This is a genomic window from Pseudomonas sp. ANT_H12B (assembly GCF_008369325.1).
Taxonomy (GTDB): Bacteria; Pseudomonadota; Gammaproteobacteria; order Pseudomonadales; family Pseudomonadaceae; genus Aquipseudomonas.
The window spans coordinates 56,884-166,145 of record NZ_VOBI01000013.1 but is presented as its reverse complement, the minus strand read 5'-3'; the positions used below and the strand labels follow the sequence as shown (position 1 = coordinate 166,145).

At 53.0% G+C, this 109,262-nt stretch carries 85 protein-coding genes and 2 pseudogenes (1 of these 87 running past the window's edge); 29 read left to right on the top strand and 58 right to left on the bottom strand.

Going from position 1 to position 109,262, the window contains the following annotated elements; all coding sequences use genetic code 11:
• Positions 1–105 precede the first annotated feature (105 nt).
• The 16 genes and pseudogenes from FQ185_RS20420 to FQ185_RS20345 form a co-directional block, all read right to left on the bottom strand.
• Positions 106–588: pseudogene (locus FQ185_RS20420) on the bottom strand (OprD family outer membrane porin); the annotation flags it as partial.
• 220 nt (positions 589–808) lie between these two features.
• The gene (locus FQ185_RS20415; RefSeq protein WP_149418987.1) at positions 809–1,141 is read right to left on the bottom strand and encodes a DUF2790 domain-containing protein; all 333 of its coding nucleotides are present in this window, start codon (positions 1,139–1,141) and stop codon (positions 809–811) included.
• A 317-nt stretch (positions 1,142–1,458) separates the two neighbouring features.
• The gene (locus tag FQ185_RS20410) at positions 1,459–2,721 is read right to left on the bottom strand and encodes a hypothetical protein (protein WP_149418986.1); all 1,263 of its coding nucleotides are present in this window, start codon (positions 2,719–2,721) and stop codon (positions 1,459–1,461) included.
• A gap of 2 nt (positions 2,722–2,723) precedes the next feature.
• A complete protein-coding gene (locus tag FQ185_RS20405) occupies positions 2,724–3,857 on the bottom strand; it encodes a nucleoid-associated protein (RefSeq protein ID WP_149418985.1) in 1,134 nt (377 codons plus the stop codon).
• A gap of 284 nt (positions 3,858–4,141) precedes the next feature.
• Positions 4,142–4,393, bottom strand: coding sequence for a BPSL0761 family protein (locus FQ185_RS31125; RefSeq protein ID WP_371926652.1), 252 nt, complete (start codon positions 4,391–4,393; stop codon positions 4,142–4,144).
• 288 nt (positions 4,394–4,681) lie between these two features.
• The gene (locus tag FQ185_RS31120) at positions 4,682–5,074 is read right to left on the bottom strand and encodes a hypothetical protein (RefSeq protein ID WP_075946966.1); all 393 of its coding nucleotides are present in this window, start codon (positions 5,072–5,074) and stop codon (positions 4,682–4,684) included.
• A gap of 567 nt (positions 5,075–5,641) precedes the next feature.
• Entirely contained in the window at positions 5,642–7,303 is a 1,662-nt protein-coding gene (locus tag FQ185_RS20395) for a TniQ family protein (protein ID WP_149418983.1), read from the bottom strand.
• A gap of 303 nt (positions 7,304–7,606) precedes the next feature.
• Positions 7,607–9,307: a TnsD family Tn7-like transposition protein gene (locus FQ185_RS20390; RefSeq protein WP_149418982.1), complete on the bottom strand. Its 1,701-nt coding sequence runs from the start codon at positions 9,305–9,307 to the stop codon at positions 7,607–7,609.
• A 15-nt stretch (positions 9,308–9,322) separates the two neighbouring features.
• Positions 9,323–10,792 (bottom strand): ATP-binding protein, encoded by a 1,470-nt coding sequence (locus tag FQ185_RS20385; RefSeq protein ID WP_149418981.1) that lies wholly within the window; start codon positions 10,790–10,792, stop codon positions 9,323–9,325.
• Positions 10,792–12,957: a Mu transposase C-terminal domain-containing protein gene (locus FQ185_RS20380; protein WP_149418980.1), complete on the bottom strand. Its 2,166-nt coding sequence runs from the start codon at positions 12,955–12,957 to the stop codon at positions 10,792–10,794. The genes FQ185_RS20385 and FQ185_RS20380 overlap by 1 nt, the downstream gene beginning before the upstream one ends.
• Positions 12,954–13,811: a TnsA endonuclease N-terminal domain-containing protein gene (locus FQ185_RS20375; RefSeq protein ID WP_149418979.1), complete on the bottom strand. Its 858-nt coding sequence runs from the start codon at positions 13,809–13,811 to the stop codon at positions 12,954–12,956. The genes FQ185_RS20380 and FQ185_RS20375 overlap by 4 nt, the downstream gene beginning before the upstream one ends.
• Positions 13,812–15,877: 2,066 nt before the next feature.
• The gene (locus tag FQ185_RS20365; RefSeq protein ID WP_149418977.1) at positions 15,878–17,371 is read right to left on the bottom strand and encodes a TniQ family protein; all 1,494 of its coding nucleotides are present in this window, start codon (positions 17,369–17,371) and stop codon (positions 15,878–15,880) included.
• A gap of 25 nt (positions 17,372–17,396) precedes the next feature.
• Positions 17,397–18,833, bottom strand: coding sequence for an ATP-binding protein (locus FQ185_RS20360; RefSeq protein WP_149418976.1), 1,437 nt, complete (start codon positions 18,831–18,833; stop codon positions 17,397–17,399).
• Entirely contained in the window at positions 18,830–20,995 is a 2,166-nt protein-coding gene (locus FQ185_RS20355; protein WP_149418975.1) for a Mu transposase C-terminal domain-containing protein, read from the bottom strand. The genes FQ185_RS20360 and FQ185_RS20355 overlap by 4 nt, the downstream gene beginning before the upstream one ends.
• The gene (locus tag FQ185_RS20350) at positions 20,988–21,881 is read right to left on the bottom strand and encodes a TnsA endonuclease N-terminal domain-containing protein (RefSeq protein ID WP_149418974.1); all 894 of its coding nucleotides are present in this window, start codon (positions 21,879–21,881) and stop codon (positions 20,988–20,990) included. Before FQ185_RS20350 ends, FQ185_RS20355 begins: the two co-directional genes overlap by 8 nt.
• Before the next feature lie 571 nt (positions 21,882–22,452).
• Positions 22,453–23,091, bottom strand: a complete 639-nt coding sequence (locus tag FQ185_RS20345; RefSeq protein ID WP_149414869.1) for an antitoxin Xre/MbcA/ParS toxin-binding domain-containing protein — start codon at positions 23,089–23,091, stop codon at positions 22,453–22,455.
• 1,022 nt (positions 23,092–24,113) lie between these two features.
• Between FQ185_RS20345 and FQ185_RS20340 the strand changes: the two genes are divergently transcribed.
• The 4 genes from FQ185_RS20340 (at position 24,114) to FQ185_RS20325 (ending at position 28,037) form a co-directional block, all read left to right on the top strand.
• Positions 24,114–25,880: a heavy metal translocating P-type ATPase gene (locus FQ185_RS20340; RefSeq protein WP_149414875.1), complete on the top strand. Its 1,767-nt coding sequence runs from the start codon at positions 24,114–24,116 to the stop codon at positions 25,878–25,880.
• 48 nt (positions 25,881–25,928) lie between these two features.
• Positions 25,929–26,351, top strand: a complete 423-nt coding sequence (locus tag FQ185_RS30870; RefSeq protein ID WP_149414868.1) for a zf-TFIIB domain-containing protein — start codon at positions 25,929–25,931, stop codon at positions 26,349–26,351.
• A gap of 182 nt (positions 26,352–26,533) precedes the next feature.
• Positions 26,534–27,448 (top strand): cation diffusion facilitator family transporter, encoded by a 915-nt coding sequence (locus tag FQ185_RS20330; protein ID WP_149414867.1) that lies wholly within the window; start codon positions 26,534–26,536, stop codon positions 27,446–27,448.
• Between the two features lie 109 nt (positions 27,449–27,557).
• Entirely contained in the window at positions 27,558–28,037 is a 480-nt protein-coding gene (locus FQ185_RS20325) for an ATP-dependent zinc protease (RefSeq protein WP_149414874.1), read from the top strand.
• Positions 28,038–28,291: 254 nt separating this feature from the next.
• On the opposite strand, the gene FQ185_RS20320 is transcribed toward FQ185_RS20325, so the two are convergent.
• Positions 28,292–29,992, bottom strand: a complete 1,701-nt coding sequence (locus FQ185_RS20320; protein WP_149414866.1) for a phosphoethanolamine transferase — start codon at positions 29,990–29,992, stop codon at positions 28,292–28,294.
• 1,276 nt (positions 29,993–31,268) lie between these two features.
• Here FQ185_RS20320 and FQ185_RS20310 point away from each other — a divergent pair.
• Complete coding sequence (locus FQ185_RS20310) at positions 31,269–31,946, top strand: heavy metal response regulator transcription factor (RefSeq protein ID WP_149415353.1); 678 nt, start codon at positions 31,269–31,271, stop codon at positions 31,944–31,946.
• A gap of 284 nt (positions 31,947–32,230) precedes the next feature.
• Positions 32,231–32,560 (top strand): DUF2790 domain-containing protein, encoded by a 330-nt coding sequence (locus tag FQ185_RS20305; RefSeq protein WP_149415354.1) that lies wholly within the window; start codon positions 32,231–32,233, stop codon positions 32,558–32,560.
• Between the two features lie 41 nt (positions 32,561–32,601).
• Here the strand turns inward: FQ185_RS20305 and FQ185_RS20300 are convergent, their stop codons facing one another.
• From FQ185_RS20300 to FQ185_RS20285, 4 genes are all read right to left on the bottom strand, one after another.
• Entirely contained in the window at positions 32,602–34,014 is a 1,413-nt protein-coding gene (locus FQ185_RS20300; protein WP_149418972.1) for a heavy metal sensor histidine kinase, read from the bottom strand.
• Positions 34,011–34,685, bottom strand: a complete 675-nt coding sequence (locus FQ185_RS20295) for a heavy metal response regulator transcription factor (protein WP_149418971.1) — start codon at positions 34,683–34,685, stop codon at positions 34,011–34,013. Before FQ185_RS20295 ends, FQ185_RS20300 begins: the two co-directional genes overlap by 4 nt.
• Positions 34,686–35,165: 480 nt before the next feature.
• Positions 35,166–36,596 (bottom strand): heavy metal sensor histidine kinase, encoded by a 1,431-nt coding sequence (locus tag FQ185_RS20290; RefSeq protein WP_149415258.1) that lies wholly within the window; start codon positions 36,594–36,596, stop codon positions 35,166–35,168.
• On the bottom strand, positions 36,593–37,267 hold the full coding sequence (locus FQ185_RS20285) for a heavy metal response regulator transcription factor (RefSeq protein ID WP_045061360.1): 675 nt from the start codon (positions 37,265–37,267) through the stop codon (positions 36,593–36,595). The genes FQ185_RS20290 and FQ185_RS20285 overlap by 4 nt, the downstream gene beginning before the upstream one ends.
• 367 nt (positions 37,268–37,634) lie before the next feature.
• On the opposite strand from FQ185_RS20285, the gene FQ185_RS20280 reads away from it, so the two are divergent.
• The 5 genes from FQ185_RS20280 (at position 37,635) to FQ185_RS20260 (ending at position 44,249) form a co-directional block, all read left to right on the top strand.
• Positions 37,635–38,921 carry a TolC family protein gene (locus FQ185_RS20280; protein WP_149415259.1) on the top strand — a complete coding sequence of 429 codons (1,287 nt, stop codon included), beginning with the start codon at positions 37,635–37,637 and terminating at the stop codon, positions 38,919–38,921.
• Positions 38,922–39,009: 88 nt separating this feature from the next.
• Positions 39,010–40,239 (top strand): efflux RND transporter periplasmic adaptor subunit, encoded by a 1,230-nt coding sequence (locus FQ185_RS20275; protein ID WP_149415262.1) that lies wholly within the window; start codon positions 39,010–39,012, stop codon positions 40,237–40,239.
• Positions 40,240–40,265: 26 nt separating this feature from the next.
• A complete protein-coding gene (locus FQ185_RS20270; protein WP_149418970.1) occupies positions 40,266–43,433 on the top strand; it encodes a CusA/CzcA family heavy metal efflux RND transporter in 3,168 nt (1,055 codons plus the stop codon).
• Positions 43,434–43,576: 143 nt separating this feature from the next.
• Complete coding sequence (locus tag FQ185_RS20265) at positions 43,577–43,774, top strand: co-regulatory protein PtrA N-terminal domain-containing protein (protein ID WP_017341679.1); 198 nt, start codon at positions 43,577–43,579, stop codon at positions 43,772–43,774.
• 142 nt (positions 43,775–43,916) lie between these two features.
• A complete protein-coding gene (locus FQ185_RS20260) occupies positions 43,917–44,249 on the top strand; it encodes a DUF2790 domain-containing protein (protein ID WP_017341680.1) in 333 nt (110 codons plus the stop codon).
• Between the two features lie 377 nt (positions 44,250–44,626).
• Here FQ185_RS20260 and FQ185_RS20255 read toward each other — a convergent pair whose 3' ends face one another.
• The 24 genes from FQ185_RS20255 to rpmH all read right to left on the bottom strand — a co-directional run bounded on the left by FQ185_RS20255 (position 44,627) and on the right by rpmH (position 68,744).
• Entirely contained in the window at positions 44,627–45,952 is a 1,326-nt protein-coding gene (locus FQ185_RS20255) for an OprD family porin (protein ID WP_149418969.1), read from the bottom strand.
• Positions 45,953–46,664: 712 nt separating this feature from the next.
• Entirely contained in the window at positions 46,665–46,967 is a 303-nt protein-coding gene (locus FQ185_RS20250; protein WP_149418968.1) for a hypothetical protein, read from the bottom strand.
• A 375-nt stretch (positions 46,968–47,342) separates the two neighbouring features.
• Complete coding sequence (locus FQ185_RS30215) at positions 47,343–48,122, bottom strand: hypothetical protein (RefSeq protein ID WP_232392672.1); 780 nt, start codon at positions 48,120–48,122, stop codon at positions 47,343–47,345.
• Between the two features lie 336 nt (positions 48,123–48,458).
• A complete protein-coding gene (gene glmS, locus FQ185_RS20240) occupies positions 48,459–50,291 on the bottom strand; it encodes a glutamine--fructose-6-phosphate transaminase (isomerizing) (RefSeq protein WP_149418967.1) in 1,833 nt (610 codons plus the stop codon).
• Between the two features lies 1 nt (position 50,292).
• Entirely contained in the window at positions 50,293–51,069 is a 777-nt protein-coding gene (locus FQ185_RS20235; protein ID WP_149418966.1) for a DeoR/GlpR family DNA-binding transcription regulator, read from the bottom strand.
• 217 nt (positions 51,070–51,286) lie between these two features.
• Positions 51,287–52,654, bottom strand: a complete 1,368-nt coding sequence (gene glmU / locus FQ185_RS20230; RefSeq protein ID WP_149418965.1) for a bifunctional UDP-N-acetylglucosamine diphosphorylase/glucosamine-1-phosphate N-acetyltransferase GlmU — start codon at positions 52,652–52,654, stop codon at positions 51,287–51,289.
• 117 nt (positions 52,655–52,771) lie between these two features.
• The gene (locus tag FQ185_RS20225; RefSeq protein ID WP_007969909.1) at positions 52,772–53,197 is read right to left on the bottom strand and encodes a F0F1 ATP synthase subunit epsilon; all 426 of its coding nucleotides are present in this window, start codon (positions 53,195–53,197) and stop codon (positions 52,772–52,774) included.
• A gap of 45 nt (positions 53,198–53,242) precedes the next feature.
• Positions 53,243–54,622, bottom strand: a complete 1,380-nt coding sequence (atpD, locus tag FQ185_RS20220) for a F0F1 ATP synthase subunit beta (RefSeq protein ID WP_149418964.1) — start codon at positions 54,620–54,622, stop codon at positions 53,243–53,245.
• Positions 54,623–54,649: 27 nt separating this feature from the next.
• The gene (gene atpG / locus FQ185_RS20215) at positions 54,650–55,510 is read right to left on the bottom strand and encodes a F0F1 ATP synthase subunit gamma (RefSeq protein WP_149418963.1); all 861 of its coding nucleotides are present in this window, start codon (positions 55,508–55,510) and stop codon (positions 54,650–54,652) included.
• A 50-nt stretch (positions 55,511–55,560) separates the two neighbouring features.
• Positions 55,561–57,105, bottom strand: a complete 1,545-nt coding sequence (gene atpA / locus FQ185_RS20210; protein ID WP_008007884.1) for a F0F1 ATP synthase subunit alpha — start codon at positions 57,103–57,105, stop codon at positions 55,561–55,563.
• Between the two features lie 21 nt (positions 57,106–57,126).
• Positions 57,127–57,663: a F0F1 ATP synthase subunit delta gene (locus FQ185_RS20205; protein ID WP_149418962.1), complete on the bottom strand. Its 537-nt coding sequence runs from the start codon at positions 57,661–57,663 to the stop codon at positions 57,127–57,129.
• A gap of 12 nt (positions 57,664–57,675) precedes the next feature.
• Entirely contained in the window at positions 57,676–58,146 is a 471-nt protein-coding gene (locus FQ185_RS20200) for a F0F1 ATP synthase subunit B (protein ID WP_064680524.1), read from the bottom strand.
• 54 nt (positions 58,147–58,200) lie between these two features.
• Entirely contained in the window at positions 58,201–58,458 is a 258-nt protein-coding gene (gene atpE / locus FQ185_RS20195) for a F0F1 ATP synthase subunit C (protein WP_002555987.1), read from the bottom strand.
• A 133-nt stretch (positions 58,459–58,591) separates the two neighbouring features.
• Complete coding sequence (gene atpB / locus FQ185_RS20190) at positions 58,592–59,461, bottom strand: F0F1 ATP synthase subunit A (protein WP_149418961.1); 870 nt, start codon at positions 59,459–59,461, stop codon at positions 58,592–58,594.
• Between the two features lie 16 nt (positions 59,462–59,477).
• Positions 59,478–59,885 (bottom strand): F0F1 ATP synthase subunit I, encoded by a 408-nt coding sequence (locus FQ185_RS20185; protein ID WP_007948092.1) that lies wholly within the window; start codon positions 59,883–59,885, stop codon positions 59,478–59,480.
• Between the two features lie 147 nt (positions 59,886–60,032).
• Positions 60,033–60,905, bottom strand: a complete 873-nt coding sequence (locus tag FQ185_RS20180) for a ParB/RepB/Spo0J family partition protein (RefSeq protein WP_109626980.1) — start codon at positions 60,903–60,905, stop codon at positions 60,033–60,035.
• A 9-nt stretch (positions 60,906–60,914) separates the two neighbouring features.
• Entirely contained in the window at positions 60,915–61,712 is a 798-nt protein-coding gene (locus FQ185_RS20175) for a ParA family protein (RefSeq protein WP_149418960.1), read from the bottom strand.
• 18 nt (positions 61,713–61,730) lie between these two features.
• The gene (gene rsmG / locus FQ185_RS20170; RefSeq protein ID WP_149418959.1) at positions 61,731–62,375 is read right to left on the bottom strand and encodes a 16S rRNA (guanine(527)-N(7))-methyltransferase RsmG; all 645 of its coding nucleotides are present in this window, start codon (positions 62,373–62,375) and stop codon (positions 61,731–61,733) included.
• The gene (gene mnmG / locus FQ185_RS20165; RefSeq protein WP_149418958.1) at positions 62,372–64,264 is read right to left on the bottom strand and encodes a tRNA uridine-5-carboxymethylaminomethyl(34) synthesis enzyme MnmG; all 1,893 of its coding nucleotides are present in this window, start codon (positions 64,262–64,264) and stop codon (positions 62,372–62,374) included. Before mnmG ends, rsmG begins: the two co-directional genes overlap by 4 nt.
• A 551-nt stretch (positions 64,265–64,815) precedes the next feature.
• The gene (gene mnmE, locus FQ185_RS20155; protein ID WP_149418957.1) at positions 64,816–66,186 is read right to left on the bottom strand and encodes a tRNA uridine-5-carboxymethylaminomethyl(34) synthesis GTPase MnmE; all 1,371 of its coding nucleotides are present in this window, start codon (positions 66,184–66,186) and stop codon (positions 64,816–64,818) included.
• 79 nt (positions 66,187–66,265) lie between these two features.
• Positions 66,266–67,951 (bottom strand): membrane protein insertase YidC, encoded by a 1,686-nt coding sequence (yidC, locus tag FQ185_RS20150; RefSeq protein WP_149418956.1) that lies wholly within the window; start codon positions 67,949–67,951, stop codon positions 66,266–66,268.
• 2 nt (positions 67,952–67,953) lie between these two features.
• Positions 67,954–68,199 (bottom strand): membrane protein insertion efficiency factor YidD, encoded by a 246-nt coding sequence (gene yidD, locus FQ185_RS20145; protein WP_074872215.1) that lies wholly within the window; start codon positions 68,197–68,199, stop codon positions 67,954–67,956.
• Positions 68,192–68,593, bottom strand: a complete 402-nt coding sequence (gene rnpA / locus FQ185_RS20140) for a ribonuclease P protein component (RefSeq protein ID WP_027926203.1) — start codon at positions 68,591–68,593, stop codon at positions 68,192–68,194. The genes yidD and rnpA overlap by 8 nt, the downstream gene beginning before the upstream one ends.
• A gap of 16 nt (positions 68,594–68,609) precedes the next feature.
• Complete coding sequence (gene rpmH, locus FQ185_RS20135) at positions 68,610–68,744, bottom strand: 50S ribosomal protein L34 (protein ID WP_003213577.1); 135 nt, start codon at positions 68,742–68,744, stop codon at positions 68,610–68,612.
• Between the two features lie 567 nt (positions 68,745–69,311).
• Here rpmH and dnaA point away from each other — a divergent pair.
• The 7 genes from dnaA to FQ185_RS20100 all read left to right on the top strand — a co-directional run bounded on the left by dnaA (position 69,312) and on the right by FQ185_RS20100 (position 82,784).
• A complete protein-coding gene (gene dnaA, locus FQ185_RS20130; RefSeq protein WP_149418955.1) occupies positions 69,312–70,832 on the top strand; it encodes a chromosomal replication initiator protein DnaA in 1,521 nt (506 codons plus the stop codon).
• Between the two features lie 39 nt (positions 70,833–70,871).
• A complete protein-coding gene (gene dnaN, locus FQ185_RS20125; RefSeq protein ID WP_149418954.1) occupies positions 70,872–71,975 on the top strand; it encodes a DNA polymerase III subunit beta in 1,104 nt (367 codons plus the stop codon).
• A 20-nt stretch (positions 71,976–71,995) separates the two neighbouring features.
• Positions 71,996–73,099, top strand: coding sequence for a DNA replication/repair protein RecF (gene recF / locus FQ185_RS20120; RefSeq protein WP_149418953.1), 1,104 nt, complete (start codon positions 71,996–71,998; stop codon positions 73,097–73,099).
• A 5-nt stretch (positions 73,100–73,104) separates the two neighbouring features.
• On the top strand, positions 73,105–75,522 hold the full coding sequence (gene gyrB / locus FQ185_RS20115; protein WP_149418952.1) for a DNA topoisomerase (ATP-hydrolyzing) subunit B: 2,418 nt from the start codon (positions 73,105–73,107) through the stop codon (positions 75,520–75,522).
• A 586-nt stretch (positions 75,523–76,108) separates the two neighbouring features.
• A complete protein-coding gene (locus tag FQ185_RS20110; protein ID WP_149418951.1) occupies positions 76,109–81,013 on the top strand; it encodes a type ISP restriction/modification enzyme in 4,905 nt (1,634 codons plus the stop codon).
• A 409-nt stretch (positions 81,014–81,422) separates the two neighbouring features.
• Positions 81,423–81,662 carry a hypothetical protein gene (locus tag FQ185_RS20105; protein WP_065348735.1) on the top strand — a complete coding sequence of 80 codons (240 nt, stop codon included), beginning with the start codon at positions 81,423–81,425 and terminating at the stop codon, positions 81,660–81,662.
• 75 nt (positions 81,663–81,737) lie between these two features.
• Entirely contained in the window at positions 81,738–82,784 is a 1,047-nt protein-coding gene (locus tag FQ185_RS20100) for a reverse transcriptase family protein (RefSeq protein ID WP_149418950.1), read from the top strand.
• A gap of 11 nt (positions 82,785–82,795) precedes the next feature.
• On the opposite strand, the gene FQ185_RS20095 is transcribed toward FQ185_RS20100, so the two are convergent.
• Positions 82,796–83,026 carry a hypothetical protein gene (locus FQ185_RS20095; protein ID WP_149418949.1) on the bottom strand — a complete coding sequence of 77 codons (231 nt, stop codon included), beginning with the start codon at positions 83,024–83,026 and terminating at the stop codon, positions 82,796–82,798.
• 1,156 nt (positions 83,027–84,182) lie between these two features.
• On the opposite strand from FQ185_RS20095, the gene FQ185_RS20085 reads away from it, so the two are divergent.
• Positions 84,183–84,425, top strand: a complete 243-nt coding sequence (locus tag FQ185_RS20085) for a hypothetical protein (protein ID WP_044423196.1) — start codon at positions 84,183–84,185, stop codon at positions 84,423–84,425.
• A gap of 65 nt (positions 84,426–84,490) precedes the next feature.
• On the opposite strand, the gene FQ185_RS20080 is transcribed toward FQ185_RS20085, so the two are convergent.
• Both FQ185_RS20080 and FQ185_RS20075 read right to left on the bottom strand, forming a co-directional pair.
• Positions 84,491–86,860, bottom strand: a complete 2,370-nt coding sequence (locus tag FQ185_RS20080; RefSeq protein ID WP_256730449.1) for a S8 family peptidase — start codon at positions 86,858–86,860, stop codon at positions 84,491–84,493.
• Between the two features lie 142 nt (positions 86,861–87,002).
• Positions 87,003–87,998, bottom strand: a complete 996-nt coding sequence (locus tag FQ185_RS20075) for an AAA family ATPase (RefSeq protein WP_149418947.1) — start codon at positions 87,996–87,998, stop codon at positions 87,003–87,005.
• 139 nt (positions 87,999–88,137) lie between these two features.
• On the opposite strand from FQ185_RS20075, the gene FQ185_RS20070 reads away from it, so the two are divergent.
• Positions 88,138–88,767: an HAD family hydrolase gene (locus FQ185_RS20070; RefSeq protein WP_149418946.1), complete on the top strand. Its 630-nt coding sequence runs from the start codon at positions 88,138–88,140 to the stop codon at positions 88,765–88,767.
• 54 nt (positions 88,768–88,821) lie between these two features.
• Here FQ185_RS20070 and FQ185_RS20065 read toward each other — a convergent pair whose 3' ends face one another.
• Positions 88,822–89,868, bottom strand: coding sequence for a hypothetical protein (locus tag FQ185_RS20065; RefSeq protein ID WP_149418945.1), 1,047 nt, complete (start codon positions 89,866–89,868; stop codon positions 88,822–88,824).
• A gap of 184 nt (positions 89,869–90,052) precedes the next feature.
• Between FQ185_RS20065 and FQ185_RS20060 the strand changes: the two genes are divergently transcribed.
• The 7 genes and pseudogenes from FQ185_RS20060 (at position 90,053) to FQ185_RS20035 (ending at position 96,881) form a co-directional block, all read left to right on the top strand.
• Positions 90,053–90,775 (top strand): hypothetical protein, encoded by a 723-nt coding sequence (locus FQ185_RS20060; RefSeq protein WP_017684566.1) that lies wholly within the window; start codon positions 90,053–90,055, stop codon positions 90,773–90,775.
• Between the two features lies 1 nt (position 90,776).
• The gene (locus tag FQ185_RS20055; RefSeq protein WP_149418944.1) at positions 90,777–92,732 is read left to right on the top strand and encodes a DDE-type integrase/transposase/recombinase; all 1,956 of its coding nucleotides are present in this window, start codon (positions 90,777–90,779) and stop codon (positions 92,730–92,732) included.
• Positions 92,729–93,667, top strand: coding sequence for a TniB family NTP-binding protein (locus FQ185_RS20050; protein WP_178113566.1), 939 nt, complete (start codon positions 92,729–92,731; stop codon positions 93,665–93,667). Before FQ185_RS20055 ends, FQ185_RS20050 begins: the two co-directional genes overlap by 4 nt.
• 12 nt (positions 93,668–93,679) lie before the next feature.
• A pseudogene (locus FQ185_RS30695) lies at positions 93,680–94,024 on the top strand (TniQ family protein); the annotation flags it as partial.
• A gap of 129 nt (positions 94,025–94,153) precedes the next feature.
• Positions 94,154–95,566, top strand: coding sequence for a hypothetical protein (locus FQ185_RS20045; protein WP_256730457.1), 1,413 nt, complete (start codon positions 94,154–94,156; stop codon positions 95,564–95,566).
• Between the two features lie 51 nt (positions 95,567–95,617).
• The gene (locus FQ185_RS31115; RefSeq protein ID WP_149418942.1) at positions 95,618–96,016 is read left to right on the top strand and encodes a hypothetical protein; all 399 of its coding nucleotides are present in this window, start codon (positions 95,618–95,620) and stop codon (positions 96,014–96,016) included.
• Between the two features lie 127 nt (positions 96,017–96,143).
• Entirely contained in the window at positions 96,144–96,881 is a 738-nt protein-coding gene (locus FQ185_RS20035; RefSeq protein WP_057444991.1) for a metallophosphoesterase, read from the top strand.
• Between the two features lie 802 nt (positions 96,882–97,683).
• Here the strand turns inward: FQ185_RS20035 and FQ185_RS20025 are convergent.
• From FQ185_RS20025 to glyQ, 7 genes are all read right to left on the bottom strand, one after another.
• Entirely contained in the window at positions 97,684–98,652 is a 969-nt protein-coding gene (locus tag FQ185_RS20025) for a plasmid partitioning protein RepB C-terminal domain-containing protein (protein WP_149418941.1), read from the bottom strand.
• Entirely contained in the window at positions 98,652–99,557 is a 906-nt protein-coding gene (locus FQ185_RS20020; protein ID WP_149418940.1) for a plasmid partitioning protein RepB C-terminal domain-containing protein, read from the bottom strand. The genes FQ185_RS20025 and FQ185_RS20020 overlap by 1 nt, the downstream gene beginning before the upstream one ends.
• Entirely contained in the window at positions 99,554–101,110 is a 1,557-nt protein-coding gene (locus FQ185_RS20015) for a recombinase family protein (protein WP_149418989.1), read from the bottom strand. The genes FQ185_RS20020 and FQ185_RS20015 overlap by 4 nt, the downstream gene beginning before the upstream one ends.
• 785 nt (positions 101,111–101,895) lie before the next feature.
• Complete coding sequence (locus FQ185_RS20010; RefSeq protein WP_149418939.1) at positions 101,896–102,675, bottom strand: 1-acyl-sn-glycerol-3-phosphate acyltransferase; 780 nt, start codon at positions 102,673–102,675, stop codon at positions 101,896–101,898.
• An 83-nt stretch (positions 102,676–102,758) separates the two neighbouring features.
• Positions 102,759–103,298, bottom strand: a complete 540-nt coding sequence (gene gmhB, locus FQ185_RS20005) for a D-glycero-beta-D-manno-heptose 1,7-bisphosphate 7-phosphatase (RefSeq protein ID WP_178113567.1) — start codon at positions 103,296–103,298, stop codon at positions 102,759–102,761.
• 4 nt (positions 103,299–103,302) lie between these two features.
• Positions 103,303–105,357 (bottom strand): glycine--tRNA ligase subunit beta, encoded by a 2,055-nt coding sequence (gene glyS, locus FQ185_RS20000; RefSeq protein ID WP_149418937.1) that lies wholly within the window; start codon positions 105,355–105,357, stop codon positions 103,303–103,305.
• A complete protein-coding gene (glyQ, locus tag FQ185_RS19995) occupies positions 105,354–106,307 on the bottom strand; it encodes a glycine--tRNA ligase subunit alpha (RefSeq protein ID WP_008155694.1) in 954 nt (317 codons plus the stop codon). Before glyQ ends, glyS begins: the two co-directional genes overlap by 4 nt.
• Positions 106,308–106,388: 81 nt before the next feature.
• Between glyQ and FQ185_RS19990 the strand changes: the two genes are divergently transcribed.
• Both FQ185_RS19990 and FQ185_RS19985 read left to right on the top strand, forming a co-directional pair.
• Positions 106,389–106,946, top strand: a complete 558-nt coding sequence (locus FQ185_RS19990; protein WP_149418936.1) for a DNA-3-methyladenine glycosylase I — start codon at positions 106,389–106,391, stop codon at positions 106,944–106,946.
• A 40-nt stretch (positions 106,947–106,986) separates the two neighbouring features.
• Complete coding sequence (locus FQ185_RS19985) at positions 106,987–107,874, top strand: lysophospholipid acyltransferase (protein WP_149418935.1); 888 nt, start codon at positions 106,987–106,989, stop codon at positions 107,872–107,874.
• Between the two features lie 125 nt (positions 107,875–107,999).
• Here FQ185_RS19985 and FQ185_RS19980 read toward each other — a convergent pair whose 3' ends face one another.
• Together FQ185_RS19980 and trkA are read right to left on the bottom strand one after the other, a co-directional pair.
• Positions 108,000–108,314, bottom strand: a complete 315-nt coding sequence (locus FQ185_RS19980) for a tetratricopeptide repeat protein (protein WP_095943024.1) — start codon at positions 108,312–108,314, stop codon at positions 108,000–108,002.
• A gap of 180 nt (positions 108,315–108,494) precedes the next feature.
• Positions 108,495–109,262, bottom strand: the 3' portion of a protein-coding gene (gene trkA / locus FQ185_RS19975; protein ID WP_149418934.1) for a Trk system potassium transporter TrkA. 606 nt of this gene lie beyond the right edge of the window; 768 of the gene's 1,374 nt are visible here — the last part of the coding sequence; the start codon falls outside the window, past its right edge — the gene reads right to left on this strand; its stop codon occupies positions 108,495–108,497.

Sequence of the window (109,262 nt, the reverse complement as noted above, 5' to 3'; positions counted from 1 at the left end):
CAACATTTCCATGCTGATCACCCTGTGTTCTCCTGCTCGAAAAGTGAGCAGAAGCAGTTGAACACCTGGGTCAGTTTTCAGTCGGCAGAACAGCCTCTACTGGGTCAGTTTTCGGTCAGCGGCAACAACGACAGGCGTGGATGGAAATACGTCCCCTACTTTGACCACCGTATCCATAAAGCGAGCCTTCGCGGCTCCGCCTACTTTTGAGTAAGAGTCTTCAGGTTGGCCTTTGCTGTTGTAGGGCATGACATCCACCGAGCTTCGAGCCCCCGAGCGCCCATCACCCGAATCAAGCTTGAGTCCTACCATTGCAAATGCATCAATGCCGAACCCGACGGTGCCTTGGGTAAAGCCCGACTCAAAACGTCCAATAATCCCATGAGCCCATTCTTCAGCGTAGCCATTGCCTGTGGGACTTGACTGGCCCTTTCGATAGTCACGATTGAAGTAGAGATTACGATTGAGAAGACTAAGGGTGCTCCCTTCAATGAACCCCTCAGGTTTTTGCTCAACGGCCACTGCAACTTGCCCCATGCTCATGCCAAGGGCAATGAGAGAAAGACCATAAAAGCTTTTATTGTTCATTTAACGCTCCAGGCTTTAGCTTGGCAGAGTTTCTTTATGAAATATTTTTATCATTATAAAAAGCCATCGGCACGTAGGAATTCCCTCTACGTGCCGGCAGACATAATTTCATACAAAAGATAACTCCAGCGTGACCTGAAAATTACTTCTATGTCAGCGACCAGTAAGCATGCTTAAAAAGCCTAATTGAATGATCTGACGTAGACATGACCCTTAGGGGCTAGCTTCCATGTGGGCAGTTGGTACCCATAATCTTGTACTCCACGGTATTAAGCTTGCCCGCCGAGTCTTCATAGGTCATGCGCGAAGGCGCAACACTACAGGTTTTGTTGGCTTGTGTGACACTGACCACCTTCTGAATATCGAGGTTCATACCATATTCATAATGAACAACTTCAGGGATGGACTTACCATTTTTTAAGGCATATTGCTCCATCGCCTGTTGGTTTTCTTGCATCATCCGACCGTAAACGCGGTCACCACCTCCTTCAGCCATGGCCAAAGAAGACAAGGTCAAGATAGAAACGGCAAAAAGTGCTTTTAATGCTTTCATGATTTTCTCCTAGAGCTCACTTACTTCTGACTAGAGGATAACCAATGAAGCCTTTCAGAAAGCTGCCGCGAATATTACATATGTGTAAGGTGTCCCCTGTACTTGTGAGTTCGACTCTTAGAAATTTAATTTTCTGGCGGGTACGCTGAATGCGTCATACGAGCATCAGAAATTAGCTCGAGTTCTACATGGAATATCTACGAGCCTTTTATTGGAAAATACATATCCCCCATATCATGGAGAGCTGCTTGGCACACTCCAGTTGCATGACTCGTTTGTGCACAACTAGGAGAGGTAGCGAACGTGTTAAAAAGCCTTTACGGGCTGAGAAAGTTCGGGGCTACGTTGAGCGCGGAAAACACGATCGACAGGATGGTCATCAATAGCCATACGAAACCATCCCAGTATTTTATCGCGGCCAGCAGCAAGGCCCCGACGATTGGCAGCAAGGACAGCCCCTTCAGCAAGCGAAAGGTCCTGGTTAGCGTTCGGCCCTGCTTGTCGACCTGGTCGATGGTGATCCTGAGCAAGCCCTGAAGTTTTGGGGGATAGGTTTTTATCTTGTCCTTAAAATCATCGAAGATGACATTGAAACTGTGTAGCAGGCGCTCTGTTTGCAGCATTTGATTGTGCAGGATCGCAAGCAGAACCACAGAGACCACTGCCAGCCCAAGGACAAGAATAAAACCTTCGAATTTTGAGGTTGTTTTCTCCAGCACGACCAGACCCGCTAACGATATCGGCAGGGCAAGCATCTTGCCCGCGATGTCGCCCAGTACCCCGCTAAGCTTAGTGCCATAGTCGATTTCAGCCTGGGCCACCTCGCGCCGGGCCCGCTCAAACGAGAAGCTATAGACGTAGGTTTGCAGATTCGCACGGTACGTGGCGAGGACCTCCCGCCACTCCCGCACGATCACCAAGAACAGATTCGGCTCGCTCTCAAACTTCTCGATGACGCTCGCCACCGCCATCCGAATCATCAATTTTCGTTCGGAGAGGTGCGCCTTGTTTTCGTTTTTTCGATTCAGTATTTCTTCCAACAAGCTCAGGTGGTTGAGCTCATAGTCAAGAGCCTTGACGTCAACCTGGGTAGGCAATAGAAAAGTTCTCGGAGGCTTAGCCCCATCAGGAGGCAAGGCAAAAAACAGGTTATAACCATCTGGACTGCTGTCTTTGTCGACGCCGATCGCTAGCAGTGCAAGCAGCTCGATCAGCCGGCAGACGCGCCTGAGCGCCTTAATCGCCGAAGGTTCGGTGTCATCACTATCCGCCCAACTGAGCTCAACAATGTACACGTTGCTCGGAAATTGGCCCTTGCCCAATGAGCCATTGCGAGCGACAAACTCGCCTAAGTTCGCGTAGAACCGGCCCGACTCGTTCGATGGCAAGCGAAACTCAATATCGAGAGAGTCAGCTTCTTCAGAGCAATGCTCGAACTTGCCATAGGCTGCGGGCAGGTCATCACACATTCGCAACGCACCGATAATGTCGTGCGTTGGCCTCCCCTCATAGCGGATGACCCCATCCTCAATGGTGGGCGCTCCGAGGGCACGATAGAGAACTACCACATTGGAAAACATTCTTAGCCAGCCCTAGCCAGCAATTCTTTCTCGATCACACCAACCAGTTCGGCAGTCAGATTGGACAGGGTCAACTTCTTCCGTCCCTCATCATAGTAAACGTCTGAGGCCGGATCCTTACCTAACGCTCCACGCTCGAATTGCAACGACCAGTTAGCAGCGTCCCCCTTGATACGGGTTTTCTCTTTCAGCGATTTCGCATTGACCGTAAAGTCGTCCGGCACCTTATGTTTCTCACTATTCAAATAGTCTTTCAGCCCAACGATTTCATCCACTAAGTCAGCGGGTACGTATGCGACAGCGACGTGGCAGATGGCGTCCAGGCGCGCGGACTTGCCTGCGGCCAACTGCTCCTCCAGATATTTGATCACCGCCTCTTTGGCCTTATAACCAAAGCTTTTTAACGCTTTGTTGTCGCGAAAAAACCGGGCAACGTTATCTATGGCATTTTTGGTAGCGCGTCCTGAGGCCACTCCTTTCGCACAACCCAGTGCAGAAATGAAATAGTCAGATGCCTGACTATCACGGCCGCGGCTGATGAAGCACAGGTAGGTTGAATCCACGTCATCCTCCGCGTCATCCTCATCCTGCTCAGGCGCAGCAGCGGCCGCAGCAGCCATAGCCTTTATGGCCACGAAGCTAGCTAAGTTGATCCTGGCGGCCTGCTGAACCTTGTTGAGATCGACCTCTTGAATTTCCTTCGGCACATAGTTTTCGTCCAGCTGAATACCACCGCGCTCCTTCATGCTGGCGACCAGGAAAAAGTCGGTTGCGCCCGAGGTGTACTGGGCGCAAAGGATGTGTCCACCAGTCGACAAGACTTGATTACCGGCTTGCTCCACCAGTTGGTCCATTGCCAAGTGGGTCAAGTCGATAAATTGCGCTTTATCATCTTGTACTTCTACGAACGCGGTGAAGCGCTCTGGAAACGGCCCCTGACGGTCATCATTGGCAAACTGTCCATAGACCACGCTGTTGCCTTCTTTGCCGATGAGGCCGTGGATGCCATTGACCAGAAAATGCAACGCAGGATTTTCAGTATCGAGCGCCACATCCTTCTTGACCACCTCGGAGATAAAGCTGGTCTTGGCCAGCTTCTTGAAGCTGTGAATAATGGCAGTTTTCAGTGTGATCATAGGTCGAATTCCGTTCCGATAGTATCAATATGGAATCACTGAAAATAACACCTTACCCAACAAACTTCAGGGCTTATCTCGGCACGTGACACCGCCTAAGGGCTTCAACACTTAGGCAATGAGTAAGATCGCAAGAACCTATTAACTGTACATACATACAGCATAATAAACTATGCCGTTCATCAACACGAGGGTCGGGGCGTTGAAGCGCGGACAGCACCATCTCGGATTGCCACAGACCATGGTCTCTATCATAGACTCAGTCTGAGGAAGTTTTTCCAGCCTTATCCGTCAGTGCTGGAGCTCAACTGGGGAGTGTGGACCACTATCGCGAACTCTCGCGTTGGATCGCTCGGATCCTTTGTTTGAAGCAACTCTTCGAAGGAGCCGATCCCAAAGATCACCCATGGTTCTGGGTAATGCCGCAGGAGGCGTTTTGCCTGCTGACGAACAGATTCTGGGAGGGTCTGATCTCTGGACAGCTCATGCAAGAACTCGCCTGTTTGGACGATACTCCGGGTACGCTCGCAGGGCATGGTCATGTGTTGCCACTCCGCTAGAATTTGCGCTTAACCTTAGAAAACCAACCGCCATCGCCGAGGATTCTGGGGCTGTGAACCATTCGTTTGAATTATAGCAAGCACGCCGCTCGGCTCCTCTGAAGTAGACAGGCCACCCCCTCTAAAGCCAGGTTCTAGGGGCGATTGCTGATACGTGACCAACACTATGTCTTGGTAAGCACCGGAAAAATATAGGGATGGCTGAGGCGGACGAAACCTAAAACGCTGAACGTCGATGACTGCCACATTGCGCACCAGTGACTTTCAGTAAAGGCTCTGCGCGACGTCCAAGTCTGTTCGTACCCTTCGACCGGGTCCCATCAACACATAAACGGTGTTTTTTGTCTCGAACAGGCAATCATGGGTGAACGAAACCCCCAATGAAGTTCTTACCCAATGACCGCGAGGGAAACGTCCTTTGCTATCGTGGATAACACATAAAGCGTTGACCAAAGTGGGAGTGACTCCTCTTCTCACAACGGCCTTTAACTGACGGGGGGAGACCGCTATATCAACCACTGTCCAATCAGCGACTAGGCAATAGGCGCGTCCAGGGAAGTAAAATCCGACCAGAGCCACGGCGTCTGAATGAGCTAGCTCACATCCAGGTAATCTTTCGCCACCGGAAAGCAGTTCGACTAGGCCCGCCAGATTCATTCGTCCCTCCGACTCACTTCAAAAATCGAGTCGAATAATCAATCACCCCAATCAGCATAGCTGCGCGTAAAGCGCCTGGTCTTAACGCCGATGAACAGCACGCAAAATTTGACTCATCTCCTCGAAAGCTGATGCTTAGCCCGATCGCTATGGTCTGATTCACCCCGCGATACCTCTGATCGCGGGCTCACGTTCTCAAGACCGACAGCTCTACGTATCCCTCGCCTCACTGAACACCACAATTTCAATCGGTGGTGTCGCCGTCTGGAGTGGTTTGCGCCAGTTACCGACGTCATGCCATTGCCCATACTTGAATCCCAGTTCGGGATAGGTGCCAATGGGAGTGAAGCCGGGGCGTCAGGGAATACCGATGTCTGTGGCATTGAGTGGGGCGATATCGGCGTACGCGGCATAGAACCCTTGTCTGCTGAAGACGCTGATAGAGTGCACGTCCAATGCCCCGTAGAAGTGCCGCAAGTTCAATATAAATAGTGACATTCGCCGCCCAAAAAACACGCCTGAGGGATCATCGAATCCAGAGCATTACCCTGATATTCAATAAAATATCTACTTGGACGCGATCATCTCCATGTATGCATTCCCCCCCATGGGCATATCATAACCTGGCGGCCCTTCCCATTGTCGCGATACGCCGGTATTTCTAAGCATCATTTCACCGTCAATACTTTCCTTGACCATGCTGTCCAAATCCCACTCGAAGTGATTAATGAGAGCTTGGCGGGCCACATGAGGCACCGTAGTCAATAATTTGAGACTGGAGCTGTTTGGGGGTAACTTCAGCCTCGCGATCTCCGATATCGTCCATATGAATCTCCGTAACCGGAAATGCCAAAGAGATTCTAGATGAAGCTCAAGTTGTTCTGATACCAACGGAAACGAGTTTTGAGTTGCACGCTCCCTACTAACTTTTCGCGGCAAAAGTGCAAGCATATTACTGATATTTACTCGAACCTGCTTTTGGGTAATCCGATACAAATTCTCCACGCCGCCCTTAAGTATGTTTGCATATTTTTCGTCCTCATCGCTCACCACCGATTCGACACTACTTTTCTGCTTTACGTCCCTTGTAATAGCACTCAATAACCAGTCCTTATCGTTTTCGTTGAGCCAACGTGTCGCTTGATAAGCATTGGCCCAAAGATAGTCCAGACCAACACCAGGCTTGACTTCAAGTATTATTGAAATTTTTTCTTGATAAGCTTTTTTTTTACTTTCTGGCAAAGCTTTCTCTTTGAGACGGACCGTCGGGTTTTCCGAACTAACAAGTAGAGACTCTTCGGCCAAACATTTCTCAAATTTTTCTGCACTACCAAAAAGATGGAGAGATATTAGAAGGTGCCGCGCCAACGGCATATCGAGTTGACCTCTTGTTGTCGATAACCTAATCCATTGACGTCGAACCCCAGCAGCATACGCCAGGTCAATTTTCGAAATAATGTCATCGCCGAACTTATCACGAATACTGGTGAATAATTTAGCAGAGCCCATTAGATTTCCATTAAAAAACCCATGCTTCTTTGCTTGACGCCGATAACAAGCAGCCAAAACTTGATAATCCACCGATGGCAGATTGCGTTGCAGAATATCATTTACAAAAATTGCATACTCGCGCTCTTCATTTGAGGCTAGCAAACGGTTCGCAGGTTTAACGGCATTCCACCCACAACCACAATCATCGGTCAAACCAGGTAACAGTTTGTTTTTACGATAGAAAGGGTGAGAACAATTAGGACAAGATTGCAGAAGCTCTACACCGTGTCGCCAGCAGGCTGTAACGCCCGGCACATGATGAGCTCGGTGCCAATACGCATAACCAGACTCTATGAGGTCGGCCTGCACACAGGCCAAGCAAATTTTGGCTCTGCTATTCATAGTGCCCTCTCGCCTAGGCACTCGAGCAACATCTGCTAAGACTTGGTCCATTCCCTTAGAGGGTACTTTCGATAATCCTATAAAAGGTTTGTAGGCCGGAAACGTAGTGTTAATTTCAAGCAACTCAGCTAAATTGCTTTCTTTAATTCCTGGCAATCGAGCCGCAAGATTTTCTAATTGCTTAGGTATAATCGATAGTTGGAATGGTGCAACGCCAAAAAGATCACGAAAAGTTTCTGCCTCGGTTTTGTTCCCGGACAAAAAATGATACCGCGTGATGCGAGATAACAACGTCTCGTCTGTCATCGAAATTGGAAAAAATAGAATACTGGACATTAGTAGCTGACTTTCTATCGTGGGTTCTGTAGGACGCAAATCCTGTGGATGACGTTCTTTTATCACACATTGCCCTGTACCCAGGTAAGGATTTTTCAATTTTTTAATGCCATACAGTAGCGAACAGCCATCAACTTTTTTATAAAAAATCAGGCATTTTTACTCTATGGTCACAATACAATACACAACACATATAAATACTTTCTGTGCACGCTCCGCCAGAAATCCACACTGCGAATCTACGTATTGCTCATTGACGGAGGATTGTGGCGGCGGCGTTACAGAGCAATATCCACACGCGGATCAGGATGCAGTCACCCCTGTGTGGAATTTTCTGATACACGCTGTTCGATATAGCGATGATTGAGTAATTGGTTTGCCTTCAAGTTTTAGCTTTCGCCCGGCCCAGCTCAAGCGCCTCCTATGGAATGCATCCAGGGTTTCGCATTCGACTGCCAGTGCAGCCGCACAGTGCGGCAGCTTGTTGAGCTGCTTTTCAAACCTAGATAACACATGCAGCTCTCTGCCTATTTTTGTCCGTGAGATAAGGACAGGTTTACCTGGAAGCGTTCGTAACATTTCAGCGCATTGAACAACTTCGTTGGCAAGGTTAAGGTCGAGATCTTTGAATCTTTCTGTCTGTTGACCGCACGGTCTGTGGGCTTTACCTGGCTCTTGTGTACGCTCGGACAGCCATTGCCGATCGTTTCGATAAAGCCACACATAATCTCGACACTCATGAGCTAGGCGAGCCCTGTAATCACCTTCAAATCGATTCCTCCTATCACCCAGCTGTTTCGAAAGCCTGGCCTCTTTCCATCGGCCAGGTCCATCCGAAATCGCGCGTATCATTCGGTAAACGCACGTAACCGAGTTCCCCGTTTCTGACGCTATGGTCTTCGCGTCAGCCCCCGAGAGCGCCCGCGTCCAGATCGCTTCAGATGCCTCACTCATATACTCATTGGCGCTTGACCGATGGGTTTGAGGTCCGTTGACGGCGCGTTCACTCGGCGTTTCGGTGTTGCCTGTTCGATTAAGCGACCCGGTAATAGACCCGTTCTGCCGCAGTATCCTTTCCATGTCGACCTTCAGCGCGCAGGCCAGCAGGATAAACTTCAGCGGATGATGGGTGCCCCTCGGCTTACGCAAAAGCTTCACAACCCAGGCCGCCGGTATATCCGCAGACGATTTGCTCAGTATCGAGTACTCCCCTGAGGAGGGAAGAGCCTCAAAGAACGCAGACATGTGCCGCGCCAATCTGCCTAAATGCAGCCGACCAGAGCCGGAAGCCAGTTCCAAGGCGATAGCCTTATCCAGAAGCACTGAGCGAATCGCATCTGGACCTAGTGGAGGAACATCTGTCTCAAGCACCTGCATCGAACGCTGCGCTATTTCGCGCAGTGCACTTTGTAGATTTTGAGGGATGTCTAACGAAATGGAGTGAGACTGAACGTCTTCGTCGTCCGGCAAGTGCATTCGTCGAGAGTTTCGGCTCAACCAGCGGTAATCAAGGAACCTCAGCAGGGTCCCATGGTGGGGACAGATCAAAACGCCTGGAAGCTGATGCACACGGTGCCAGTACGCAGCTCCCACACAGGCCATGTCCTGGTCGATACAGTCGAAGCAAAATCGCACTCTCGAAGCGAACTCGAGTCGACTTGCAATTAACCCCAACCTTAGCATCAACCCCTCGCCGTTTCCCGCCATCAAGGTATTGGCGTCGTCCACCTGTTGCTGGGTCAAAAAAGGCTCGTAGTAGGGCAGCAGCGTATGGCGCTTTATAACTTCCGCTAGCGATAGGCCTGTGCCACACGGCAGCGCCTTGGCAAGCTCAGCTAGTCGACATGGAAAAGCCACGTTCTGCGAGAAGAAGTTTGCGGACTGCGCTCCATCGAAAACGGCTCCGCAGCTACGTACGCCACAGAGCCGGGCGTATCTTGAAAGGACGCTGTGAAGCGTCTCATCGTGAAACACGGCCGGAAAGAAATGGAATTTGAGCCCCATTTCGTCACCTTTTATTCACCCCTTCCGATACAACGGAGAGAACTCAAATAGATCGCTGTTTATCCAACCGGCGCTCTTCAACGCCTCAACGGAGTCTTCACTTTCACTTAACGCCTGTGCCTCTGACGTCTCAACCGCCACCGCCGAAGGAGGCTGCGATTTGAGTGGGTTAACGGGCGCCGCATTAGGCTTTGGGGCACTATTGTCGCTGCGACTGATGACACTGCGCAGCAACGCCAGTCGCTCCGGCCGAGCCAAACCATCGAACGCCATCATGTCGCTTAGTTGGTCTTCAATCGGAAGCAAATCGTCGAACTGCCGCATCCGTTTCGGATCTCGGCTTCGCAGGGCGGACAAAGCTGGCTTCAATATTTGCATCTTGGTGTTGCTCACCAACGCGATTGTCTCGGCGGTAACGCATTCCGAACCACTCTGGATCGCATACCTCTGACTGAGCACCAAAAGCTTCACCAAAAAGTCGGTGACGCCTTGTGTATGCTCATACAGCGCATCAAACACTTCTTCGGTCAGTTCGACCGGCTGCTGGTACCACTGATAGCTCCAGAGGTTTTCAACGAGCATTCGCCACTCGTCATCGTCCTTCTCAAAGCGTTTAAATTCGAGTACCCCGACGCCGCAGCAACGCCGTGCGTTGCGCATGACGTCCGAAAATAGGCTAATCATCGAATTTGTCCCGATGAACACCACGGGAATGCCGATGTTGTTCACTAGATGGAGGAAGAAATTCAGCATGTTGTCCTTGCCCCCAGTTTTCGCCAGGTGCAGGTTCTGTAGTTCGTCGATCAACAGAGCGCCGATGAAAAATGTACTCGCAACCTGCTCCATTTGTTGCAACGAGTCATTGATGTTCCGAGCCCGATGCCGCTTGTAGTAATCCTCATCACCTAACGCTCGCCCGACCGCATAGAAGAATTGCTGACAGAAGCCTGCCAGCGACCCATCTCGGGGGCAGTCAAGCTTGAGCCAGGTGATCTGGGTATGAACGAACTGCTTTCCTTCATAACGCTCGTGTCGGATCGTTTGAGGGTAGAGACTCAAAATGGCTTCGAGGGCGGTGGACTTCCCAATGCCACTAAGGCCAACCAGACTGAACGTTTCGGCAGTGGACTTGAATCCATCGTGGTAGCGCTGTGCACCCGAAAGCGAGTGTAGATGTCTGACAGTGTCTGGAGAAGTCGGGTTGCGTCCGACGTACCCTCGTCGGACCAGCAATGAAAATACGGACTCCAGATCCATGTGGACAATCAGAGGCTGAACCACCGTCCTCAACCGGTCGATACAGTGGATCCGAGTCGAACGGTCAAGGGCGAGCTCTTCTGGATCAACAGGACGGGGAAAATTCGAGATCAGTTGGATTGCTACCTCTTCTGAGAAGATAGGTGGCAGCGCTTCGATGAGCGGATTTCCCGCGTAGTCCGCTATCGCCTGCTTGGTGTAGCTTGCGAAAACTTGGGCGCCTTTCATTAGTTTTGTCCTGGGCGGAGTCGTTTGAGCATATCGATGACCTGAGCGCTGCGAGGGCCGGCAAAGTTCTCCGAGCGTTCTGGGGCGGTCTCTGCCTTCTGCCCAGGAGGGTCAATCCTCACACCCTCTGGCACATGGGCGGTCTCCCGCTCCTTGAGGCGTTCAACAGCGCGGTTCTCACGAATATTTCCAATCATCTCGGCCTTGGTCGCAGGGACTGGCTCTTCTTTTCGCTCAGCCATCGCACCACTGACGATTTGATTAACCTCCTCTAGAAGCGAAATCCGACTCTCCAACTCAGCGCGTTTATGAGCCGGTGGAGCCTGGCGGTAAGCTTCGAGCAGGTCGAAAATTTCATCGGATCGATAATCAGCATACTTGTGATCGGACTTACGCAAATCGCAACGGATGAACTGTTTGTTGTCGCCCCGGATCCAAATATGTGCCGCGGAATTTGGATCATACCAACACTCTATAGACCAAACCCCGCGGCTACGGGCTTTCGCAAACCAGTTGTTCTCGATCGCTACATCACAGACATAGTGCATCCCTCGGAATAGCACACCACCCTTTTGCACCGTTGCTTGCTCGCGCGGAAGCAAATGGAGATAGACCAGCTCGTCGGGATGATTGTTTGGTTCGACGTGGCCATTTTCCAACGCCCAAGTCCAAATACCTACCGGCGTCGGGTCGACACCGTCGTTCATCATCTCTTGAGTGAGCCTGTCGGGCTGCCGGTTGAAGCGGTTATAGTGAAGGACGCACTGGATGATGATCTTAGTGAACTCTTTCATGCTCAGCGTCGCGTCGAGTCGGTAATCTCGCTCGCCACGCTCCTTCTCCCTAGCCGCTACGCCACCTGGTAGCCACCTGATGCCCGTCAAATCGTTCAGGATACCGAACCGACTCTCCACCATCGACTTCCAGTCTGGCCGGTAAGGTGGAGCGATTCCCAGCTCGATATTCAGGCCAGTAGCAAGACCTTCAGCTGCTTTCCCCAACATCTCGCCTCGATCAGCGTAGATGTGATGTGGGAGGTGGTGACAAGCCCATTCCTCGGGACCGATTGTGACCCCGTTGGTAGCGCAAAACTGAACCTTCGAAGTGAAAGCGTTGAACAGCGCTTGCCTAGCTCCGTTCCAGCTCGGCCCCTCCAACCCGATGTAGAGACCGACGATCATGCCGGAGAAGCTATCGATGACGACGTACACCACCGGCCGTCCAATGAGCATCCGCCTGGAGTAGCCGTTCACGAGATAAATGTCAGCAATGGTGGCATCGATCTCAAACTGATGGCAGGGACCACGAAGCCAGTCACGCACGGTTCCAGAAAGGGGGCGGCAATCTTTTAGCCACTTGCGCATTCCCTTACGCCCGCGTTCAGTTTCAACTTCGTCGAAATATTGCTTTCCCCAATAATCGAACTGCCTGAAGGAAGGAATTTCCGAATCGGGTAGGAGGCGACCACCCGATTCTGGATTTTTCGAAAGGTCTTTCGCTGTGTAGAACCTTCTAAGCATCTCGACATAGGCGCTGGTTATCGTAGAAGTCTTATCCCCCACGAATAACGAGTAACCGACACGGATACAGCGCTTATCCACGGCATCAATAAGCTTGGTCGGCGAAACGGCAATACCTTGGTATCGTGGTTTCCTGCCGGGCGGTTTTGCGGGATCATACTTGCGCTCAGGAACTCCGACGCCCGCGTAGTTTTTCAAGAGCGCATTTCGAACCTGGCCATTGATCCAGTAACGGTACAGAAGTCGATAGATACTCTTGCGCTGCATGCCAAGCTCAACAGCTCTAGCGCCCACCATTCGCCCCATCTCACCGGGAGCAAATATCTGACCTGGGTAATCTGAGTCGATCAGGGGCGCGATGATGTTCCACTTTTCATCCCTTTCCCGCTTCTTTTTCTCATCCAGGTCATCCTCTAGCACTAAGAGAAACTCAGGCGTAACAATCTTGGCTGACTTCGTATCGCCTGCTATGACGGAGCCGCGAAGCTCTTCCAAGCCCAAACCAATCGGTTGGCGTGGCGGGTCCGTTAATTGGATCAAAACTACCGCATCGTATCGTTCATTGAGATACAAGACCCTAACGATGCCAGGCACGACGGAAAACTCAGTGACCGGTTCAAAAATATCATTGACTTGGACTTTCATGATAAGCCCTCCGCCGCCAGTGAAATTTTTATTGGGCTTTCGATAATTTCAAAGGTTGGTAGTGGTGCAGTCATTTGAATGGGAGTACCAACCAAATCTACCTTGATCGACTTGGCCCATATCAGGTGATGATATAAAGCCCGAGAATCTTGATAGGAGATAAATAAACGTGCGGCAATCTTTCGCAGACTTTCAGCCGTACTCCACGGGTACGGACGGCAGCTAGTTAAGTGCTCCAGAAAATCTGAATGTAATGAGGGCTCAGCCAAGGCGCGCGGCAGCTGAGCAAACTTCCTGAGCAAGCCTAAATTCTTGATCAAATCGGGACTGAACATTTCTTCAGTGACAATGGCCCAATCGACGTGTTGACCAGCCCAGAAACGTTTTTCGATCTCAAGTTTTTCCAACGTTCTCCTGGCTTGTTTGCCTTCGAGGTCGCTGCGGTATTTGATTGTTCGGGCTACGGATTTAAAGCTGCCATCGGACTTTTTTATTGTTAATAAAAAATCCGTGGTCATAACGTAAGGAAGCACTGTCTTCGGATACTTGGGGTATCGCACTCCGATAGAGCTAGCGATTGCTTGAGCACTTTCTCGCGGCAGCAATGGATACTGCTCGCGTATATCCACAACATTTTCCGAAAACTCACATACCAAAAAATAGGCGCGTTCTAGGTCAGAAAAGAGGTGATGGAGACGATCGATCTTCACACCTTGGATCTTGTGGGAGCGTCCTCTGGAAGGCACATCTTGGACGCGCAGCCACGGCAAATAACTGGCACCAGCTCCGCTACCGAATCCATTCGTAATGTGCCTTTGAATGTCTATCTCTGACGAAAACCTACGACCGCGCAATGCTTCCTCCTTCGTCCGCCGTGACCGCCTCTCCTCGTCCTGAAAAAATAGTTACAGGAAAAAATCGCTCACCATCTGCCGATGGTATAGCGCTTTCTAGCCTACTCCCGGAGCGAAACGAAGCGGAGAATCTAGACCGATGGCTCAGCCCAGAAATGGAAACCCCCGTAAATACGGGGGTTTAGGCTTTGTGTCAATCTATGTTGTGTCGTGTCAACCTTTATTGTTTTGTGTCAGTCTTTATTGTTAGAAGCCAATAGCTGTGACGAAATAATAAAGATTGTCACAGCGCCCCGCGTATTCCGCGGCCTACAGGGCACTACAAAGCTAGCTCTTTGAAAATAAAGTTTGTCACAAAACTTCAAATTTCCAGAAAAACGGCTCCGCTGCAAACAATAAAGATTGTCACAAGGTCTTTACCCTTGCCCCAGAAAGCAACTGCAGTTGATAAATCCCCGCTGCTTTCGATTAGGCTGTGAAATTGTTCTAAGGAAACTCTGAAAAAGACTTCCATCTCCGGTGAAACACTCGCCTCACACAAATCGAACGGTTGATCCTCGACGAAACAGATGTCCTTCGCCGATGCCGAGTATGCCGGCAAACGTAAGCAGACCCGCTGTGAGCGCTTCCTGATCGAGATGGATCAGCTCTATGGTGGACACTAGGTGAACTAGGGTTTGTCTGTAGCCAACTCAAACGGGGAGGGTGAATGCTATGTCTAGTCGGAATCGTGCGACCGTTGAGCGGATAATCCTACAAGCCCGGATATGGGGATGGGATATGTCATGGCCTTTCAGCATGGCCACGCCTACCGATACCAGGCCAATCGGTCACCATTATTCAGAGCATACTGCGATCAAGCTTTACGGCTCCGTCAGATACCCTGAAGCATTCAAATACCCAACCCTAGAATGCTACCTACACGTTGACCCACTACTACTAAGCGACAAGTCGACTCCTCGTTGCATCGGCTCTATGCTGGCGACTGGCAAAAGGCTCATCGCATATATCTCAGTTAGCAATGACCGCTTCAACAGCTTGATCATCGCTGCAAGTCGACTTGTTGCCCTAGAGATGAATGCGGAGCCGCTGAGATACCGCAAGACCAAGGTGATGGGTATCCACCTAAGTACCGAGCTGGAATCTGATTGGTAATGGTGCTTTTGATCATAGAGACGCTGGTGTGTTGGCGCTGACGCCGCATTGACCCAGTGGCCGAGATGTCACTGACCCAGTCTGACTCCTCGAAAAACATTGCCTGCGCGGTGTTTGTGCCGATTTGAAGGTGGGCAGCCTTGCATCGGCACGTGGGTCAATTTGGCATCGGCCTCAACATAGAGCACAGAGTTACTGAAGAAGTACTACGCGAAAACACACTTTACCCATTGGCTCAAGCTCTGGGTCGCCTAGCACTTAGCACTAACTATACACCGACCGTTCGTTGGAAGATCTGTCTTCAATGCGTCATTGAAGATATTGAAAAACACGGTACGTCTTACATACATCGACGCAATTTGCTACCTGCAATTACTCATTGCAGCCTTCACGCCACTCCACTTCACGTAAAGTGTCCATCTTGCCTTGAGCCGATCACAATCCATAAGTTGTCAAACTTCGAAAAATGCAGAAATTTTTTTCCAAAAACACCACCAACTTTTAGATCATCTCACCATATGTTCGCAATATTTGTAAGCGACCTTTTAAGTTACAATGACAAGCCATTCATATCAAAAGCTGTAGATCATAGGGTATTCGAAAAACTAGTAGCGACGTTATATAATGGCGATTATTCACAGGCGTACTACAACATTATTATAGATGCCAATAAAGCACTTGGAGCACGTATTAGAAGCAATAGGCTTGAGGGAATTAGTCTTAACGCTTGCTCGATCCTAGCCTTCCTCGCTTATCAGACATCTGAAGCGTATTTAGACGCAATGACTAATGTAGGCGAGCGTTCACCTCGTGGTTTCCTTATGTCATCGCGATCAACAAAAACTTAGGCAGAGTCACACATCGCTGAACAGCATCCACGCATAATGACTAAAAAACAATACCTATTATTATCAGAGATCCTCACAGCCCTGTTGAGTTAGGAATAATATTGCTATTTCTGACTCCGAGATTCGTCTAACTCGTATTCCTGAAAAACGCATAATGACGCTCACAGCATAGTGCTCTGACAGTGAAAAAACTCTTATCGCCCAATATACTTTACGAATTTGATAATCATGTTCTGTTTCCAGAAGCGTTTTCAATATCTCGATGCTTTTTGGAAATTTTTGTCGGTTCCGTAGAAACCCGTAGTGATTTGAGACTTTTCTGAACAATGCAGATTTTGTGATTTTTATTGGTTTTCCCATCTCAGTCATTATTTCAATATGAGCAGATACAAGCTCGCTCGATAAAGAAACATCGCGATCAGACCAATCGACAGATACTCTCTCTCTTCTAATAACGGGATGCGACTTTACATAGCTTTTCAACCAATCACGGTCATGATGATATAACCAGAAATATCCCGTTCTATCGTGACACTTTTCATTGCCATCAATTTTGAAAGCCTGCCGAAATTTGGTTGTCTCGGCCGTGGAAGCAGGTATATACAAAGGCTTAACAAGAAAGTTTCTGGAGCATTTTTGGTGGAGAGTTCTATGCTCATACTTACGTAAATCATCCGCATTTGTTTCCAGTAGCCAGCATAGAAAATAGTATCGAAACGGTTGAATGATTCTTCTACGCCGACGGAGCAAGCGCATCACCCATTCGGAATCTAAGGTGACTGTTTGAAACTCCTCCTCCTGGGTACTGTGACGGAATCTGCGCTCGACATAGCTTCTGATCGCTTGCTCCCTCAATCTGCCCCCATGGATCATGCCCATGTCTGTGAGACGCCATCTTAGGAAATCATTGCGCACTAACCCGCACGCGCTCTGTGGGTCGCTAAGCCCCCAAAACTGCATTTTTGCTACAGCAGATGCAGCTCCCGAAGATGATTCACTTAAGACAGGCGTGCTGTTTGATTCTCCAGGGAGAAGCATGCAGCGCCAATCTGCATCTTCAGGAAAAATTGCGCGAAGAAGCACGTTATCGTGGTGTGGACAGATGCAGACGCCTGCAGCCATGTGAATTCGGTGCCAATAGGGGACGCCGTATTCATCAGCGTCATGCTGTATGCACGCTTCGCAGCATCGGAAAGATGAAAACTTCAGCAGTCCTGAGGCGGTCATCCCCAAGCTCATTTTCAACCCTGTGCCCTGCGTACTTTGCATACACCGGACAGTCGACTCGTAAACCTTCCCGCTCAGGAAGGGCTTGTAGAGCGGTAACAACGTTCGAGCTTCGGCAAGTTCTGTAACGGAATATTGCCCATCTAATCGCTGCGACAATGCCCTCAAGCAACAAGGTAGTACCGAGCCGCACGTTCTTGAATAGGTACCGAACAGCTCGTGGCTGGTTCGTCGATAGCTATCGTTGGCGACTAATCGATGGTAGCGGACCGCGAGGCTATACAGGGACTCGTCAGGAAACGGTTCTGGGAACAACAACAGACGATCCATCCTTTCGCTCCCGCGTCAGCAATGCTCACCAGACTGGCTCGTCATCGATCCAGCCCCGTTTCAAAAGCTCCGCCTGCACTTCACCGTCCTTGTTCAGATGGATGTTCTCTAGGCTGTTATTCGCCACGGCTGCCACTGCTTTACCGACGGTTTTTTTCGGTTGCGTCTCCGCTGATGCAGGCATGCCTTGTACAATCAGAGCAAGGTCTGCACGTTTAGCTCGACGGGCGAGGTCATGGTTGAGCATTTGGGCAATCTGATCTTTCGTAGGCATCATGTCCTCGAAATCGGCGATCTGCATTGGATCACCACTGCGCAACGCCTCGATCGGCTTATGCAGCATCCTCATCTGATTATCGTAAACGTGCTGCAGCACCTGCGACGTGACAACCTCCAGCTCTTCCGATATCACGTGACGCTGAGCCAGCATCAGCAACTTGACGAGGAAGTCTGTGTTGCCTTGGGTGAGGTCGTAGAGAGTCCTCATGAGGTTATCGGTCAGCGGAGCCCCGGATCCCGTCCAATCATATTCCCAAAGCCGGGTGACGAGATGCTCCCAAAAGGGATCGTCCTCGTTGAACCGATCAAAGGTGATCTCGCCCATCCCAACGGCCCGCCTCGCATTTCGTAGCACACCGGAGAAAAGGGGCAGCATGGCATTCGTCCCAACATAAACCAGCGGAACACCTGCATCGTTTGAGAGAGTGACAAAGAAATTAAGTAGCTTCTCTCTGTCTCTACCTCCCCGCGAAGAGTTCAGATGCTGCATCTCATCAATAATCAGAGCTCCGACAAAATAAGCTTTGCACAGTTGACTTATATGCTGCAGCATCACGCTTACGCTGGATCGACTCACACTAAGCGATGAATACTTTTCAATTCCCAGCGCGTTGTCTAAAGACGCGAAGAACGCAGCGCAAAAACCGCGCAACGACCCATCATGGGGGCACTCGATCTTCAGCCAAACCACTTGAGTCTGGATGAACACCTTAGATCCATACTTACTGTGACTCACAACCTGCGGATAGAGCTTGGTTATCGCATCTAGGGCGGTAGTCTTACCCATTCCGCTCAGCCCAATCAGCGTCATGATGTTCGCAGAGGACTTGAAACCACCACGGCCCACGCTGCCTGACGAGGGCTGACGATATCTAACCGTTTCTGCGCTAAACGGATTTCGTGCGGTGTACCCATATCGGATCAGTTGGCTAAAACAATCCTCTAGCTCAAGATGAATATCCAGCGGGATCACTACGTCTTTCAGTCTATTTACCCCGTGCCCCCGTAGTTTTGGGCTAAGTTCGAGTTCCATCGGAGTTGGCCTAGGTGGCAGATTTCCTATGCTTCGGACCACATCGATATCAGTAAGAATCGCCGGCAGGCATTCAATCAATGGATTTCCATCGTACTGCGGCATCCCTGTCTGACCATAGGTGGCTTTAGCAAAAGCTGGATTTTTCATTCTTCCACCTCCTGAGCCTCACTGACGACCAGTCTAAGAAAAGCTGCACTCCTTGCGGACCCACTCTTGTTGCGAATAGACACTTGTCGTTCCACGGATGGCTGAGCATTTTCCACAAAGCGAAGCTGATTCAAATCAGCCGTGTGGTTATCCCGCTCGACCTTAACTTCAGTACTGCGCTTTTCCTCCTTTCTGCTTTTGAAGTCCGCCTTTGATTTCGGACTACCAGCTAGATCTTTCTTGGCTTTAGCACTACTGACGATGCTCTCTTGGAGATCTTTCAACTTAGCGGCGTCATTCAACGCCTCATATTTTGAATCAGGAGAAACCTGTCGGGTAATGCTAAGGATGTCGACGATCTCCTCCATTCGGTAGCCGGCATATCTTTTCGCCTGATGAGGAACAATAGTCATTGGCTGGAACTCGGCACCATTTTTTATCCAGCAGTTTTCGATTGAATTCGGGTCGTACCAGACCCTGACATACCGGCTCTGGAAATTATGCGAGTGAGCAAGCCAATTTTCCCGCTGGGCTAACTCACAGGTATAGAGAACACCCTGAAATTGGATACCCGCGCGAGTAATGCGACATTCCTGCGAGGGCAACAGCGCGATCTTCAACTCCGCCGGTGTGACAACCTTCGTGTTGACCATATTGTGTTCCATCGCCCAGTTCCAGATGTTGATCGGAGAAGGTTCAAGATCATCCGCCATCATCTCAGGCGTCAGTAGATGAGGGAGTTGCAGGCCTTTGTTGTGAGCCAGTACCCCCGCGATGATCATTTGAGTGAACTCATCAAGATCGAGGATTGCGTCGAGCTCGTAGTCCCTGTCACCGCGTTCCAGACGCCGAGCATCCACTCCACCCGGAATAAACTTCAGATCCAACTTTTCGTTGATCAAACGAAAGCGACTTTCGACGATACCTTTCCAGTCTGGCCTATATGGTGGTGGGATATTAAGGACGGTACCCAACGTGTTAGACATGACCTCGCCAGCTTTACTGAGCAATTCTGCCCGGTCCGCGGTCAACTCGACAGGCAAATGGGAGCACGGCCATTCGGACTCTTCGATATCAATCCCATATCGCTTACAAAATTCTTTTTTGGGCGTGTACGCGTTGAACAACGCATGCCTCGCGCCATTCCAACTAGGCCCTTCAAGGCCCACGTGTATACCGACAATCATCCGCGTGTAGCTATCAACGACCACATACAGCACCGGCCGGCCAATCAGCCAATTTCTATTCACTCGGTGAACGAGGTAGACATCTGCAATGGTTGAGTCGATCTCGTATCGATGGCAGGGACCGGAAAGATCCTGAGACGCTTCTCCAGAGAGAGGCCTGTAATCTTTGTTCCAGCGAATCCCACCACGACGCCCCTTCAAGACATACAGCGCATCAAAGAATTTTTTCCCGTTGTAGCTTAGCTGCCCAATACTGGGGTGGTTACCCCTTACGACATCGCCCTTGGAACCATCGGAAGCGACTGCTCTATAAAATTTATTCAACATCCAGGAGAAACAGTCTCCGATAGTGCCGCATTTCCCGCTCGCATAACGGCTATACGCCAACTTGATCGCAGACAGATGGCGTTCATTCAGAAGAACCGCACCGTCCTCAACAACGACGCCGCGATACTTTGGTCGACGTCCTGGGACGATGCCGGACTCTCGACTTTTAGGTTTACCCCTTCCACCGCATTTGGATGTATTCCACAGGAAAGCGTTTTTAACCTGTCCCATACTCCAATACCTAAACAACAGCCTATAGATTTGCTTTCTATCAACTTCCATCACTTCGGCATGTTTTTTTACATCTGCACCGAAATTAACGGTCAGAATATCTAGAGGTGACTTACCCTCGACCAAATCCCTGATCAAGTTCCAGCTCTTCTCGCGACTGCTTTTTTCTCGATCATTCAACTCATCTTCATGACGAATCATGAAATGAAGCGGCAGTTCAACATTTAGGACCGCAGCCCCACTCTTAATCTCAGCACCAAGCAACTCCTTCTCGACCAGCCAGGGTTTTCGCGGGGTGGAGGAAAGCTCGATAACAACGGCCTGATCGTCCCTAAACCCCAAAACCCTCACCGGATGTTCGAGTAGCTGCGATCCCTCTCCAGGAGAAACAATGGAATTCATTGTGAAATTAAGCATGACGGGAAACCTCACCTGATGAGAACTCACCCAAGCTCATCACCTCTACATGCAGAGGCTTCGATAGCTCGATAATCTTTATATTCAGGTCAATCCTCAGCCTTCCAACCCAAATCAGGTGGAAAAATAGGCACTTCACTGCCATGTATTCCATGTATAGAGATTTCGCCATTTTGAGCAGAAGAGTCTTCAGCGGTATCTCCTCGGTTCTCGCCATGGAGATAACCTCTAACATTCGATTTATATTTTTTTCAGCCACAAGCGCTGGAGATATAAGCGCGTAGCTTCTAAGAATCAGTAGATTCCTAATTCTCACCTGCGAAAGTCTCTCATAGAGAACCAACTTCCACTCAATATCTCTTCTAGCCCAATAAAGTCGCTCAATCTCGAGTTTTTCGAGCAATCTGTCCTGCTCGGCTTTCGAGGCATCTTCGATCTCTTTTGCATACTTCATTGACCTCGCGACCAGTCGTTCCTTACCCGCACTGTCCACCTGCGTGATTAGAAAATCGGTCGTTAGCACAAGAGGTACGGAAGTCCCAGGGTAAACCGGTGGCCGAACGTTCAGGCTCGAAGCAAGTGCATGGGTTTCAGCAGCAGGCATTAGGGGGAACTGCTCCCTAATATCAATGATTGACCGGTCTTGCTCAAGTATCACGTGGTAGTGGTACTCAGCATTCGAAAGCAGATGGTGAACTCGATTAACCTTCACTCCTGGCACGATGTGCGAAGTACCACGCGATGCAAATGCCCGCACCTTGATCCAGGGAACGTATTCTTCTCTGACCCCTTGGCCATCGCCGGCGGCTATCCGTTTATCTATCTTTTCCTGTGTAACGACCTTCGAGCGCACTGGCTTGCGAGGCGACGATTTAACCTGGTTCATCTGGCTAACCGGATTACCTAAATGACGTGGCAACGCCTCGTAAAGAGCGTTGCTGATAGAGGGGAACCTTCGCTATCGAATCGCAGCACAGTGATAGCGTCACAACCTCACAACAGATTGTGAACCTTATTAACAATTGCAGTTGCTTCCCCGACGTAGGGAAGCAACCGTGACAATCTTTATTTCTTTGTGACAAGGTTTATTTACTTGTGACAGCCTTTATTTATTACAGACAATAGCTGGTGCCCAACATCATAGTTTGACACACGGAAACCAATAAAATCAGTCGTTTACGGAACCTGCCGCGATGCCATTTTTACAACATAGATTGACACAAGGCATGACGATATCCGAATGACGGGATGAGTTTATAACAACATAGTTTGACACTACCCTCGGGAGTCTTTTTAAAGTCGAGATTGCAGCTGAACAAAATATTTTGACACCAGCGGCTCAGTGAATTCAGGGGGAAACGGCTTAACGGAGCATGCCAGCTAAATGACTATTTTGACAAAAATGCCCGTTGGGGGCGCGTACCCAATTGTGATGGTTCTACTTAGCTGCGGTTGGATCAAAATGACATGCCCTCAGCTACCCGAATCAGCATTTCTTCGACCCGATGTGTGCCGTGAGTTGTAGTGAGCATCGCCGTTGGACTTTTACCCGAAAACCGGGATTTCGGTTTGGAAAGCCATTGTTTGGCCTTCTCTGCGTCCCCGAAGATCACATCGGCCATGGCGGTAATATGTGCAAAGCGGAACAGGCGATCACTCTCATCCACCGTTAAAAGCTGATTGCTGACCAATTTTGTTTTGAGCATTTTGAGTGGAATAATTCTGTCGCGTTCTTCCGGACTTATGGTTCCGACGTCGCAAAGCGACTTGATCAGGCTGGCCGAGAAGCCAGCTACGATAATGTCGTGAATGTCCTGATCAGAGGCGTTTGAGGGGATATTAAGAGACGCCTCCAGCCGGATGCGGTAAGCATGATAAGCCTCATCAAGCAGGACTCCAGCAAACACGGCCTGCACTGATGTTGCTCCATGCATAGGCTTCACCACTATTGCGCCGTCCGCTACCGTAATCGTCAGATCGTCCCCAACACCTACCCCCATTTTGGCAAGCAGTTCTGGGGGTAAATCAACGATGACATCACCGCTACCATCCTCAGTATCCTGGCATTTGACTATCCAGCGCTCGCTCTCACTCATGATCGTCCGGTTCTCATTTCGTAATTAGAGAAGACGCATCATTATGCTCGCGCGCAGAGTAGATCCAGTCACTGGATAACCTTGCATAGAGGCCATTCCTGCCGGTTATTGCGACGAGCGGCTGCGCTCTCCGGCGCATCGGCAAAGATGTCAGCTAAAAGCTCGACTACACGCCCGCCGTTTCACGTTCGAGCACCACATCGGACGGAAATGGGTCTACGGCAGCCATTGGTCTGGTCAGAAAGATATTCGCCAAATGGGAAGGAAAAGAAGCCCAACAGAGACGGGCCTCAACTTAGTCGCAAGCTATCCGCACACGAAAGCGGCTTCAAATAACTTTCTTGGGCGCTTGACCCTGAAGTAGGTACAGGCTGTTGAATGGCGGAATTATCCTTCGCGGTAGAAGCACCATGAACCAGGAAAACAAGCTCAAGCCGGTCCTCCGTCTTTACGTACAGAAGAAAGAAGAGTGTTGCGGATCTGACCATCAGCATGGGTCCGCTAAGGCTGCTGAGCCCAGGCATCACAAAGATCACAAGCATGATCACAAGCATGAGCATGAGCATGAGCATGAGCATGAGCATGAGCATGCCCACGATCATGCCGATGCGTGTTGCGCTCAAGGCACTCAAGCAACAGAAGGTTTTTCGACCAGCAGGAGCAATCCAGCTCCGGAAGGGACTAGCAATGTTCGGTATCGCATCGACAAAATGGATTGCCCCACAGAGGAGCGCCTGATCCGTAACCGGCTGGAACCCATGCCCGGAATTGTCCGACTCGACTTCAATCTCTTGAATCGTGAGTTGACCGTGCATCACCGCTTGGATGATCCGCAGTCAATCGTCACCGCCTTAGTCGCGTTGGATATGGGGCCGAGCCTGCTTGAGGCCGGCGCCGCTCCATCGGCAGTTCCCCCGGCCTTGAGCGCCAAACTGAAAGGATTACTGGCCATCAGCGGCTTGGCTGCTATCGCCGCTGAAGTCATCGCGTGGACAACTGGGCAGGAAGGTTCCTGGCCGGTGATGGTGCTTGCCGCTCTTTCCATTCTGAGCGCTGGCCTGCCAACCCTCAAAAAGGGTTGGATTGCGATTAAGAACTTCACTCTGAACATCTATTTTCTGATGTCGCTGGCTGTCATTGGTGCTCTCGTCATTGGTAAATGGCCTGAAGCTGCAATGGTGGTTTTCCTATTCGCTATTGCTGAAGCTATCGAAGCCCTTTCGTTGGAGCGAGCGCGTAATGCGATCAAATCGCTAACTGCATTGGCGCCCGAAACCGCCGAAGTAATGATTGATGGCGGTTGGAAAGATCAGCCGGTGGCGAGTGTATTACTCGGTAGTCGTATTCGGGTTCGCACCGGTTCGCGAGTACCCTTGGATGCCAGCGTCGAGTCTGGTCGCGCCGCACTGGACCAAGCTCCAATTACTGGCGAAAGCCTACCAGTTGATAAGCAGGTCGGTGATCCACTTTACGCAGGCAGTATCGTTACCGACGGTGTAGTTGAAGCGACTGTGACGGCCGTAGCAGGAGAAAGCACTCTTGCTCGTATCGCGGCGGCCATACAAGACGCGCAATCTCAACGAGCCCCTACCCAGCGGTTTGTAGATCAATTTGCACGTTATTACACCCCGGCTGTAGTGGTACTTGCCCTGTTGGTTGCTGCATTGGGCCCCGTTCTGTTCGCTGGAACCTGGGGCGATTGGCTCTATCAGGCGCTGGTCCTGCTAGTCATCGCCTGCCCATGTGCCTTGGTGGTTTCAACGCCAATTACCGTCGTCAGTGGGCTAGCCGCGGCTGCCAAGCATGGCATTTTGATTAAAGGCGGTGCGTACCTTGAAAGCGGCCGACTACTTAAGGTTGTGGCGCTCGACAAGACTGGCACCTTGACCCAAGGCAAACCGGTACTGACCGATAACGAGCCTTTTGGTGATCTGCCCATAGAGATGGCTTTGCAGATCGCAGCTAGCCTCGACGAACACAGTACACACCCAGTGGCGAAGGCCTTGGTCAGCGGATGGAAATTACAGCAACCGGACGCGGCGACTCTGCCGGTTGAGGACTTCGGCGTACTCAACGGTCGTGGCGTCAAAGGCAATATCGACGGTCAATCGTGGCACCTGGGTAACCACCGCTTGGTTGAAGAGTTGGGCGTATGCTCGCCGGCCCTTGAGGCCCGATTGTCGCTGCTGGAAAACGCAGGAAAAACTGTAATCGTGCTCTGCGCGGCCAGCGGTCCAGTGGCGATTTTTGCTGTGGCTGACACAGTAAGGCCTGAAAGCTTTGCTGCCGTAACTGCTCTGAAAGCATTGAATGTCGTACCGGTGATGCTCACGGGTGACAACCCTGCAACGGCCAAGTCCATCGCCGCTCAGCTCGGCATACAGGATGCACGCGGAAACCTCATGCCGGAGGATAAACAGACCGCCGTCGCTGAACTCAAGCGCCGCTTTGGTTCAGTTGGCATGGTGGGCGATGGTGTGAACGATGCTCCGGCATTGGCGCAAGCCGACATTGGTTTTGCGATGGGAGCCGCTGGGACTGCCACAGCGCTTGAAACGGCTGATGTCGCCATCATGGATGACGACCCACGCAAGATTGCTGACTTTATTAGCCTGAGTCGTCGATGTGCCTCTGTTTTAAAGCAAAACATTGGACTGGCCTTGGGTATCAAAGTTGTTTTTTTAGCGCTTGCGTTGTCCGGCCACGCTACGTTGTGGATGGCTGTTTTCGCCGATATGGGCGCGAGCCTGCTCGTCGTATTCAATGGACTGCGGCTACTGCGTCGGTGACGTAGAAGCCGCGTCTTCGATTGCCTGTCCACACAAGGAAACAAAATCATGCAATGTCCGATCTGCAAAGATACCGCCCTGGTAATGACTGAGCGCCAGAACATCGAAATTGACTATTGCCCACAATGCCGTGGCGTTTGGCTCGACCGAGGTGAACTCGACAAGATCATCGAGCGCAGCCAACAGCAAGAGGCCGTTAGGTTTCTTCCACAGGCCCCAATTCCACCCGTACAGAATGCTCCTCCGGCAGTACAACCCGGTTACAGCCAGCATGGAAATAGCCAAGGGCATGGAGATAGCCAAGCTCATGGAGATCAACGAGGAAGTCACGGTGGCGGTTGGAGAGACGGTGGCCATCAGAGCAGTCATCAGAGCGGCCATCAAAGTCAGGGTGGACATCAAAACCAGAGTGGGCATCAGGGGCAACAGTCGTACCGCAAAAAATCGTTTTTGCAGGAGATGTTCGATTAAGGCTGCGATTTCGCGCTTTGATCGGGATATACCTCGAACCAGCACCAAATCCCGAAATGGGGTGTTTCATGAGATGGAACGGTTTGGGGTATTAGCTGGTCTTTATATCCTGCAATCGACTCGTAGCAAGGGTGCTACCTGGGTGGTTGGAATTTCAGCGAGCGGCGTTTGAGGGAAAGGTTATGAGCTCAGGACACAGTCACGGCCAGGTACGCGCCGGTCACGAAAAGTTGCTGTGGATCGCACTCGCCCTGACGACGAGCTTTATGGTGGCGGAGGTCATCGGGGCCTTTGTCACCGGCAGCCTGGCCTTACTGTCCGATGCAGCTCACATGCTGACGGATGTGGCCGCATTGGCGATATCTTTGGTCGCCATTCACATAGCCCAGCGCTCTGCGGATAAAAAACGGACCTTTGGTTACGCACGATTCGAAATACTTGCAGCCGCATTCAACGCGGTTTTGTTGTTTTTAGTCGCTATATACATCGTGTATGAAGCATATCTGCGACTTAAAGCCCCAGCAGAAATTCAGTCGATGGGCATGTTGGTTATCGCGGTGATCGGGCTCATCGTCAACCTCATTTCCATGCGTCTGCTGGGTGCTGCCAGCGGGGAAAGCCTCAATGTGAAGGGCGCTTATTTAGAGGTCTGGAGCGATATGGTGGGGTCTATTGGCGTCATCATCGCCGCTCTTTTGATCCGTTTCACCGGCTGGAACTGGGTAGATTCCCTTGTCGCTGCTGGCATCGGGTTCTGGGTGCTGCCCAGAACGTGGTCATTGCTCAAGGAAAGCATGAACATATTGCTGCAAGGGGTTCCAGAGGGCATAGATATCGAGAAGGTAGAGGCGACGCTTTATGGGATCGAGGGGGTCAAGAATATCCACGATTTGCATATCTGGGCTTTGACCAGTGGTAAAAGTGTGATGAGCGTCCATCTGGTCGCTGACTCGGCTTCCCGCAGCGAGCAAGCTATCTTGTCCGAAGTAACCAGCCTTATGAGTGATAAGTTCCACATCAGCCATACTACCGTCCAAATGGAAGGATCTGATTTTCACGACCAACTAGCTGACGACCATGAGGGTATGGAGCACTAACTGAGTCATGGCATTCATTTTAGTCAGCTTCAAGTTTTCACGTTGCAGATACCGATCAATAGAGTTGATTAATATGATTAGAAATTTTTTAAGTTGTTCTTGGCTGGCAATGCTTTTGGCTTTTGTCGCGCAGCCGGTTTTTTCAGCACCTGCTAATCCAGAAAGGGTATTCGGCTGGATCGAGGAAGGAATACTTTTACCGGAAAATATTGCCGTGAAAGTAAAGTTAGATACAGGAGCTCTTACATCCTCAATGGATGCGAAAGACTTAGAACGATTTCAAAAAAATGGAGAGGAATGGGTTCGTTTCAACGTTAAAGTCAAAGACACAAAAACTAAGAAGGTGAGTAACGCACTCTTCGAGCGACGCGTCGAAAGAAATGTAAAGGTTAGAGGCGCCGGCGGCGCTGAACATCGTCCAGTAGTCATGATGACGATGTGCATAGGAGATAAAATTTATAAGGAGGAGTTTTCACTGAAGGATCGAGGCGACATGAACTACCCCGTCCTGATTGGTCGCCGAACTTTGGGGGTGTTGGGGGCGGTCGATGTTTCGCGCACATTCACTGACGAACCCAACTGCAATTAAATCTAACATCCTGCTCTACATCTATACGTGCAGGGTGAATGTACTGAGGAAATAGCTCGGCAGAAGTTTGCAGCTTTTTTGACGCTTGCGATGGCCGACCAAATGGTCTCACATAAAGACGCCCACCCGGATGCTGCATTTTTTTGGAAGTGTTAGTGGCGGCGCCATGCAACTATCAATAGTTAGTTGCATGGCTCTGATGAAAAAGCACGCTCATTCTACAGGGTGATTTTAGATCTTTGTCGCAGCCCCCCTTATTTTGGTATTTTCACTGATTGACGCTCAAATATTTGCGCGAGCTTTAGTGGTGTTGTCGCTTTGGATTGGCAGATGCTGAACAGATCGAGCTCTGGGCGATATGCTGAAGTTTGAATACCCATCAACCCCAATATAGAATGGAATAAGTTGTCATGGGACAGTGATACTCCGCGTTGTTCCTTCAGGCATTGAGGATCTAGGTTTTGACGCGACTGCATATCTTTGGAGATCCAGAGTACCATGGGGATACTAGTCTGCTCGCTGGGAGCCATGGCATAAGGAAGTCCATGCAAGTAAAGCCCATTCTCGCCGAGGGACTCACCGTGATCAGAGACATAAAGCATCGCCGTATCAAAACGTTCAGCGTTACGCTTTAGCAGGTCGATCGTTTGCCCAAGTACGTAGTCCGTATAACTGAGACTGTTATCATAGGCACTGACAATGCTTTCGCGCGTACAACGTTCAAGTTGGTTATTATTGCAAACGGGCCCGAATCGTTCGAACGCTGGTGGATAGCGTTTCGAGTAGGATGGGCCGTGACTGCCTTTCATGTGTAGCACCACGATTGAGTCCCGCTGCTGTTTATCCAAGTAGGCTTGTAAATCTTGCAATAAGACTTCGTCGTAACACTCGTCGGCTCTACATAATCCCAGCGTTTTTTGATTGTTCAATTTTTCATTTGGTACTCGGTCGCAAATGCCTTTGCAACCCGAGTTATTGTCTCTCCAAAGGACCGATACTCCGACCCGCTGCAAAACGTCTAATAGTCCTTCTCTACGAAGCGCCATACCGTCTTTGTAGCCTTCTTTACCCACATCCAGGAACATGCAGGGTAAGGAAACGGCCGTAGCTGTTCCACATGAGCTGACATTGGTAAAACTTAAGACACCACGCCTGGCCAATTCCGGATTGGTATCCCGGGTATAGCCATTGAGGGAGAAGTTAGCGGACCTAGCGGTTTCACCCACCATAAGTACCGTTAGCCGTGGTTTGCGTACACCAGCAGTAGCTTCTTCACGGCGGGCATCAGCACCAATGGTTTTTAATTCGGTGGGAACTGCTAGCTGGCGACGCGTATACCCATGGATTGCCGAAACCACATTCGACGGAACCAACATCAATCGGAGTTCGCGATGGTTACGCATCAGCGATGCATAGGATTGATAATGCGTAAATACGATGACCGCCAAGCAGGTGAGCGCTACCGCCACACCCATCAATCGATGAGCAAGTGCGCGGGACCACGATCGTTGGATCAAACGGACTCGGGTAATAATCAACCCCGGTATAACACCAAAGCCCAGCATCCACAGCAGTAGTTCCCAGTTCAGCAGGTCCGTGGCCTCGGACCTGTCCGTCTGCATCACATTCGTTAGCATGCTGTAATCAATTACTATGCCATAGCTATTCATAAAGTAACTCGTTGCTGCCGCAACCAGCAGCACGATAGCTAGCACAGGTTTTATCAAGCGTCCCCAGGCCATCACGCTGAGCAATACGTATAGCCAAATCAACACGAACCAAGGCAGGCTAAGCACGAATATGGTGTTTCCGTCCTGTAGGCCTCCCACGCCTTGCCAGACAGCTCGCCAAAATGGCCAGTTACTAAACAGTAGAAGCCAGGTTGAAACTGCAAGAATTAACTGATTGCTACCGAGTGTGATTTCCCAACTGCGAATTGGTACTTTGTTATTCATGGGTACTCCGGAATATCTCGACGTATCCAGGCGCGAACTGCCACCGGAGTGTCACTACGTTTTAGGTAAGAAAAAATCGCCTATGGCGCGGTGCAACTCGTGGATGCACCAGTGACCCTGAACGTTCTCGTCAGCTAGTTGGCGATCTGCGACTAGCCAGACCGCCAGACACACCAAACTGATGAAAATCTTTTTCATGAGGTAACCCCCCAAGTAAGCGACGTGGCTGTAGATCTGCTCGATTCGTCCTTGAACACCAGTAGTTGTGCTGAAGCGAAATACTGGGTGCGGGGCCGCGTAGACTTTGTTGCTCTGTAGGCCGTCGAGCGCTTGTCTACAGCGAGGCGGATTTCGTACCGCAGGCGTAGCTTGGTGACGTTGTGCAGATCACGAGACTGATAGGTGCGGCTGGCCGCCGACGAAATACTTTTTAGTTTGCGGCCGAAGGACAAAATCGGTGTTGAAGCGCCCACCAGGGTCAACCGCTTCCGGATGCTGGTCATCCTCGTTCCGCCAGACATTGCGAACTCTGAGCTGAAATCAGACCTTGCTGTGCACGCATGACGCACACTTTCGGCGTCCGACGGAGCTTTACGTTGGTGGTGTTCGAATTTTCGCGGAAGGCTTTGGCATCCATTAGTACTGGATTGAGGATCAAATCAGTCTGTTGGTGCCCCGTTTGGGCAGTTTGGATATCCCACTGGGCATCTACGAGGCTTGGGTTATTGAGTAATGCGGTTTGGGGTTTGGTCCTAGCCTCGACGTGGGCTTCCTGACGCGACGCCGTCATCAACGACGAAACACGAGACAGTGGACCAGCCGCCCACAACATTTTTCTAATGCGAGATCGCATAACAAGATTTACGCCCCCAAAGCGCGCTGTTTCTTTGTTCACTAATAAATATTTGATGGTCTAAAAAACTGCGAGCATCGATTTCAGGTGTCTGGATTCGATCAGAAGTCGCCCCGTCCGCAGGATCCTATGACGCGTAGTTTTTTTGCACACTCAATGTACTGCTGAGCAGTTATCAGAAGGGTGACTGAAGAATTACAAATTTGTTATAAGCCCATCTGCTGCGGACAATTAGTCTAAGATCTATTTAGTGTGGAGGTTTGTATGTTTTACGTCGATTGCGTAGCGGAGCCTCGATAATGCGTGATAAATTCTTACTGACTAAAATCGATCAATGCAAATATGTTGGAATGGGTTGATGAGTGAAGTTATCTGTGCGCGTACAAGGATGTTTTATTATTTAGTATCGAGATTTTATGAAAAATGCGTATTTTGATAATAGAAGACGAGCTGAAAACCGCCCATTATTTACATCAGGGGCTGACTGAAAGCGGATTTGTCGTTGATTGCGTCGCCAGCGGAATCGATGGCTTACGCTTAGTATCCCAACAGGCTTATGATCTTGTAGTGCTCGACGCGAACCTACCGCAACGTGACGATTGGGGTTTACTTGTAAGCATTCGCAAGGTCATTATTGCGCCTATCATGATACTTACCGTTAAAGGTAGTCTGGAGGACAAAATCAAAGGGTTCGACCTAGGCGCCGACGATTACATGGTCAAACCAATTGAGTTTCCAGAACTGTTGGCCCGAGTACGTACTCTGATGCGTCGCACTGAATTGTCGGCATTGCCCGATGTGCTGTGTGTCGGCGACCTGGAACTCGATCTGGGCAGACACCGGACCTGTCGCGCCAAGCAGCGGATTGAACTGACCAACAAGGAGTTCGCCTTGCTACACCTCTTGATGCGCCAGACTGGTACGACGCTGTCGCGCAAGCAAATCATGTCCTCTCTCTGGGGGCTGAATGCTGATTGCGACACCAATGTTGTTGAAGTAGCAATGAGAAGGCTTCGGGCTAAGATTGATGATCCTTTTGACAAGAAGCTAATCCATACCTTGCGTGGTGTTGGATATGTTCTCGAAACGCGTGATCAATGAGCCCTCTTAATCCTTCGAATTTTGAAGTCGTGTGAAATAATCGACATTCAATTTAAATTCAGAATGCACAAATATTTCATCTAATAGTAAGTTTTATAGGATTCCCGAATGGCTCCTGGGTGGGACGGTACTGCGCTTGGCAGATTTTGATATCTCACTAAGCTTTTGAGACTAACGGGTGGAAATTACAAATAAGTGATTTTTCTGAAATGAGTCAGAAAGGTTTATCTCGTTAAACTTACGTAAGTTTAACAGCTTTGTAACCACTTCAAAGAGACTCTGCGATGAGCGCTTTAAAATTAAGTGCTGTTGCGCTGACGCTATCATTGTCTTCGATAACATTCGCTGAAAGCCGTGGTGATCGCAACGATAACGCCATGGAAGCAAATCAGAAAACAAAGGCAGCCTACGCAGCTCAAAAAGGCAAGACAGCTCCGGAAGTTCAGAAATATCGTGATGGAATGAAGCTTGATATCGCAAAAGTGGTGAGTACGACCCCACCAATTCGCTCTTGCAACATTGTACCTTTTCGAATGACCTATGAGGACTCAGCTGGAAAGCTTCACACTATTGAATACCAAATTATGGGTGTGTGTCGTAACACGCACGAATGAACGGATGACGTGAATAAGGGCTGTTTTTTCAATGGTTGGTGTCACCAGCTGGTGTGTCCATGGATGTTTGGAAAACCCAGCTTGAAGGTCGTGATCTTGCCTGGGCAGCTATTAACTTCTGCGACTCCCTGATGCAAACTCATGATTGATTTCACAATGGCTAAACCAAGCCCGGTACTTCCTTCAGCGCGCGAATGATGAGTGTCAACTCGATAAAAACGATCGAATAAGTGCGGTAGGTGTTGAGGTTCAATACCTGCGCCTGGGTTGGCTACATGTAGCGAGACTTCTGTGGCATGGACTTCGATGGTGATTGTGATGGCTTGGCCTACTGGGCAATGGCGGATTGCATTGGACATCAGGTTGGAAATTGCCCGCTGAATCATCAACCGATCACCAATGGTCGACCCCCTGCCAGTAACGCTCACGCTGATCTGTTTATCTTCCGCCGACAGTGAAAACAGATTGATGACCTTCAAGGCTTCATCCTCCAGAGCAATGGTCTCAAACGGAACCAGCGCAGCGGGATGACTGACCTGTGCCAGGAAAAGCATGTCCGAGACAATCCGGGCTACGCGCCCAAGCTCTTCGGTGGAGGACTCCAAAACCGCTTTGTACTCCTCGGCCGGCCTCACCCGGGACAACGTCACCTGGGCTTTGCCCATCAGGTTGGAAATGGGTGCTCGTAGTTCGTGGGCCAAGTCATCGGAGAACTGCGACAACTGCTGAACATCGCTGTCTAGTCGGTGCAGCATGAAGTTGATGCCATGGGCCAGTTCGCTGAGCTCCTGCGGCATCTTGACCACCCAGAGTCGATGGCTGAGGTCCTGAGCAGAGATCATGGCGGCCACCTTGCGAAACTCCCGCAGCGGCGCGAGCCCCCGTTTTACCACTGCCCAGGCACTGAGGCCGATAAGTAGCAGCAGCAACGGCAAGGCCATGATCGTTGAGCTTAGATATGTGCTGAGCAGCGCTTCATCGTTGGCGCAATCAAGCGACAGCAATACGGCGACATTCGTACCGTTCGGCAAGCGGATCAGTCTGGATGCAGTCAGGAAGTGCCGGCCCTGATCATCGGTGCTTCGGGAGTACGACACCTTGTCGGTGGCAGCCCCTGCCGCCTTCAACTCCACCCTGGGGTCCGTCAAGCCAAAGCCTGACTTCAAGAGCGGCGTCCTCATATTTATCAGGTCATAAATGGTAAGGTTGAGGTGGTCATGCCCCATCACCTGATCCAGCAAAACGTGCGGTTTAATGTTGATGTCGACAGGTTTTTCATACAGCGAAAGACTGTGCTCGATTTGCCGCATTTTCTCGCTCAAGTTGTCTTTTGACAGTTTATCTAACTCATGCGTTAGCGCGAGGAACGCAAGAACCGCCAGAAATAACACCAACAATGCGCCCATGATACTCACCGCCAAACCCAGCCGCATCGACAGGCTTGCCGACTTCATTCCCGGGCCTCCAGTACATAGCCAACGCCGCGCAGGGTATGGATTAGCTTCTTGTCAAAAGGATCATCAATCTTGGCCCTCAGGCGGCGGATTGAAACCTCGACCACATTGGTGTCGCAGTCGAAGTTCATGTCCCAGACCAATGAAATGATCTGAGTGCGGGAAAGCACCTCACCCGACTGTCGCATCAAAAGGTGCAGCAAAGCAAATTCCTTGGTCGTCAGGTCGATACGCTGCTCGCCCCGGAAGGCCCTATGGCGGCCCTGGTCGAGTTCCAGATCGGCGACTGTCAAGACCTCAGGGACGGAAACTTGTTCGCTGCGACGCATTAAAGTTCGTACCCGGGCCAACAGTTCCGGAAATTCGAATGGCTTGACCAGATAGTCATCGGCACCCAGGTCCAGGCCGCGGATCTTGTCCGCCAGGCGCCCGCGAGCGGTTAGCATCATGACCCGGGTGTTACTGCTTTGGCGCAGTCGCTCGAGCACACCCCAGCCATCAAGTTGTGGTAGATCGACGTCAAGTATTACCAAGTCGTAGGTTTGTTGACGCGCAAGGTGAAGTCCATCCGTACCATTCGCCGCCCGGTCTACTATATAGCCGCTTTCAGTCAAACCCTGATGCAGGTATTCGGCAGTTTTAAGCTCATCCTCAACTACAAGCATTCGCATGGTAGTGCCGCCCTATGTAATATGAATTGAATAATAAACTTTCGAAGTTTATTTAAGTGCCCGACTAAGAAATGATGTAGAACTATTCGATCATAAAAATCTCAAAACCGCGCATTGCTCAAGTGGTCAGTATCAAGCCTGAAGCTGCTACAGGGTCAACAGGAGGAGGACATTTTACGATAAAAGTATTTGCGACTATATGTCGCAGGCATGTTAATGCGCGACTCCCATACATTCATTTCAGCCAGAAGCCAAGCTCCGCTCGGCTGATATCTATGGGGAATCGTTTCGAAGTGTTACGGCGCAGATAGTCAATTTAATGCTGCACGCATTTTTTGGGGAGACTGGCAGGATGTACCAAGGGGAGTTGATCTCGCTTTGCGATTTGTAAGTACCCCGCGCTATCTATGCTCTATGAATTTTCGGAGTCTCGTTCTTAGACTATTGTTTGTCGTGATTTTAGTTACGGTTTTACTAAAATCACTCCCTTGGTTTTTTGGATTTTAAGTTGCTTTGTGCATTATATTTTGGAAATGTAAGTCGAAAAACTGTCAGATGGCCCGGCATACTTTGGACTTCTGCCATTCCTTGGTGCAGGCTCATGATGGATCGGACAATGGCCAACCCTAATCCAGTACCACCTTCAGCTCGTGAGCGACTGTTATCCACACGATAGAAGCGATCGAAAATATGAAACAAGTGCTGGTGCTCAATTCCTACCCCAGGATTACTTATTGATAGGGATACTTTTTCAGATTGCGTTTCAATCGCTATAGCAATGGACTGCCCTGCTGGGCAGTGACGAATGGCATTTGATAAAAGATTGGAAATAGCCCGTTGAATCATGAGTCGATCACCTAAAACTTTACCCCATCCGCTGACAGTTATACCGACGCTCTTTTCCTCAGCCGATAGAGAAAAAAGGTCGATGACTTTTAGCGCTTCATCCTCTAGTAAAATGCTTTCAAACGGCACGAGTGCAGCCGGATGACTTACTTGGGCCAAGAAAAGCATGTCTGAAACAATTCTGGTGACTCGTCCTAGTTCCTCGGTGCATGACTCTAAAACAGCCTTGTACTCTTTTGCCGGGCGTTCTCGAGAAAGTGTTACCTGAGCTTTCCCCATAAGGTTCGTAATCGGTGACCGCAGCTCATGCGCCAAGTCATCAGAAAATTGCGATAGTTGTTGAACTCCGCCGTCAAGACGGTGCAGCATGAAGTTTATACCGTGAGCAAGCTCACTGAGTTCTTGGGGCATCTTGACAACTGAGAGTCGATGACTTAAATCCTGGGCCGACACCATTGCTGCAACTTTCCGGAATTCCCGGAGGGGGGATAAGCCTCGTTGCACAATAGCCCAGGCGCTGATACCAATCAGAATCAGCAACAGTGGAACCGCTACAATGGTCGAACTCAGGTAGGCGCTCAATAGCGTTTCATCATTCGAGCGATCAATAGACAGTAGGACCGATACGAACTCACCATCCTTTAATTTCATGAGCTTAGAGGCGGTGAGGATGTGGATTCCGGACTCTTCGGCTGGGGAGTAGTACGACAGCTTATTACTGGCGGCTGTTCCGGCTTGATTCGTAGATACTTCAGGTATATCTGCTCCAAAACTCAGCAGAGGTTCACTCATGTTGTCATCATCAAAGATGGTCAGGTTAAGATTGTCGTGTCCCAGCACTTGATCTAATAGCACGTGTGGTTTTAAACTCATGTCACGGGTACTGATATCCATCAGTAGACTGTGCTCAATCTGACTCATCTTCTTCTCTAAGCTATTTTTTGCGCGCGAATCAAGTTCGTGAGTAAGCGCTAAAAAAGCTAGTATCGCTAACAGCACTACTAGTACCGCTCCCATAATGCTAACTATCAACCCCAGCCGCATCGATAGGCTGACCGGTTTCATTTCCTCGCCTCCAATACATAGCCTACGCCACGAAGGGTATGTATTAATTTTGTTTCAAATGGATCATCTATTTTTGCTCTCAATCTTCGTATCGAAACTTCGACAACGTTTGTGTCGCAGTCAAAGTTCATATCCCACACTAAAGAGATAATTTGAGTGCGAGATAACACCTCTCCTGATTGACGCATCAACAGATGAAGCAGCGCGAACTCCTTTGTCGTCAGATCTATGCGTTGCTTTCCGCGGAATGCGCGATGTCTGCCTTGATCAAGTTCAAGGTCAGCGACTTTTAATACCTCTGGAACTGGAATATGTTCGCTGCGACGCATTAAAGTGCGTACTCTTGCAAGCAACTCAGGGAATTCAAATGGCTTGACCAGGTAATCATCGGCTCCCAAATCCAATCCTTTGATTTTGTCTGCCAGACGCCCTCTTGCAGTCAGCATCATTACCCGAGTGCTACTAGTCTGCCGAATATTTTCAAGAACGTCCCAACCGTCAATTTCAGGTAGATTTACGTCTAGTATTACCAGATCATAAGCTTGCTGACGTGCTAGATGGAGTCCATCAGCCCCAGTCGATGCGCAGTCTACAATATAGCCACTTTCAGTCAGGCCTTGATGTAAGTACTCAGCAGTCTTCAGCTCGTCCTCTATCACAAGGATTCGCATAGGATTTCACCCTCTGGTAAATGTATCGGAATGATTGGATGCTCGTTAAACATGGTTTAAGGGCTTTATTAATCTGTATAAACGTTTCGATTCTGGCTACATCTTTAATTTTCTTCGCAATATGGTCTTTTTAAAGCTTTGCAAGGTTCGTCATGTTTCCTTGACCTCCTAAAGTACTAGGTTCGGCTCCCCTTTTTTTGTTTCGGGTTGTTTCTTGGCGCGAGCACTTGTTGACTTCATCCTAATGCATTAATTGAGGTTTTTCCGCTAGATAACGTATTTGTAATTTTTCAGTCACCTTGTTGATAGGTGCGGAGAATTACATTTGCCTCATGGGAAATTCTTTTTGTTTTAAAGGTTTTAAGGAATGATGGAATTACTTCGGTGTAGAAAGTTTATTGCTCACCCAATCACGCATAAGACCATGCTAAGAGCAGGTCTCATTTCGATCCTTGCGCTTTTGACTAGTCCTTTGTTTGCGGCGACCGCTCAAATGCTCACAATGGATCAGGCGCTTGAAACCGCTTTTGCCAATAACCCTGATCTGGCGGCCGCTCAATGGGAGACTGGTATTGCTCAGGGAGAGCGACAGCAGGCAGGGTTGATCCCTAACCCTGAGGTTTCCTGGGAGGCTGAAGATACTCGGCGAAACTCGCGCACTACGACGGTAATGATCAACCAGCCGATCGAGCTTGGCGGTAAGCGCGGGGCTAGGATCGAGGTGGCCAGTCGAGCTCAAGACGCGGCCGGTATTGAATTGGACCGCAAACGCAATGTTCTGCGTGCCGATGTCATTCAGGCGTTTTACAGCTCCTCGACGGCTCAGCAAAGGCTGCTGTTATCACGTCAATCACTTGAGCTCGCCGAGCGCGGTTTGCGTGTAGCTCAAGGTCGCATCAAGAGTGGTAAATCCTCACCCGTTGAAGGTACTCGCGCAGAGGTTCAGCTATCAGAGGTTCGTCTGGAGCTGAGGCGGGCTGAGCGGGATGAGGCCAGTGCCTACCAGCGACTCGCTCAGGTCATGGGCGCGCCTTTGCCTGCATTCGTGTCTGTGGGTGATCCAGGCCGGTCGATGCCAACCGTACCGGATTCGTCACTGCTGCTTAATCGCATAGGTGAAACCGCGGAACTACGATTGGCAAAACTGCAAATAGATCAGCGGGAAGCCTCCCTTGGCCTGGAGAAGGCTCAGCGAATTCCCGACCTCACCGTGAGTATCGGGAGCCAATACGACGAGCGCGAGCGCGAGCGGGTGAATGTCGTGGGGCTGTCTATGCCCATCCCATTGTTTAACCGTAACCAGGGCAACGTACTAGCCGCTGCCCGCCGTACCGATCAAGCCCGCGACCTTCGTAACGCCAGTGAGTTACGCCTGCGCACAGAAATCCAGACCACCCTGGATCAGTGGATGACGGCTAACACTGAAGTCGCGTCGTTCAATCAAACCATCCTGCCTGCCGCGAAAAGTGCCGTCGACACCGCTACCCGAGGTTTCGAAATGGGCAAGTTTAACTTCCTCGACGTACTCGATGCTCAGCGCACCTTGATTAGCGCCCGCACGCAATACATCCAGGCTATCGCCGAGGCGACAGACGCCTGGGTGCGCATCGAGCGAATTTTCGGAGATGTCGCCCTTCTCACTCGCACTCCGTGAATTTCATATAACGCTTTTTTTACCGCTGCTCAGCATCGCAATACCACGGTAATCCGTGACTGCCGACTGGGCTGCGCAGGGAGTTTCCATGGATAAAAAACTAATTCTCGTCACTGCACTGACCTTGACGGTGGGTATAGGCATCGGCTCGTTGTGGATGGGCAGCCCATCGGTGCCCTCAGCCGAGGCTCAGGCTCAGGCTCAGGAGGGCAAAGGCCATGACGATCACGGCGATGAAACTACTGGAAAAAAATCGGCCGAGGGCGAACACGCCGAAGGCGAAGCGGAAGAAGGTCACTTGACTCTGAGCGAAGAGCAGATCAGCTCAGCCGGCATCCAGTTGGTCGAAGCCAAGGCGCAGAGTATTAGCCTTTCATTGCCCTTTCCTGGAGAAATCCGTTTTGATGAAGACCGCACTGCGCATGTGGTGCCCCGTGTACCCGGTGTCGTCGAGTCGGTCCATGTCAATCTTGGTCAACCGGTGAAAAAAGGCCAGTTGCTGGCCGTGATCGCCAGCCAACAAATTTCTGATCAGCGTAGTGAACAAGCCGCGGCGCAACGTCGTCTTGAGTTGGCCCGTACTACCTACGAGCGAGAGCGACAGTTATGGCAGGACAAAATCTCTGCCGAACAGGATTTCCTGCAAGCCCGCCAAGCTTTGCAAGAAGCCGAAATCGCCCTCAGCAATGCTCGACAAAAAATCAGCGTACTCAGTGGCAGCTCGGTCACCAGCGGGGGTAACCGATATGAATTGCGTGCGCCGTTTGACGGGGTTGTCGTTGAGAAACACTTGGGCCTCGGTGAGGTTGTCAGCGAAACCACTAATGCCTTCACCCTCTCCGACTTGTCGCGTGTGTGGGTGACCTTTGGTGTCTCGCCAAAGGATTTAAACAAGGTACTGGTGGGCAAGTCGGTCACGGTCAGTGCGTCGGAACTGAATGCCGAAGTCACTGGAACCGTGGCCTATGTCGGCAGTTTGTTGGGCGAGCAAACTCGTACAGCCACGGTCCGCGTGACCTTGGCCAATCCACAAGGTGCATGGCGTCCCGGGCTATTCGTGACCGTGCAGGTTGACACTGATACTCGGCAAACAAAGGTCGCAGTACCAGAAGCGGCTATCCAGACGGTCGAGGACAAGCAAACTGTTTTCGTTCGAACGGACGACGGGTTTAAAGCTCAGCCAGTGGAGACAGGTGGCCGTTCGGCGGGTCTGGTCGAGATCACGGAGGGCCTGGAGCCCGGTGTTCAAGTCGCCGCTGCCGGCAGTTTCATTCTGAAATCAGAACTGGGTAAAGCCTCGGCTGAACACGCCCACTGATCCGCCACTTCCACGAGAAGGTTCTCATGTTCGAACGCCTGATCCAATTTGCCATCGAGCAGCGCATCATCGTGCTGCTCGCGGTTCTCCTCATGGCCGGCCTCGGGATAGCCAGCTACCAGAAGCTGCCGATCGACGCCGTTCCCGATATCACCAACGTCCAGGTGCAAATCAACACAGGGGCAGCAGGTTTTTCACCACTGGAAACCGAGCAGCGCATCACGTTTCCCATCGAAACTGCAATGGCTGGTTTGCCGGCTCTAGAACAAACTCGCTCGCTGTCACGCTCGGGTTTGTCGCAAGTCACAGTGATCTTCAAGGAAGGCACTGACCTGTTCTTCGCCCGACAATTGGTCAACGAACGGTTGCAGGTGGCCAAGGAGCAACTACCCGAGGGGGTGGAAGCCGTCATGGGGCCGATCTCAACCGGTCTGGGTGAAATTTTCCTGTGGACGGTCGAGGCTGAAGAAGGTGCCGTCAAGGAGGACGGCAGTCCCTATACGCCGACCGACCTGAGGGTGATCCAAGACTGGATCATCAAGCCTCAGCTGCGCAATGTTCCCGGGGTCGCCGAAATCAATACCATTGGCGGGTTCGCCAAGGAGTACCAGATTGCGCCCGATCCAAAACGCTTGGCGGCTTACAAGCTTACGCTGACTGACCTTGTTACAGCGCTGGAGCGCAACAACGCCAACGTCGGTGCCGGTTACATCGAGCACAGTGGCGAACAGTTACTGATTCGCGCACCTGGCCAAGTAGCGACCACCGAAGATATCGCCAATATCGTCATGGCCAACGTCGACGGTACGCCCATCCGTGTCAAGAACGTCGCAACCGTGGACATCGGCCGTGAATTGCGCACGGGGGCAGCGACCGAAAACGGTCGTGAAGTGGTGCTCGGCACAGTGTTCATGCTGATCGGTGAGAATAGCCGCACCGTGGCCCAAGCCGTTGCTAGCAAGCTTGAGCAAATCAACCGCTCACTGCCAAAAGGGGTGGTGGCAGTCACCGTCTATGACCGTACCAATTTGGTGGACAAGGCAATTGCCACCGTTAAGAAGAACTTGATTGAAGGTGCGATCCTGGTGATCGCGATTCTGTTCCTGTTCCTTGGCAACATTCGCGCGGCTCTGATTACTGCCATGGTGATCCCGCTCGCGATGCTATTCACATTCACTGGCATGTTTACCAACAAGGTCAGCGCCAACCTGATGAGCCTCGGAGCGTTGGACTTTGGCATCATCGTTGATGGCGCGGTGGTCATTGTCGAAAACGCCATCCGTCGTCTGGCCCATGCACAGCAACACCACGGACGCATCCTCACCCGCTCCGAACGCTTTCACGAAGTGTTCGCGGCGGCCAAGGAAGCACGCCGACCGCTGATTTTCGGCCAGTTGATCATCATGGTCGTGTACCTACCGATTTTTGCCCTCACCGGCGTCGAAGGAAAAATGTTTCACCCGATGGCGTTTACTGTGGTGATTGCCTTGCTCGGCGCGATGCTGTTGTCGGTGACCTTTGTCCCGGCGGCGATTGCGATGTTCGTCACCGGTAAGGTCAAGGAAGAAGAGAACATCATCATGCGTGGCGCCCGTCGGGTGTATGCGCCAGCGCTAGAATGGGTCATGGGCCATCGATCAATGGCATTCGCCATAGCACTAGCCGTTATCGCGGTGTGCGGTGTGGTCGCCAGTCGAATGGGCAGCGAGTTTGTGCCGAGCCTCAGTGAAGGGGATTTCGCGTTGCAAGCACTGCGTGTACCAGGAACCAGCCTGACGCAATCGGTAGAAATGCAGCAACGTCTGGAAAGACTTGTGTTAGCAAAGGTACCGGAGGTCAAGCGGATGTTTGCTCGTACTGGTACAGCAGAAATTGCCTCAGACCCAATGCCACCAAACATCTCTGACAGCTACGTGATGCTCAAGCCGAAGAATCAATGGCCTGATCCGAATAAATCCAGAGAGGCGTTGGTAGCTGATATCCAAAAAGCTACAGCCGGAATGCCCGGAAGCAACTATGAGCTTTCTCAGCCTATTCAATTGCGTTTTAACGAGCTGATTTCAGGCGTGCGCAGTGATGTGGCGGTCAAGGTCTTCGGTGATGACATGGCGGTGCTTAACAGCACCGCTGCAAAAATTGCCGCGTCCATGCAGAAGATCAATGGTGCCTCCGAGGTCAAAGTCGAGCAAACGTCGGGACTGCCGGTACTGACCATCAACATCGACCGTGACAAAGCCGCCCGTTACGGACTGAACGTTGGCGACGTACAAGACACCATTGCGGTGGCGGTCGGTGGTCGTCAAGCCGGTACGATGTATGAGGGAGACCGCCGATTCGACATGGTGGTGCGTTTATCCGACGCCATGCGTAAGGATCTCGAGGGATTGTCCACACTGCTAATCCCGGTACCGGCGCTGCTTAACACCAATGCCGATCAGATCGGGTTTATTGCTCTTTCAGAGGTGGCTAGCCTCGATCTAGTGTTGGGACCTAACCAGGTCAGTCGTGAAAACGGCAAACGTCTGGTGATCGTCAGCGCTAACGTGCGTGGGCGTGATATCGGCTCATTTGTACAGGAGGCCAGTAGCGCCATTGATAAAGAAGTGCAGATCCCGGCCGGTTACTGGACCAACTGGGGAGGACAGTTCGAGCAGCTCCAATCCGCTGCCAAGCGACTACAGATTGTAGTCCCAGTGGCCCTGCTCTTGGTGTTCGCACTCTTGTTCATGATGTTCAACAACCTCAAGGATGGCCTATTGGTGTTCACCGGTATTCCATTCGCGTTGACGGGGGGAGTCATGGCTTTATGGCTCCGAGACATCCCGCTGTCGATCTCGGCAGGTGTTGGTTTCATCGCGTTGTCGGGCGTGGCGGTGCTGAATGGTCTGGTGATGATTGCGTTCATCCGCAATCTTCGGGAGGAAGGACATTCGTTGAGTTCCGCAATCAATGAAGGGGCTCTTACCCGGTTGCGCCCAGTGTTGATGACAGCTCTGGTGGCCTCTCTTGGCTTTATTCCGATGGCACTGGCCACCGGAACGGGGGCAGAGGTCCAGAGACCCCTGGCTACCGTGGTGATCGGGGGCATCCTATCCTCAACTGCGTTGACCCTGCTGATATTGCCTGCGCTTTATCAATGGGCGCACCGCCGAGACGAGGAAGAAGCCGAAGACGATAAAATAGAAGCCGTATAATTCTTTAGTTTTAAAAGCCCACTATCGAGATTCGATAGTGGGCTTTTTTATGTGAGCTACATAACGAATCTGTAATCTTGGCGCCACCGTGTTGATAGGTTCGAATTGATACCCTACTAGCGTTAACTATATGAGGTGTCAGTATGAAAATTGCTCAAATCTGCGCTCTTGCGGGTGCTTTAATCCTTTCTTCAGTTGCTTTAGCCGAAGGTGGGGGGGACAGAACCTTCGAAAAAATGATGGCGGCGCGAGATGTGGCAATGGAGGCATATGTTGCTAGAGAAGGGAAGAGCGTTCCCGTGGTTTCAAGTGATGCTAAAGATGAGACAGGTAAAATGTAGTAGTACTGCGTATAAAAAACCGCTTCCGGCTTCCGGCGGCGGTTTTTTTTACGGCTTTATTACACATTCGTAACCTAGCCGCCACGCCATCGCAATGTTCGAATTGATATCCTTGTAACAGTTAATATATGAGGTACTAAATATGAAGTTCATGAGTATTATTACTTTCGCTGGAGCTCTGACGTTATCCTCTCTCGTACTGGCGGAAGGGGGAGGAGACAAAGCCTTTGAAAAGATGATGGTGGCGAATGCTAAAGCCATGGAGCAGTATGCAATTAGCCAGGGGAAAAGCGCCCCTGTGTCGAAAGAATACGAGTACGGGATGAAGGTGGATGTTGTGAAGGTTATCAGTGTGGTGCGGCCTGCAAAAGTCTGCGCAGTGGTGCCCGCCGCAATGACCTATGAAGATTCAAAAGGACAGCTAAATACAATTAGGTACACTGTGGCTGGAGAGTGTCGTAAACGAGGCGGCTAGCAGCTATGCTGCTGTCAGAGGGATTTATAACGCTCGATTAACCTCAATACTTAGAGGTATCGGGCGTTTTTTATATGCTCGTGTTTTAACGGGCATAAAAAAGACGCCCCGAGGGACGTCTTAAAAATTCACCTTTTTCCAAAGGAGCTTCTAAAGGTGAGCTTGGAGCTTTTAACTGAACAGCGATGAGTTTCAGATTTTCACATACTAGCTACTTGTCTGTAGGACTCCAACCAGATGCGCTAGCTAGATTCCTATTAACTCCCACTCACTATAAGCAATTCAAGTTAACATGAAGATGATTGAAAAATTACATTTTTGAAATCTTTCTAGCGAAAACGGGATATTCGTGAGGAACGAATTATCCCGTTCAGGTATTACAGAATCGCTAGTGGGTACTCAACGATCACACGGACTTCATCCAAATCAGACTCAAACGCGGTTGCACGGGTGTTCATTTGTCGCAAGCGAAAGGACATATCTTTCAAGGAGCCTGTCTGAACGACGTATTTTACTTCGATGTCGCGCTCCCAACGTTTCTGATCGGTCAACGGGTTTCCATCCGCATCGCGCCGCATGTATGTGGCGTTGGCGTTGGAGTAGTCAGCGTCGGTGCCACGACCATAACGTGTCATAAACGACAAGCCAGGTACACCATACGAGCTCATGTCGAGGTCGTAACGCACCATCCATGAACGTTCTTTTGGCGAGTTGAAGTCGCTGTACTGGATTGAGTTGTCGAGAAAGATGGAATCCGACTGACGCAGGTAGTCGAAGTCGTCGTTACCATTATTTCGCTGGTGAGAAAGTGCAAGTGAGTGTGCGCCATACTTCACGCCAACCTTAGCGCTCCAAATATTGTTGTCGAACTCGCCCAGCAGTTTTTTCCCTTCGTCAACGGCCTTGTAGTAATTCACACCGCCGAATACGGAAAGCTCATCAGACAAGGAGTAGTTCAACCCGGTGCCAGCATAGTATTGATTCCAGGCGTCTTTGAGACGACTGGAGTAAAGACTAACGATAATATTCTTATTCACATTGTAGTCGCCACCAAAATAGCCGACCCAAGGTGAGTTAACTGGGCCTGCATAGAAGGTTGCGAAGTTGTCGCGCATATTGCTGGAGACTGGTTGACTCATAGCATGCAGGCGACCACCCTGAACTGTCAGCCCTTCGATGCTGGTATTGGTAGCGGTCACACCACGGAAACTTTCCGGTAAAAGCCTTGAGTCGCCAGAAGCCACGACAGGGTTGGCGGGAAATACATCACCTACTTTCACCACAGTGTCAAAAGCGCGAACTTTTGCCGCGCCACCGACTTTCGTGTATTCATCTCGTGCTTCGCCGTCGCCATTGACAGGTAGCACATCGAATGAACTACGACCGCCGTTACGACCGTCACCCGTATCAAGCTTCAAACCGATCATCGCGAAAGCGTCGACGCCCACGCCTACAGAGCCTTGGGTAAACCCGGATTCGAACTTACTGATAATCGCATGCGACCAAGCTTCGGAGTAGCCATTGCCCGTGGGGCTTGATTGACCGTTACGATGATCACGATTGAAGTAGAAATTTCGATTGAGCACGGTAAGGCTGCTGTCTTCGATAAACCCCCCAGTCTTTTCCTCCGCAAACACTATAGAAGGCCCAGAACTGACAACCAACGCCAAAGCGGCCATCGAAAATTTCGTATTGTTATCCATTAATCACTCCTTAGGTTCGGCAGAACTAGAAAGCTCTTCGGCTGGAATTATTGTTTACGGGAGCAGTTTCTGCTCCCGTATCGCCGCCGACTTGTATCGTTGCAATTTGAAGATAACGGGGAGATGATTGAAAAATTACAATTCTGTAATGTTCGCCTGTTTTTTCAAAATTAACTTTTGCGGCATGCCCCCAACCGATGGGTGGCTCTACCTTTACTAGGGCTTTTCTCAGGAATTCTCTTAACCAGCAGCACGAATCCACACCTGAAAGTGCGCATGCTCAGGAGCTGAAATCAGTTCTCGATGCATCGTCACAGTGAAGTCGAACCGAGATCGTTTAGATTTTTGGCTCACCTGACCAATCTGACCATCACACAGCTTTATATGATTCAAGCAGTGACCGCGGTCAAGTTGGGATGCGGTAATAGCTGTACCCGGAAGGCGGTCGCCGCTAACCAAAATGGGATAGCGATAGCGGAAATATTCCGGATGTAGTGTTGTGGAGTTCCCCATCCGCTTGTTCAAAAAACCGAGTATTTTTTAATACTGCTGGAGTTGTTGCTTTTGGACTTTATCAGCCAGTCCCTATTACGGCGCATACTGGTCAAGTTACATGCAAACGAATGTCTGCAAGAAAACAACTGGCTGGTCAGTGGTATTGCATAGGGAGCAAGAGCAGTGCAATGAAGCACGCTCTTTAACGACACGATAGTTACTGGATGGGTTTGACCGAGACCACATCGAAATATTTGAATTTCTTTTTTTTAGCTTCTTTTTTAGCCTCTTGTTCCGCGATAAGAGTACTCAGCGTGTTCGCATCATAAATGAACACGCTCACGTCGCCTTCGAAGTCCTTGGTAACGTGCAGTGTCACCCTCAGCTTCGGTGATAGCGGTTTAGAGTTTAGTCGGGGCGTTGGACTCGGCTGCGGCTTTGCGCGTACTACGGGGTCGGATTGTTTTGGGGAGCCGAATAGCGCCAAGCGCATATCCTCCTCATTCAGTTCAACGCTCATCTGGGATTTCTCGTCGCTAATGGAAGACGCGGGACCTTCATTACGTAGACTACGTGGCAAGCTCCTGCTGACCGCCAACTGTGATGGCCTCAGGAGTTTCAAATGGTGGGTTTTCATCTCTTAACGTTTATCACTGAGCGATTGAAAACGACGTGGCCGAGGGATAAGCCAGATTTCCTGCAAAGCGCAGCCTTTATGAAAACCGCCGCACGCTCCAGCTCCGTTGAGGATGCTGCGTGCTCAGCTGCCATCTGTTTGTTGCGAGCATAAATTTTTTCCTCGATCAATTGTAGGCAGCGTGGATCATTATTCAACAGTTTGAACTTACTAATCCTATTTCACCTTAAAATTTGCCATAGAAATGAGGCAAAGCCTTTACGGGCTGAGAAAGTTCGGGGCTACGTTGAGCGCGGAAAACACGATCGACAGGATGGTCATCAATAGCCATACGAAACCATCCCAGTATTTTATCGCGGCCAGCAGCAATGCCCCGACGATTGGCAGCAAGGACAGCCCCTTCAGCAAGCGAAAGGTCCTGGTTAGCGTTCGGCCCTGCTTGTCGACCTGGTCGATGGTGATCCTGAGCAAGCCCTGAAGTTTTGGGGGATAGGTTTTTATCTTGTCCTTAAAATCATCGAAGATGACATTGAAACTGTGTAGCAGGCGCTCTGTTTGCAGCATTTGATTGTGCAGGATCGCAAGCAGAACCACAGAGACCACTGCCAGCCCAAGGACAAGAATAAAACCTTCGAATTTTGAGGTGGTTTTCTCCAGCACGACCAGACCCGCTAACGATATCGGCAGGGCAAGCATCTTGCCCGCAATATCGCCCAGTACCCCGCTAAGCTTAGTGCCATAGTCGATTTCAGCCTGGGCCACCTCGCGCCGGGCCCGCTCAAACGAGAAGCTATAGACGTAGGTTTGCAGATTCGCACGGTACGTGGCGAGGACCTCCCGCCACTCCCGCACGATCACCAAGAACAGATTCGGCTCGCTCTCAAACTTCTCGATGACGCTCGCCACCGCCATCCGAATCATCAATTTTCGTTCGGAGAGGTGCGCCTTGTTTTCGTTTTTTCGATTGAGTATTTCTTCCAACAAGCTCAGGTGGTTGAGCTCATAGTCAAGAACCTTGACGTCAACCTGGGTAGGCAACAGAAAAGTTCTCGGAGGCTTAGCCCCATCAGGAGGCAAGGAAAAAACAGGTTATTGCTTCCTCCTTCGTCCGCCGGGATCGCCTCTCCTCGCCCTGAAAAAATAGTTATAGGAAAAAATCGTTCACCATCTGCCGATGGCATAACGCTTTTTAGCCTACTCCCGGAGCGAAACGAAGCGGAAATTCTAGACCGATGGCTCAGCCCGAAAATGAAAACCCCCGTAGATACGGGGGTTTAGGCTTTGTGTCAATCTATGTTGTATCGTGTCAACCTTTATTGTTTTGTGTCAATCTTTATTGTCAGAAACCAATAGCCGGCCTCAGCTGTGGATAACTTATTCCACAGTCACGGATTTCGCCAGGTTGCGCGGCTGGTCGACGTCGGTGCCCTTCAACACGGCCACGTAGTACGAGAGCAGTTGCAGCGGGATGGTGTAGAGGATCGGCGACAGGATGTCGTGAATGTGCGGCATGTGCACAACGTGAGTCCCTTCGCCATTGGTCATGCCAGCCTTCTCGTCGGCGAAGACGATCAGCTCACCGCCACGGGCGCGGACTTCCTGGAGGTTGGACTTCAACTTCTCCAGCAGTTCGTTGTTCGGCGCCACGGTCACCACCGGCATGTCGTTATCCACAAGCGCCAACGGGCCGTGTTTCAGCTCACCGGCCGGATAGGCTTCGGCGTGGATATAAGAGATTTCCTTGAGCTTGAGCGCCCCTTCCATTGCCACCGGGAACTGCGCGCCTCGACCCAGGAACAGCGTGTGGTTCTTCTCGGCGAACAGCTCGGCGATTTTCTCCACAGTGCTGTCCATCGCCAGCGCTTCACCTAAGCGAGTTGGCAGGCGACGCAGTTCTTCGACCAGCGTGGCTTCGATGCCTTTGGCGAGTGTGCCGCGAACCTGGCCCAGGGACAGCGTCAGCAACAGCAGGCCAACCAATTGAGTGGTGAACGCTTTGGTCGATGCCACGCCGATTTCGCGACCGGCCTGGGTCAGCAGGGTCAGGTCGGATTCACGTACCAGCGAGCTGATGCCAACGTTGCAGATCGCCAGGCTGGCGAGGTAACCCAATTCCTTGGCGTTGCGCAGGGCGGCCAGGGTGTCGGCGGTTTCGCCGGACTGGGAAATGGTCACGAACAGGGTGTCCGGCTGCACTACCACTTTGCGGTAGCGGAATTCGCTGGCGACTTCGACCTGGCACGGGATGCCGGCCAACTCTTCGAGCCAGTAACGGGCAACCATGCCGGCGTGGTAACTGGTGCCGCAAGCGACGATCTGCACGTTACGCACTTTGGCGAACAGCTCGGCAGCCTGTGGACCGAACGCTTGCACCAGCACTTGATTCTGGCTAATGCGACCTTCCAGGGTGCGCTGCACCACGGCCGGTTGTTCGTGAATTTCCTTGAGCATGAAGTGGCGGAATTCGCCTTTGTCGGCGGCTTCGGCGCCATCGCGGTACTGCACCGACTCACGTTCGACCACTTGGCCGCTCAGGTCCCAGATCTGCACGCTGTCGCGGCGAATTTCGGCGATATCGCCTTCTTCCAGGTACATGAAGCGGTCAGTGACCTGACGCAGAGCCAATTGGTCGGAAGCCAGGAAGTTTTCACCCATGCCAAGACCAATCACCAGCGGGCTACCGCTGCGAGCAGCGACCAGACGATCAGGCTGATCAGCGCTGATCACTGCCAAACCATAAGCACCGTGAAGCTCTTTAACTGTCGCCTTGAGAGCGACGGTCAGATCGCACAGATCCTTGAGTTTGTGGTTCAACAGGTGAGCGATGACTTCGGTGTCGGTGTCCGAGGTGAACACATAACCCAAGGCTTTCAATTGTTCGCGCAGGGCTTCGTGGTTCTCGATGATGCCGTTGTGCACCACGGCCAGATCACCGGAAAAATGCGGGTGAGCGTTGCGTTCGCACGGCGCTCCGTGTGTGGCCCAGCGGGTGTGGGCGATACCGAGGCGACCGACCAGAGGTTCTTCGGCCAACGCCAGCTCCAACTCGCTGACTTTGCCCGGACGACGCATGCGCTCAAGCTTTTCGTCGTTGGTGAACACCGCCACACCGGCACTATCGTAGCCACGGTATTCCAGGCGCTTCAGGCCTTCGAGCAGGATGGCGGTAATGTTACGTTCTGCGACTGCGCCGACAATTCCACACATGCTATTTCTCCTGACTGACAACCGCGCAAATCAAATTGATCCCGCGGGCCTGAATCTGATCCCGTGCCTCAAGCGGCAGGCGATCATCGGTAATAAGGGTATGGACGCTGCTCCAGGGCAGCTCCAGGTTGGGAATCTTGCGTCCGATCTTGTCGGACTCGACCATCACCACCACTTCGCGGGCGACCTCGGCCATGACTCGGCTCAGTCCCAGCAATTCATTGAAGGTGGTCGTGCCGCGAATCAGGTCGATGCCATCGGCACCGATGAACAACTGGTCGAAGTCGTAAGAGCGTAGTACCTGCTCGGCAACCTGCCCCTGAAAGGACTCGGAATGCGGGTCCCAAGTGCCGCCGGTCATCAACAGCACCGGCTCGTGCTCAAGCTCGCTCAACGCGTTGGCGACATGCAGGGAATTGGTCATCACCACCAGACCCGGTTGTTGACCAAGTTCCGGAATCATCGCCGCGGTCGTACTGCCGCTGTCGATGATGATTCGCGCATGCTCGCGAATCCGCGTAACGGCTGCGCGAGCAATGGCCTGCTTGTATTTGGAAACCGGCTGACCGATATCGGCTACCAATTCCTGAGGCATGGTGATCGCGCCGCCATAACGGCGCAGCAGCAGGCCATTGCTCTCAAGCGCCGCCAGATCCTTGCGGATCGTAACTTCCGAAGTTTCGAAACGTTTGGCCAGCTCATCCACACTGACTTCGCCCTGCTCATTGAGCAAGGCGAGGATATTGTGACGGCGTTGAGGTGTATTGCGTTTCGACATGGCTTGGTAAGTTTCGATTCGAAAGATAACGTAAGCAATCAAAACCTATTGGCGAAACTTCGTCAAGCCAGCACAAGAAAAATATCTGTGGATAAAAGCATCGCGGGCAAGCCCGCCCCCACAAGGTTTGCGAAATCCTTGTGGGAGCGGTCTTACCCGCGATTACGATCGATCAGGCTGTGAATAACTCAAACCTGATAATGCAACTGTGGATAACTTAAGCTTTCTTGATCTTCTCCGGCCGCTTCCAGCCATCGATGTTCTTCTGACGCGCACGCCCCACAGCCAATTGTGCGTTATCCACATTTTGCGTAATGGTCGACCCGGCCGCAGTCGTCGCACCGTTAGAGATATCCACAGGCGCAACCAACGAGTTGTTGGAACCGATAAAGACATCTTCACCCAATACGGTTTTCCATTTGTTGGCGCCGTCATAGTTGCAGGTGATGGTGCCCGCGCCGATGTTCGTGCGCGCACCGATCTCGGCATCGCCCAGATAGGTCAAGTGACCGGCCTTGGCGCCTTCGCCCAGATGAGCGTTCTTCAGCTCAACGAAGTTACCCACATGTGCTCGTGCTTCCAGCACCGTGCCCGGACGCAAACGAGCGAACGGGCCGGCATCGCTGCCTTCACCGAGGATAGCCCCTTCAATGTGACTGTTGGCCTTGATCACCACGCCTTTGCGCAGGGTGCTGTCCTTGATCACGCAGTTCGGACCGATCACTACGTCGTCCTCGATAACGACCTTGCCTTCGAGGATCACGTTGATGTCTATCAGCACGTCGCGGCCGACGGTGATTTCACCGCGAACATCGAAACGAGCAGGATCACGCAGGGTCACGCCCTCAGCCATCAACCGACGACCCGCACGCAGCTGATAGTGACGTTCAAGCTCGGAAAGCTGCTTGCGGTCGTTGGCGCCCTGCACTTCCATGGCGTCATGCGGTTGCTCGGTGGCCACCAGCAGACCGTCGCTGACTGCCATCTCGATCACGTCGGTCAGGTAGTACTCGCCCTGCGCGTTGTTGTTCGAAAGACGGCTCATCCAGCCAGCCAATTGCGCGAACGGCAGCGCCAGAATGCCGGTGTTGCCTTCAGTGATCGCTCGCTCGGCTTCGTTGGCGTCTTTCTGCTCAACGATGGCTGTCACTTTACCGTCGGCGTTGCGGACGATGCGGCCATAGCCGGTCGGGTCATCCAGTTCGACTGTCAACAAACCCAGTTGCTGCGGCGCTACTTGCTTGAGCAAACGCTGCAGGGTCTCGACTTCGATCAATGGCACGTCACCATAAAGAATCAGGACGGTGTCGGACTCAATGAAAGGCACCGCTTGAGCAACGGCGTGGCCAGTCCCAAGCTGTTTGTCCTGCAGGACAAAATTCAGATCATCCGCCGCCAGACGCTCGCGCACTGCATCGGCACCGTGGCCGATCACCACGTGGATGCGCTGCGGATCAAGTTGTCGGGCGCTGTGGATAACATGGCCGAGCATCGAGTTGCCGGCAATCGGGTGCAGGACTTTCGGCAGCGCCGAACGCATGCGAGTGCCTTGGCCAGCAGCGAGGATAACGATTTCAAGAGACATGACTGGCTACCAATCCTGGGTGGTCAGCGGCTGCGACCAGGTTATGAATGTCGGAAAAGAAAAAAGGGTAGCCGAGGCTACCCTTTTTAATCAATCGCGCAACAAGTTGATGGCCTATTAGTGGCCGAACTTCTTGCGGATCTGCTGGACGGTGCGCAGCTGAGCTGCAGCCTCGGCCAGACGTGCGGCAGCAGAACCGTAATCGAATTCCGCGCCTCGTTCATGCAAGGCCTTCTCGGCAGCCTTAACGGCTTCCTGAGCGGAGGCTTCATCCAGGTCGGCAGCACGTTGCACGGTGTCGGCAAGAACCTTGACCATGTTCGGCTGAACCTCGAGGAAACCACCGGAGATGTAATACACCTCCTCTTCCCCGCCCTGCTTGACCAGGCGGATCGGGCCCGGCTTGAGATTAGTGATCAGCGGCGCGTGACCCAGGGCGATACCAAGATCACCCAGTGCACCGTGCGCAATCACCATCTCGACCAGACCGGAAAAGATTTCCCCTTCCGCGCTGACGATATCGCAATGGACTGTCATAGCCATCTGATTGCCTCAACCTAAATTAGCGCCCGTTGCCGGGCGCCGGGATTACAGTTTCTTGGCTTTCTCGATCGCTTCTTCGATGCCGCCGACCATGTAGAACGCTTGTTCTGGCAGGTGGTCGTAGTCACCGTTGAGGATGCCTTTGAAGCCAGCAATGGTGTCTTTCAGGGAAACGTATTTACCCGAAGCACCGGTGAAGACTTCAGCCACGAAGAACGGCTGCGACAAGAAACGCTGGATCTTACGAGCACGGTTTACCAACTGCTTGTCGGCTTCCGACAGCTCGTCCATACCTAGGATCGCAATGATGTCCTTCAGTTCTTTGTAACGTTGCAGGACATACTGTACACCGCGAGCGGTGTCGTAATGTTCCTGGCCGATTACGTTCGGATCCAGCTGGCGCGAAGTCGAGTCGAGTGGATCGACCGCCGGGTAGATACCCAGGGAAGCGATGTCACGGGACAGAACGACGGTGGCGTCCAAGTGGGCGAAAGTGGTCGCTGGCGACGGGTCAGTCAAGTCATCCGCAGGTACGTATACCGCTTGGATCGAGGTGATCGAACCGTTTTTGGTCGAAGTGATACGCTCTTGCAGAGTACCCATCTCTTCGGCCAGGGTCGGCTGGTAACCTACTGCGGAAGGCATACGGCCCAGCAGTGCGGATACTTCAGTACCGGCCAGGGTGTAACGATAGATGTTGTCGACGAACAGCAGAACGTCGTTACCTTCGTCACGGAACTTCTCGGCCATGGTCAGGCCGGTCAGTGCTACGCGCAGACGGTTACCCGGCGGCTCGTTCATCTGACCGTAAACCAGTGCCACTTTGTCCAGAACGTTGGAATCCTTCATCTCGTGGTAGAAGTCGTTACCCTCACGAGTACGCTCACCCACACCGGCGAACACGGAATAACCGCTGTGCTCGATGGCGATGTTACGGATCAGTTCCATCATGTTTACGGTTTTGCCTACACCGGCACCACCGAACAGACCGACTTTACCACCCTTGGCGAACGGGCAAACCAGGTCGATAACCTTGATGCCGGTTTCCAGCAGGTCGTTGCCGCCCGCTTGTTCAGCGAAGGTTGGCGCAGGACGGTGAATGCCCCAGCGCTCTTCGGTATCGATCGGGCCAGCTTCGTCGATCGGGTTACCCAGGACGTCCATGATCCGGCCCAGAGTCGCTTTACCGACTGGTACGGAGATGGCAGCGCCAGAGTCTTTGACTTCCAGACCGCGCTTCAAGCCCTCGGTGGAACCCATCGCAATGGTACGAACCACACCGTCGCCCAGCTGCTGCTGAACTTCGAGAGTAGTCCCGGCCGCGCTTTGTACCAACAGCGCGTTGTAGATGCTCGGTACGCTGTCGCGTGGAAATTCCACGTCGATAACGGCGCCGATGATTTGAACGATACGTCCGCTACTCATAGCTGGATCCTCTGAATATTTGAACCGTTAAACCGCGGCAGCGCCGCCGACGATTTCCGAGATCTCTTGGGTGATCGCAGCCTGACGCGCCTTGTTGTAGACCAGCTGCAAATCGCTGATCAAATCACCGGCGTTGTCGGTAGCGTTCTTCATCGCGATCATCCGCGCAGCTTGTTCAGCCGCGTTGTTCTCGACCACCGCCTGGTAGACCTGCGACTCCACGTAACGGACCATCAAGCCGTCAAGCAGCTCTTTGGCGTCCGGTTCGTACAGATAATCCCAGTGGTGCTTGAGTGCCTTATCCGGGGTTGCCTCCAGTGGAATCAACTGCTCCACGGTCGGCTGTTGCGTCATGGTGTTGATGAACTTGTTGGACACCACGGACAGGCGGTCAATACGGCCGTCCAGGTAGGCATCCAGCATCACCTTGACGCTGCCGATCAGATCATTGATCGACGGCTCTTCACCCAGGTGGCTGATAGCTGCAACGACGTTACCGCCGAAGTTGCGGAAGAAAGCCGCACCCTTGCTACCAACAACACACAGATCGATCTCGACGCCGTTTTCGCGGTTTACCGCCATGTCCTTGACCAGGGCCTTGAACAGGTTGGTGTTCAAGCCACCACACAGACCACGGTCACTGCTCACAACCACATAACCGACGCGCTTGATTTCACGCTCGATCATGAAGGGGTGGCGATATTCCGGGTTGGCGTTGGCCAAATGACCAATAACCTGGCGGATGCGCTCCGCGTAAGGACGGCTAGCAGACATGCGCATTTGTGCCTTGCGCATTTTGCTGACCGCCACTTTTTCCATGGCGCTGGTAATCTTTTGCGTGCTTTTGATGCTCGCAATCTTACTGCGAATCTCTTTTGCGCCTGCCATGTAACACCTATCAGGTTAGCAAGCGGGAGCCTCGCGGCTCCCGCTGCGGCTTACCAGGTTTGGGTGGCCTTGAACTTCTCGATACCGGCTTTCATGCCAGCGTCGATTTCGTCATTGAAGTCACCCTTCACGTTGATCTTCGCCATCAAATCGGCGTGATCGCGGTTGAAGAAAGCAATCAGCGCTTGTTCGAAGCTGCCGATCTTGGCGATTTCAACGTCAGTCAGGAACCCACGCTCAGCGGCATACAGCGACAGCGCCATGTCAGCGATCGACATTGGTGCGTATTGCTTCTGCTTCATCAGCTCGGTAACGCGCTGACCATGCTCAAGTTGCTTACGGGTCGCTTCGTCCAGGTCAGAAGCGAACTGGGCGAATGCCGCCAGTTCACGGTACTGAGCCAGAGCGGTACGGATACCACCGGAGAGCTTCTTGATGATCTTGGTCTGAGCGGCACCACCCACACGGGATACCGAAACACCGGCGTTCACAGCAGGACGGATCCCGGAGTTGAACATGGCCGATTCCAGGAAGATCTGACCGTCGGTGATGGAAATCACGTTGGTCGGAACGAACGCGGAAACGTCGCCAGCCTGGGTTTCGATGATCGGCAGTGCGGTCAGGGAACCGGTTTTGCCGGTCACTGCGCCGTTGGTGAACTTCTCTACGTACTCTTCCGAAACGCGGGATGCGCGCTCCAGCAGACGGGAGTGGAGATAGAACACGTCGCCTGGGTAAGCTTCACGGCCTGGTGGACGGCGCAGCAGCAGGGAAATCTGGCGGTAAGCCACTGCTTGCTTGGACAGATCGTCATAAACGATCAGCGCGTCTTCACCGCGGTCGCGGAAGAATTCACCCATGGTGCAACCGGAGTACGGAGCCAGGAATTGCAGTGCTGCAGATTCCGAGGCGCTCGCAGCCACGACGATGGTGTTAGCCAGTGCGCCGTTTTCTTCCAGCTTGCGAACCACGTTAGCGATGGTCGATTGTTTCTGACCGATTGCTACGTAGACGCAGAAGATGCCGCTGTCTTTCTGGTTGATGATCGCGTCGATCGCCAGAGCGGTTTTACCGATCTGACGGTCACCGATGATCAGCTCACGCTGGCCACGGCCGACAGGGATCATGGCATCGACAGCCTTGTAGCCAGTCTGTACAGGCTGGTCTACCGACTTACGCCAGATCACACCTGGAGCAACTTTCTCGACCGCATCGGTCTCGGTGTTGTTCAGCGGACCTTTGCCGTCAACTGGGTTACCCAGTGCGTCGACTACGCGACCCAGCAGTTCCTTACCAACCGGAACTTCGAGAATGCGGCCGGTGCACTTGGCGCTCATGCCTTCAGCCAGAGACTGGTAGGAGCCCAATACAACGGCGCCTACAGAGTCTTGCTCAAGGTTGAGGGCCATGCCGAAGACGCCGCCCGGAAACTCGATCATCTCGCCGTACATGACGTCGGCCAGACCGTGAATCCGCACGATACCGTCAGATACGCTGACGACAGTGCCTTCGTTACGGGCTTGGGAGGTCACATCGAGCTTGTCGATGCGGCCCTTGATAATTTCACTTATTTCGGAAGGATTGAGTTGCTGCATTGCTCTGCTGCCCCTTCAAACTCAAGATTTCAATGCTTCGGCAAGGCTCGCGAGTTTGCCGCGAACCGAGCCATCGATAACCAGGTCGCCGGCGCGGATGACAATGCCCCCAATAAGGGATTTGTCTTCCTCGACTTGCAGGCGCACTTCCCGGTTGAGTCGTGCACTGAGAACCTTGGCGAGTTTGTCTTGCTGTTCTTGGTTCAATGCAAAAGCACTGGTGACTTCAACGTCTACCGATTTCTCTTGTTCGGCCTTGTACAGGTCAAACAGAGCGGCGATCTCCGGCAACAGCGGGAGACGGTCGTTTTCGGAAACGACGTTAATGAAGTTCTGTACCTTCACATCAAACTTGTCGCCGCACACGTCAATAAACGTGGCGGCCTTGTCTGCGCTCGTCAGTCGCGGGGCCTTGAGCACGCGCTGCATGGTGTCGTCTTGCGACACTGCTGCAGCCAGGCCGAGCATGGCTGACCAAGAGGCCAGTTGCTGGTGGGCCTGGGCGTGCTCGAAGGCTGCCTTAGCGTAAGGTCGGGCCAACGTGGTCAATTCTGCCATGATCGCCCTCGCTTAAATTTCAGCAGCCAGTTTGTTTACCAGCTCCGCGTGCGCGTTTTGATCGATTGTGGCACCCAGGATCTTCTCGGCGCCGCCAACGGCCAGAGCACCCAATTGGGCACGCAGCGCGTCTTTGACACTGTTCAGTTCCTGTTCGATCTCGGCCTGAGCCTGAACCTTCACACGTTCAGCGTCGATACGGGCTTTTTCAACAGCCTCTTCGACGATCTGATTACCGCGTTTCTTGGCTTGCTCAATGATTTCAGCTGCCTGAGCTTTTGCTTCGCGCAGTTGATGACCCGCTTTCTCTTGGGCCAACTCCAGGTCGCGAGCTGCTCGGCTGGCAGCATCCAGTCCATCCGCGATCTTCTTCTGACGTTCGTGCAAAGCCGCGATGACCGGAGGCCACACGAACTTCATGCAAAACAGTACAAAAATGAAGAACGCAACGGACTGGCCAATCAGGGTTGCATTAATGTTCACGCCAACACCTCGCTCGTTCGTTGCACATCACACCAATTACTCGAAGGCGAGTAATTAGCCAGCGAGTTGACCAACGAATGGGTTCGCGAAGGTGAAGAACAGAGCGATACCAACACCGATCATGGTTACGGCGTCGAGCAGACCGGCAACGATGAACATTTTAACTTGCAGCATTGGAACCATTTCTGGCTGACGCGCTGCGCCTTCCAGGAATTTGCCGCCCAACAGGCCGAAACCAATTGCGGTACCCAGTGCACCCAGGCCGATCAACAGTGCAACAGCGATAGCGGTTAGACCAACTACAGTTTCCATCTTTCCTCCCGACTTTTACGTCGTATGGTTTAGGTTTTTTAGATTTTAAAGCGGTAAAACAAATCGTTTCATAGCCCTGTTCGGGCCCCCACTCGTTTGACCGAGTGGGACATCAGACTAGTCGAGACTGGTCTTAATGGTTCTCTTCGTGCGCCATCGACAAGTAAACGATGGTCAGCATCATGAAGATAAACGCCTGCAGGGTAATGATCAGGATGTGGAACACAGCCCACGCCCACTGCAGAACAATGCCCAGGCCGCTAAGCCAGAGCAGACCGCTGCCGAACATCACAGCAATCAGAATGAAGACCAGTTCGCCGGCGTACATGTTGCCGAACAGACGCAGTGCCAGCGAGATTGGCTTGGCGATCAGTGTCACGAACTCCAGCAGGAAGTTCACCGGAATCAGCAGGGCTTGAACGAAGATGTTCTTGCTGCCGAACGGGTGCAGGGTCAGTTCGCCGATGAAGCCGCCGATGCCCTTGACCTTGATGCTGTAGAAAATGATCAACGCGAACACCGACAGGGCCATGCCCAGGGTAGCGTTCGGGTCAGTGGTCGATACGGCACGGAACGGAATGTGCGCATCGCCAGTGATCAGGATGGCCAGCTGAGGAATCCAGTCGACCGGGATAAGGTCGACGGCGTTCATCAGGAAGACCCAGACGAAGATGGTCAGTGCCAACGGTGCAATCACCGGACTACGGCCATGGAAGCTGTCTTTCACGCTGCCATCGACGAATTCGACCAATACTTCAACGAAGTTCTGCAAAGCACCAGGCTGACCGGAAGTCGCCTTTTTCGCCGCCATGCGGAAAAGAAGAACGAAGATCAGACCCAACGCGACCGACCAGCCGAGGGTATCGACGTGGAAAGCCCAGAAGCCCATTTCTTTGGCTTCTGCTGCGGTGTGGGCAAAACCCCACCCGCCAGTTGGGTGCTGACCGAAGGTCAGGTTCTGCAAGTGGTGCTGGATATAGCCCGAAGCGGTTGTTTCTGCCATGGTTGCCTCAAACGCCCTAAGGTCTCGAAAGTCTTGTTCTCATCAGCAGGGGCGCGAACCAGCTGACCAGTTGGGTCAACACGAAGACGCCGAATACAGCTAGCGGCGCCAATGGCTTCACACCTGCAAACGTCAATGCAAAGAGCACTGCCGTCAAAATCAGTTTGCCCGCCTCGCCGGCATAAAAAGACCGGACGATGGCTTGAGCTGCTCGGGCGCCGGAAAACCGAAATGCCCTGTGAGCGAAATAGACATTGGGCAGCAAGGCTATCAGGCCTCCGCAAAGTCCTGAGTACCCGGCAACGACTCCATGCCAGTACCAGAGCGCCAAAGCGGCCAGTACTAAAACGACAAATTGAGCCAGTAAGACCGGAAAAACTGCCAGGCGATGGAACGGCAAGCGGTTTGGCGTGCGGCTTTCCATCGTTTTTGCTCCCAATGATCGGCTGCCAGAATTCAATAACTTGGCATAATTTGTGCCGACAAAATGCGCGCAGAGTATAGGGGCGGTTCTGCCCCTATTCAACCGTCAGGTAGTGATTTCCACCTGCACGCTACATGAGGAAATGTTTCAGCGAATGTGTGCGAGTACACCTTGAAGCTCATCGAGGGAGTTGTAACCGATCACCAACTGCCCCTTGCCCTTTTTTCCGTGGCGAATCTGCACCGCAGAGCCTAGGCGCTCGGCCAGGCGCTGCTCGAGTCGGGCAATATCCGGGTCCGGCTTTACCGGTTCAGCAGGTTCCTGTTTACCGCTCAACCACTGGCGAACCAGTGCTTCAGTCTGGCGTACAGTCAGCCCCCGTGCGACAACGTGTCGCGCCCCTTCAACCTGTTGATTTTCCGGTAAACCGAGCAAAGCACGGGCATGACCCATTTCCAGGTCGCCGTGAGACAGCATGGTTTTGATGACTTCCGGCAACGCGATCAAGCGTAGCAGGTTGGCCACGGTCACGCGGGATTTGCCCACCGCTTCGGCCACTTGCTGCTGAGTCAGCTGGAATTCCTGCTGCAAACGCTGCAAGGCCACTGCTTCTTCGATCGGATTAAGGTCTTCGCGCTGGATGTTCTCGATCAGCGCCATGGCGATCGCGGTTTCATCCGGTACATCGCGAACCATCGCCGGGATGGTTTCCTGGCCAGCCTGCTGGCTGGCGCGCCAACGGCGTTCGCCGGCGATGATTTCGAAGCGGCCGTTACCAATCGGTCGAACCACGATCGGCTGCATCACGCCCTGGGCCTTGATCGACTGCGCCAGTTCTTCCAGCGCCTGAGGGTCCATGTCCCGACGCGGCTGGTACTTGCCGCGCTGGATCAGGTCCAGGGGCAAGTGCTGCAACTCACGCTGGTCAGCCTGCACCGCTTGTTCTTCCAGCGAGCTGACAGTCGGACCACTCAGCAGTGCATCCAGTCCACGTCCGAGACCTCGTTTCTTGACGGCCATGGGGATTCCTTAAGTTGCCTGAACGGCGGCGGTGCGTGAATTTTTGCGTTGACGGCGAACCATCTCGCCCGCCAATGCCAGATAGGCAATCGCGCCCCGCGATGATTTGTCGTACGCCAGCGCCGGCATGCCATAGCTTGGCGCTTCGGCCAGGCGGATGTTGCGCGGAATGACTGTGTCGTAGAGCTGCTCGCCGAAGTGTTCCTTGAGCTGCGCCGAAACGTCGTTCATCAGGCTCAGGCGCGGGTCATACATGGTCCGCAACAAGCCTTCGACTTTCAGGTTAGGGTTCAGCAGTTCAGCGATACGCTTGATGTTATCCACAAGGTCGCTCAAGCCTTCGAGTGCGAAGTATTCGCACTGCATGGGGATAATCACCCCATCGGCAGCCACCAGTGCGTTAAGCGTGAGCATCGACAACGACGGCGGACAGTCGATCAAAATGTAATCGTAGTTTTCACGAATAGGCGCCAACGCACTGCGCAGACGGCTTTCCTTCATCTGCATTTCCAGCAGAACCACTTCGGCCGCCGTCAGGTCGCGGTTGGCCGGCAACAGTTGGTAACCACCGTGCTCGGAGTAGTGCATGGCCTGGGCCAGATCGCATTCACCGATCAGCAGGTCGTAGACCGAATTTTCCAGGCTGTGTTTATCCACACCGCTACCCATGGTGGCGTTGCCCTGTGGATCGAGATCGATCAACAGCACCCGGCGCTTGGTAGCGACCAGGGAAGCTGCGAGGTTGATGCAGGTGGTGGTTTTGCCCACACCACCCTTTTGGTTCGCTATTGCGAATACCTTAGCCATTCTTGCTTGTGTTCCCAATCATGCCGTGCGGCGCAGTATCAGCAGATGACGTTGGCCTTGGCAACCAGGTACGGCCAGGGCGTGTTCGCTATCGAGGTGGAAGTCTGCCGGCAATGCTACCAGCTCATCGGCGGGATGAACGCCCTTCATTGCCAGCCAACGCGTATCGGTGTCACCGAGGTGGCGAGTCCAGTTGCTGAAGTTCTCCATGCTGCTGAACGCCCGGGAAATGATCCCGTTGAATGGCTGTGCAGGCTGAAAGGCTTCGACGCGACTGTGGATAACTTGCAGGTTATCCAGTTTGAGTTCGAGTTTGACCTGAGTCAGAAAGCGGGTTTTCTTGCCATTGCTGTCAAGGCAAGTGACCTGAGACTCTGGAAACAGGATGGCCAACGGAATACCCGGCATGCCACCACCGCTGCCAACGTCCAGCCAGCGACCGTTTTCGACAAACGACATCACGCTCAAACTATCGAGCAAGTGACGGGACACCATTTCATCCGGATCGCGCACGGCGGTCAGGTTGTAAGCCTTGTTCCATTTGATCAACAGGGCCAGATAACCCAGCAGCTGAGTGTGCTGGGTGTCTGACAGTGTGATACCGAGCTGGCGAGCACCTGTGGATAACTCTTCGGCGTGTTGCAAGGTGACCAACGAACTCAAGCGCTTTGCTCCAACTGACGGCCCGCGCCGCGTTTTTTCAAATGAATCATCAACAGCGAAATCGCTGCCGGGGTGACGCCCGGGATACGTGACGCCTGGCCCAAGGTCTCTGGACGAGTCGCACCGAGCTTGCTCTGGATCTCTTTGGAGAGACCGGAAATGTTCGTGTAATCGATATCCACAGGCAACTTGGTGTCTTCGCTTGCCCGCAGACGCGCGATTTCATCCTGCTGACGATCGATGTAGCCGGCGTATTTGGTCTTGATTTCGACCTGCTCGGCGACTTGTGGATCTTCTGCACCACCACCGGTTACGGCGATCAGCCCAGCGTAGTCGATTTCCGGACGGCTCAGCAGGTTGAGCAAGTTGTATTCGTGGGTCAGTGGCGTACCGAATTTTTCGGAAATCGCGTCGCCCTGCTCGGTGCCCGGGCGGACCCAAGTACTTTTCAGGCGTTGCTCCTCCAGCGTGATGCTTTCGCGTTTGGTGCAGAACGCCGCCCAACGCGCGTCGTCCACCAGACCCAGTTCGCGACCTTTTTCGGTCAAGCGCAGGTCGGCGTTGTCTTCGCGCAGGATCAGGCGGTACTCGGCGCGGGACGTGAACATCCGATACGGTTCCTGGGTACCCAGGGTGATCAGGTCGTCGACCAACACCCCGATGTACGCCTCATCGCGTCGCGGACACCAGGCATCTTTGCCGTGTGCGCGCAGTGCGGCGTTGGCCCCGGCCAGCAAACCCTGGGCGCCGGCTTCTTCGTAACCGGTGGTGCCGTTGATTTGCCCGGCGAAGAACAGACCGCCGATGACTTTGGTTTCCAGGCTGTACTTCAGGTCACGCGGGTCGAAGTAGTCGTACTCGATGGCGTAGCCCGGACGCACGATGTGCGCGTTTTCCATACCGCGAATCGATTGCACGATCTGCAATTGCACGTCGAACGGCAGGGATGTGGATATCCCGTTCGGGTACAGCTCGTTTGTGGTCAGGCCTTCCGGTTCGATGAAGACCTGATGGCTTTCCTTGTCGGCAAAGCGATGGATCTTGTCTTCGATCGATGGACAGTAACGTGGGCCAATACCTTCGATCACCCCGGAATACATCGGCGAGCGATCAAGGTTGGCAGCAATGATTTCGTGGGTTCGCGCGTTGGTGTGGGTAATCCAGCAGCTGATCTGTCTCGGGTGCTGCTCTTTGGAACCCATGAACGACATGACCGGGATCGGCGTATCGCCTGCTTGCTCGGTCATCACCGAGTAATCCACAGACCGACCGTCGATACGCGGCGGTGTACCGGTTTTCAGGCGACCAACACGCAGTGGCAATTCACGCAAACGATGAGCCAGGGCGATCGACGGCGGATCACCGGCGCGACCGCCGGAATAATTCTGCATCCCGATGTGGATAAGTCCGCCGAGGAAGGTGCCAGTGGTCAACACCACGGAGTCTGCGAAGAAACGCAGGCCCATTTGGGTGACAACACCACGCACTTGTTCCTGTTCGACGATCAAGTCATCGGCAGCTTGTTGAAATATCCACAGGTTCGGCTGGTTTTCCAGGGTTTCGCGGACAGCGGCTTTGTACAAAACCCGATCGGCTTGAGCGCGAGTTGCACGCACGGCCGGGCCTTTACGGCTGTTCAATACGCGAAATTGAATACCACCTTTGTCGGTGGCCATGGCCATCACGCCGCCCAGGGCATCGATTTCCTTGACCAGGTGGCTTTTGCCTATCCCGCCAATGGCAGGGTTGCAACTCATGGCACCGAGGGTTTCCACGTTATGCGTCAGCAACAGGGTTTTTGCCCCCATGCGTGCTGACGCCAGTGCTGCCTCGGTACCGGCATGACCGCCGCCGATGACGATCACTTCAAAACGGGAAGGGAAATCCACCACGCACCTCGTGCCTGCTTCAGTTAGGTAATCAGGAATAGTTTGAGCTCAGGTTTTTGGACCTGGGCGGCAAGTATAGGGACTTCGCCCTTCCTAAAGAACCCTTTGCACAAAATTTAACCAGCTGTGGAGAAGTCGCGGTTATAGAAATTAAAAAGAGAGAAATTTATTAAATCTTTGTTTTTATGTTTATTTCTACTGAGCACAATTTCTGTGGATAGATCTCTACAGACCTTTATTTTCAATATGTACAGAGATTCAAAACCCTGTGGTCATGTGCCAATGAGGCCCTTGGATAACCGCTTTAAGCCTGTGGATGAAAGGGGTGGTTATCCACAGAGGCGGTTATCTTCAGTTTTGAGGCCCTGTTATCAACTGCCCTTAGTGGCAGTTATTCACAGGGCTTAATCCACAGAAAAATGCCGAATGAGCGAATCCCGGGTACGGGAAATCCGCCCAGGCAAAAAGAATCTGCTCGGCACTGAAAGGAAAATTTCAAAAAAGGAGGGAACAGACAGGCGCAAATGGCCTGTCTGTGAACAACGGAAAAACTATTTACCGATGCAGAAGCTGGAAAAGATCCGTCCCAACAAGTCATCGGAGCTGAAGGCACCGGTGATTTCACCTAAGGAGTGTTGAGCCTGACGCAAATCCTCGGCCAATAACTCACCGGCACCCGCCAGGGTCAATTGCGCACGGCCGTGCTCGAGGGATGCACTGGCATGCCGCAACGCCTCAAGATGACGTCTACGCGCGCTGAAGCTGCTTTCCGAGGTCTGTTCATAGCCCATGCAGGCCTTGAGGTGGTTGCGCAGCAATTCCAGTCCCTCGCCTGCAGACTTGGCACTGAGGCTAATAGTGACATGGCCATCCTCGCTGACTTCCAGCGCAATGGCTTCTCCGGTGAGGTCAGCCTTGTTACGGATCAACGTGACTTTCGCCGGATCGGGACGAATTTCCAGAAATTCAGGCCATAACGCGAACGGATCAAGCGCTTCGGGGGCCGTAGCATCGACCACTAACAGCACGCGATCAGCCTCGCCGATCGCTTTCAACGCCCGTTCAACACCGATTTTTTCTACCTGGTCGTCGGTATCCCTCAATCCTGCGGTGTCGACTACGTGCAGCGGCATACCGTCAATGTGGATATGTTCGCGAAGAATATCCCGAGTGGTGCCGGCAATCTCGGTCACGATGGCTGCCTCACGACCGGCCAGAGCATTCAGCAGACTGGATTTACCGGCATTCGGGCGACCAGCGATCACCACTGTCATGCCATCACGCAGCAATGCACCCTGCCCGGCTTCTCGCAGTACGGTGGATAACTCATCGCGCACTTTGTCGAGCATGCTCAGCACGTGGCCATCGGCGAGAAAGTCGATTTCCTCTTCCGGAAAGTCGATAGCCGCTTCGACATAGATGCGCAGGCCAATCAACTGTTCGGTGAGGTTATGCACACGTTCGGAGAATGCGCCTTGCAAGGAACGCAGTGCATTTCGCGCCGCCTGTGCAGAACTTGCCTCAATCAAGTCGGCAATTGCTTCGGCTTGGGCCAGGTCGAGTTTGTCGTTGAGGAAAGCGCGCTCGCTGAATTCACCCGGCCGAGCCAACCGACAACCCAGTTCCAGGCAACGCTTGAGCAGCATATCCAGAACGATCGGGCCGCCATGACCCTGGAGCTCCAGCACATCTTCACCGGTGAACGAGTTCGGTCCCGGAAAATACAACGCGATGCCTTGATCCAGCACCTCATCGTTTTCACTGAAGAACGGGCCGTAATGGGCAAATCGTGGCTTGAGCTCACGACCGCTGAAGGCCTTGGCCGCAACGCTGGCCAGAGGCCCGGAAATACGCACGATGCCCACGCCCCCGCGACCTTGAGCGGTGGCGACGGCTGCGATGGTTTCACGAGGAACGCTCATAAACCGGTATCCAGACAAAAGTGACAGATAGCAAAACGCCCCACTAGGGGGCGTTTTGAGTGGTTATCCACAGTGTAAGTCAGGCAGTCGCTTTAGCAGCCGCTTCGATCTTACGAGTGATGTACCACTGTTGGGCGATCGACAGGCAGTTGTTCACTACCCAGTACAGCACCAGACCAGCCGGGAACCACAGGAAGAAGAAGGTGAAGATGATTGGCATCATTTTCATGACCTTCGCCTGCATCGGATCCGGAGGAGTCGGGTTCAACTGCTGCTGGATGAACATGGTTACGCCCATGATGATCGGCAGAATGAAGAACGGATCCTTGATCGACAGGTCAGTAATCCACAGCATGAACGGCGCTTGGCGCATTTCAACGCTTTCCAGCAGAACCCAGTACAACGAAAGGAAAACCGGCATCTGCACGAGGATTGGCAAGCAACCACCCAGCGGATTGATCTTTTCTTTCTTGTACAGCTCCATCATGGATTGCGACATTTTCTGCCGGTCGTCGCCATGTTGCTCTTTCAGCGCGGCCAGTTTCGGTGCCACTGCACGCATGCGCGCCATGGATTTGTAGCTGGCAGCCGACAGCGGGAAGAAAATCCCTTTGATCAGCATGGTCAGGAAGATGATCGACCAGCCCCAGTTGCCGACGATTGCGTGGATGTGTCCCAGCAACCAGAAGATTGGTTGGGCGATGAACCAAAGAATGCCGTAATCGACGGTCAGTTCCAGGCCTGGGGACAATTCTTTCAGCACAGCCTGGCTTTTCGGACCCGCATACAGAACGGCACTGGTTTCGGCTTTTGCACCTGGCGCAACGCTCATTGCCGGGCCGGTATAACCGATGATGTAGTTGCCCTTGCTGTCTTTACGGGTCTGGACGATGTTGTTTTCGCCCTTGGCCGGAATCCATGCGGTCACGAAGTAGTGCTGCAACCAGGCAACCCAACCACCGGTGACGGTTTCCTTGAGCTGAGCCTTGTCCATGTCGCTCATCGACACTTTCTTGTACGGCTCGTTACTTGTCCACAGGGCAGCACCGAGGTAAGTCGCGGTACCGGTGGCGGTGGTCGAGGAAGGATCGCCGCTGGCGTCACGCTTCAGTTGCGCGAACATCGCACCAGACCAGGGCTGCGCGCTCTGGTTGTCGATCAGGTAGGAAACGGTTACGTCGTACAGGCCACGTTTCAGAGTGAAACGCTTGATGTAGTTGACGCCGTCCTTGCTGAACTTCAGGTCTGCGACCAATTGGTCCTGACCGTCAGCCAGTTGATAAATCTTCTTCTCCGAGGAGTAAACCGGGCGACCGGCAGGACTGGCGTCCGGACCGTTGGTACCGATCAAACCGCTTTGAGCCAGATAAGTCCGCTCGTTGCCGTTATCGAACAACTGGAATGGAATTTCCGGATGGTCCTGGCGACGTGGATACAGAGGCAGCGTCAACTGCGCAACATCACCACCTTGTGGATCGACTGCCAGGTTGAGCACATCCGTTTTGATCTGGATGAGGTCTTTGCTTGCAGCTACTGGTGTTTCAGCAGGTGCAGTTGCACTGGTATCGCTTGCGGCGCGTGGAATGTCGTCACTGACAGAAGCATTATTGCCAGTCGCCGTATCCGGTAGGCCCGGTGCGGTAGTACTGGAAGCAACATTCTGAGTCGGCAAGGCAGTCTGGCCATAGTCCTGGTTCCATTTAAGAACCATAACGTAGGACACGATTGCCAGGGCGACGATCAGGATCGTGCGTTTGATATCCATGATTACTCGGCCATCGAAGAAGAACGGGAGGTAGGGATAGATGGAACCGGGTCATAACCACCGGGATTCCACGGATGACAGCGACCTAAACGACGAAAGGCCAGCCAGCCACCGCGCAGAAGGCCATGATTTTCTATGGCTTCATACGCGTAGCAGGAACAACTGGGGTAGAAACGACAGTGACTGGCCATCAGGGGACTAATGGCATAGCGATAAAACTGGATCGGAACGAGTGCCAGTTTACGCATCTGGACTGTCTACCCCTACAGTTTCGGTTTTGACTGCTGGTACCGGCGTGCTGCGTGCCAGACGCTTCCAGAGTTTGCCGAAATGCTGAATCAATTCGGGGTTTTCTACGTCACCCAAACCTTTGCGCGCGACGATAACGATGTCCCAACCGACCAGTGAATCCTGGTGCAGACGGAACGATTCGCGCATCAGACGTTTGAGGCGATTGCGCTCGACGGAGAGCTTTACGCTCTTTTTCCCGATAACCAACCCGAGACGGGGGTGATCGAGATCGTTATTGCGCGCAAGGAGCAGGAGATTTTTCCCCGGAACCTTGCCGGTAGGGGAGTCAAAGACTGCCTTGAAATGCCGGGGGGTAAGCAAACGCTTCTCCCGACTGAAGTCCTGACTCACCTCCAGTGCCGGATTATCAAACTGCCAGACGCGCACGACCTTTGGCGCGACGACGCGACAGGACGGCACGACCGTTTTTGGTAGCCATGCGAGCACGGAAACCGTGGGTACGAGCGCGTTTGATAGTGCTTGGTTGGAAAGTACGTTTCATTGTCGTGTTACCTGGTTCGTCCACAACGGGCCGGAATGGCCCCCGTTTTAAGAGACCGGGGATTCTAGAGAAAGCAAGCCTCTAGGTCAATTTCCAACCAGCGTTTCCTCATAAATAGATCTCCAGCCGTTTTGCTCGTACGCAGGTCTTCGCTAGATATAGATATAAAGAAGGGAATTATTTAAAGCTTTTCTGTAAAGCTTATAAAAGCTAGGGGCACGATCATCTGTGGATAACTACCTTTAGCCCTTTAAACCCGTGCTGTACAGAGAATGACAACTACCGTGGAAAACGGGGGGCAGCCTGTGCTGCACTGTCGGATAAGCTGTGTGTGAAAGGGCTACTTATCCACAGGTCAGTTATCCACTGGGTTTCTCCCCCACTTGTGCAACGACCTTAGACCCGGTTATCCACAGAGCTTATGCACAGACCATTGGTCGTCTTTTTTTCGTATAACGCTTTGATTCTTCTTGAGAGGTGAACAACCTTCGTGTGGATAAGTCGGCGTCTGGTCGCTACAATGGCCGCTTGTTTTTGCCTCACCGGCTTTCAACTTAGGGGATATCCGTGTCAGTGGAACTTTGGCAGCAGTGCGTGGAGCTTTTGCGCGATGAGCTGCCTGCCCAACAATTCAACACTTGGATCCGTCCACTACAGGTCGAAGCCGAAGGCGACGAGTTGCGTGTTTACGCACCGAATCGTTTTGTTCTCGACTGGGTCAACGAAAAGTATCTGGGCCGCGTCCTTGAACTGCTGGATGAGCATGGCAATGGCATGGCGCCGGCGCTTTCCTTATTAATAGGCAGCAAACGCAGTTCGGCACCGCGTGCCGCCCCGAATGCTCCGTTGGCCGCCGCTGCCTCCCAGGCTCAGGCCGCTCAAGCACCTGTCAGTGCGCCAGCGCCAACTCAGGCAGCCGCGCCGACCAAGCGTGCGACGCATAAAGTCGCCGAGGTCAGCGAAGAGCCATCGCGCGACAGTTTCGACCCGATGGCCGGCGCCAGTTCGCAACAGGCCCCGATTCGTGCCGAGCAGCGCACGGTGCAGGTGGAAGGTGCCCTCAAGCACACCAGCTACCTGAACCGCACCTTTACCTTCGAAAATTTCGTCGAGGGCAAGTCCAACCAACTGGCCCGGGCTGCGGCCTGGCAAGTGGCGGACAATCCCAAGCACGGTTACAACCCGCTCTTCCTTTATGGTGGTGTCGGCTTGGGTAAAACCCACTTGATGCACGCTGTGGGTAACCACCTATTAAAGAAGAATCCGAATGCCAAGGTTGTGTACCTGCATTCCGAGCGTTTCGTGGCCGACATGGTCAAGGCACTGCAACTCAACGCAATCAACGAATTCAAGCGCTTCTACCGTTCGGTGGATGCGTTGTTGATCGATGACATTCAGTTCTTCGCCCGCAAAGAGCGTTCACAGGAAGAGTTTTTCCACACCTTCAACGCCCTGCTCGAAGGTGGCCAGCAGGTCATTCTCACCAGTGACCGCTACCCGAAAGAAATCGAAGGCCTTGAAGAGCGCCTCAAATCCCGCTTTGGCTGGGGACTGACGGTTGCCGTCGAGCCGCCGGAGCTGGAAACCCGCGTAGCGATCCTGATGAAAAAGGCCGACCAGGCCAAAGTCGATCTGCCTCACGATGCGGCGTTCTTTATTGCCCAGCGTATTCGTTCCAACGTCCGTGAGCTGGAAGGTGCGCTCAAGCGCGTAATTGCCCACTCGCACTTCATGGGCCGCGACATCACCATCGAGTTGATTCGCGAATCCCTGAAAGACTTGTTGGCGCTGCAAGACAAACTGGTCTCTGTGGATAACATTCAGCGCACTGTCGCCGAGTACTACAAGATCAAAATTTCCGACTTGCTGTCCAAGCGTCGTTCACGCTCGGTCGCTCGTCCGCGGCAGGTTGCCATGGCGTTGTCCAAAGAGTTGACTAACCACAGCCTGCCGGAAATTGGCGATGTGTTTGGCGGCCGCGACCACACGACTGTTTTGCACGCCTGCCGCAAGATCAACGAACTTAAGGAATCCGACGCGGACATCCGCGAGGACTACAAGAACCTGCTGCGTACACTGACCACTTGATGAACTCCAGCGCAGCTTATTAAGGCAAGGGACTAGACCATGCATTTCACCATTCAACGCGAAGCCCTGTTGAAACCCCTGCAACTGGTCGCAGGCGTCGTCGAGCGCCGACAGACCTTGCCGGTGCTCTCCAACGTGCTGCTGGTTGTCGAAGGCCAGCAACTGTCGCTGACCGGTACCGACCTGGAAGTCGAGCTGGTCGGTCGTGTACAACTCGAAGAGCCTGCAGATCCAGGTTCCATCACCGTGCCTGCGCGCAAGCTGATGGACATCTGCAAGAGCTTGCCGAACGATGCGCTGATCGACATCAAGGTCGATGAGCAGAAGCTTGTGGTGAAGGCCGGCCGTAGCCGCTTCACCCTGTCGACCCTGCCGGCCAATGATTTCCCTACTGTGGAAGAAGGCCCTGGCTCACTGACTTGCAGCCTTGAGCAAAGCAAACTGCGTCGTCTGATCGAACGCACCAGCTTCGCCATGGCCCAGCAGGACGTGCGTTATTACCTCAACGGCATGCTGCTGGAAGTTTCTGAAGGCATCATCCGCGCCGTGGCCACCGACGGTCACCGTCTGGCCATGTGCTCGATGAAGGCCGATATCGGTCAGCCGGATCGCCACCAGGTCATCGTGCCGCGCAAGGGTATCCTTGAGCTGGCGCGCCTGCTGACCGAGCCAGACGGCCTCGTCAGTATCGTACTGGGTCAGCATCACATCCGTGCGACCACTGGCGAGTTCACCTTCACGTCAAAACTGGTCGATGGCAAATTCCCGGACTACGAGCGTGTTCTGCCTAAAGGTGGCGACAAACTGGTACTCGGCGACCGCCAGGCCCTGCGCGAAGCCTTCAGCCGTACCGCGATTCTGTCCAACGAGAAGTACCGCGGTATCCGTCTGCAACTGGCCAATGGTCAGCTGAAGATCCAGGCGAACAACCCGGAGCAGGAAGAAGCGGAAGAAGAAGTGGGCGTTGAGTACAACGGCGGCTCCCTGGAAATTGGCTTCAACGTGAGCTATCTGCTTGACGTGCTGGGCGTGATGACCACTGAGCAGGTTCGCTTGATCCTGTCCGACTCCAACAGCAGTGCGCTGGTGCAAGAGTCCGACAACGACGACTCGGCTTACGTTGTCATGCCGATGCGTCTGTAATCATGCTCAGCAGAAGCTAGATGTCTTTAAGTCGCGTCTCGGTCACCGCGGTGCGCAATCTGCACCCGGTGACCTTCTCCCCCTCCCCCCGAATCAACATTCTTTACGGCGCCAACGGCAGCGGCAAAACCAGTGTTCTGGAAGCCATTCATCTGCTGGGGCTTGCCCGTTCGTTTCGTAGCAGCCGTCTATTACCCGTCATTCAGTACGAGCAATTGGCTTGCACGGTGTTTGGGCAGGTTGAATTGGCCGAGGGTGGTCATAGCGCCTTGGGCATCTCCCGGGACCGTCAAGGGGAATTCCTGATCCGCATCGACGGGCAGAACGCCCGCAGCGCGGCGCAACTGGCGGAGATCCTGCCGCTTCAGCTGATCAACCCCGACAGCTTCCGCTTGCTGGAGGGCGCACCGAAGATTCGCCGCCAGTTTCTCGACTGGGGTGTGTTCCACGTGGAACCGCGATTCATGTCCACTTGGCAGCGCTTGCAGAAGGCCCTGCGCCAGAGAAACTCTTGGCTGCGGCATGGTACACTTGACGCCGTTTCGCAAGCGGTTTGGGACAGGGAACTGTGCCAAGCCAGCGCTGAAATTGATGAATACCGCCGCGCTTATATCAAAGCCTTGAAACCAGTCTTTGAACAGACCTTGAGCGAGCTGGTAAAGCTTGAGGGCTTAACGCTCAGCTATTACCGAGGTTGGGACAAGGATCGCGAACTGAGTGCAGTGCTCGCCGGGTCCCTTCAGCGGGATCAGCAAATGGGTCATACCCAGGCCGGACCACAACGTGCTGATTTGCGTCTTAGATTGGGCGCACATAACGCCGCGGACATCTTGTCTCGGGGTCAGCAGAAGTTAGTGGTCTGCGCATTGCGGATTGCCCAAGGGCACTTGGTCAGCCAGGCCCGACGCGGCCAGTGTATTTATCTGGTGGATGACCTGCCGTCCGAGTTGGACGAGCACCACCGTCGTGCGCTTTGCCGCTTGTTGGAAGACTTACGCTGCCAGGTGTTTATCACCTGTGTAGATCACGAATTATTGAGGGAAGGCTGGCAGACGGAAACGTCAGTCGCTCTGTTCCACGTGGAACAGGGCCGTATCACCCAGACCCACGACCATCGGGAGTGAAGGCATTGAGCGAAGAAAATACGTACGACTCAACGAGCATTAAAGTGCTTAAAGGCCTGGATGCCGTACGCAAACGTCCCGGTATGTACATTGGTGACACCGACGATGGCAGCGGTCTGCACCACATGGTCTTCGAGGTAGTCGACAACTCCATCGATGAAGCGCTCGCTGGCCACTGCGACGACATCAGCATCATCATCCACCCGGACGAATCCATCACCGTTCGCGACAACGGTCGTGGCATCCCGGTAGACGTGCACAAAGAAGAAGGCGTCTCGGCAGCCGAGGTCATCATGACCGTGCTGCACGCCGGCGGTAAGTTCGATGACAACTCCTATAAAGTATCCGGCGGTCTGCACGGTGTAGGTGTGTCGGTTGTGAACGCCCTGTCCGAAGAGTTGGTCCTGACCGTTCGCCGCAGCGGCAAGATCTGGGAACAGACTTACATCCACGGTGTTCCGAAAGAGCCGATGAAAATCGTTGGCGAGAGCGAAACCACCGGTACTCAGATTCATTTCAAGCCGTCTGACCTGACCTTCAAGAACATCCATTTCAGCTGGGACATCCTGGCCAAGCGGATTCGTGAACTGTCCTTCCTTAACTCCGGTGTCGGTATCGTCCTCAAGGATGAGCGCAGCGGCAAGGAAGAGCTGTTCAAGTACGAAGGCGGCCTGCGTGCGTTCGTTGAATACCTGAACACCAACAAGACTCCGGTCAACCAGGTGTTCCATTTCAACATCCAGCGTGAAGACGGCATCGGCGTGGAAATCGCCTTGCAGTGGAACGACAGCTTCAACGAGAACCTGTTGTGCTTCACCAACAACATTCCGCAGCGCGACGGCGGTACTCACCTGGTGGGTTTCCGTTCCGCGCTGACGCGTAACCTGAACACCTACATCGAAGCCGAAGGTCTGGCGAAGAAGCACAAAGTCGCGACCACCGGTGACGACGCCCGTGAAGGCCTGACCGCGATTATCTCGGTGAAAGTGCCGGATCCGAAGTTCAGCTCCCAGACCAAAGACAAGCTGGTTTCTTCCGAAGTGAAGACCGCGGTCGAACAGGAAATGGGCAAGTACTTCTCCGACTTCCTGCTGGAAAACCCGAACGAAGCCAAACTGGTCGTCGGCAAGATGATCGATGCGGCTCGCGCTCGTGAAGCGGCGCGTAAAGCCCGTGAGATGACCCGTCGTAAAGGTGCGCTGGACATCGCCGGCCTGCCGGGCAAACTGGCTGACTGCCAGGAAAAAGACCCTGCCCTCTCCGAACTGTACCTGGTGGAAGGTGACTCTGCTGGCGGCTCCGCCAAGCAGGGGCGCAACCGCCGGACCCAGGCCATCCTGCCGCTGAAAGGCAAGATCCTGAACGTCGAGAAAGCGCGCTTCGACAAGATGATCTCTTCGCAAGAAGTGGGCACGTTGATCACCGCACTGGGCTGTGGCATTGGCCGCGACGAGTACAACATCGCGAAGCTGCGTTACCACAACATCATCATCATGACCGATGCTGACGTCGACGGTTCGCACATCCGTACCCTGCTGCTGACCTTCTTCTTCCGTCAGTTGCCGGAGCTGATCGAACGCGGCTACATCTACATCGCTCAGCCACCGCTGTACAAGGTCAAGAAAGGCAAGCAAGAGCAATACATCAAAGACGACGACGCCATGGAAGAGTACATGACGCAATCGGCCCTGGAAGATGCGAGCCTGCACCTGAACGAGGAAGCACCGGGTATTTCCGGACCCGCCCTCGAGCGCTTGGTGAATGACTTCCGTCTGGTGATGAAGACCCTCAAGCGTTTGTCGCGCCTGTACCCACAGGAACTGACCGAGCACTTCATCTACCTGCCTGCGGTAAGTCTGGAGCAACTGTCCGATCACGCAGTCATGCAGGATTGGATGGCTCAGTATGAAGTTCGCCTGCGCACCGTCGAGAAGTCCGGCCTGGTCTACAAAGCCAGCCTGCGTGAAGACCGCGAACGTAACGTCTGGCTGCCAGAGGTCGAACTGATCTCCCACGGCCTGTCGAACTACGTCACGTTCAACCGCGACTTCTTCGGCAGCAACGATTACAAGACAGTTGTCTCTCTCGGCGCTCAACTGAGCACCTTGCTGGACGACGGCGCGTACATCCAGCGTGGCGAGCGCAAGAAGCCGGTTACCGAGTTCAAGGAAGCGCTTGAATGGCTCATGGCTGAAAGCACCAAGCGTCATACCATCCAGCGATACAAAGGTCTGGGTGAAATGAACCCGGATCAGCTGTGGGAAACCACCATGGACCCAAGCCAGCGCCGGATGCTCAAAGTGACCATCGAAGACGCCATTGGCGCAGACCAGATCTTCAACACCCTGATGGGTGATGCGGTCGAACCTCGCCGTGACTTCATCGAAAGCAACGCACTGGCGGTTTCCAACCTGGACTTCTGATCCAGCTGTCGACGGGCAAGTTAATTGTCATGTTCGTGCAGGTTATTGTCATGACAAAAAGCGTCACTACCCCGGCTTAGCGCCGGGGTTTTTCGTTTTGGCTGAGAGCTTTAGGGATGGCTGGGAGGTATCCGTGGAGTTCATTTTGTAGCGAAGCTACAAAGATTGTTCGGAAAATCTCGTATTGATAGAGGCAAAAAACCTGGGAGATTTAGAAGCATCTGATGCGAGGCAATTTATGGAAATCAAAACAGCATCGCCCATCAGACCCCTAAACCACCGCTGATGGGCGCCTATTGAGATACGCTTGCGGATTCATTAAAACAAACCGCATGCTGAGCCAGCCAGCCAGCCAGCCAGCCAGCCAGCCAGCCAGCCAGCCAGCTGTAGGTGGGTAAAGTTAATCGCCACGTCGGTCAAAATTAATCGATTTGGCCAAAGCTAATGGCCCACTGCCCTGCCAACAAACCCTGGTCGACCGAAAGGCCTACCGGGGTTTTCTTTTGGCTGTTCGTAGTTGCCCCAATTGATAGACTGCTGCGATTTGGTGCCCGTGATGCGCCAGTCGTATTCAAAAGGAATTCTTATGTCCGCTCTCACCGCCCTGCTTAACACCTATCGCACCGCCTCAGTAAGCGAGCGCGAGAAAGGCACCTACTTTGAAGAGCTGATTTGTACCTACCTGCGCAACGAGGCGACATATTGCGATCTGTATGCGCAAGTGTGGACATATTCCGACTGGTCAAAGGAGCAAGGACTAGACGGTCGCGACACCGGTATCGACCTCGTAGCCAAAACCCATGGCACGGGGGAGATCCACGCCATCCAGTGCAAATTCTTCGCAGACAACTACCGCATCCAAAAAAGCGACATCGACAGCTTCTTTACCGCTTCGGGCAAAAAGCCCTTCACCCATCGCGTTATCGTCACTACCACCAACAACTGGAACGAGCACGCCGCCGACGCCCTTCAAAACCAGCAGCCGCCAGTGAGCAAAATTGATCGTCAAGACCTGGAAAACAGTCAGATTGACTGGGCACGCTATCAGCCCAATCAAGCTGTAGTGCTCAAGGGTAAGAAGCAGCTGCGTGACCACCAGAAGCGCGCCCTGCTATCCGTTGCCAGCGGCCTGCAAACCGCTGACCGGGGCAAGCTGATCATGGCCTGTGGCACCGGCAAAACTTTCACCAGTTTGAAGATTGCCGAACAATTGGCCGGTGCGGGCAAGCGCGTGCTGTTTTTGGTGCCCAGTCTGTCGCTGCTGTCGCAAACACTCACCGAGTGGACGCAAGAGAGCGAAACCCCGTTGCATAGCTTTGCCGTGTGCTCTGACAGCGACGTGGGCAAGAAGCGCAAGAAAGACGATGACGCCGTACAAACCTTTGCCCACGAACTGCGCTACCCGGCCACCACCGCGCCACGCAAGTTAGCAGCAGAGATGCTCGCGCGCCACGATGACCAACACATGAGCGTGGTATTCAGCACCTACCACTCCATTGCTGTGATCAGCGATGCCCAAACCCAGCATGGCCTGGCTGACTTCGACCTGATCATCTGCGACGAAGCCCACCGCACCACCGGGGCGACCTTTGGCGACGATGACGAAAGCGCCTTCGTTAAAGTCCACATGGCCGACTACATCCGCAGCACCAAGCGCCTCTATATGACCGCCACTCCGCGCATCTATGGTGAATTGGCCAAGGCCAGTGCTGAAAAAGATGATGTTGCTCTGTGCTCCATGGATGACGGCAGCCTGTACGGTAAAGAGCTGTTCGTCATCACCTTCAGCGAAGCGGTAAAGGCCGAGCTGCTGGTCGATTACAAAGTGCTGGTGCTGGCCATGGATGAAAAGCACATCAGCAGCCGCCTGCAAAAGCTGCTGGCCGACGACGACAATCAAATCAAGCTGGAGGACGCTGCCAAAATCATCGGCTGCTGGAAGGCCCTGAGTAAACAAGACACCCGCGAAGACCTCGTAGACGATGGCGATCCCATGCGCCGCGCCGTGGCCTTTTGCCAGGTCATCGAGTACCAAAAGTTCGCCAAAACCCACAAGGTCAGCTCCAAAAACATCGCTAGCATGTTTGATCAGGTGGTCGAGTCTTACAAAGCCAGCAACCCGGAAAGCACCGACACTGCCGCCACGCTCATCTGCGAAGCTTCTCATGTTGACGGCGGCATGACTGCCAGCCAGAAAGAGGCCGAACTCGACTGGCTTAAGGCCGAGGTGCCCGACAACACTTGTCGCATCCTCAGCAACGTGCGCTGCCTGTCTGAAGGTGTGGACGTGCCCGCCTTGGACGCCGTGCTGTTCCTCACTCCGCGCAATTCACAGGTAGACGTGGTGCAATCGGTTGGTCGCGTCATGCGCAAGGCCGAAGGCAAGAAGCGTGGCTATGTGATTTTGCCGGTCGTCATCCCTTCCGGCATGGCACCCGATGAAGCGCTGAACGACAACAAAACCTACAAGGTCGTCTGGCAAGTGCTGCAGGCCTTGCGCTCACACGATGACCGCTTCGACGCTATGGTCAACAAACTCGATCTGATCGGCAGCGACCCGGCCAAGATGGAAATCATCGCCGTTACCGAGAAGCTCAACAAGAAAACCGACCGCAGCAACATCGGCAAAGACAATGGCAAGGACACTTATGGCATCGGCGAAAAGAGCGGTAAATATGATCACGGCCCTGCGCCTCAACAGTTCGGCCTAGAGTTTGAGATTGGTGAAATTGAGCGCGCTATCTATGCCAAGGTGGTGCAGAAGTGCGGTAACCGCAGCCACTGGGAAGATTGGGCCAAGGACATCGCTAAAATTGCCCGCACGCACATCACGCGCATCACCAGCATCATTGAGAATGAAGACAACACCCGTGAGCGCGAAGCCTTTTTTAGCTTTGCCGGCGAGCTGCGTGACGACTTGAACGACAGCATCAGCGACGGCGAAGTAATCGAGATGTTGGCCCAGCACCTAATTACCAAGCCAGTGTTTGACGCGCTGTTTGAGGGGTACAGCTTCGCCAGCAATAACCCCATGTCTTGCGCGATGCAAAACGTCCTGGACGTGCTTCAAGAGCACCACTTGGACAAAGAAGCCGACACCCTCCAACGCTTTTACGACAGCGTAAAAATGCGCGCCGACGGCATCGACAATGCCGAAGGCAAACAGAAAATCATTGTTGAGTTGTACGACAAGTTTTTCCGTAACGCCTTCCCGCGCATGACCGAGCGCCTAGGCATTGTCTACACCCCGGTGGAAGTGGTGGATTTCATCATTCACAGCGTCAACGACATCCTACAGAGCGAGTTCGGCCAAACTCTGGGCAGCGATGGCGTGCATATCATCGACCCCTTCACCGGCACCGGCACTTTCATCACCCGCCTGCTGCAAAGTGGACTGATTAGCAAAGAACAGCTACAGAGCAAATACCAAGGCCAAATCCATGCCAACGAAATCGTATTGCTGGCCTATTACATTGCCGCCATCAATATCGAAGCTGTCTACCACAGCATTGTAGGGGGCGGGTACCAGTCCTTCGAGGGCATCTGCTTAACCGACACCTTCCAGCTCTATGAAAAAGACGACCTAGTCAGTGAGCTGCTGATGGATAACAGCGCTCGCCGTACCCGCCAGAAGGCGCTGAATATTCGAGTGATCATTGGCAACCCGCCGTATTCAGTTGGGCAGGCCAGCGAGAACGACAACAATTCCAATGTCGCCTATCCGCTGCTCGACAGCCGTATTCGTGACACCTATGCAGCGCAGTCAAAAGCCACGCTCGCAAAGGGACTGTACGACAGCTATATCCGCGCTATCCGTTGGGCTTCTGATCGAATTGGCGACAGTGGCGTGATTGGGTTCGTCACCAATGCGGGTTTTTTGGAGGCTACCACCGCTGACGGTTTGCGTCAGTGCTTGGCCGAAGAGTTCTCCAGTATTTATGTATTCCATTTACGCGGTAATCAAAGGACATCTGGCGAGCTTTCCCGAAGAGAGGGAGGCAAGATATTCGGCAGCGGCAGCCGCGCCCCGATTGCCATTACGCTGCTGGTCAAGAACCCAGCCGCCCGGCAACACGGACAAATTTACTGGCACGATATTGGCGACTACCTAAGCCAAACCGAGAAACTAGAAAAGATTAGCGCTTTTGCCAGTATTGCCGGTATTACCGCAGCAAATGCTTGGCAGTCCGTGACCCCCGACGAGCATGGTGACTGGGTCAACCAGCGCGATAACAGTTTTGGTGAATTTATCGTGCTGGGCGATAAGAAAGGGGATGCAAAGAAGGTTTTTGAAAATTTCTCGCAAGGGGTGCTCACAGCACGGGACGCTTGGTGCTTTAACGCTAGCAAGTCTGGTGTAGCGTCCAACATGAGCGGGATGATTGAATTTTATAATGCAGAGGTAACGCGCTTTAACGCCGCCCATGTTGGGGCGGACAAGAAAGCCCGCGAATCTAAGTTGGAAGGTTTTATCAATACCGATCCAACACAAATCAGTTGGACTCGGGCGCTCAAACAAGAGCTTGCCAAAGATCGGTTCTTTACCTTTGAAGCGGACTGCCTTGCCCCAAGTCTCTACCGCCCTTTCACCAAGCAGTGGATTTACTTCAATCGTCGTTTCAACGAAATGGTCTACCAAATGCCGCGTATCTTCCCCGGAGATGGGGCGGATAATCGGATAATTATGGTTAAAGCAAGATGGTCAAATGGCCAGATTGCGCTCATTACTGATCGCGTTCCTGGGTTCACGCCTGATGGCGGAGAACAATGCTTCCCGCTTTACCTTTACGACAGTCCTGAAGATCAAGCCAGGGCCAGTAAGACGGTTCCGAGCCTGTTTGACACCCCGGCACAGCCAAGTGCCAGCCGCCGCGACGCTATCACCGAGGAAGGTCTGGCGCACTTTAGCGCCGCCTATCCAGGCGAGGTCATCAGCAAGGAAGACCTCTTCTATTACGTCTATGGCCTGCTGCATTCGTCGGAGTTCCGCGACAAGTACGCCGACAATCTCAGCAAAGAGTTGCCGCGCATACCAGCGGTAAAAGCCGCTGCTGACTTCTGGGCTTACTCCAAGGCAGGTCGCGCGCTGGCCGATTTACACCTGGGCTACGAAACCGTGGCAATGTACCCCGCTAACGTACAAAGCAGCGCCAGCATCGACAGTGACTACCGCGTAACCAAGATGAAGTATGGCAAAAAGGGCAAAGACAAAGACCTCAGCACTCTGCATTACAACGCCAAAATCACCATCACTGGCATCCCGCTGCAAGCCTACGAATACATCGTCAACGGCAAGCCCGCACTGGATTGGGTGGTCGAGCGCCAATCCGTCAGCACCCACAAAGACAGCGGCATCACCAACGACGCTAACGACTGGGCCATCGAAACCATGGACAACCCCCGCTACCCGCTGGAGCTATTCCTGCGCGTGGTCACGGTTAGTCTGGAAACCATGAAGATCATAGAGTCCCTCCCTCCTCTCGATATCTGATCGAGAGCTTGTCACCGGCTAGATGAAATGGCCGGTGACATTTTCCAGTTGAATCCCTCGTCTGAACTCAGGTACAACTATCAGTGCTGGGTGTTACCGCCCAGGTGCTCTTTAAACATGGTTAAGAATCGGGCTTGCAGTTGGTGGTCGGGAAACTGACCAGCTTTGGTGTTCTCCAGAGCTACCTTCGCCACACACCTGTCGTCATCCCGATGTGCTCAGCGCTGAGGGTTTCGTGGCAAATGTCACGAGGCTGTCAGCGATGCTCCATCGGTGAATTGACAGAAATGCGGCGGACGGCTTATCAAGGATTTGATAAGCAGAACTGTGGTTTGTAGCGGCATCTTCAAAGTTCCATTCGGCCCGGAATACCTGGCGGCGGAGTAATCCACCGTAAGGAACTGTAACCATGAAGAAGGTAAAGAATGCTGTCGATACTCGTATCCATCAGCACATGCACAACACTGAAGATGCCCGCGTCATCGTACAAACTGTTCCCCAGCAACCGAGTCAGCGCAAATGGGTCAAGATGAAGGCTGTTGCCAAACCGGTGGCAAAATTTATCCTGTACCGTTCTGCAATCTGGGTCTGGGATCACTCAGGGAGTATTTGGGATTGGCTTTGCAGTAATGTAGGGTTCTTCCTATGACGCAACAAACCACATCATTCGAATTCTAGTGAGGCCGATCCAGTGATCGGCCTCACGTCATTTTGGGGACAGGAAATGGACGCTCCGCTTTATCCCTTCAAACCGATCTACAGCCTAAAGGCGCTGTCATTGACCCTTGGCGAACCCGCCGAACTCCTCGAAAGCTTGGCCAGGCGCAGCTCCAACTTGTACCGTCATGTGCCGCAAACCAAGAAAGACGGCACTCCCCGTGATACCTATGATGCCTACGAGCCGTTGAAAGCCATTCAGCGCAAGATCGTTGATCGACTGCTGGCTCGCGTTCGCTTTCCAGGCTATCTCCATGGCGGGATCAAGGATCCGGTTAAACGCCGCAGTATTTACTCCAATGCACACATCCACGGTCGTGCCCAGTGCGTGGTGCTTCAGGACATTAAAGACTTTTTCCCTTCCATCAAGACGCAGCATGTTCAGCAATTGTTCGTGGGCTTGTTCGGGTTTTCCGAGGCGGTGGCAGGCATCTTGGCGCTGCTGACAACCCGTCATGGCGTCGTGCCGCAAGGTGCCAGCAGCAGTAGCTATATAGCCAACCTGGTGTTCTGGGATATCGAACCGGCATTGGTGGCCAAGTTGAATGCGCAGGGATTCAATTATTCTAGGTTCGCGGATGACATCACCATCACCTCCATTAAGCCCATCGATTCATCAGCGCTAACAAGCATCGTCTCGGCGGTCACCCACATGCTGGCGCAGAAGGGCTGCTACCAGAAGCGTTCAAAGTTGCATATTCGCAAGCGCGGACAAACGGTGCTCTCCAAAAATGGATTCGAGTCTTTGACCGTTACCGGGCTGACGATCTTTAACGCAATCCCAGGCATACCCAAGGCCGAGCGTAAGGCGATTCGGGCGGTAGTAAAACAGTTGGAGGATCAGGCGACGCAGGGTACGGCGTGGACAGAGCTGGAGCCTTTGGTTCGCCGTGCGATGGGCCGTGTAGGACGCTTGATTGCCTGTTCGCATCCCGATGGTGAACGCCTTAAACAACGACTGCATACACTCAAAGTCCGCAGCCAGGTTGCGCTTTTGGATCGCTACGCTGCGGCACTGCAAGACCTGGCGGTTACAGGTCAGTTACCCGGTTAATGCGACTTTCCTTAGAGTTCGACCGTCAGCATCTTGATGCCCACGCCTGCGCAGAACCGCCCAACGGCGGTCAGTGAGCGCCAGTAGCGCACCGGTTCACGCCGTGACCGCACCGGCAGCCACTTGGCGCCGAGGCGCAGTTCCAGGCGCCAGGCCTCGCCCTCGCGTAGCACGCGAAACTCCCGCGCCGCCCCAGTCTCGACCAGGGCCGCCAGGGTTTCCTGCGCAATGGCTTTCTTCATCAGCCGCCCCTTCGTTCCACTGCTACGCCATGCCCCACCCTTCTGCTATAGCGTATGACCGAGATCCGGTCTCCGGAGTGGTAGCGGCTGTCGACCGTGTCCGCCCCCCACGTGGGGGCTGATTGACCATAACGTCCAATTATGTGCAGCGCGAATCGTAGAGAGCTTAGGAATGGCCCTGTCGTTCCTGAGCCTTACAAAAGGCTAACGCCATGGCCGTGGTCGCTGGCGCGCGTTCAGTCGATTTCTTCGGTTCACGCTGGACGTTGGGCCGTCGTGGATTGGACGGCTTATTCAACGATGCCGTTCGCTTATCTGTGAGTGTGGGTCTCGCCGACCCAACCGATGTACTTCGGCCTTCTCTCGCTTGGGCAAGCAGAGCGTACACGTCGAGGGTGATCGGAGACCCCTGCGTGAGAAGGATCGACAGCTGAAAGTGGCCGTCGCCTAGGGTTTTAATCTGCGCTAGGTTGTGCTCGGACAGCGCCTGATGGTGTTGATGGTGTGTCACGAGCCGCCTTAGATAGAGGAACAGGTGCTGCCCCTGACGGACTCCGGTCAGCTTAAGGTAGTCTTTGTCGATGCCCACGACCGCCTCGATAATGAACGGTTGCCATCCGGCACGCTGCCATGCGTAAACGGTTGACTGACCTGTCATCCTCGATGAGTGAGGAGCTTTCGCTGGAGGGGTGATAGTGTCGGTGCAGGGGTGTTTTGGCCAAGGAGGGCCCAACTCGTCGAAGAAAACTCGGCCACCACTGGGCGATTGATAAAAGAACACTGCAGTCCCGCACACCGGGCAGCCGGCGTTGGGATTGACGTAACTGTGATAGGTATTGGTAAGCGAAATTAACCAGGCGCCGTGAGTCGCTTGCGCGTTATAGGCATTAGTGGATCGTCCTGGGTGTCCATCACCGCCCCAGCCGCAGCTGCAGTTTTTGGGGTGATTCCATGCATTACACATGAGTACTCCTTGTGATTGCCGGCGATTTTCTGATCTCTCAGTCTTTGGCTGTTCTATGTCCTGACGTGACCAGCTCGTTGGGGGGCCCACACACGCTGTAATGCTGATGGCGTATTGATATCTCAGGGTGACCCCAGTACGATCGCTTAGAAATCGATACGAAAGAAATCAATCGCAAAGGAACGCTTGGAAATGGCTAAAAGTGCTCACGTTATTGCCACCGATATCGACGGTTTTATGAAAAAGAAAACGTTGAATGTATGGACATTACCTTGGGCCCAGCTTTACGAGGTTGCTTCCCGTGAGCGTATCAAGGAGGCATTTCAGGACGATCTGAGGGCAGCATTGAAGGGCCATGCGCTCGAAATCACCTATGGCACAAATGCTGTCGTCATCCACCGTGACTCAAATTTCGGCCCACAGAGCTGGGGTTAAGTACAAAGTCCGTCCTCCGATGCAAGGCATAAGCTTCTCCCCAGCTGCCTATGCGGATCATACCGTTACACCAGAACGACATTTTCTGGAGTGATCTTGGCAGCGATTACGCTGTAAATGTCAGTATCAACCTCAGGGACTTTGATCGAAATAATTAGCGCATATCGTGCCGGGCTGTCATATCGCTCCAAAGCCCCCCTAGTCTTCCACCATCCTAATGATGGGTACACGGCAAGATAGCCACGGCTTGCTAGCTCAGCTGCAGTGCCTTTCCAAGTGTCCTGATGAAGCGAGCCACGATGGCGTTTCTGTTTACCTAGAGTCCACGCCGGGTCGTTGTCATGGTTCGGCACTCCATTTTCATCGTCGAGCGCAGCGGCATTTACCCTGGCTCTGAACCGAGGGACATCCTCCGTTGGGCGTTTTACGTCGAAGCGAAGACCGTGGGATTCATATCGATAGCGAGATCTTCCGCGGGCGGATGGATTAGGTTCGATGAAGTAGGACAACGTGACGGTCATCTCAACGTCGGTTGCCCCCAATGCTTCAAGTTCGTCCTTAGGCCAGGGTAGCTTGTGCAGGTGCATTTCTCGTGGAGAGGGATCTTTCCCTCTCAACTTCTTAAAGGGTTGGAGGGTGTCCTCGACAATCAGCGTCAGCGAGTTAGATGCGCTCCATTGGGCACGCTCCAGGCTGGGCACGCCAAAGCCACAATGCCTAACCAGACGTTCGTAATCCTGTTTTGTTGGGTTACGATTTTGCGGAAGAAACATCTGCTTCATCGCATCAGTCCATTCAGCAGAATGAACGATCAAAGCCCGAATGCTTTCAGGCCAGCGCCCTGGGTATGCGGCCATTAACTGAGCCGCCATCCGGGAACAAAGCGACGTCGCAGCGCTGGTGGCAGTGGCTAAGGTGAGATGGCGGTCGACTGGGTGGTTATGGGTGGTCAGCAGTGATAGCTCCCCTGCTGTAGCAGGGCCCAACAACTCATCATGGATCAGATTACCTCCCTCGAAGAGCACGTCGGGTTTCAGGGGATAATGGTTAATCCAATTCTGCGACGTCGTGCTGAAGGGGCTGAGGCCGCCCTTTGCGGCAACAGCTCTCAGGCCTGGTGGGAGCTCTACCAGATCTGTAAATGCCCCCACAGTTAATGAGTTCCAAGCCTGTGCAGGGTCACAAATGCCCATCAACGTATTGCTGCTTGGGTAGTCCATCCATTCGCTGGATTCTCGAATGTTACCTGCCGATACAACGAATAGTCGTGGGCTTGCACCCTGTGCATCTGCGTCGAAGGCAAGCCGATCGAGAGCCGATGACCAGGATGACGGGCGGCCCCGATCTCGACCGTCCACGGTAGTGACTGCCATGCTGAACAATCGTGTTCTTAGGGGCGCAGTTATCTCAGCCCTGGATACAGCTTCGACTGTATTGAACCCGAAATTCTTCTCATCTCCAGCATTTGCTCCGTCGCTTGGTAGCAGCTTCACAGACTCAAGGCGATGTTCAATGATCAGAGGTTCCGCTGATCTTAATGTATGGGTTAAATCGCCATAAAGGGCTAGTCCAGCCATGCTGGTGCCATGGCCATGGCGATCATCAACACCCCAATCCGGCTCGATAGTGTGAAGGTCTGGTTCCACAAGTGCTGGAGTTAAAAGTGGGTGGCCGTGGTTCACACCCGTATCAAGAATGCAGATGTGCGGAGTATGCTTTGAGGCGGTGAAGGTTGTTCTGCCTAGAAGTTCAGCAGCCCATTCGTGCTGCTCTGCAGGTGTAAACGAATCAAAAAAATCTGCCGTTTCCTTTGCCCTGCGTAGTTCAGCGATGCTGTTAAGAGTCAGAACTGACTGCTGTAGCTGTGCTTTGCTGCATTGGATTGTCAGCACTGTTCGTTCTGGGAAATTAAGCCTTCCCTCCAGTACTCGAATACCAAGTAGCTGAGCGGCCTGCATGAAGCCTGCAGCTACCAGGTCGCGATTATCCCTGACGGGTAACCAAGCCTCCCACCATATAATCTCGTTTTCGTCTGTAGGAAAAAATGCTGGAGCATCCGTCCACAGCGCCTCTAGTTGAGCCACATGGATGGATTGAATCGTGTTGACTAGGGCTTTATGGTCAAGGCTTCGACCTGTAGAACCTTTACGATCATCAAGGTACTCGATGATGACCCGTTCAAAATAATCGAGCTTGCCATCCGGGACGAAAACGGTCGCAAAGCCTCTTTCTCCTTCTTCTTTATAATTGAGAAGCTCGATCCCATTGGGTTTATTTGCCAAACTTTCAAAAGCGAGCTTGATATCGTCGAAGCTTTTAAACTGAACTCGGAGACCCACGCCGTCTTGGATTCCAAGTGCCACTTGTTCTTCTTTCGCCTGCTCCGCAACAGGCCGAAGCTGCTGGAGCTGTTCTCGCAAAGCATTGCCGTGCATGGCACGATCACGTGCAGGAAGCGGTGGAGGCCTTACCGGAACCCTATGGGAGGTGAAGGGCTCTGCGGATGATGTATTCTGGGGAAATAGATGCGGGAGGTTTTCTCTGCGTTGATCCGTCATCGCGATACTGCTCTTCGAATTATGTATCGATTAGTGTTTTCTTACTGATCAGCTTCCGTTCTTCCAACATATTTAAGACATCAGAATCCGTGATCGATGCACGGTCATGAATAATTGCATCTTTGAGGGTATCGTCTGCCGCCCGTGCCACGTCGGCATAGCTCAGACCGCTGGCTTTATCTGCGAGCTTTGACCAAGCCAACCGTTTCGGTTTAAAGGCGGATAAACGATTCTTTAGCACTGCAATGATTTGCTCTGCTTCGGGAAGTCCGTACTGGATCATGTCGTCAAACCGACGGAACAAGGCGTAGTCCAAAATCTCGGGGTGGTTTGTAGCCGCGATTACCAGACTGTGGGACTGATCCTGCTCCAGCATTTGCAAAAAACTATTCAAAACGCGCCGTATCTCGCCGACGTCATTTGCCTGGCCACGTTGCGAACCGATGGCATCGAACTCGTCAAAAAAATAGACACCGCGTACTTCCGTTATGGCATCAAAGACCTGACGCAGTTTGGCGGCGGTCTCCCCCATGAATTTGGTGATCAAGGCATCAAGTCGCACAACAAACAGCGGAACACCCAACTCACCTGCCAATGCAGAGGCGGTCAGTGTTTTGCCAGTGCCTGGCGGCCCGACCAATAACAGTTTCCGGCGAGGTGAAAGCCCATGTGCACGGATCTTCGTATGGTTCTGCTGCTCTTTGATGATCCGATGCAAACGCATAGCAACCTGGTCGTCCAGGATCATGTCGGAAAGTCGAGTTTGTGGATAAGAGGCCTGGAGAAGTCCGACCAACTCACCACGAGGTTGGCTGATAGGGATCGTTTTGTTTAGTACTTTTGAAGAGGGCCGAGCTTTCGCTGCATCGATCAGAGCTTTGAGCTCTTCTGCCAGTTTTCCGTGGCCGAGCTTTGCCTCGTGCGCTGCAACCTGCATCGCGACGGAGAAGAAGTGGCTGTCATCGCCAGTAATGTGGGATTTCAGCAGTGCTTTGAGCTGATCGGCGCTTGCCATAGGTTGACCTCATGCTAGCCGTGCATTATAGGCCTGATTAGGTTTGCCCTGCAGAAAAGTAGCTTCGGCGCAGCAAAAGGCTGGCTTTCTCGAAGGTATTGATTTTCTGGCGTTCGATGTTCTGGAAGGAGTATGCGGTATGAGCCATGTCCAAGCGGCCATCTTTGATGCGTTCGGTACCGTCATACGGATCGAGAACGCGCGCCATCCCTTTCGCCAGCTTCTAAAGCTGGGTATCGCCCAAGGGCGGCGACCTAAGCCGGATGATGCGTCAATGCTAATGCGCCATTCTTGGGGTCTTGCACAGGCCGCTGACCATTTCGGTATTGATGTAACACCGGCAGAGCTTGCGCGAATCCAAGCCGAACTTGATGCCGAGGTCGCTAGCATCCAACCCTTCGCCGACGCCCTCGCCTGCATTGAGGCACTGCAAGCGCGTGGTCTGAAAGTGGCGGTCTGTTCAAATCTGGCCCAGCCCTATGGTGCGGCTATTGAGCGGATCTTTCCGGGGTTGGATGGCTACGGCTTCAGCTATGAGTTAGGGTCGCTCAAGCCAGATCGGCGTATCTACGAGGCAGTGCTGACTGAGTTGGCTGTAGACGCCTGCAAGGTGTGGATGATCGGGGATTCCCAACGCTGTGATCGAGACGGGCCAATAGCCCTCGGAATTAAAGGGCATTATCTAAACCGGACTGGAGCAGGATCGCCATCTGACTTTCGCGATTTGATGGCTTTCAAGCACTCCGTGTTTGAAAGCCGATCGCCTTGATCTCCCAGTTACATCTACAGTTGTGCAGCACCGGTAACGCTTAGCCGATGCAGGTCAGAGACCTAGGTCAATAGCAGCCAATCGGTCAATTTGATCCGACGTTGCATGACCTTGCCCGGCAATCGCCCGTAAGCGCTCTCGAAGTACTTCGGAGTACGGACGATGTTTCGTCGCTGCAGATATAGGCTGGATGTTCCGTAAAGGAATTGTGATGCATGCCTTGCTGCCATCCATAGCTTCCCCAGTGGCGATCAGATCATTTGGCCGAAGCGCACCTCCGCCCTCTGTCATGCTGCCAATCAGGTTGGAGAAGTATTCCTCAAAAAGCACCTCAAGCTTCCCTGATTCGGTCAGATAGGCCAAGAGTAACCATGGATCGTCACTAGTAGGCGAGCCACCCCACCAGATGCTTAGCTCTGCGAGATGCTGAAGCACGGCACTGTCTTTTTCAAAGACATACCAAATCGCTGGGGCTGTGTGCCTGCGAGCCACTGCATGCTCATACAGTTCCCTAGCAACACCGGCAGGATCCCGCCAGCCGCTTCCCTGTTTGCAAAGGACGAGGGCGCTCGGTTGTCCGTTTTTTGTGTGGATAAAATATCCAGGACAGGAGCCGAGGCTTGGTTTGAGTCTGAACGCTGTACCCCGATACGAATCGAAATGCACCAAATCTGACGATGCTACCCAGGCATCCATTCGCGCCATAAAACCAAGCTGAGACGGCCCGACTAGGTTGCTTTCTGTGGAGCTTTTTTTTTCGCCAAGCTTGACCCGACGAATAGCTTGTTCTAGCTCAGGCAGCTTAGTCCTGTTGGCCAGGACACTTTCCAATCGAGACTGCGCGCCCGAGGGATCGGCTCCCCATAACTTAGATAACAGCTCTAACGAGGCGTAACCGCACTGAATTTGTTCTGGCTTTACCCCAGGTAGCACCTCATGGATGAAGCGGCCTGCAGACCTTATTCGTGCAAGTGTTTTTGGCTTCACACCCAGATGATCTGCCAACTCTGGTGTGCCTACGGACTTATCTCCCGAGAGGTTTTCGAAGGCGATTGCTTCCAAATAGGTGCCGTACCAGGTGGTGTCCACTTTTCTACCCATGCCAACCCCTTTTGTTTGGACGGAAAACTATTGACAGGCTGGCCGGCCAGCAGTATTCCTATACGCCGATTGTTTGGACTCTACAGAATCCAGTCGGAGTTTGGGGTTTGGCGCTTACGGCGTCAAGCATCGCCATGGTGCACACCGCATTGACGGTGCTTTCTTAAGATTTTGGAGTTGTGTTATGCCCGTCAGAAATAAGGGCGTTAAGCCTGTACGTGACGTTGCCAAGCGTACCAAACGGGGTCGCCGAGCTTATATCGTGCCGACGGATCGCAACGCGAATGGGATTGTCGCGGGCGAGAGTTTTCTTGAGCGCAACCACTTGCTGCTTCTCAGCCTCATGCCTGGATTCACGCGGATATCCGACCAGTCAATCTGTGTCGACCTGGAAAACGAAAATCTGCTTACTAGCCGACAGGACTTGCCCAAGAAAGACGGTAAAAAGGCTGTGGCTTACACTGCTGACAGTGAAATTGAGCGGCATGACGGACAGATCTTTATCTGCGAGAGCAAACCCAGCGCTTTCTTAGAGAAGCACGCGGATAAGCATGCTCGGGCTGAACGCATCTTGGCCACATATGGCAAGCAATTTATCACCTTCACCGAGGAGAAATTCTCTCCGGTGTTCATCTCCAATCTGGAAAATTTGAAAAAGGCGCTTAGTCCTGCTCAAAAGGAACGCGCGGCAGGTGCCTGTGAAAAGGTAGGCATCGCGTTAAAAAATCGTAAGCGGTGGCCGACCCTTGAGCTTAAAGAATCTGGGGCACTATCTAATGCGGACATTTTTTTTGGATTGGCATATGGGGTGCTGAGCGCGGACTTGTCGGAGAATGTTTTCTCGGGGGATGGCTGGGTTAATGCAGCGCATGGCTCGTTGGATCATCTGAAGCTAATGGACATCTGAGATGGCTGCCGTTAATGAAGGGCTCATCAGCTCGCGTCGATACAGGGTTGGCGCTACGGTCATCGGAGCAGATGGTCGTTCGTATGTAATTGGAACGATTAATACCAAAGCACGGCAAGTAGTCCTGATTGGGCAGCTAGGTGAGTCTCATGTCTACCAGGATGACGACTTTCGCAATACAGTCGCTTCGGGGGATCTACGCTCGATCGTGCGTATTGAAACCCCATGTGGGGTAGAAGAGGTTTTTGAACCTCGAATCTTGAGTCCCACAGAAATTAAATCTAGAGATGAGCGGCAGGAGTACATCAGAGTTGTAGAGCAGCTGATTGAGGATTTTACTTGGAAGGATATCTACATTGAGATCCAAAGGCGATATGGCTTGCATCGTACTGTACCGTCAAGAAGATCAATTGAACGATACTGGAGAATTTATAAAGAGTCGTATTCGCCAAACTGCTTAGCTGCACATTTTTCGGATCGTGGGGTTCATCATTCGTTATCGATGGAACCCGAGGTTCAAGAAATCATTCTTAACGTCATCGAGTCAAAGTATTGCAGTAGCAGTAGGTTTAGCATTCAGGATATTGTTCATGCAATTAATATTCGGTGTTCAGAAAAGTCAGCTGAGATCGGTGTTGAACTTGGCGGTGTGTCTAGGCGTACGGTAGGCCGATTCATTGCGAGACTAAATCTGAAAAATATCAAAGGTCGGCTGAACCCCCGCACCTTTCGTTTGATTATGCGAAATGCCTGTAGCTATCTTGATGTCAAAGAGCCTTATGCCCGCGTAGAGGGTGACTCTACGGTTTTGGACATCTTCATTGTCGATGCCTCTGGCAACGTAATTGGTTGCCCTACCTTCTATGCTTTGATTGATACAGCAACAATGACCATTGTTGGAATTCACCTCACCATTCAGGCAGCAAGCCAGGTCGGGTTGATGCAATCCCTACAGTTTGCTTTTAGCCCCAAGGGAGAGCCATTTAGAACGCAATGGAGCTGTGTGCATGAGTGGCCCGCCCCGGCAGATATCCGCACATTGGTTCTGGATAACGGGTCAGATTGCCATGGCCCTATGATCGTTAAAGCGTCGCAACACCTGGGTATGATGTTGGAGTACTGTGTTGCCGGTGCCCCCTACCAGAAACCGTTTATTGAGCGTTTTTTTGGCACGTTGAACACGATGCTGATCAAGAAACTGCCAGGCGCCAAGAAATCACATGACAAGCGGGAAACGCATGGTCTGGAAGACGCACAAAAATCTGCGACCTTGACCATCGAAAAACTTAACGAAGTCATCATCCGCTGGATTACGGATTCATATCATATTAAGAAGAGTGATCGCTTGTCCGAAAAGTTTGGTCAGGAGTTTACTCCATTGCAGGCGTTGACTCGTCTGAGCCAGGAGTACGTAGTTTTTCCAGCCCCTTCGGCTGAAGAATTGATGGAAGCCTGTCGTCATTACTTAGAAGTGAAATTAAGTATCACTCGTGAAGGTATTAACTATCAGCGCCAGTTCTATCAGAACGAGTATGTTTCAGCGCTTTTTAAAACAAACTCTACGGTGAAGGTAGATGTGTGCATTAATCCACTTGACTGTCGGTCGGTTCATATTTATGACCTTGGCTTGAAAGAGTGGGTCACGGTTCAAAATAAGAACCCGAACATGCCTGCTATTAGTTTTGAACAGGCTAAGGAAATCCGTAAGGCACATTATAAGTCAGACTTCGAATTGTCTGGGGAAGATTACGTCATCAATCATATAAATATTATCGAAGATGCCAATGCGCAGAAACGTCCAAAGGGCAAGATTCGCGAGAATCAAAGAGCTCAACGAACAGTCGATAAAGCCAACGCTGCGGCGATCGCTCCTGAGCAACAATTGCCGATTGCTGAAACCGTTCTCGCTGCTGCTCCGACAGAAATCGTAGTTGCGCCCCACCGGAGGAAAAAATGATGGCGAATGAAGTCATTAAGGTGATTCGTTCTGAGGGCTTTTTCCATGGCCGGATGTTGAGGTCATATCAGCGCGCCTTTCAAGTCATTGAAGCCTCCCTTGCCGGTGAGCGGCAAATCTTGCCGATGTTCGGCCCCAGCCGAATAGGCAAAGGAGAAGTCGCTCAGGCACTGATGGCAGACTTTCCCACGCAGGAGGTGAACGGCAAAATCTGTAAGCCGCTGATCCGCGTCACAGCCCCAACGGAACCCAATCAGCGTGCTCTCACGCTAAGTATTATCCGTGGCCTCGGTGGTAGGGTACTGAGCAAATGCAGCACACCGGATTTGTACGATCAAGCGTTGCGCCAGCTAGAGATTGCGAAAGTCAGGGCGATCATCGTCGATGAAGTACAACATCTGGCAGAGCTACACAGCCCACAAAAAGTAAGGGCTCTAGCTGATTTCTTCAAAGTATTAAGTGATGAACTTAACATCTCTCTCGTTTTGCTTGGCCTTCCTGCTGCTGAGCGCTTGCTGGGGCTAAATGAGCAATTACGTGGTCGCAGTTTGGCTACTGAGCTGATCTACCCCTACTCGTGGATTAGTGCTGCTGATCGCCAAGATTTTGCTGCGGGTATTGCGCTTGTGGCTGCTGCGTACAGTGAACAAGGCTGGATATTCGAGCTAAGTGGTGATGTAGCTATCAAGTCCCTTTATGCCTCCTCCTTAGGCCGCTTCGGTATGTTGGTCGATCTCTTCAGCCATGCCGAGACTAATAATGCCAACAAGATAATTGACGTTAGATGTCTAGCTAAGGCCTACCGTAACGCAGTCAATGACCAGCCTTTTTCTGGCAACCCGTTTACACCTGGCACCGTCATTTCGGATCACGATTTGAACGCCGCTTATGTGAAGGTGTTGCGTGAAGCTCATCTCCCTATTCCCCGGCTGTAGAGGGCAACATACATGTCGTTTTTCCAAAATGTGGCCCTCCAACCAGGTGAAAGTCTGAACTCTCTCTTGATGCGAAAAGCGGAGCTCAACGGCTATGGTTGCGCTCAGGCGCTGTTGGGCGAACGAGGGCTCAAGTTAACAGCCGCTTACTCGTCGCCAGAGCTCGCTCAAATCTGCGAATGCTTTGAGCTGAATGAGGAACAGCTCAGTACAACTCTCATCGGCCAAACGCATTACCTTGGTCAACCCAGCTACCTTCGCAATGGCCATTCACCGGTCTGTCCAGAGTGCTTGGCCTCCGATGGATATGCTAAAGATGCTTGGTCTCATTTGCTGGTTACAGCTTGCCCCACCCATGGCACTGTGCTGCTTGGGAACTGCCCCGACTGCGAGAAACCGATCAGTTACCACCGACGGACGCTAGAGCTTTGTGACTGCGGGTATGATCTACGGCTTGCTGTTAGCGTCCAAGCTTCAGAGTTCGCAATGAAATTATCCGCACTGATGGCTGATGCGGGTGTCGGCGAGCACAAAGGGTTTACCGAGATTTGCCGCCGTCAGGGATTCGAACCGCTGTTGCCTGACTTCTTAACGCTACTTGCGAAGCACCAAGCTCAACGAAGCGGTTTGCCGATGGCTAAACCTCGCTTCAGCAGTTCTTCACCTTTGCAAGATTCGCTGGTGATGGTGGGTTGTTTGGAGTCGTTGCTGAGTGATTGGCCAGCACGTTTTGATGCGGCCATGCAAAACCAACTTCGCTCAGGCCATGGCGTTGGTCTCGCCGAACGGATTGGATCTTGGTACAGGGAGTTATTCAGCACCTACTCATCCTCCAGCTTTGATTTCGTTCGAGATCAGTTCAAGGCACAAGTGGCTGAACACTTTGACGGGCGCTTAGGGCTCAACACGCGCGCGATGATGTTTGGGCCTGATAACGCTGAAGCGATGCAGTGGTTCTCAGCGGCAGAGGCGGCGCGCTTGTTAGGAGTTGCTCCAGATATTCTGGCCAACCTAGTGATCAAGCAAGCTGTGATCGGGAGGGTTCACCAGGAAGGTAAGAGTCGCTTTGTCGCCATTCACCGCTCTACGCTTGATCAGATCGCGTCAGCACGTGCTGAATACCTTTCCGCAACCGAGGCTCGCCGTCGACTGAACGTCTCAAAGGTATTTTTTGAGCGTGTCGTGCAAGCCGGAGGCCTCCGCCGGTACAAACGTGATGAGCGGCCTGTGTTAGTCGCGGGCGAATTTTTAGCTACCGAGATTGACGCAGTTGTTGCCCAGCTGATTAAACGGGTGCGTAAGAAAGCTCGGGTTTCTCTCCCCATCGGAATTCAGGACATTTCGGTAAGACACGGCATATCCAATGCCAAGATTGTCGCGGTGCTCCAGGACATTTTGCAGGGAACGATCTGCCCGACGGGGCATGTGCCAGCTCTCCATGGGCTGGCAGGCTTCCAGTTCGATCAGGCCGAAATCGAACAGCGTGTTCGAGACAACAATCCGGATGTCGCGCTCAGCGTAGACCACTTGGCCCAGATATCAGGGTGGAAACCTGCAGTGATCAAGAAATGGATTCAGGGCGGATACCTTAATGCTGTCGAAGAGAAACATGGCAAAGCTAAGCGAGATGTAGTGCCTGTATCCGCGCTTGTTCGTTTTCTTCTGACATACGTTCCAACTGCTGAGATCTCCAAGCAGCTTGAGACCAAAACGCCCTATTTGCTCCAGTCCCTCCGGCCCGCGAAGATCGAATGCATTGTTCCGCCTCAGGAAGCAGGAGGAGCTCATCGTGGCCTGTTATTGCGGAGTGCTGACTTGGCACGCGGAGCTCAACTGCGTAAGCCCACTATCCGAGATTTGGCTAATCAAATGGCCCAGGTGGATTTTATCCAGTGTTAGCCGCCTGTGCGACAACGTAACCGGCGCCAGCTGGCGCATGGAGAGTCTGAAATGCATTACCTCAGTGATGTGGTTGAAGTGCTTTATGGGCCAGGCCAGCCAATGTCTGGTTCCGAAATGAAGAACGATGAGGCGATTGCGTACGTCCGGCAACATTGTCCGCAGGCGCCTTTTTGCTTAGTCCGGGATTGGGTTTGGGTCGATTTGGATGTTAGCGATGTGCAGCGAGCAGATCTGCAAGAAGCCCGTTGTCAGCCCGTGATTTTATATGCCCATACCGTCATACATGACAGTACCGATCAGTGGAGGTGTGGTGACTTTGTTCGAACCTCACCGCTACACGTTTTCCAAGATGGGTTTCTCTTCAAGACGTGCCGCACGGTTTACGTGCTGCTAGGCGGTGGGATGCGCAAGATTTCAGCGCCTGATGTCCTAGAGCGCGTCCTCTAGAGCTGTATGAAATTGCTCGGGGCCTATCTAGCTGACCGAGTTGAAGGATGATCATCGACAAGTTCGCCCATGACAGCTTGCCCATGTCAGACGCCCCGCCACTCAGTGACCGTTTGAGGAAAAGACGATGCGCATTCACCTGCTCTCCGATTTACACAACGAGTTTGAGCCCTACCTACCGTCAAAACTGGATGTGGATTTGGTGATCCTGGCCGGCGATATTGATATCAAAACCCGTGGGGTTGCTTGGGCCGGTAAAGCTTTCACCTGCCCTGTGCTGTATGTGCCTGGCAATCACGAGTACTACGGTGGTCATCTCACCAAGACGCTGGAGAAAATGCGCTTGGCATGTGACAGTCATGTCCAGATTCTTGATCTCGAACAGGTCGTCATAGAAGGCGTCCGCTTTCTGGGTGCCACAGCGTGGACGGATTTTTCAGCTACCGGCAACGCTCCACTGGCATCCATAAGCGCCCAAAATCTAATGAACGATTTTCGGCAAATCCGTACCGAAAATTACCGGCGTATTCGGCCAACTGACTTGGTTGAGAGGTCTGTGAATGCGCGAGAGTGGTTGTGGGCGAGACTGAAAGAGCCATACGACGGCGCGACGGTGGTGATCACACACCATGCTCCTTCGCTACGATCCCTTCAGGACAACCCTCATGCTGGTGGTCATATGGATGCTGCCTATGCAAATCGTTGGGAGCATCTCATGGGTAGCGATCGGGCCAATTTGTGGGTACATGGCCATTCACACACAGCGGTGGACTATGACGTTGAAGGCACCAGAGTGGTATGCAATCCGCGTGGGTATCCAAATGAAGATACCGGTTTCGATGCTGGTTTAGTGGTAACGGTTTAATCGAGGAGAGGTTCAGTGGATAGCCTTTCCCGCTACTCCAGATGCCGCCTGGCTCGGGCTTATAGCTGCTATTTTCCTGAGCTGGTTACGGCTTTTCTTACCAATGTCATCATCGTGTCCTGCAGCGGATATGGCGTAATGTACCGGCATGTGAAGGCAAGTCGAGTAGGATATTTCCAAGACGGTCACAGGTTACGAACCTCTGACATTCTCCATGCAGACCGCTATGGCTCGTTTTGGGCACTGCGGACAGTCAGCGGAAGCTTTTATGTGATTGCCAGTTTTCATCGTAAGGGTGGCCGACAGTCGCTGCAAACATTCCTCAGGCTTCGTTCAAAGGGCATTCATCTGACGCCAGAGCGGTTGCAGTGACAATCATTCTTTCAAATTAATGATACCCGGTGCCTACAACAGTACAGACGGGGAACCCTTGCGAAGAATCGACGGTAACCCGGTTCACGGGACGCGAACTGCGTCTTTCTCATTACCTGGTGGCATGCAGCGGATCAACGGGTCAACCGACCTATAGTTCGCCGTTGAGCGGGTCGTGGCTGAGGATTGCTTCGGCTGGCTCTGTGTCTTATGAGCCGCTTGCGTGCTCATTCAAACGACCTGTCTGGCCGAGGCCAAAGATTTTATGCCGAATTATTAAAATCCAATAATTATTCGTGAGCCATAATTCCAAGACGGAATCTCGGCTTCCACATTACGACGTGCGCCTATGCTCCATTGGATGATCCAATGTCCCTCCAACGAGGTATATCGAATACGAATAGCATCTGGATACATCCGGTTGGCACCATCAACCCTCGGCAGTGGTGCTCTGTGAATCATCTTCGGGCCCGTTGTCTGCCCAAGGCAGTTCGGTCAACTCGGCAATGGACTGGAATTCTTTCAGGTACTCTGGTTGGTGCCGAGCTAACCACCGCACAACGGCAGCGTTGGCGAGAAGCTTGGTCAGGTAGCCTTTTATAACCGTCAAATGAAGGACATCAGGCCCATAGTCCTCTTCGACTGTCTTGATCTGCATCTGCAAGGCAGCTAGCTCGCGCTCCAAGCGTGCCATGGACTCCGCAGAAACCTGATGATCTTGAGAAGGATTTTTTGTCATCACGAGCTGGTCGGGTGGTGTGGCCGCTAATAGTGCTTTAGCAAGGAGAACCGATAGGTTTTTGTTCCCAATCATCAGTTCTGCTGCTTCGATTTGCCTTAAGGGTTTCATCTGCCGTAAAAGGTTAAATACATTGGCCGGGCAGTCCGTGTCACCCAAAAGGGCTACGACCTCTGCGCAAATACCATTAAGCAGGCGAAATCTCTGCCTGATGGTTTGCGGTGATAGCCCGAGGGCTTTACCAAGCCTTTCGGCTGACACGCCTCGTTCCATTGCTCGTACGATCATTTTGTTACTTTGGACAGCGGATAATCGGTTAGTACGTTTATTGTATGAATAAGTATCATCGTCAGTTGCTACCAAGCAATCGACTTTCAGCTCGCCTAAATCTTTCAGCACTTCAATGCGCAGATGGCCATCGAGCAGGAAATATTGTCCACTGGTGCCCGGTGCAGGTGTGACAGCTGGCGGCTCCACTAGTCCTACATCTTGGATAGAGGCAAGAATTTGATGATACTTAGTACTCTCTTTGACCGCAGGACGTAAGACCTTCAGCGGCAGAATATTAATGATTTCGACTCGAACGCATTCGTCCAGAAAAGCATTGTTGGGAACATATATTGGCTGTGTTTTATCAGGGCTTAATTTTCGGTTAGACATCACAAGCCTCCTCCATTCGATAGTCTAGCCTGTATCAGCTTTGGCATCGAATCTAGGTGTTCTGTAGCAAGTAGCTTTTCGAAATCACTGACGGCCAAAAGCTCTTTTATAGCTTGGATTGAGAAAACAACACGGTCGTGAGTAAATGCTGCTTTTTTCACCATCAAACGCTGCCGCTCAGCCTCCCGCTCAAACAAATGCCTCAAGTCAGTTGGGGTAAGCCTTTTTTTCTTATTTTGGCTAACGCCCAAGGGATTTCCGCGTACAAGCTTGTCCTTCTTGGCCCGGAGCTCCAGGAGGTGCCGTAGTTTGGTGATTTTCTTTCCTCTGATCCCTCGTTCGTAAGCGTCGGTGAGTAAATCTTGAATATCACTTTCACTGCTCCGAGCTATATCTGTCGCCATGCTCAATGGGATCAGCCCTGTTTCAACAGCCGAGAGGAGTTTTTCTTCACCTCGCTCAATCAGATTAACAATCATGTTGACCCATGAGGATGTACTACCAATTATGGTTGCGATTTCCGCATCTGTTTTGCCTCGGCCTTTCAAGCGCCCCACTTCATTCATAAGGTCGATCGGACGATGTTGCCTTCGCGCAACGTTTTCCACCAAACTCATGACAAGGCAATCTTCTTCCGCCGCGTCGATCACGAAAGCTGGAATCTCAGTAGCCTCTAGAGCCAGGAACGCTTCTAAACGACCTTGTCCGCATACAAGGTCATAGTTGAAAGACCCTTGAGGTGACACTCTGCGACTGAGAGTAATCGGGCGTTTGAGTCCGACTGTTTTGATATTTTCGATAAGCTCATGGTGGATTTTCTTGTTTCTCGTTCGCGGGTTAAGTATGTGAATTTCTGTGATAGGTATAAGTGCGATACGGTCGCGTGTGGTTAAGGGGACGGTCATTGGCAAGCCTCCTTCAGAGAGCAGCGGGCAGCAAGCCCATCAAGTACATCCAGAGTTTGGAAACAGTAGCTGTCTATCAGAGGACTGTTTTCTTCTGCCATTTTCTGTGGCCAGGCGCCCATGTCTATAAGTGGAACGAGGTAATAGTCCCGGACTTGAAGGTTTACTCGCTCCATGCGCACAGCAATGGTGATATCTGGTGCCAGGCTAATGTCGAATCTCAGTTTCCATCGAAGAGTGCCTGCCGGAGTTGAGTGACAGCGGGCGATAACTACAGATGCCGTCCACTCACCGTTAACTGTTAATACGTCATTCTGAGCACTGATTTCTACACTCGCTCCAGCGTTTTCCAAGTGTTTTATTACGTCTTCAAAAACCTGTGGATGTAGTTGTCGTAGAGACCGATTGATATCCAAATATCGATAATCTCGGTTTGGTGCGTAACCGATGAGGGTATAGGCGCGTAAAAGTCCGCCAAAACGACTTATGTAAACAGTGCTGGAGGGCATGTTGTCCTGCTCGTCAATGAGCATCCCAGATAATGATCCTGCCTGTTGAAGTAAGGCGCGGAGCAGTTCTAGCATTTGAGTATCATCTAGGCGGTGTGAACGCTGCAGGATGATTTCGCGAGCGCAGGTAAAAACCTCTAGTGAAACAATTCCTTGAAATGCGCCATCACAGCGTATCCACTTGTCGGGTGGGTTGCGGCTGCTACGTTTGCGTAGCTTGGATGATGTTTTGTTGTATACGTTGTTGCCAATATATTTCTCATTGGTCAGCACCTCGTGGACGCTGCTACGGCTCCAAGGACGATCAAAGTCGGTGAGCACGCCGTCAGCATTAAGTGCGTTAGCAATTTCGCGTTCGTTCATCCCGTTGTGGATGAATCGGTGATAGATGTGTTGAACGATTTCTATCTCAGCTTCAGGCCCAGGAATCAGGATGACCCTGTCCGTCTGAATGCTTTTTTGCTGCCCCCGCCACAGTTCTGCCTTGAACTCATTTTTCTCATCAATCAGAGCGCGGCGCAGTCCATACCCTGCGGGCCCGCCCTGATGGAAACCCTTTTCCACAAGGCGGCATTGGCCAGCGAAAACTTTCTGAGAGAGTTCGCGACTGTACTCCCCCGCCATTGATCGCTTGATGCCTTTATAAATCGTTGCCATAGGAGAACCATCGTTCTCGAAGGGCTCGGCGCAATACACGACCTGAATGCCGGAGCTGGTACAGAGGTATTCATAATGCGCGCTCTCGTCAGTGTTCTGAAAACGCCCCCAGCGACTTACGTCATAAACCAGAATGACTTGAAACTGAGTATTTCCCGCTTGGACGTCATCAAGCAGCCTACGCAGAGCATCGCGGCCCCCGATATCTAAGCCGCTTTTGCCTTCATCGCGATAGGTTTTTACGATATCCATGCCATGGCTCAGGGCGTAAGCATGAATGGAAGCCGATTGGTTTTCGGTGGAATAGCGTTGGTGATCAGTCGACATGCGAACGTATTCCGCAGCCGCTATCAAGCCGTCGGAGCAGTCTTCTGGTCTTTTTCGCATTGACGGAGAGGACAAGGCAGGCCTCCTCTAGACCAGAAAATTCCGGCCCATTCTATTCAGCCTAGCGTTGCTTTATGACCTGATGGTGACAAGGCATTGAGCAGATGCCTGTCTGGTTACAAGGTCATGGGGTACAGGTTTGCTGACTCCTCCGGCTCAATTGCGTTGCTTTTAAAAGACTGGTGTGGACGACAAAGCCAGTTAGCAATCGGGCTCGAAAAATGCCTGTTCCATGCTGAATGGAATCCCTGTAACCTTAGGGAAATTGCCAATTTGTCAATCTGGGTTGCGCATTGAACTCTCTTTAAGTGGGCGGCGTAGCGGAGATGTAGTGCGGTCAGCGCGCAGTTTTTCTGGCTTGCGGAAAATGACAATAAGTTGCGCTCGTTTGACGGAAGATGACATCTTGTTTGACGCGTTCATGTCATTAATCTTGCCCAATTCGTTCTTAACTCATTGATTTTTATAGCGTGACGGATGACATTTATGTTGCCCGTCGACACCAGCGAACCTGCCAAACGAAAAAGGCCAACGCTCAGCGTTGGCCTTTTTTATTTCTGCGATTCTGTGAAAGCAGCCCCCACGGGTCCTTCGTGCGAAGCCTGAAACCTAGCAAACCCGGGCATAAAAAAACCGGCTATATCAGCCGGTTTTTTTGCGTCCGGAAAAACTTATGCACCTTTTTCGGTGTTTTATGAATTTATGAAATATGTATAAAAATCATAGACCTACAAACTAAATCCGACGTTTTTCAGGAAAACGGTACACAGGTTATCCACAAAATCTCAGACAGCCATTTGATCCGACGAAGTCGGGGCTGCCGGGGCGGCTGGAAGCGACCCCATTTCCCGTTGCATCTGCTCGTTCCAGGCTTGAACCCGGTCGTTCAGTTCGGCAACGGCTCGCGGCCCGCTCCCTTCGGCATACATCGGCGCGCCGATGATCACGGTGATGACGCCCTGCTTCTTCGCCCAACCGGTTTTCGGCCAAAACTTGCCGGCATTGTGCGCAATCGGCAGCACTGGAAGTGCGGCGTTGACCGCCAACGCGGTACCACCGCGTGAGAACTTGCCGATAGTTCCGTAGGGAACGCGAGTTCCTTCCGGAAAGATCAGCACCCAGACGCCATCTTTGAGCAGCTCATCGCCCTTCTTCGCCACATGCTTGAGCGCGGCTTTCGGATTATCGCGGTCAATCGCGATGGGCCGCAGCATGGCCATGGCCCAGCCGAAGAACGGAACGTAGAGCAGCTCGCGCTTGAGCACCTGGCTCAAGGGCTGGAAATACGCGGAGAGAAAAAAAGTCTCCCAGGTACTTTGGTGGTTCGACTGAATCACGCAGGGTTGGTCCGGCACATTCTCGGCGCCTTTGATTTCATAACTGATGCCCAGAAAGACTTTGCTCAGCCACAAGGCGCAGCGGCACCAGTACACATTGATGAAGCGATAACGCGCCTTGAAGGGCAGAAAAGGCGCGATAAAAAAACTCAGGCTGCACCAGAGCAAAGACGTGGTGCCCAGTAGCAGGTAAAAGAGGAAGGTTCTGATGGCCTGCATTATCGACATGGCAACGTTTACCGTTGCGGGCATTGCCCGCCTGTTTAAAGCGCACTCCCGATCAATCCTTGGCCAGGAATATCAGAAGCACTCTAATTGTGGATAAGTTCTGCGGCGATCGCCGCCAGATCGTCAAAAATCAAGGTGCCCACCGGTAGGGTTTTGCCCAAAGTCTTTTCGCCTTTCCCGGTCTTTACTAAAACTGGCTGAGAATCGACGGCTTTGGCGGCTTCCAGGTCACCAAGGGTATCGCCGACAAACCAAACATTGGTCAGCGATACGTTGTAATGGGCGGCGATGGTTTTCAACATCCCGGGTTTTGGCTTGCGGCAATCGCAGCCATCGTCCGGCCCGTGCGGGCAATAGACGATCAGCCCGACTTCACCGCCCTGCTCCGCCACGAGCGAGCGCAAGCGCTCGTGCATGGCATCCAGGGTGGCAATGTCGTAATAGCCGCGAGCGATGCCCGACTGGTTGGTAGCCACCGCTACCGTCCAGCCGGCCTTGCTCAACTGCGCGATGGCTTCGATCGAGCCCGGGAGCGCAATCCACTCCTCCACCGACTTGATGTAAGCGTCGGAGTCGTAATTGATCACCCCGTCCCGATCGAGAATCAGCAGTTTCAACAGCAGCCCCTCAACCCAGCAGCGAAATGTCGGCGACGCCGAGGAACAAGCCACGCAAACGCGCCAGCAGCGCGTAACGGTTGGCGCGGACCTTGGCATCTTCAGCGTTGACCATCACCGCTTCGAAGAACGCATCCACCGGCTCGCGCAAGGCAGCCAGGCGTGCCAGCGATTCGCTGTACTGACGCGCAGCGGCCATCGGCTGCACAGCCTGGTCAGCCTGCTGGATCGCCGAGTACAGGGAGAACTCGTTGGCATTGTCGAAGTATTTGGCTTCAACGACCGTAGGAATAGAGCCTTCGGCCTTGCTCAGCAAGTTCGATACGCGTTTGTTCACAGCGGCCAGGGCAGCGGCTTCCGGCAATTTGCGGAACGCCTCTACCGCTTGTACGCGCTGGTCGAAGTCCAGCGCCGAACCCGGTTTCAGGGCACGCACCGACAGGTAAGTCCCGACATCCACGCCTTCGTCTTCGTAACGGGCACGCAGACGGTCGAAGATGAACTCCAGCACCGAGTCGTTCAGGCCGGCAACCTTGACCTTGGTACCGAACGCATTCACGGCGAAAGCCACGGCGTCGTTCAGGTCGAGGTCGAGCTTCTTGTCGATCAGGATGCGCAACACGCCCAGCGCTGCACGGCGCAGCGCATACGGGTCTTTGCTACCGGTCGGCAGCATGCCGATGCCGAAAATCCCGACCAGCGTGTCGAGCTTGTCAGCGATGGCCACGGCCGCACCGGTCAGGGTGGTCGGCAGTTCAGCGCCAGCACCGCGCGGCATGTACTGCTCGTTCAGTGCCAGTGCGACTTCTTCCGGCTCGCCATCATTCAGGGCGTAGTAGTAACCGGCGACGCCTTGCATCTCCGGGAACTCCCCGACCATCTCAGTCGCCAGGTCGCACTTGGACAGCAGGCCTGCACGGGAAGCCCACGCGGCGTTACCGCCAATGCGTTGAGCGATGAATGCGGCGAGTTTGGAAACGCGCTCGGCCTTGTCGTAGACGCTGCCGAGTTTTTCCTGGAACACCACGTTTTGCAGGCGCAGGTTGAAGTCTTCGAGTTTCTGCTTCTTGTCTTGCTTGAAGAAGAACTCGGCGTCGGTCAGGCGTGGACGAACCACTTTCTCGTTACCGGCGATGATCTGCTGCGGGTCTTTGCTTTCGATGTTGGCCACGGTAATGAAACGTGGCAGCAACTTGCCGTCGGCATCCAGCAGGCAGAAGTACTTCTGATTGTCCTGCATGGTGGTGATCAGGGCTTCTTGCGGCACCTTGAGGAAACGCTCTTCGAACGAGCACACCAGCGGCACCGGCCATTCAACCAGCGCGGTCACTTCGTCGAGCAGCGCTGGCGGCACGATCGCCGTCCCTTCCTGCATCGTCGCCAGCTCTTCGACGCGCTTGCTGATCAGTTCGCGACGCTCGTTGGCATCGGCCAGTACGTAGGCAGCACGCAAGTCGGTCAGGTAGTTGGCCGGCGAAGTGATGCGCACGTTTTGCGGGTGGTGGAAGCGGTGACCACGGGAATCACGACCAGACTTCTGGGCGAGGATCGTGCAATCGATGACCTGGTCGCCGAGCAGCATCACCAGCCACTGGGTCGGGCGAACGAATTCTTCCTTGCGAGCACCCCAGCGCATGCGCTTGGGAATCGGCAGGTCGTTCAGGGAGTCTTCGACGATGGTCGACAACAGGCTCGCGGTCGGCTTGCCGGCGATGCTTTGGCTGTAGCGCAGTTTCGGGCCGCTCTGATCGATTTCGCTCAGGTCGACGCCGCACTTCTTGGCGAAGCCCAGTGCCGCTTGAGTCGGGTTGCCTTCGGCATCGAACGCGGCCTGACGTGGCGGGCCGTCGAGGTTGATGCTGCGATCCGGCTGCTGAGTGGCCAGATCGGTGATCAACACGGCCAGACGACGCGGTGCGGCGTAGACGGTTTTGGTCTCGTAATTCAGGCCAGCGGCTTGCAGGCCCTTGTCGATACCGGCCAGGAACGCGTCAGCCAGGGTGTTCAGGGCTTTGGGTGGCAGTTCTTCGGTGCCCAGTTCAACTAGAAAATCCAGAGCACTCATTGTGCAGCCTCCAGCTTAGCCAACACTTCATCACGCAGGTCCGGGGTCGCCATCGGGAAGCCCAGCTTGGCGCGAGCCAGCAGGTAGGCTTGCGCAACGGAACGCGCCAGGGTGCGCACTCGCAGAATGTATTGCTGACGCGCGGTTACCGAGATCGCCCGGCGCGCATCCAGCAGGTTGAACGTGTGGGAGGCCTTCAACACCATTTCGTAGCTCGGCAATGGCAGCGGCTGGTCGAGTTCGATCAGGCGCTTGGCTTCGCTTTCGTAGAAATCGAACAGTTCGAACAGCTTCTCGACGTTGGCGTGTTCGAAGTTGTAGGTCGACTGCTCCACTTCATTCTGGTGGAACACGTCGCCGTAAGTCACTTTGCCCATCGGGCCGTCAGCCCAAACCAGGTCGTAGACCGAGTCAACGCCTTGCAGGTACATGGCCAGACGCTCAAGACCGTAAGTGATCTCGCCGGTCACCGGGTAGCATTCGATGCCGCCCGCTTGCTGGAAGTAAGTGAACTGCGTCACTTCCATGCCGTTGAGCCAGACTTCCCAGCCCAGGCCCCAGGCGCCCAGTGTCGGCGATTCCCAGTTGTCTTCAACGAAGCGAATGTCGTGGACCAACGGGTCCAGGCCAACGTGCTTGAGGGAGCCCAGGTACAGTTCCTGGAAGTTGTCCGGGTTCGGCTTCAGGACTACCTGGAACTGGTAGTAGTGCTGCAGACGGTTCGGGTTTTCGCCGTAGCGGCCGTCAGTCGGGCGACGACTGGGCTGCACATAAGCGGCGTTCCAGGTTTCCGGGCCAATGGCGCGCAGGAATGTGGCGGTGTGGAAAGTGCCGGCGCCTACTTCCATATCGTAGGGCTGAAGTACCACACAACCTTGCTCGGCCCAGTATTGCTGGAGGGCGAGGATCAAGTCTTGGAAGGTACGCACGGCTGGCGTAGGCTGGCTCACGAAATTCACCTGTTTCTTGGGCTGCGATTTAAAGAGCGGGAGTATACCCGATTCGGTCCTGCGCACGCCCCCTGGAGCCTTATGCCACGCTGCTTTTGGTGTTCCGAAGATCCGTTGTACATGGCTTATCACGATCAGGAGTGGGGCACGCCGCTACGCGATGCGCAGGGATTGTTCGAGTTGCTTTTGCTCGAAGGGTTCCAGGCCGGCCTTTCTTGGATCACCGTGCTGCGTAAACGTGAGCACTATCGTCAGGTGATGTTCGGCTTCGACGTACAGCGCGTGGCGCAAATGAGCGACGCCGAAATCGATGAATTGATGCTCGATCCGGGGATTATCCGCAATCGTCTGAAACTCAACGCGGCCCGGCGCAATGCTCAGGCCTGGCTGGCGCTGGAGGATCCGGTGGGGTTTCTGTGGTCCTTCGTCGGAGGCGTTCCGCAGATCAATCATTTCAAGAATCGCACCGAAGTGCCGGCGGTTACGCCGGTCGCGGTGGAAATGAGCAAAGGCCTGAAAAAAGCCGGATTCACCTTCGTCGGTCCGACCATTTGCTACGCGCTGATGCAGGCCTCGGGCATGGTCATGGACCACACCCGAGATTGCGATCGTTACGCGACCTTGGCGAACGGCGGTTAGAATAGCCGCCTCGCGCACAGCACAAGATCAGGAGTGACCTGTGGATAAGTTGAAAGGCGCCTTGTTGGTAGGCGCTCTGCGGTTGTTTGCCTTGCTTCCGTGGCGGGCAGTACAAGCCGTGGGCGCAGCCATTGGCTGGGTCATGTGGAAAACCCCGAACCGTTCCCGCGACGTGGTGCGGATCAACCTCGCCAAGTGCTTCCCGGAAATGGACCCCGCTGAACGGGAGCGCCTGGTCGGTCAGAGCCTGAAAGACATCGGCAAGTCCCTCACTGAAAGCGCCTGTGCCTGGATCTGGCCAGCTCAGCGTTCGATCGATCTGGTGCGCGAAGTCGAAGGTCTGGACGTATTGAAGGACGCCCTCGCCTCCGGCAAAGGTGTCGTCGGCATCACCAGTCACTTGGGCAACTGGGAGGTGTTGAACCACTTCTATTGCAACCAGTGCAAACCGATCATCTTTTATCGTCCGCCAAAGCTCAAAGCTGTGGATGATTTGCTGCGCAAGCAGCGGGTGCAATTGGGCAACCGGGTGGCCGCTTCCACCAAGGAAGGCATCCTCAGCGTTATCAAGGAAGTGCGCAAAGGTGGTGCAGTGGGCATTCCCGCTGACCCGGAACCGTCCGAATCCGCCGGGATCTTTGTGCCGTTCTTCGCCACTCAGGCCCTGACCAGCAAATTCGTACCGAACATGCTCGCGGGCGGCAAAGCGGTCGGCGTGTTCCTGCATGCCCTGCGGCTGCCGGACGGTTCGGGTTACAAGGTGATCCTCGAAGCCGCGCCAGAAGCCATGTACAGCACCGATACCGAAACGTCCTGCGCGGCCATGAGCCAGGTGGTCGAGCGCTATGTGCGGGCGTATCCGAGCCAGTACATGTGGAGCATGAAGCGCTTCAAGAAGCGTCCGCCGGGTGAAGAGCGCTGGTACTGATGCTGGCTGTGGATAATTCCCGGTAAAAATCAAAAGATCGCAGGCTCCTACAAAGACGCGACGTGCACTCCGTAGGAGCTGCCGCAGGCTGCGATCTTTTGATCTTTGGCCTGAGTTGCCTCTGATCAGTGCGCCTGCCGCTCAAGCTTCTTCAGAAACACGGTCATTTCCTTCTCTGCCTGTTTGTCGCCATGGGCGCGGGCGGCTTCCAGGCCCTGTTCCCAGGCCTGACGCGCGGCCGCAAAATCCGCCAGCGCCAGATGGGCCTTGCCCAACAGCTTCCAGGCCGCTGAATACTTCGGATCAAATTCGACGCAGCGCTGGAAATGCTCGGCAGCCTTGGCGTTTTCCCCAAGATCCAGATAACCCTTGCCCAGCCCGAAGCGCAGCAATGAGTTATCCACACCCTTGGCGAGCATTTTTTCCAGGGATTCGATCATTGGGTGAACTCCTTCTAGAGGTGTGTCAGCTTCAAGATAGCCATCGCGAGCAGGCTCACTCCCACAGTAGTTCTTCAGTGAATACAGATCTTGTGTCCGGCAAAAAATCAACTGTGGGAGTGAGCCTGCTCCGGGCGGCGTTCCGACGATGAGGCCAGACCGGCCATCGCAGCTTCTGGATCAGAAGAAGCTGAGTCCCACATGGAACAACTTCTCCACATCCCGAATATGCTTTTTATCCACAAGGAACAGAATCACATGGTCGCCCGCCGCGATCACGGTGTCATCGTGGGCGATGATCACCTCTTCATCGCGAATGATCGCACCGATGGTGGTGCCCGGTGGCAAGCCGATGTTCTCGATGGATTTACCGATCACTTTGCTCGATTTCGCATCGCCGTGGGCAATCGCCTCGATGGCCTCCGCCGCCCCCCGGCGCAGAGAGTGAACACTGACGATATCGCCGCGACGCACGTGGGCCAGCAAGGTACCGATGGTCGCCAGTTGCGGGCTGATGGCAATGTCGATGTCGCCGCCCTGGATCAGGTCGACGTAAGCCGGGTTGTTGATGATCGTCATCACCTTCTTCGCGCCCAGGCGCTTGGCCAGCAGCGACGACATGATGTTGGCTTCGTCGTCGTTGGTCAGGGCCAGGAAAAGGTCGGCGTCGGCGATGTTCTCTTCCATTAGCAGATCCCGATCCGAAGCACTGCCCTGCAACACCACGGTGCTGTCGAGGGTGTCCGAGAGATGACGGCAGCGTGCCGGGTTCATCTCAATGATCTTCACTTGGTAACGGCTTTCGATGGCTTCGGCCAGACGCTCGCCGATTTGCCCGCCACCGGCGATGACGATGCGCTTGTAGCTCTCATCGAGGCGGCGCATTTCGCTCATCACCGCGCGAATATTCGCCTTGGCGGCGATGAAAAAGACTTCGTCATCTGCCTC

Bases quoted from the DNA above. Each gene is read 5' to 3' on its own strand.
- atpB (WP_149418961.1), bottom strand. From the start codon at position 59,461: ATGGCAGAAACAACCGCTTCGGGCTATATCCAGCACCACTTGCAGAAC.
- mnmE (WP_149418957.1), bottom strand. From the start codon at position 66,186: ATGAGCGTTCCTCGTGAAACCATCGCAGCCGTCGCCACCGCTCAAGGT.
- glyS (WP_149418937.1), bottom strand. From the start codon at position 105,357: ATGAGTGCTCTGGATTTTCTAGTTGAACTGGGCACCGAAGAACTGCCA.
- atpG (WP_149418963.1), bottom strand. From the start codon at position 55,510: ATGGCAGGCGCAAAAGAGATTCGCAGTAAGATTGCGAGCATCAAAAGC.
- FQ185_RS20310 (WP_149415353.1), top strand. From the start codon at position 31,269: ATGCGTATTTTGATAATAGAAGACGAGCTGAAAACCGCCCATTATTTA.
- FQ185_RS20350 (WP_149418974.1), bottom strand. From the start codon at position 21,881: ATGAACCAGGTTAAATCGTCGCCTCGCAAGCCAGTGCGCTCGAAGGTC.
- FQ185_RS20415 (WP_149418987.1), bottom strand. From the start codon at position 1,141: ATGAAAGCATTAAAAGCACTTTTTGCCGTTTCTATCTTGACCTTGTCT.
- FQ185_RS19990 (WP_149418936.1), top strand. From the start codon at position 106,389: ATGCCACGCTGCTTTTGGTGTTCCGAAGATCCGTTGTACATGGCTTAT.
- FQ185_RS20345 (WP_149414869.1), bottom strand. From the start codon at position 23,091: ATGAGTGAGAGCGAGCGCTGGATAGTCAAATGCCAGGATACTGAGGAT.
- FQ185_RS20360 (WP_149418976.1), bottom strand. From the start codon at position 18,833: ATGAAAAATCCAGCTTTTGCTAAAGCCACCTATGGTCAGACAGGGATG.
- FQ185_RS20105 (WP_065348735.1), top strand. From the start codon at position 81,423: ATGAAGAAGGTAAAGAATGCTGTCGATACTCGTATCCATCAGCACATG.
- FQ185_RS20270 (WP_149418970.1), top strand. From the start codon at position 40,266: ATGTTCGAACGCCTGATCCAATTTGCCATCGAGCAGCGCATCATCGTG.
- FQ185_RS20100 (WP_149418950.1), top strand. From the start codon at position 81,738: ATGGACGCTCCGCTTTATCCCTTCAAACCGATCTACAGCCTAAAGGCG.
- yidD (WP_074872215.1), bottom strand. From the start codon at position 68,199: ATGCGTAAACTGGCACTCGTTCCGATCCAGTTTTATCGCTATGCCATT.
- recF (WP_149418953.1), top strand. From the start codon at position 71,996: ATGTCTTTAAGTCGCGTCTCGGTCACCGCGGTGCGCAATCTGCACCCG.
- FQ185_RS20280 (WP_149415259.1), top strand. From the start codon at position 37,635: ATGATGGAATTACTTCGGTGTAGAAAGTTTATTGCTCACCCAATCACG.
- FQ185_RS20265 (WP_017341679.1), top strand. From the start codon at position 43,577: ATGAAAATTGCTCAAATCTGCGCTCTTGCGGGTGCTTTAATCCTTTCT.
- atpE (WP_002555987.1), bottom strand. From the start codon at position 58,458: ATGGAAACTGTAGTTGGTCTAACCGCTATCGCTGTTGCACTGTTGATC.
- FQ185_RS20365 (WP_149418977.1), bottom strand. From the start codon at position 17,371: ATGGATCGTCTGTTGTTGTTCCCAGAACCGTTTCCTGACGAGTCCCTG.
- FQ185_RS20305 (WP_149415354.1), top strand. From the start codon at position 32,231: ATGAGCGCTTTAAAATTAAGTGCTGTTGCGCTGACGCTATCATTGTCT.
- FQ185_RS20015 (WP_149418989.1), bottom strand. From the start codon at position 101,110: ATGCGAAAAAGACCAGAAGACTGCTCCGACGGCTTGATAGCGGCTGCG.
- FQ185_RS20395 (WP_149418983.1), bottom strand. From the start codon at position 7,303: ATGTCCAGTATTCTATTTTTTCCAATTTCGATGACAGACGAGACGTTG.
- FQ185_RS20355 (WP_149418975.1), bottom strand. From the start codon at position 20,995: ATGCTTAATTTCACAATGAATTCCATTGTTTCTCCTGGAGAGGGATCG.
- atpA (WP_008007884.1), bottom strand. From the start codon at position 57,105: ATGCAGCAACTCAATCCTTCCGAAATAAGTGAAATTATCAAGGGCCGC.
- FQ185_RS20260 (WP_017341680.1), top strand. From the start codon at position 43,917: ATGAAGTTCATGAGTATTATTACTTTCGCTGGAGCTCTGACGTTATCC.
- FQ185_RS19980 (WP_095943024.1), bottom strand. From the start codon at position 108,314: ATGATCGAATCCCTGGAAAAAATGCTCGCCAAGGGTGTGGATAACTCA.
- FQ185_RS20180 (WP_109626980.1), bottom strand. From the start codon at position 60,905: ATGGCCGTCAAGAAACGAGGTCTCGGACGTGGACTGGATGCACTGCTG.
- rpmH (WP_003213577.1), bottom strand. From the start codon at position 68,744: ATGAAACGTACTTTCCAACCAAGCACTATCAAACGCGCTCGTACCCAC.
- FQ185_RS20250 (WP_149418968.1), bottom strand. From the start codon at position 46,967: ATGAGCGTTGAACTGAATGAGGAGGATATGCGCTTGGCGCTATTCGGC.
- glmU (WP_149418965.1), bottom strand. From the start codon at position 52,654: ATGTCTCTTGAAATCGTTATCCTCGCTGCTGGCCAAGGCACTCGCATG.
- atpD (WP_149418964.1), bottom strand. From the start codon at position 54,622: ATGAGTAGCGGACGTATCGTTCAAATCATCGGCGCCGTTATCGACGTG.
- FQ185_RS20020 (WP_149418940.1), bottom strand. From the start codon at position 99,557: ATGACCGTCCCCTTAACCACACGCGACCGTATCGCACTTATACCTATC.
- FQ185_RS20225 (WP_007969909.1), bottom strand. From the start codon at position 53,197: ATGGCTATGACAGTCCATTGCGATATCGTCAGCGCGGAAGGGGAAATC.
- FQ185_RS20065 (WP_149418945.1), bottom strand. From the start codon at position 89,868: ATGGGTAGAAAAGTGGACACCACCTGGTACGGCACCTATTTGGAAGCA.
- FQ185_RS20035 (WP_057444991.1), top strand. From the start codon at position 96,144: ATGCGCATTCACCTGCTCTCCGATTTACACAACGAGTTTGAGCCCTAC.
- FQ185_RS20055 (WP_149418944.1), top strand. From the start codon at position 90,777: ATGGCTGCCGTTAATGAAGGGCTCATCAGCTCGCGTCGATACAGGGTT.
- FQ185_RS20110 (WP_149418951.1), top strand. From the start codon at position 76,109: ATGTCCGCTCTCACCGCCCTGCTTAACACCTATCGCACCGCCTCAGTA.
- FQ185_RS20255 (WP_149418969.1), bottom strand. From the start codon at position 45,952: ATGGATAACAATACGAAATTTTCGATGGCCGCTTTGGCGTTGGTTGTC.
- FQ185_RS31125 (WP_371926652.1), bottom strand. From the start codon at position 4,393: ATGCCCTGCGAGCGTACCCGGAGTATCGTCCAAACAGGCGAGTTCTTG.
- FQ185_RS20235 (WP_149418966.1), bottom strand. From the start codon at position 51,069: ATGTCGAAACGCAATACACCTCAACGCCGTCACAATATCCTCGCCTTG.
- dnaN (WP_149418954.1), top strand. From the start codon at position 70,872: ATGCATTTCACCATTCAACGCGAAGCCCTGTTGAAACCCCTGCAACTG.
- FQ185_RS20070 (WP_149418946.1), top strand. From the start codon at position 88,138: ATGAGCCATGTCCAAGCGGCCATCTTTGATGCGTTCGGTACCGTCATA.
- FQ185_RS20045 (WP_256730457.1), top strand. From the start codon at position 94,154: ATGAAATTATCCGCACTGATGGCTGATGCGGGTGTCGGCGAGCACAAA.
- FQ185_RS20290 (WP_149415258.1), bottom strand. From the start codon at position 36,596: ATGAAACCGGTCAGCCTATCGATGCGGCTGGGGTTGATAGTTAGCATT.
- FQ185_RS20205 (WP_149418962.1), bottom strand. From the start codon at position 57,663: ATGGCAGAATTGACCACGTTGGCCCGACCTTACGCTAAGGCAGCCTTC.
- FQ185_RS20085 (WP_044423196.1), top strand. From the start codon at position 84,183: ATGGCTAAAAGTGCTCACGTTATTGCCACCGATATCGACGGTTTTATG.
- FQ185_RS20300 (WP_149418972.1), bottom strand. From the start codon at position 34,014: ATGAAGTCGGCAAGCCTGTCGATGCGGCTGGGTTTGGCGGTGAGTATC.
- FQ185_RS20080 (WP_256730449.1), bottom strand. From the start codon at position 86,860: ATGCACGGCAATGCTTTGCGAGAACAGCTCCAGCAGCTTCGGCCTGTT.
- FQ185_RS30870 (WP_149414868.1), top strand. From the start codon at position 25,929: ATGCAATGTCCGATCTGCAAAGATACCGCCCTGGTAATGACTGAGCGC.
- FQ185_RS31120 (WP_075946966.1), bottom strand. From the start codon at position 5,074: ATGAATCTGGCGGGCCTAGTCGAACTGCTTTCCGGTGGCGAAAGATTA.
- FQ185_RS20275 (WP_149415262.1), top strand. From the start codon at position 39,010: ATGGATAAAAAACTAATTCTCGTCACTGCACTGACCTTGACGGTGGGT.
- FQ185_RS20295 (WP_149418971.1), bottom strand. From the start codon at position 34,685: ATGCGAATGCTTGTAGTTGAGGATGAGCTTAAAACTGCCGAATACCTG.
- FQ185_RS20060 (WP_017684566.1), top strand. From the start codon at position 90,053: ATGCCCGTCAGAAATAAGGGCGTTAAGCCTGTACGTGACGTTGCCAAG.
- FQ185_RS20095 (WP_149418949.1), bottom strand. From the start codon at position 83,026: ATGAAGAAAGCCATTGCGCAGGAAACCCTGGCGGCCCTGGTCGAGACT.
- FQ185_RS20050 (WP_178113566.1), top strand. From the start codon at position 92,729: ATGATGGCGAATGAAGTCATTAAGGTGATTCGTTCTGAGGGCTTTTTC.
- FQ185_RS20185 (WP_007948092.1), bottom strand. From the start codon at position 59,885: ATGGAAAGCCGCACGCCAAACCGCTTGCCGTTCCATCGCCTGGCAGTT.
- FQ185_RS20385 (WP_149418981.1), bottom strand. From the start codon at position 10,792: ATGAAAGGCGCCCAAGTTTTCGCAAGCTACACCAAGCAGGCGATAGCG.
- FQ185_RS20010 (WP_149418939.1), bottom strand. From the start codon at position 102,675: ATGTCGATAATGCAGGCCATCAGAACCTTCCTCTTTTACCTGCTACTG.
- FQ185_RS20325 (WP_149414874.1), top strand. From the start codon at position 27,558: ATGCTTTTGGCTTTTGTCGCGCAGCCGGTTTTTTCAGCACCTGCTAAT.
- FQ185_RS20285 (WP_045061360.1), bottom strand. From the start codon at position 37,267: ATGCGAATCCTTGTGATAGAGGACGAGCTGAAGACTGCTGAGTACTTA.
- FQ185_RS20380 (WP_149418980.1), bottom strand. From the start codon at position 12,957: ATGAAAGTCCAAGTCAATGATATTTTTGAACCGGTCACTGAGTTTTCC.
- FQ185_RS31115 (WP_149418942.1), top strand. From the start codon at position 95,618: ATGCATTACCTCAGTGATGTGGTTGAAGTGCTTTATGGGCCAGGCCAG.
- FQ185_RS20025 (WP_149418941.1), bottom strand. From the start codon at position 98,652: ATGTCTAACCGAAAATTAAGCCCTGATAAAACACAGCCAATATATGTT.
- yidC (WP_149418956.1), bottom strand. From the start codon at position 67,951: ATGGATATCAAACGCACGATCCTGATCGTCGCCCTGGCAATCGTGTCC.
- FQ185_RS20075 (WP_149418947.1), bottom strand. From the start codon at position 87,998: ATGGCAAGCGCCGATCAGCTCAAAGCACTGCTGAAATCCCACATTACT.
- FQ185_RS20175 (WP_149418960.1), bottom strand. From the start codon at position 61,712: ATGGCTAAGGTATTCGCAATAGCGAACCAAAAGGGTGGTGTGGGCAAA.
- FQ185_RS20410 (WP_149418986.1), bottom strand. From the start codon at position 2,721: ATGTTTTCCAATGTGGTAGTTCTCTATCGTGCCCTCGGAGCGCCCACC.
- FQ185_RS20320 (WP_149414866.1), bottom strand. From the start codon at position 29,992: ATGAATAACAAAGTACCAATTCGCAGTTGGGAAATCACACTCGGTAGC.
- FQ185_RS20405 (WP_149418985.1), bottom strand. From the start codon at position 3,857: ATGATCACACTGAAAACTGCCATTATTCACAGCTTCAAGAAGCTGGCC.
- glmS (WP_149418967.1), bottom strand. From the start codon at position 50,291: ATGTGTGGAATTGTCGGCGCAGTCGCAGAACGTAACATTACCGCCATC.
- FQ185_RS20330 (WP_149414867.1), top strand. From the start codon at position 26,534: ATGAGCTCAGGACACAGTCACGGCCAGGTACGCGCCGGTCACGAAAAG.
- FQ185_RS20390 (WP_149418982.1), bottom strand. From the start codon at position 9,307: ATGGGGCTCAAATTCCATTTCTTTCCGGCCGTGTTTCACGATGAGACG.
- FQ185_RS20340 (WP_149414875.1), top strand. From the start codon at position 24,114: ATGGTGCTTGCCGCTCTTTCCATTCTGAGCGCTGGCCTGCCAACCCTC.